General features: G+C 73.1%; 98 protein-coding genes and 6 pseudogenes (1 of these 104 cut by a window edge). 55 read left to right on the top strand and 49 right to left on the bottom strand.

What is annotated here, in order from left to right; genetic code table 11:
* Nucleotides 1-161, bottom strand: the start of a protein-coding gene (locus ACQEUR_RS12650) for a hypothetical protein (protein WP_433029726.1). The gene continues 406 nt to the left of window position 1, outside the view; the window shows 161 of its 567 coding nt (coding positions 1-161); its start codon is at nt 159-161; the stop codon falls past the left edge of the window.
* Between the two features lie 156 nt (nt 162-317).
* On the opposite strand from ACQEUR_RS12650, the gene ACQEUR_RS12645 reads away from it, so the two are divergent.
* Nucleotides 318-719 carry a YbaB/EbfC family nucleoid-associated protein gene (locus tag ACQEUR_RS12645; RefSeq protein WP_433029724.1) on the top strand — a complete coding sequence of 134 codons (402 nt, stop codon included), beginning with the start codon at nt 318-320 and terminating at the stop codon, nt 717-719.
* A 156-nt stretch (nt 720-875) separates the two neighbouring features.
* On the opposite strand, the gene ACQEUR_RS12640 is transcribed toward ACQEUR_RS12645, so the two are convergent.
* From ACQEUR_RS12640 to ACQEUR_RS12630, 3 genes are all read right to left on the bottom strand, one after another.
* Complete coding sequence (locus tag ACQEUR_RS12640; RefSeq protein ID WP_433029722.1) at nt 876-2,150, bottom strand: MFS transporter; 1,275 nt, start codon at nt 2,148-2,150, stop codon at nt 876-878.
* Entirely contained in the window at nt 2,147-3,847 is a 1,701-nt protein-coding gene (locus ACQEUR_RS12635) for an ABC-F family ATP-binding cassette domain-containing protein (protein WP_433029720.1), read from the bottom strand. Before ACQEUR_RS12635 ends, ACQEUR_RS12640 begins: the two co-directional genes overlap by 4 nt.
* 319 nt (nt 3,848-4,166) lie before the next feature.
* The gene (locus ACQEUR_RS12630; protein ID WP_433029718.1) at nt 4,167-5,105 is read right to left on the bottom strand and encodes an aminoglycoside phosphotransferase family protein; all 939 of its coding nucleotides are present in this window, start codon (nt 5,103-5,105) and stop codon (nt 4,167-4,169) included.
* Nucleotides 5,106-5,229: 124 nt separating this feature from the next.
* Between ACQEUR_RS12630 and ACQEUR_RS12625 the strand changes: the two genes are divergently transcribed.
* Both ACQEUR_RS12625 and ACQEUR_RS12620 read left to right on the top strand, forming a co-directional pair.
* Nucleotides 5,230-5,781, top strand: coding sequence for a hypothetical protein (locus ACQEUR_RS12625; protein ID WP_433029715.1), 552 nt, complete (start codon nt 5,230-5,232; stop codon nt 5,779-5,781).
* A 309-nt stretch (nt 5,782-6,090) separates the two neighbouring features.
* A pseudogene (locus ACQEUR_RS12620) lies at nt 6,091-7,062 on the top strand (glycoside hydrolase family 5 protein); the annotation flags it as partial.
* A 188-nt stretch (nt 7,063-7,250) separates the two neighbouring features.
* Here ACQEUR_RS12620 and ACQEUR_RS12615 read toward each other — a convergent pair.
* Nucleotides 7,251-8,264, bottom strand: coding sequence for an NADP-dependent oxidoreductase (locus ACQEUR_RS12615; protein WP_433029713.1), 1,014 nt, complete (start codon nt 8,262-8,264; stop codon nt 7,251-7,253).
* Between the two features lie 38 nt (nt 8,265-8,302).
* Nucleotides 8,303-8,998, bottom strand: a complete 696-nt coding sequence (locus ACQEUR_RS12610; protein ID WP_433029711.1) for a type 1 glutamine amidotransferase domain-containing protein — start codon at nt 8,996-8,998, stop codon at nt 8,303-8,305.
* 229 nt (nt 8,999-9,227) lie between these two features.
* On the opposite strand from ACQEUR_RS12610, the gene ACQEUR_RS12605 reads away from it, so the two are divergent.
* The 3 genes from ACQEUR_RS12605 to ACQEUR_RS12595 are packed head-to-tail and all read left to right on the top strand — an operon-like array spanning nt 9,228 to nt 11,535.
* A complete protein-coding gene (locus tag ACQEUR_RS12605; protein ID WP_433029709.1) occupies nt 9,228-10,157 on the top strand; it encodes a threonine/serine dehydratase in 930 nt (309 codons plus the stop codon).
* Between the two features lie 45 nt (nt 10,158-10,202).
* Nucleotides 10,203-10,691 carry an OsmC family protein gene (locus ACQEUR_RS12600; RefSeq protein WP_433029707.1) on the top strand — a complete coding sequence of 163 codons (489 nt, stop codon included), beginning with the start codon at nt 10,203-10,205 and terminating at the stop codon, nt 10,689-10,691.
* Nucleotides 10,692-10,695: 4 nt separating this feature from the next.
* The gene (locus tag ACQEUR_RS12595) at nt 10,696-11,535 is read left to right on the top strand and encodes a metallophosphoesterase family protein (RefSeq protein WP_433029704.1); all 840 of its coding nucleotides are present in this window, start codon (nt 10,696-10,698) and stop codon (nt 11,533-11,535) included.
* A 5-nt stretch (nt 11,536-11,540) separates the two neighbouring features.
* On the opposite strand, the gene ACQEUR_RS12590 is transcribed toward ACQEUR_RS12595, so the two are convergent.
* A complete protein-coding gene (locus ACQEUR_RS12590; protein ID WP_433029702.1) occupies nt 11,541-12,389 on the bottom strand; it encodes a class I SAM-dependent methyltransferase in 849 nt (282 codons plus the stop codon).
* Nucleotides 12,390-12,537: 148 nt separating this feature from the next.
* Between ACQEUR_RS12590 and ACQEUR_RS12585 the strand changes: the two genes are divergently transcribed.
* Both ACQEUR_RS12585 and ACQEUR_RS12580 read left to right on the top strand, forming a co-directional pair.
* Nucleotides 12,538-13,902: a sensor histidine kinase gene (locus ACQEUR_RS12585; RefSeq protein ID WP_433029700.1), complete on the top strand. Its 1,365-nt coding sequence runs from the start codon at nt 12,538-12,540 to the stop codon at nt 13,900-13,902.
* Entirely contained in the window at nt 13,899-14,558 is a 660-nt protein-coding gene (locus tag ACQEUR_RS12580; protein WP_433029697.1) for a response regulator, read from the top strand. The genes ACQEUR_RS12585 and ACQEUR_RS12580 overlap by 4 nt, the downstream gene beginning before the upstream one ends.
* Before the next feature lie 85 nt (nt 14,559-14,643).
* On the opposite strand, the gene ACQEUR_RS12575 is transcribed toward ACQEUR_RS12580, so the two are convergent.
* From ACQEUR_RS12575 to ACQEUR_RS12545, 7 genes are all read right to left on the bottom strand, one after another.
* Nucleotides 14,644-16,014 (bottom strand): permease prefix domain 1-containing protein, encoded by a 1,371-nt coding sequence (locus tag ACQEUR_RS12575; protein ID WP_433029695.1) that lies wholly within the window; start codon nt 16,012-16,014, stop codon nt 14,644-14,646.
* Nucleotides 16,015-16,025: 11 nt separating this feature from the next.
* Nucleotides 16,026-16,385, bottom strand: a complete 360-nt coding sequence (locus ACQEUR_RS12570; protein ID WP_433029693.1) for a PadR family transcriptional regulator — start codon at nt 16,383-16,385, stop codon at nt 16,026-16,028.
* A 168-nt stretch (nt 16,386-16,553) separates the two neighbouring features.
* Complete coding sequence (locus ACQEUR_RS12565) at nt 16,554-17,570, bottom strand: YncE family protein (RefSeq protein ID WP_433029691.1); 1,017 nt, start codon at nt 17,568-17,570, stop codon at nt 16,554-16,556.
* 69 nt (nt 17,571-17,639) lie between these two features.
* Complete coding sequence (locus ACQEUR_RS12560; RefSeq protein ID WP_433029689.1) at nt 17,640-18,221, bottom strand: hypothetical protein; 582 nt, start codon at nt 18,219-18,221, stop codon at nt 17,640-17,642.
* Nucleotides 18,221-24,286 carry a polymorphic toxin-type HINT domain-containing protein gene (locus ACQEUR_RS12555; protein WP_433029687.1) on the bottom strand — a complete coding sequence of 2,022 codons (6,066 nt, stop codon included), beginning with the start codon at nt 24,284-24,286 and terminating at the stop codon, nt 18,221-18,223. Before ACQEUR_RS12555 ends, ACQEUR_RS12560 begins: the two co-directional genes overlap by 1 nt.
* A gap of 496 nt (nt 24,287-24,782) precedes the next feature.
* Complete coding sequence (locus ACQEUR_RS12550) at nt 24,783-25,610, bottom strand: peptidylprolyl isomerase (RefSeq protein WP_433029685.1); 828 nt, start codon at nt 25,608-25,610, stop codon at nt 24,783-24,785.
* Nucleotides 25,611-25,659: 49 nt separating this feature from the next.
* Complete coding sequence (locus tag ACQEUR_RS12545; RefSeq protein WP_433029683.1) at nt 25,660-26,154, bottom strand: winged helix-turn-helix transcriptional regulator; 495 nt, start codon at nt 26,152-26,154, stop codon at nt 25,660-25,662.
* A 110-nt stretch (nt 26,155-26,264) separates the two neighbouring features.
* Here ACQEUR_RS12545 and ACQEUR_RS12540 point away from each other — a divergent pair, with 110 nt between their 5' ends.
* Nucleotides 26,265-26,864, top strand: coding sequence for a dihydrofolate reductase family protein (locus tag ACQEUR_RS12540; RefSeq protein WP_433029681.1), 600 nt, complete (start codon nt 26,265-26,267; stop codon nt 26,862-26,864).
* Between the two features lie 176 nt (nt 26,865-27,040).
* Here the strand turns inward: ACQEUR_RS12540 and ACQEUR_RS12535 are convergent, their stop codons facing one another.
* Genes ACQEUR_RS12535 through ACQEUR_RS12520 form a run of 4 tightly spaced genes read right to left on the bottom strand, consistent with a single transcriptional unit; the run spans nt 27,041 to nt 28,448 of the window.
* Complete coding sequence (locus ACQEUR_RS12535) at nt 27,041-27,232, bottom strand: DUF397 domain-containing protein (RefSeq protein ID WP_433029679.1); 192 nt, start codon at nt 27,230-27,232, stop codon at nt 27,041-27,043.
* 19 nt (nt 27,233-27,251) lie between these two features.
* Nucleotides 27,252-27,443 (bottom strand): DUF397 domain-containing protein, encoded by a 192-nt coding sequence (locus tag ACQEUR_RS12530; RefSeq protein ID WP_433029677.1) that lies wholly within the window; start codon nt 27,441-27,443, stop codon nt 27,252-27,254.
* Between the two features lie 19 nt (nt 27,444-27,462).
* Nucleotides 27,463-27,654: a DUF397 domain-containing protein gene (locus ACQEUR_RS12525; protein WP_433029675.1), complete on the bottom strand. Its 192-nt coding sequence runs from the start codon at nt 27,652-27,654 to the stop codon at nt 27,463-27,465.
* A complete protein-coding gene (locus ACQEUR_RS12520; protein WP_433029673.1) occupies nt 27,645-28,448 on the bottom strand; it encodes a helix-turn-helix domain-containing protein in 804 nt (267 codons plus the stop codon). The genes ACQEUR_RS12525 and ACQEUR_RS12520 overlap by 10 nt, the downstream gene beginning before the upstream one ends.
* Nucleotides 28,449-28,636: 188 nt before the next feature.
* Here ACQEUR_RS12520 and ACQEUR_RS12515 point away from each other — a divergent pair, with 188 nt between their 5' ends.
* From ACQEUR_RS12515 to ACQEUR_RS12470, 10 genes are all read left to right on the top strand, one after another.
* Entirely contained in the window at nt 28,637-28,858 is a 222-nt protein-coding gene (locus tag ACQEUR_RS12515) for a hypothetical protein (RefSeq protein WP_433029671.1), read from the top strand.
* Nucleotides 28,855-29,187 carry a hypothetical protein gene (locus ACQEUR_RS12510; RefSeq protein WP_433029670.1) on the top strand — a complete coding sequence of 111 codons (333 nt, stop codon included), beginning with the start codon at nt 28,855-28,857 and terminating at the stop codon, nt 29,185-29,187. The genes ACQEUR_RS12515 and ACQEUR_RS12510 overlap by 4 nt, the downstream gene beginning before the upstream one ends.
* A 19-nt stretch (nt 29,188-29,206) precedes the next feature.
* The gene (locus tag ACQEUR_RS12505) at nt 29,207-29,923 is read left to right on the top strand and encodes a class I SAM-dependent methyltransferase (RefSeq protein WP_433029668.1); all 717 of its coding nucleotides are present in this window, start codon (nt 29,207-29,209) and stop codon (nt 29,921-29,923) included.
* Between the two features lie 23 nt (nt 29,924-29,946).
* Nucleotides 29,947-30,834 carry an LLM class flavin-dependent oxidoreductase gene (locus ACQEUR_RS12500; RefSeq protein WP_433029666.1) on the top strand — a complete coding sequence of 296 codons (888 nt, stop codon included), beginning with the start codon at nt 29,947-29,949 and terminating at the stop codon, nt 30,832-30,834.
* 29 nt (nt 30,835-30,863) lie between these two features.
* Nucleotides 30,864-32,285 carry an FAD-dependent oxidoreductase gene (locus ACQEUR_RS12495; RefSeq protein WP_433029664.1) on the top strand — a complete coding sequence of 474 codons (1,422 nt, stop codon included), beginning with the start codon at nt 30,864-30,866 and terminating at the stop codon, nt 32,283-32,285.
* 150 nt (nt 32,286-32,435) lie between these two features.
* Nucleotides 32,436-33,530: a hypothetical protein gene (locus ACQEUR_RS12490; RefSeq protein WP_433029662.1), complete on the top strand. Its 1,095-nt coding sequence runs from the start codon at nt 32,436-32,438 to the stop codon at nt 33,528-33,530.
* Nucleotides 33,531-33,834: 304 nt separating this feature from the next.
* Complete coding sequence (locus ACQEUR_RS12485) at nt 33,835-35,163, top strand: sigma 54-interacting transcriptional regulator (RefSeq protein WP_433029660.1); 1,329 nt, start codon at nt 33,835-33,837, stop codon at nt 35,161-35,163.
* Nucleotides 35,164-35,165: 2 nt separating this feature from the next.
* Nucleotides 35,166-37,124: a vWA domain-containing protein gene (locus ACQEUR_RS12480; RefSeq protein ID WP_433029658.1), complete on the top strand. Its 1,959-nt coding sequence runs from the start codon at nt 35,166-35,168 to the stop codon at nt 37,122-37,124.
* Nucleotides 37,125-37,279: 155 nt separating this feature from the next.
* Nucleotides 37,280-38,857, top strand: a complete 1,578-nt coding sequence (locus ACQEUR_RS12475) for a PQQ-dependent sugar dehydrogenase (RefSeq protein ID WP_433029656.1) — start codon at nt 37,280-37,282, stop codon at nt 38,855-38,857.
* 422 nt (nt 38,858-39,279) lie between these two features.
* Entirely contained in the window at nt 39,280-40,620 is a 1,341-nt protein-coding gene (locus tag ACQEUR_RS12470) for a hypothetical protein (protein WP_433029654.1), read from the top strand.
* A 77-nt stretch (nt 40,621-40,697) separates the two neighbouring features.
* Here the strand turns inward: ACQEUR_RS12470 and ACQEUR_RS12465 are convergent, their stop codons facing one another.
* Nucleotides 40,698-41,726 carry a GlxA family transcriptional regulator gene (locus tag ACQEUR_RS12465; RefSeq protein WP_433029652.1) on the bottom strand — a complete coding sequence of 343 codons (1,029 nt, stop codon included), beginning with the start codon at nt 41,724-41,726 and terminating at the stop codon, nt 40,698-40,700.
* Here ACQEUR_RS12465 and ACQEUR_RS12460 point away from each other — a divergent pair.
* Nucleotides 41,649-42,359: pseudogene (locus ACQEUR_RS12460) on the top strand (MFS transporter); the annotation flags it as partial. The gene ACQEUR_RS12465 and the pseudogene ACQEUR_RS12460 overlap by 78 nt on opposite strands.
* A 14-nt stretch (nt 42,360-42,373) precedes the next feature.
* Complete coding sequence (locus tag ACQEUR_RS12455; protein ID WP_433029650.1) at nt 42,374-43,267, top strand: MFS transporter; 894 nt, start codon at nt 42,374-42,376, stop codon at nt 43,265-43,267.
* Here the strand turns inward: ACQEUR_RS12455 and ACQEUR_RS12450 are convergent.
* Nucleotides 43,218-43,973, bottom strand: coding sequence for an RICIN domain-containing protein (locus ACQEUR_RS12450; RefSeq protein WP_433029648.1), 756 nt, complete (start codon nt 43,971-43,973; stop codon nt 43,218-43,220). The genes ACQEUR_RS12455 and ACQEUR_RS12450 overlap by 50 nt on opposite strands.
* Nucleotides 43,974-44,118: 145 nt before the next feature.
* Here ACQEUR_RS12450 and ACQEUR_RS12445 point away from each other — a divergent pair, with 145 nt between their 5' ends.
* Nucleotides 44,119-44,625: an effector-associated constant component EACC1 gene (locus tag ACQEUR_RS12445; protein ID WP_433029646.1), complete on the top strand. Its 507-nt coding sequence runs from the start codon at nt 44,119-44,121 to the stop codon at nt 44,623-44,625.
* Entirely contained in the window at nt 44,615-46,972 is a 2,358-nt protein-coding gene (gene groEL, locus ACQEUR_RS12440; RefSeq protein ID WP_433029644.1) for a chaperonin GroEL, read from the top strand. The genes ACQEUR_RS12445 and groEL overlap by 11 nt, the downstream gene beginning before the upstream one ends.
* Before the next feature lie 83 nt (nt 46,973-47,055).
* Here the strand turns inward: groEL and ACQEUR_RS12435 are convergent, their stop codons facing one another.
* Nucleotides 47,056-47,595, bottom strand: a complete 540-nt coding sequence (locus ACQEUR_RS12435) for a roadblock/LC7 domain-containing protein (RefSeq protein ID WP_433029642.1) — start codon at nt 47,593-47,595, stop codon at nt 47,056-47,058.
* Between the two features lie 610 nt (nt 47,596-48,205).
* Between ACQEUR_RS12435 and ACQEUR_RS12430 the strand changes: the two genes are divergently transcribed.
* The 5 genes from ACQEUR_RS12430 to ACQEUR_RS12410 all read left to right on the top strand — a co-directional run bounded on the left by ACQEUR_RS12430 (nt 48,206) and on the right by ACQEUR_RS12410 (nt 51,466).
* Complete coding sequence (locus ACQEUR_RS12430) at nt 48,206-48,691, top strand: hypothetical protein (RefSeq protein ID WP_433029640.1); 486 nt, start codon at nt 48,206-48,208, stop codon at nt 48,689-48,691.
* A 58-nt stretch (nt 48,692-48,749) separates the two neighbouring features.
* On the top strand, nt 48,750-49,082 hold the full coding sequence (locus ACQEUR_RS12425; RefSeq protein WP_433029638.1) for a hypothetical protein: 333 nt from the start codon (nt 48,750-48,752) through the stop codon (nt 49,080-49,082).
* 279 nt (nt 49,083-49,361) lie between these two features.
* On the top strand, nt 49,362-49,844 hold the full coding sequence (locus ACQEUR_RS12420) for a hypothetical protein (protein WP_433029636.1): 483 nt from the start codon (nt 49,362-49,364) through the stop codon (nt 49,842-49,844).
* A 5-nt stretch (nt 49,845-49,849) separates the two neighbouring features.
* Nucleotides 49,850-50,068, top strand: a complete 219-nt coding sequence (locus tag ACQEUR_RS12415; protein ID WP_433029634.1) for a hypothetical protein — start codon at nt 49,850-49,852, stop codon at nt 50,066-50,068.
* Nucleotides 50,069-50,284: 216 nt separating this feature from the next.
* Entirely contained in the window at nt 50,285-51,466 is a 1,182-nt protein-coding gene (locus tag ACQEUR_RS12410) for a hypothetical protein (RefSeq protein ID WP_433029632.1), read from the top strand.
* On the opposite strand, the gene ACQEUR_RS12405 is transcribed toward ACQEUR_RS12410, so the two are convergent.
* From ACQEUR_RS12405 to ACQEUR_RS12385, 5 genes are all read right to left on the bottom strand, one after another.
* Nucleotides 51,429-52,061 (bottom strand): hypothetical protein, encoded by a 633-nt coding sequence (locus ACQEUR_RS12405; RefSeq protein WP_433029630.1) that lies wholly within the window; start codon nt 52,059-52,061, stop codon nt 51,429-51,431. The genes ACQEUR_RS12410 and ACQEUR_RS12405 overlap by 38 nt on opposite strands.
* 136 nt (nt 52,062-52,197) lie before the next feature.
* Nucleotides 52,198-53,430 carry a serine hydrolase domain-containing protein gene (locus ACQEUR_RS12400; protein WP_433029628.1) on the bottom strand — a complete coding sequence of 411 codons (1,233 nt, stop codon included), beginning with the start codon at nt 53,428-53,430 and terminating at the stop codon, nt 52,198-52,200.
* A gap of 77 nt (nt 53,431-53,507) precedes the next feature.
* Nucleotides 53,508-54,185 (bottom strand): YqeB family protein, encoded by a 678-nt coding sequence (locus tag ACQEUR_RS12395; protein WP_433029626.1) that lies wholly within the window; start codon nt 54,183-54,185, stop codon nt 53,508-53,510.
* 1 nt (nt 54,186) lies between these two features.
* Entirely contained in the window at nt 54,187-55,029 is an 843-nt protein-coding gene (locus ACQEUR_RS12390) for an ABC transporter permease (RefSeq protein WP_433029624.1), read from the bottom strand.
* On the bottom strand, nt 55,026-55,925 hold the full coding sequence (locus ACQEUR_RS12385) for an ABC transporter ATP-binding protein (RefSeq protein WP_433029622.1): 900 nt from the start codon (nt 55,923-55,925) through the stop codon (nt 55,026-55,028). The genes ACQEUR_RS12390 and ACQEUR_RS12385 overlap by 4 nt, the downstream gene beginning before the upstream one ends.
* A 154-nt stretch (nt 55,926-56,079) precedes the next feature.
* Here ACQEUR_RS12385 and ACQEUR_RS12380 point away from each other — a divergent pair.
* Nucleotides 56,080-56,907, top strand: a pseudogene (locus ACQEUR_RS12380) (sensor histidine kinase); the annotation flags it as partial.
* A 731-nt stretch (nt 56,908-57,638) separates the two neighbouring features.
* Nucleotides 57,639-58,367 carry a response regulator gene (locus tag ACQEUR_RS12375; protein WP_433030025.1) on the top strand — a complete coding sequence of 243 codons (729 nt, stop codon included), beginning with the start codon at nt 57,639-57,641 and terminating at the stop codon, nt 58,365-58,367.
* Between the two features lie 15 nt (nt 58,368-58,382).
* Here the strand turns inward: ACQEUR_RS12375 and ACQEUR_RS12370 are convergent, their stop codons facing one another.
* Nucleotides 58,383-61,274 (bottom strand): tetratricopeptide repeat protein, encoded by a 2,892-nt coding sequence (locus tag ACQEUR_RS12370; protein ID WP_433029620.1) that lies wholly within the window; start codon nt 61,272-61,274, stop codon nt 58,383-58,385.
* Between the two features lie 239 nt (nt 61,275-61,513).
* On the opposite strand from ACQEUR_RS12370, the gene ACQEUR_RS12365 reads away from it, so the two are divergent.
* Complete coding sequence (locus ACQEUR_RS12365; RefSeq protein ID WP_433029618.1) at nt 61,514-61,969, top strand: hypothetical protein; 456 nt, start codon at nt 61,514-61,516, stop codon at nt 61,967-61,969.
* On the opposite strand, the pseudogene ACQEUR_RS12360 reads toward ACQEUR_RS12365, so the two are convergent.
* Together ACQEUR_RS12360 and ACQEUR_RS12355 are read right to left on the bottom strand one after the other, a co-directional pair.
* Nucleotides 61,955-62,068, bottom strand: a pseudogene (locus ACQEUR_RS12360) (IS481 family transposase); the annotation flags it as partial. The gene ACQEUR_RS12365 and the pseudogene ACQEUR_RS12360 overlap by 15 nt on opposite strands.
* Before the next feature lie 39 nt (nt 62,069-62,107).
* Nucleotides 62,108-64,510 (bottom strand): hypothetical protein, encoded by a 2,403-nt coding sequence (locus ACQEUR_RS12355; RefSeq protein ID WP_433029616.1) that lies wholly within the window; start codon nt 64,508-64,510, stop codon nt 62,108-62,110.
* A gap of 270 nt (nt 64,511-64,780) precedes the next feature.
* Here ACQEUR_RS12355 and ACQEUR_RS12350 point away from each other — a divergent pair, with 270 nt between their 5' ends.
* Both ACQEUR_RS12350 and ACQEUR_RS12345 read left to right on the top strand, forming a co-directional pair.
* Nucleotides 64,781-66,289, top strand: coding sequence for an Nramp family divalent metal transporter (locus ACQEUR_RS12350; protein WP_433029614.1), 1,509 nt, complete (start codon nt 64,781-64,783; stop codon nt 66,287-66,289).
* Nucleotides 66,290-66,454: 165 nt separating this feature from the next.
* Nucleotides 66,455-67,085: pseudogene (locus tag ACQEUR_RS12345) on the top strand (pyridoxamine 5'-phosphate oxidase family protein).
* A 110-nt stretch (nt 67,086-67,195) separates the two neighbouring features.
* Here ACQEUR_RS12345 and ACQEUR_RS12340 read toward each other — a convergent pair.
* The 6 genes from ACQEUR_RS12340 to aceB all read right to left on the bottom strand — a co-directional run bounded on the left by ACQEUR_RS12340 (nt 67,196) and on the right by aceB (nt 76,144).
* Nucleotides 67,196-68,452 (bottom strand): multidrug effflux MFS transporter, encoded by a 1,257-nt coding sequence (locus tag ACQEUR_RS12340; RefSeq protein ID WP_433030023.1) that lies wholly within the window; start codon nt 68,450-68,452, stop codon nt 67,196-67,198.
* A 231-nt stretch (nt 68,453-68,683) separates the two neighbouring features.
* Nucleotides 68,684-70,042 carry a serine hydrolase domain-containing protein gene (locus ACQEUR_RS12335; protein WP_433029612.1) on the bottom strand — a complete coding sequence of 453 codons (1,359 nt, stop codon included), beginning with the start codon at nt 70,040-70,042 and terminating at the stop codon, nt 68,684-68,686.
* A gap of 90 nt (nt 70,043-70,132) precedes the next feature.
* Complete coding sequence (locus ACQEUR_RS12330) at nt 70,133-71,650, bottom strand: (Fe-S)-binding protein (protein WP_433029610.1); 1,518 nt, start codon at nt 71,648-71,650, stop codon at nt 70,133-70,135.
* Entirely contained in the window at nt 71,650-73,044 is a 1,395-nt protein-coding gene (locus tag ACQEUR_RS12325; protein ID WP_433029608.1) for an FAD-binding oxidoreductase, read from the bottom strand. The genes ACQEUR_RS12330 and ACQEUR_RS12325 overlap by 1 nt, the downstream gene beginning before the upstream one ends.
* Nucleotides 73,045-73,047: 3 nt before the next feature.
* Entirely contained in the window at nt 73,048-74,514 is a 1,467-nt protein-coding gene (locus ACQEUR_RS12320; protein ID WP_433029606.1) for an FAD-linked oxidase C-terminal domain-containing protein, read from the bottom strand.
* Nucleotides 74,515-74,560: 46 nt separating this feature from the next.
* Nucleotides 74,561-76,144: a malate synthase A gene (gene aceB / locus ACQEUR_RS12315; protein WP_433029604.1), complete on the bottom strand. Its 1,584-nt coding sequence runs from the start codon at nt 76,142-76,144 to the stop codon at nt 74,561-74,563.
* Nucleotides 76,145-76,764: 620 nt separating this feature from the next.
* Here aceB and ACQEUR_RS12310 point away from each other — a divergent pair.
* From ACQEUR_RS12310 to ACQEUR_RS12300, 3 genes are all read left to right on the top strand, one after another.
* Nucleotides 76,765-77,484, top strand: a complete 720-nt coding sequence (locus ACQEUR_RS12310; RefSeq protein ID WP_433029602.1) for an FAD-dependent oxidoreductase — start codon at nt 76,765-76,767, stop codon at nt 77,482-77,484.
* A gap of 293 nt (nt 77,485-77,777) precedes the next feature.
* Entirely contained in the window at nt 77,778-78,068 is a 291-nt protein-coding gene (locus tag ACQEUR_RS12305) for a HesB/IscA family protein (RefSeq protein ID WP_433029600.1), read from the top strand.
* 310 nt (nt 78,069-78,378) lie between these two features.
* Nucleotides 78,379-79,395, top strand: coding sequence for a DMT family transporter (locus ACQEUR_RS12300; protein ID WP_433029598.1), 1,017 nt, complete (start codon nt 78,379-78,381; stop codon nt 79,393-79,395).
* Here ACQEUR_RS12300 and ACQEUR_RS12295 read toward each other — a convergent pair.
* Nucleotides 79,373-80,320, bottom strand: coding sequence for an NAD-dependent protein deacetylase (locus ACQEUR_RS12295; protein WP_433030021.1), 948 nt, complete (start codon nt 80,318-80,320; stop codon nt 79,373-79,375). The genes ACQEUR_RS12300 and ACQEUR_RS12295 overlap by 23 nt on opposite strands.
* A 268-nt stretch (nt 80,321-80,588) precedes the next feature.
* Here ACQEUR_RS12295 and ACQEUR_RS12290 point away from each other — a divergent pair, with 268 nt between their 5' ends.
* On the top strand, nt 80,589-80,999 hold the full coding sequence (locus tag ACQEUR_RS12290; protein WP_433029596.1) for a hypothetical protein: 411 nt from the start codon (nt 80,589-80,591) through the stop codon (nt 80,997-80,999).
* Nucleotides 81,000-81,425: 426 nt separating this feature from the next.
* On the top strand, nt 81,426-81,815 hold the full coding sequence (locus tag ACQEUR_RS12285) for a cupin domain-containing protein (RefSeq protein ID WP_433029594.1): 390 nt from the start codon (nt 81,426-81,428) through the stop codon (nt 81,813-81,815).
* Nucleotides 81,816-81,902: 87 nt separating this feature from the next.
* Here ACQEUR_RS12285 and ACQEUR_RS12280 read toward each other — a convergent pair whose 3' ends face one another.
* The 3 genes and pseudogenes from ACQEUR_RS12280 to ACQEUR_RS12270 form a co-directional block, all read right to left on the bottom strand.
* On the bottom strand, nt 81,903-83,306 hold the full coding sequence (locus tag ACQEUR_RS12280; protein ID WP_433029592.1) for an MGH1-like glycoside hydrolase domain-containing protein: 1,404 nt from the start codon (nt 83,304-83,306) through the stop codon (nt 81,903-81,905).
* Between the two features lie 133 nt (nt 83,307-83,439).
* Nucleotides 83,440-84,645 carry a threonine synthase gene (locus tag ACQEUR_RS12275; RefSeq protein ID WP_433029590.1) on the bottom strand — a complete coding sequence of 402 codons (1,206 nt, stop codon included), beginning with the start codon at nt 84,643-84,645 and terminating at the stop codon, nt 83,440-83,442.
* 136 nt (nt 84,646-84,781) lie between these two features.
* A pseudogene (locus ACQEUR_RS12270) lies at nt 84,782-85,840 on the bottom strand (DNA polymerase ligase N-terminal domain-containing protein); the annotation flags it as partial.
* Nucleotides 85,841-85,916: 76 nt separating this feature from the next.
* Here ACQEUR_RS12270 and ACQEUR_RS12265 point away from each other — a divergent pair.
* Together ACQEUR_RS12265 and ACQEUR_RS12260 are read left to right on the top strand one after the other, a co-directional pair.
* Nucleotides 85,917-86,705, top strand: coding sequence for an aldo/keto reductase (locus ACQEUR_RS12265; protein ID WP_433029588.1), 789 nt, complete (start codon nt 85,917-85,919; stop codon nt 86,703-86,705).
* 119 nt (nt 86,706-86,824) lie between these two features.
* Nucleotides 86,825-87,841 (top strand): hypothetical protein, encoded by a 1,017-nt coding sequence (locus ACQEUR_RS12260; RefSeq protein WP_433029586.1) that lies wholly within the window; start codon nt 86,825-86,827, stop codon nt 87,839-87,841.
* A gap of 54 nt (nt 87,842-87,895) precedes the next feature.
* Here ACQEUR_RS12260 and ACQEUR_RS12255 read toward each other — a convergent pair whose 3' ends face one another.
* Nucleotides 87,896-89,014 (bottom strand): GH12 family glycosyl hydrolase domain-containing protein, encoded by a 1,119-nt coding sequence (locus tag ACQEUR_RS12255; RefSeq protein ID WP_433029584.1) that lies wholly within the window; start codon nt 89,012-89,014, stop codon nt 87,896-87,898.
* A 168-nt stretch (nt 89,015-89,182) separates the two neighbouring features.
* Complete coding sequence (locus ACQEUR_RS12250) at nt 89,183-89,962, bottom strand: IclR family transcriptional regulator (protein ID WP_433029582.1); 780 nt, start codon at nt 89,960-89,962, stop codon at nt 89,183-89,185.
* Nucleotides 89,963-90,016: 54 nt separating this feature from the next.
* On the opposite strand from ACQEUR_RS12250, the gene eda reads away from it, so the two are divergent.
* From eda to ctaD, 4 genes are all read left to right on the top strand, one after another.
* Nucleotides 90,017-90,685 (top strand): bifunctional 4-hydroxy-2-oxoglutarate aldolase/2-dehydro-3-deoxy-phosphogluconate aldolase, encoded by a 669-nt coding sequence (gene eda / locus ACQEUR_RS12245; protein WP_433029580.1) that lies wholly within the window; start codon nt 90,017-90,019, stop codon nt 90,683-90,685.
* A gap of 32 nt (nt 90,686-90,717) precedes the next feature.
* Nucleotides 90,718-91,815, top strand: coding sequence for a sugar kinase (locus ACQEUR_RS12240; RefSeq protein ID WP_433029578.1), 1,098 nt, complete (start codon nt 90,718-90,720; stop codon nt 91,813-91,815).
* Between the two features lie 193 nt (nt 91,816-92,008).
* Nucleotides 92,009-93,157 (top strand): FAD-dependent monooxygenase, encoded by a 1,149-nt coding sequence (locus tag ACQEUR_RS12235; protein WP_433029576.1) that lies wholly within the window; start codon nt 92,009-92,011, stop codon nt 93,155-93,157.
* A 144-nt stretch (nt 93,158-93,301) separates the two neighbouring features.
* On the top strand, nt 93,302-95,059 hold the full coding sequence (ctaD, locus tag ACQEUR_RS12230) for an aa3-type cytochrome oxidase subunit I (protein ID WP_433029574.1): 1,758 nt from the start codon (nt 93,302-93,304) through the stop codon (nt 95,057-95,059).
* Nucleotides 95,060-95,284: 225 nt separating this feature from the next.
* Here ctaD and ACQEUR_RS12225 read toward each other — a convergent pair whose 3' ends face one another.
* The 3 genes from ACQEUR_RS12225 to ACQEUR_RS12215 are packed head-to-tail and all read right to left on the bottom strand — an operon-like array spanning nt 95,285 to nt 99,899.
* The gene (locus tag ACQEUR_RS12225) at nt 95,285-95,866 is read right to left on the bottom strand and encodes an isochorismatase family protein (protein ID WP_433029572.1); all 582 of its coding nucleotides are present in this window, start codon (nt 95,864-95,866) and stop codon (nt 95,285-95,287) included.
* Nucleotides 95,867-95,893: 27 nt separating this feature from the next.
* A complete protein-coding gene (locus ACQEUR_RS12220; RefSeq protein WP_433029570.1) occupies nt 95,894-97,180 on the bottom strand; it encodes a nicotinate phosphoribosyltransferase in 1,287 nt (428 codons plus the stop codon).
* 40 nt (nt 97,181-97,220) lie between these two features.
* Nucleotides 97,221-99,899 (bottom strand): LuxR C-terminal-related transcriptional regulator, encoded by a 2,679-nt coding sequence (locus ACQEUR_RS12215; protein ID WP_433029568.1) that lies wholly within the window; start codon nt 99,897-99,899, stop codon nt 97,221-97,223.
* A gap of 214 nt (nt 99,900-100,113) precedes the next feature.
* On the opposite strand from ACQEUR_RS12215, the gene ACQEUR_RS12210 reads away from it, so the two are divergent.
* The 3 genes from ACQEUR_RS12210 (at nt 100,114) to ACQEUR_RS12200 (ending at nt 102,452) form a co-directional block, all read left to right on the top strand.
* The gene (locus tag ACQEUR_RS12210) at nt 100,114-101,583 is read left to right on the top strand and encodes a hypothetical protein (protein ID WP_433029566.1); all 1,470 of its coding nucleotides are present in this window, start codon (nt 100,114-100,116) and stop codon (nt 101,581-101,583) included.
* Nucleotides 101,584-101,664: 81 nt separating this feature from the next.
* Entirely contained in the window at nt 101,665-101,955 is a 291-nt protein-coding gene (clpS, locus tag ACQEUR_RS12205) for an ATP-dependent Clp protease adapter ClpS (RefSeq protein ID WP_433029564.1), read from the top strand.
* Entirely contained in the window at nt 101,931-102,452 is a 522-nt protein-coding gene (locus tag ACQEUR_RS12200) for a DUF2017 domain-containing protein (protein ID WP_433030019.1), read from the top strand. The genes clpS and ACQEUR_RS12200 overlap by 25 nt, the downstream gene beginning before the upstream one ends.
* A gap of 55 nt (nt 102,453-102,507) precedes the next feature.
* On the opposite strand, the gene ACQEUR_RS12195 is transcribed toward ACQEUR_RS12200, so the two are convergent.
* On the bottom strand, nt 102,508-103,368 hold the full coding sequence (locus ACQEUR_RS12195) for an aldo/keto reductase (protein ID WP_433029562.1): 861 nt from the start codon (nt 103,366-103,368) through the stop codon (nt 102,508-102,510).
* A gap of 178 nt (nt 103,369-103,546) precedes the next feature.
* Here ACQEUR_RS12195 and ACQEUR_RS12190 point away from each other — a divergent pair, with 178 nt between their 5' ends.
* The 6 genes from ACQEUR_RS12190 to rdgB all read left to right on the top strand — a co-directional run bounded on the left by ACQEUR_RS12190 (nt 103,547) and on the right by rdgB (nt 108,081).
* On the top strand, nt 103,547-104,035 hold the full coding sequence (locus tag ACQEUR_RS12190; RefSeq protein ID WP_433029560.1) for a Mov34/MPN/PAD-1 family protein: 489 nt from the start codon (nt 103,547-103,549) through the stop codon (nt 104,033-104,035).
* A gap of 65 nt (nt 104,036-104,100) precedes the next feature.
* Nucleotides 104,101-104,463: a MoaD family protein gene (locus tag ACQEUR_RS12185; protein ID WP_433029558.1), complete on the top strand. Its 363-nt coding sequence runs from the start codon at nt 104,101-104,103 to the stop codon at nt 104,461-104,463.
* Nucleotides 104,464-104,479: 16 nt separating this feature from the next.
* Nucleotides 104,480-105,445: a PLP-dependent cysteine synthase family protein gene (locus ACQEUR_RS12180; RefSeq protein ID WP_433029556.1), complete on the top strand. Its 966-nt coding sequence runs from the start codon at nt 104,480-104,482 to the stop codon at nt 105,443-105,445.
* 312 nt (nt 105,446-105,757) lie between these two features.
* Nucleotides 105,758-106,504 (top strand): MBL fold metallo-hydrolase, encoded by a 747-nt coding sequence (locus ACQEUR_RS12175; protein WP_433029554.1) that lies wholly within the window; start codon nt 105,758-105,760, stop codon nt 106,502-106,504.
* 237 nt (nt 106,505-106,741) lie between these two features.
* The gene (gene rph, locus ACQEUR_RS12170; RefSeq protein WP_433029552.1) at nt 106,742-107,470 is read left to right on the top strand and encodes a ribonuclease PH; all 729 of its coding nucleotides are present in this window, start codon (nt 106,742-106,744) and stop codon (nt 107,468-107,470) included.
* Nucleotides 107,467-108,081, top strand: coding sequence for an RdgB/HAM1 family non-canonical purine NTP pyrophosphatase (gene rdgB, locus ACQEUR_RS12165; protein WP_433029550.1), 615 nt, complete (start codon nt 107,467-107,469; stop codon nt 108,079-108,081). Before rph ends, rdgB begins: the two co-directional genes overlap by 4 nt.
* A 156-nt stretch (nt 108,082-108,237) precedes the next feature.
* On the opposite strand, the gene ACQEUR_RS12160 is transcribed toward rdgB, so the two are convergent.
* On the bottom strand, nt 108,238-108,819 hold the full coding sequence (locus tag ACQEUR_RS12160) for a TIGR03086 family metal-binding protein (protein WP_433029548.1): 582 nt from the start codon (nt 108,817-108,819) through the stop codon (nt 108,238-108,240).
* A 63-nt stretch (nt 108,820-108,882) separates the two neighbouring features.
* On the opposite strand from ACQEUR_RS12160, the gene ACQEUR_RS12155 reads away from it, so the two are divergent.
* The gene (locus tag ACQEUR_RS12155) at nt 108,883-109,362 is read left to right on the top strand and encodes a DUF6597 domain-containing transcriptional factor (protein ID WP_433029546.1); all 480 of its coding nucleotides are present in this window, start codon (nt 108,883-108,885) and stop codon (nt 109,360-109,362) included.
* Entirely contained in the window at nt 109,359-109,625 is a 267-nt protein-coding gene (locus ACQEUR_RS12150) for a helix-turn-helix domain-containing protein (protein ID WP_433029544.1), read from the top strand. The genes ACQEUR_RS12155 and ACQEUR_RS12150 overlap by 4 nt, the downstream gene beginning before the upstream one ends.
* A gap of 59 nt (nt 109,626-109,684) precedes the next feature.
* Here the strand turns inward: ACQEUR_RS12150 and hutH are convergent, their stop codons facing one another.
* Genes hutH through ACQEUR_RS12135 form a run of 3 tightly spaced genes read right to left on the bottom strand, consistent with a single transcriptional unit; the run spans nt 109,685 to nt 113,720 of the window.
* Nucleotides 109,685-111,238 (bottom strand): histidine ammonia-lyase, encoded by a 1,554-nt coding sequence (hutH, locus tag ACQEUR_RS12145; protein ID WP_433029542.1) that lies wholly within the window; start codon nt 111,236-111,238, stop codon nt 109,685-109,687.
* Nucleotides 111,226-112,401: an imidazolonepropionase gene (gene hutI / locus ACQEUR_RS12140; protein ID WP_433029540.1), complete on the bottom strand. Its 1,176-nt coding sequence runs from the start codon at nt 112,399-112,401 to the stop codon at nt 111,226-111,228. Before hutI ends, hutH begins: the two co-directional genes overlap by 13 nt.
* Entirely contained in the window at nt 112,398-113,720 is a 1,323-nt protein-coding gene (locus ACQEUR_RS12135; RefSeq protein ID WP_433030017.1) for a formimidoylglutamate deiminase, read from the bottom strand. Before ACQEUR_RS12135 ends, hutI begins: the two co-directional genes overlap by 4 nt.
* Between the last annotated feature and the right edge of the window lie 5 nt (nt 113,721-113,725).

The following is a 113,725-nucleotide window of genomic DNA, read 5'->3' as shown; positions in this document are numbered from 1 at the left end:
ATCAGCGGCGCGGCGACGCAGAGCCCTCGGCCGGCCCAGAGGAACAGATTGGTGGCGAATCGTGGGCCGTCGCCGGACACCCACCGGATGCCGAGCAGCAGGACGGCGACGATCGCCACCACGGTCAAGACGGCCAGCAGTGCACCGCCCGCGAATTCCATGCCTCGGCCGAGCACTGAGCGGGACGCTCCATCAGCAGGACGAGTTTTGATCGTCGACCGAGCCTCGGGCGAGACATCCATTCACAGCCTCCGATCGAACTCGCATCGACGGTATGGTGAGGTACCGCTGAGTGGTCGAGAGGTGAGCCCATGGTAATGAGCCGCGAGCCTGAGCGGCACCCCGTCGCCGATTCGGTGTTGGCCGCCCTGGATCGGGCCACCGGACATGGGCGGTCGGAGGATGGGCTGGTGCGGGCCGTCATCGACGGTGGCGGCATTCCCAGCGAACTCGCCATCGACGACGACGCGATGCGACAGGCACCTGCGGCACTGAGCGCGTCAATCCTGGAGGCGTTGCGCCACGCGCACGAGGATCTGCGACTTCAGGTGGGACAGGAACTTGCCAGGGCCTCCGACGCCGGCGACCCTGCCGGCACTCCGTTCACTGCGGTCGATGCCACCCGCGTGGCCGACGATCTCGATCGGATGGCCCAGGACATGTCCGGTGAGTTCGAACTGATGCGCCGCCGCCTCTTCGACGCCATCGACGGCAGGTAGGAGTCGAAGTTCGCAGTCATCCGTTTTCCGCACCCCGGGGTTCGCCTGTCACATCGTCCTGCCGTGCCGTCCGAACTGACTCAGGCGATCAGGGTGCCGCCTGGTCCCGTCGCCCGCGGGCGGGGTTGCGGGGCAAGCCCCGCAACCCCGTAGCTCTCAGTTCGCGGGTTGTTGTTCGGGCGTCGACTCGGTGAGCGGATTGGCGATCTCGTCCCGGTACAGTCCGGCGGCGACGATGACGACGACTGCCAGGGCGAGGGGTGCGAGTCCGGCGATGGAGAACAGGACGCCGGCTGACAGGTGTTGGGACAGGACCCCGACCAGGGCGATCGACACGGGCATGAAGGCGATGGAGATGAGGAAGTCCAGGCTCGCGATCCGGCCGAGCATGTCGAGCGGTACGCGTTGCTGGAGCAGCGTGCCCCAGATGACCATGCCGGTGCCGATGAGTGCGCCGTAGACGAACAGGGCCGCACCGATGATCCAGAGCGTGCTCGTGACGGCCAGCAGTACGAGCGGGAGGCAGCCGAGCGCCCAACTGCCGATCATCGCGGTGAGGTAGCGGCGGGGCATGGTGATCGAACCGGCGACGAGTGAGCCGACGAGGCCGCCGACGCCGAGCGCGGCGATGAGGAGTCCGTAGGCCGAGGCGCCGTTGGCATGCTCGTTGCGGATGGTGGCCGGCAGAATCACCTCGACAGGTCCGGCGACGACGAGTCCCATGAGGGCGGCGAAGACGACGCTGGCGAGGATCCACGGGGTGCGGACGGCGTAACGGAATCCGCCCACGAGATCGTGCAGGGGATTCGCGCGTTCCGCCCCGCCGTCGACGGTGTCGGTGGGGAGGGCGAGCGAGCACAGCAGAGCGAGGCCGAACGCGACGGCGATGAGGACGGCGCCGGCGCCCGGAACGACGGCGCCGATGACGGCTCCGGTCGCGGCCGGGGCCAGTGCCTGCTGGATGGTGGGCCGGGTGGCGCCCTCGAGTCCGTTGACGGCCATGAGGTCGTCGGTGGGCACGACGTGCGGCACCAGGGCGGTGTAGGCGGGGAAGTAGAAGGCGCTCGTCGCGCCCATGACGAAGGCGGAGACGCTGAGCTGCCACAGCTGGACGTTCCCGGTGACCGAGAGGATCGCGGTCACGAGGGCGGTGGCCAGGTTGAGGGCCAGCACGCTGACCAGGATCAACTTCTTGGGTACGCGGTCCGCGACGACGCCGCCGACGAGGGACATGGCGAGGAGTCCGATACCGGTCCAGGCGACGACGGAGGACAGCGCCGCCGCGGTGGCGTTGAGGGCCAGCGCCTGGAGGACCAGGTAGATGCTCCATGCCCCGGTGCCGAACAGGTCGAGCACCATGGCCGCGAACAGGAGCTGGTAGTTGCGGTGCCGCAGCGGTGCGAAGACGGCGAACCGAGGGCGCGTGGTCATGACAGGTCCTTGGCGTTGACGGTGAGGGGCAGGGTGGGCCACACCGCGAGGTCGTCGAGCATCTGGCGGTCGTGGGTGGCGACGACGACCGCCGCCGGGGTCTCGAGCAGGGCGGCGGTCAGCTCGTCGACCAGGGGCGCCGACAGGTGGTTGGTGGGTTCGTCGAGGATCAGCAGGTCGGGTCGCTCGGCCAGCCGCAGTGCGAGGTTCAGCCGGCGTTGCTGCCCCTGGGACATCCGCCCGACCGGAGTACGGAGGGCTTCCCGGTCGAGGAGGTTGGTCGCGGTCAGGGGCAGGAGATCGCCGTCGCCGAGGTGTCCCCCCGACCGGAGCTGGCCGACGTGCTGCTCGTACAGCTCGTGGGCGAGCACGCTCGGCGGCCAGTCGGGTACTTCCTGCCCGAGGTACGCCACCCGGGCCCGCGAGAGGTGCCGGACCTCCCCGGTCGACGGTTCGAGGTCTTCCGCCATCACCGCGAGCAGCGTCGACTTGCCCGCCCCGTTGGGACCTGTCACCAGCAGCCGGTCCCCACCGTCGAGGGTGAGCGTGACGGGTTGGTGCAGGCGCCCGGTCACGGTGACGTCGTGGCAGCGCAGGATGGGCAGTCCGGGTCGGGTGCCGACGTCGGGCCAGCGCAGTGGCAGCGGTGGCTCGGGCACGGTGATGCGGTGGGCCTCCAGCGCTTCCTGCCGGCGCCGGAGCGCCTGGACGAGACCGGGGGCGCGGGACTGGCGCTGGTGTTTGCCATGTCCCTTCTCCGGCCGCCAACCGGTGCTGAGCCGGCCCTGTGCCTCGTTCACCGCCTCGGCCAGCCGCTGGTGTTCGGCCTGTTGTGCCTCGTAGTCCCGCTCCCAGTGCTCGCGCTCACGCCGGCGTCCGTCCTGCCAGCCGGCGTAGCCCCCGGCGAACAGGCGTGGCCGTCCGTCCTCGCTGGGATCGAGGTCCAGGAACTCCACGGCCACGTCCCTGAGCAGGGCCCGGTCGTGGGTGACCACCACCACCCCGCCCCGATGCCGGCGAAGCCGCGCGGTGAGAAACGCCAGGCTGTCGGCGTCGAGGTGATTGGTCGGCTCGTCCAGCATCAACAGGTCGTAGTGCGCACCCAGCAGACACGCCAGGCGGACCCGGTAACGCTGACCGACCGACAACGTCGACAGCGGACGCCCCCGGTCGGTGCAGGCGTCGAGTCCTGCCAACGCCACGTCGACGCGGCGCTCCGCGTCCCAGGCGTCCAGCCGGGTCGCCGCATCGAGCGCGGCAGCGTAAGCCGCGTCCGCGCCGTGCCTGCCCTCGGCCAGCGCGGTCGCGGCGTCGTCGAGTGCCAGCAGCGCCCGTCGGGACTCCCGCATCGCGCCCGTGACGAGGGTGCCCACCGTCTCGCCGCGCCGCGCTTCCAGTGCCTGCCGGGCGACGCCGATCGTGCCGATCCGGTCCACCGTGCCCTGGTCAGGCGCGATCACGCCGGCCAGCACGTGCAGCAGCGTCGTCTTACCGCGGCCGTTCTCGCCGACGATGGCCAGACGTGAACCAGCGGAGACGGTCACGCTGACATCGGACAGAATCACCCGCCCACCCAGCACGACCCGAACGCCGTCAGCTCGGACATGCGCTCGGTCCCCAGCCGGCAGCCGGCCGCCCCAGGCAAGGTCAGGCCCCGCCGTCGGATCCTGTGATGAGGTCCGTTCAAGATTTTTCACTGTGTGCTCTTCAGCTCGTCATGGAGCCGGGCAGCACAAAGACACCGCCCGGCGGGAACGCCAGGACGGCGGAGCAGAGCTGGATCAGAGGAAGTCGGTCAACCCTGCCGCCGTCAGCGGAGGGACCACGGCTTCATCATCGAGGCGGTGCCTGAATACATGCGCCGACGATACCCGACCGACCGGGGGCATCCCAGCCACCTCCTCTGGCGCGCAGGCGGGGCACCACACGCTCCTCCCACCGGGCCGCCGGACCCGACTCGACGACGTCCGCGGCCCGCCGGAGAAGCGGGGACCAGCCGACGTTGCCCCATTGCGATCATGGCTTGGGCCTGATGGCGGCGCCGGCGGTGTATTCCGAGAAGATCTCGTCCAGGATGCGCAGTTCGTCGGCGGCCGACCCGTTCGCGTCGCCCACGGTGTAGGAGCAGGTGACGAGCGTCTTCCAGAGGGCCCAGCCGCGCCCGCGCGCCCAGGTCGCCTCATCGACGGACAGCCGCTCCCGGAACGCCTGCCGGCCGTCGGCGGTCAGTAACGTCCACGCGATCGCCAGGTCGCAGGCCGGATCGCCCACGCCGCAGGTCCCGAAGTCGATGACGGCTGCCAACTTCCCGTCGAGGAGCAGCAGGTTTCCCTGGGCGACGTCACCGTGGAACCAGGTCTTCGTACCGTCCCAGCGTGCGTCCAGTGCGCTCTGCCAGATCTCCCGGGCCAGGTCGATGTCGACGTGGCCGTCGAGTGCCGTGAGCGCGCGCTGGGCCAGCCCGTCGTAGGTGCGCAGCGTGCCGCCCCGGAACCAGTTGTGTTTCGCGGGGAGGGGACCGTCGGTGGTGTCGACGGTCCGCAGGGCCGCCAGGAATCCGGCCAGGTCAAGCGCGAACCGGACGGGGTCGGCGATACGGTCCGCGCTCGCCGGCTCGCCGTCGAGCCATTGGTGGACCGACCACGGGTAGGGATAGCCCGCGCCGGGTTCGCCTCTCCCCAGTGGGGTGGGGATGGGCAGCGGGAGTTGGGGGGCGAGGGCCGGAAGCCACCGGTGTTCCTTGTCGACCGCCAAGGCGTACTCGGATGCGCTGGGCAGCCGCACCGACATCCGGGAGCCGAGGTGGAAGGTGCAGTTGTCCCAGCCGCCGTTGGCCACGGGCCGGACCGGGAGGCCGGCCCACTGCGGGAACTGGTCGGCGACAAGCCGCCGCACCTGATCCGCGTCGACGGCAATGCGCTGCGGCGCGGGACCGAGATGCGGTGTGTTGCTCACGTGACATCCTCGTCTCGTCCGGCCGGGGAACGGAAGTGTTGAACTGCGGGTTGAGGTGGTGCGGAAACGAAGGCGGCCACCGTCAATCATGGACCTTTCCGGCTGGAGTACTAGGCTTGCCCGCATGTCCCGCCCGATGCCCGACCCGCGCTCGTCCGGCAAGCTGGTATGGGCCTCCGACGAGGTGATCGCCCGCATCGGAGAACAGGTTCAGCCGCAGGTCAGTCTGCCGAGAAGGGTTGCGCTGGCGGCGACAACCGCCTTTGTCTTCACCTGGCTGCCGGCCTTCGTCGTGTTAGCGGCCGCCACCATCGCCGTGCCCTCGGCGACCAACGGGGCCAGCGTCGGGAGGGCCGCCTTCTGGGCGTTGCAGTTCGCGATCCTGATCGCGATCGCGGCGATGGTCACGACAGTGGGGCGGCGCGCCACCAGGCCCGACGCGGCTGGTGCGGACACGCCGACTCGAGGGACTCCGCTGCGCCTCGTGATCCACGCGCTGCTCACCGGCGCGTTCGCGTCGTTGGTGCTGGCGCCGCAGGGGCTTTCGGTCAGCCAGATCGCCTCGCTGGTGGTCGCGCTCATCGTCGTGCTGCACCTGCTGCCCGTGATCGTGGCCAGGCTGCTGCAACGACTCCGTCGGCGCCGTCAGGCCGGCTCGCCCGACCCGGCGCCGTGACTACTCTCGGCTGCTGATCCTGTCCGGCTTCCAGGGGTGATCGGGCTGCGGACGGCGCGAATCTGCCCGCGGGGCGCTGGATCTTCTCCGTGGAGCGGCACGCGGCACCGCTCGTGTTGCGGGAATATTTAGCCTTCTTTATAGTTCGACGACAGTTGATGGCTTGCCGGCCGGGGTGCCGGGCTGGCCGCTGGCGTCGATCTTCAGGAGGAACCCGTGGGCCGTATCCGCAAGACCTTCCTGCTGGCCGGGCTCGCCGCGCTGGTCGCGGTGGCGCCCGCGACGGTGGCCGCCCAGGCGGCACCGCTTCCGACCACCGCCGATCCCGGTTCGACCGTGGCGCCGGCCCCCACGCCGGTCGAGGCCAACGGCCAGCTCCGGGTCTGCGGTCGCCAGCTCTGCAACGCCGAGGGCAAGGCGATCCAGCTCCGGGGCATGAGCACGCACGGCATCCAGTGGTACGCCAACTGCGCGACCCCCGCCTCGCTCGACGTACTCGCCGGGGAATGGCAGGCCGACGTGCTGCGGATCTCGATGTACGTCCAGGAGGGCGGCTACGAGACCGATCCGCGCCGCTTCACCGACCTCGTGCACAACTACATCGAGCTGGCCACCGCCCGGGGGATGTACGCCATCGTGGACTGGCACATGCTCAGCCCGGGCGACCCGAACTACAACCTGGACCGGGCGCGTACCTTCTTCGCCGAGATCGCCGACCGGCACCGGGCCAAGAACAACGTCATCTACGAGATCGCGAACGAGCCCAGCGAGGTGGCGTGGAGCGCCATCAGGAGCTACGCGGACCAGATCATCCCGGTGATCCGTACCCGGGACGCGGACGCGGTGGTGCTGGTCGGCACGCCCGACTGGTCCTCGCTCGGCGCCTCCGGCAGTGGCGGCGGACCGGAGACGATCGCCGCCAACCCGGTGGGCGCCGGCAACGTGATGTACGTCTTCCACTTCTACGCCGCCTCGCACGACGAGTACTACTACGACACCCTCGCCCGGGCGGCCGACCTGCTGCCGCTGTTCGTCACCGAGTTCGGCACCCAGGAGTACACCGGGGACGGCCCGAACGACTTCGCGATGGCGCAGCGGTACCTCGACCTGCTGGCGAGCCGGAAGATCAGCTGGGTGAACTGGAACTTCTCCGACGACTTCCGCTCCGGGGCCGTCTTCACCACCGGCACCTGCGACGCCGGCGAGTTCGCCGGCACCGCCCGCCTCAAGCCGGCCGGTGCCTGGATCCGCGACCGGATCCGGACCCCCGACGACTTCTGAGGACGGCACGAGATCGGGCGCCCCAGGCGACCGGGGACCGTGACGGCCGGTAGCTGCCGGGGTCGGCGCGGTCACCGGCACCCGGGTCGAGGCGCCGTGGGCGGCGCCTCGACCCGGTACACCCGTCGGACCTGCGGCCGGGCGGTCCCGGCCGGTGCGCTGGTCACCTGTCGCAGTGGCTCAGGTGCTCAGGCGTGGACCAGCCGGACGAGCATCTTGCCGGTGTTGGCGCCCCGCATCATCGCCAGGAACGCCTCGACACTGTTCTCGACGCCGTCCACCACGGTCTCGTCGGCCCGCAGCGAGCCGTCCCGGAGCCAGGTGGCGGCCCGGTGGACGTACTCCGGTATGAGGTCCGTGTGGTCGGTGGTGATCATGCCGCGCAGGGTGAGCCGCCGGCCGATGGCGAGCCGTAGGTTGCTCGGGCCCGGCGGGGCCTCGGCGTCGTTGTAGCTGGAGATCGCGCCGCAGAGCGCGACCCGGCCGTAGCGGTTCATCGCCCCGAGGGCCGCCTGGAGGTGGTCGCCGCCGACGTTGTCGAAGTAGACGTCCACCCCCTGGGGTGCGGCCCTGGCCAGCTGTCCCGCGAGGTCGCCCTCCCGGTAGTCGATGCCGACGTCGAAGCCGAAGTGCTCGACCAGCCGGCGGCTCTTCTCCGGGCCGCCGGCCGAGCCGATCACCCGGGAGGCGCCGAGCTTGCGGGCCAGCTGCCCGGCGACCGATCCCACCGCTCCGGCGGCACCGGAGACGAAGACGACGTCCCCGGGCCGGACCGGGGCGATCTCGGTCAGCCCGGCGTACGCGGTGAGCCCGGTGGCACCGAGCACCCCGAGGTACGCCTGGGCCGGGGCGAGTTCCGTGTCGACCACCCGGACGGCGCCGGCGGCCAGGACGGCGTACTCGCGCCAGCCGTGGAAGTGCACGACGGTGGCGCCCACCCGGACGCCGTCCGCCCCGGAGGCGACGACCGTGCCGACGGCGGCGCCGTCCATCACCCGATGTAGCTCGAATGCCGGAATGTACGATTCGCCCTCGTCCATCCGGTTGCGCATGTACGGGTCGACGGAGAGCCAGTCGTTGCGGACGAGGACCTGCCCCGGCCCCGGATCCGCGACGGTGCTGGTGACGAGCGCGAAGTCCGAGGGCTTCGGCTCGCCGGTGGGGCGGGCGGTGAGATGCCATTCACGACTGGAAACAGGCATCGGAAACTCCTCCAGGTGCGGTGCGGTGCGGTGCGTGGTCAGCCGAGCGCCTTGAGCAGCTCCGCCGCGGCCGCGGCGGAGGAGGCGGGGTTCTGGCCGGTGACCAGGTTGCGGTCGATGACCACGTGCGAGGCCCACGGCTCGCCCGCGCGGAAGTCGACGCCCAGCTCGACGAGCCGGTCCTGGAGCAGCCAGGGCGCCTTCTCGGCGAGCCCGGCCTGGGCCTCCTCGGCGTTGGTGAAGCCGGTCAGCCGGTAGCCCGCGAACGGGGACGTCCCGTCGGAGCGCTTCGCGGCGAGCAGCGCGGCCGGGGCATGGCAGACGACACCGAGCGGCCGGCCCGAGTCCAGGGCCGAGGTGAGCAGCCGGCCGGAGTCCTCGTCGACCGCCAGGTCCTCCATCGGCCCGTGCCCGCCCGGGTAGTAGACGGCGGCGTAGTCGGCCACCTCGACCTCCGACAGCTTCAGCGGGCGGCGCAGCGCCTCGAACGAGTCCACCGCCGCCGCCATCCGCTCGGCGCCCTCCGGGCCGCCGTTCTGCTCCGGGCCAAGGCTGCCGGCGTCCACCGGCGGCACCACACCGCCGGGGGTGGCCACGACGACCTCGTGTCCCGCGGCGGTGAACGCCTGGAACGGGACGACGGCCTCCTCGGCCCAGAAACCGGTCGGGTGCGGCGTGCCGTCGGCCAGCGTCCAGTGGTCGGCGCCGGTCATCACGAACAGGATCTTTGCCATGTCACGCTCTCCTGGGATGGGGACAGGTCGGACGTCCCCAACCTAGGTCGGTGAGCGGCGGGCATGCCAACGGACTCCGGTGGGGGTCGTCACGGCGCGCCGTGACGACCCCCACCCTCGACAGCCGGGGGTACGAGTTGATGATGCGGACGCAGTAGCGACGGCAGGGGAGAGCGGAGATCACCGGCCAGGCGGCGGGTAGCGTACGGGCGGTGAACGGAGGCCGCCAGTGATCACCCGTACCGATGTCGAAGCCGCCGCCGCGCGGATCGCCGGACACGTCCGGCGGACCCCGGTGGTGCGGGTCGAGCCGGGGCCCTACGGGTCGGCCGGCGCGGTCTGGTTGAAGCTGGAGTACCTCCAGCACTCGGGGTCGTTCAAGGCGCGCGGCGCGTTCAACCGGATCCTCGGCGCGGCCGAGGCCGGTGAACTGCCGCCCGAGGGCGTGATCGTGGCGTCCGGGGGTAACGCCGGAGCCGCCGTCGCGTACGCGGCGCGCACGCTCGGGGTGCCCGCCGAGGTGTACGTCCCGGCCACCGCCCCGGCGGTCAAGCTGGCGAAGCTGCGCAGGCTCGGCGCCACCGTGGTCCCGCACGGCAGCGAGTACGCCGAGGCGTACGAGGCGGCCACCAAACGCGCCGCCGACAGCGGGGCGCTGTTCTGCCACGCGTACGACGAGCACGCGATCTGTGCCGGCCAGGGCACCCTCGGTCTGGAGCTGTTGGACCAGGTCGGCGAGGTGGACACGGTGCTGGTCGCGGTCGGCGGCGGCGGGCTGCTGGCCGGGGTGGCCGCCGCCCTGGAGGGGGTCGCCGTGGAGCCGGAGACCGCGCCGGCGCTGCACGCCGCGCTGGCCGCCGGCGGCCCGGTCGACGTCGAGGTCTCCGGGGTGGCCGCCGACTCGCTCGGTGCCCGGCGGGCCGGGACGATCGGCTACGACGTCGCGGTCCGCACCGGGGTGCAGAGCCTGCTGGTCACCGACGAGCAGATCGTCGAGGCCCGGCGCCTGGTCTGGGACCGCTACCGGATCGTGGTGGAGCACGGCACCGCCGCCGCCGTGGCGGCGCTGCACTCCGGGCGCTACCGGCCGGAGCCCGGGGAACGGATCGCGGTGCTGCTCTGTGGCGCCAACACCGATCCGTCCGACCTGGTGACCTGAGCCACCCTCCGTGGTCGCGGCGGGGCGATGCGGCACAATCCGATGATGTCCAGGACGCACCACTACCCGCTCACCGTCACCTGGACCGGCGCCGGCGAGGCCGGGACGGTCAACTACCGGGTGTACGGCCGCGACCACGAGATCACCGCCGACGGCCCGCCGCCGCTGCTCGGCTCCGCCGATCCGACGTTCCGGGGCGAGCCGGAGCGCTGGAACCCGGAGCAGTTGCTCGTCGCCGCGCTGGCCCAGTGCCACATGCTGTCCTACCTCAGCCTCTGCGCCCGCAAGCGGGTGGTGGTGACCGGATATCTGGACGAGGCGGTCGGCACGATGGCGGAGACCGGCGACGGCGGCGGGCGGTTCACCGAGGTGCTGTTGCGCCCCCGGGTGACCGTGGCGGCGCCGGAGATGGTGGAGCGGGCCACGGAGCTGCACGAGGAGGCGCACCGGATCTGCTTCGTCGCCAACTCGGTCAACTTCCCGGTACGCCACGAGCCGGTCATCTCCGTCGCCGCCGCCGGGCAGGGCGCGTAATCCGATGGGCGAGCTGCTGGCCGTCAGTGACCTGCACGTGGCGTACGCCGAGAACCGGAAGCTGGTCGAGGGCTTCGTGCCCGGCTCCGACGAGGACTGGCTGCTGCTCGCCGGTGACGTCGGCGAGCTGGTCGAGGACATCGACTGGGCACTGCGGCTGCTCAAGGAGCGCTTCCGGACCGTGGTGTGGGTGCCGGGCAACCACGAGCTCTGGACGCCGGGCCGGGATCCGGTGCAGGCCCGGGGGGTGCGGCGCTACGAGCTGCTGGTCGAGCTCTGCCGGGAGATCGGGGTGCTCACCCCGGAGGATCCCTATCCGGTCTGGCGCGGGGCGGGCGGCCCGGTGACGGTGGTGCCGCTCTTCCTGCTCTACGACTACACGTTCTGGCCGCCGGGGATCTCCAGCAAGGAGGAGGCGCTGGCCCGGGCGTACGAGGCGCACGTGGTCTGCACCGACGAGTACCTGCTGCACCCGGACCCGTACCCGAGTCGGGAGGCCTGGTGCGCGGACCGGCTGGCGCTCACCGAGCGGCGCCTCGCCGAGCGCGATCCGGCGCTGCCGACGGTGCTGGTCAACCATTTCCCGCTGGTGCAGGAGGTCACCCGGATCCTGCGGTACCCGGAGTTCGCGCAGTGGTGCGGCACGGTGCGGACCGCCGACTGGCACACCCGGTACAACGCCGCCGCCGTGGTCTACGGGCACCTGCACATCCCGCGGGTGAACTGGTTCGACGGCGTGCGCTTCGCGGAGGTGTCCCTCGGCTACCCGCGCGAGTGGCGGCGCCGCGACGTACCGCCGGGACGGCCGCGTCCCGTCCTGCCGTCCCGCGCCGACCGGCGCTGACCGGCTCAGCGGGCGCGGCGCATCCAGAACGCCCCGGTCGGCAGCCCGCGCAGTTCGGCCGGTACCGCCTCCGGCCGCCGGGTCCAGAGCCATGAGGTGAAGAGCAGCACCTGCCAGGCGGCGTTGTCGGTGAGGAACGCCCGGAGCAGGTAGACCTCGGTCCAGTCCCGCCCCTCGCGCAGCCACTTCTCCGGATATTCGAACGGCCAGTGGATGTCGTGCACGTGCACGATCACCCCGGGGTTCAGCGTGGGGAGCACGTGCAGCAGCAGCCACACCACGTCGGAGCCGGCCTTGACCACGTGGGTCGAGTCGACGAAGAGGATGTCGCCGGACCGGAGGGCGGCGAAGGTGGACTGGTCGACCTCCTGCACCCGCCGCTCGATCAGCTCGACCCGGTCGCCGGGGCGCAGCCGGGTGCGGAGCCGTGCCGGGTACGGCTCGACGCAGGTGATCCGCAGCTCGGGCAGGTACCGCTCGGCCACGTCGAGGGCGACCGCGGTGGAGTAGCCGGAGCCGACCTCGATCATCCGGGCCGGCCGGTGGTGCCGGAGCATCGCGTGCAGTACGGCGGCGTCGGTGCGGCCGTACATGCCGTTGTGGTCGTGCCACCGGTCGGTGGGCAGCTCCCGCAGCAGCGGTGCCAGCTCACCCGCCAGCCGGAGCTGCTCCGCCTCCCGCAGGTCCACCCCCACCGGCGGCCGGTCGCGCCAGCCCACCGCCGTCGCCCGGTCGGCCGGAGCGGTGGCCGGTGAGTAGAAGTGGCCCGGCTTCACGTACGGCGGCACGCTGAGCGCGGCGCTGATCGCCCGTGCCCGTCGGATCACCCGGGTCTGGAAGCTGCCTGCCGTCATGCCGGGAATTGTGCCTTTTAACGGGATAGATCGCTACTGTCCGCACCCGACATGCCGGGAGGAGCCTGCCGGGTGCACCGGTTCGGCGGCGTGCTCGACGCCGCGCGGGGCTGACGGCGGACGGCCGCGGCGGGGCAGAATGGGCGGCGTGCCGATCCGCGCCGCGCTGGCGCCGCTGACCAGTGGCTCCACCTACCGCCGGGGCACCTTCCTGCTGCTGGGCGGGGTGCTCCTGCTGCCGTACGTGCTGCTCACGGTGGCCTTCACCCAGATGCTCGCCGACGGCGCCGTACCCCGGGCGGCGACCATGGTGGTGCTGGCCGTCGCTGCCGTGATCGCCGCCGTACCGCTGTTCCTGCGCGGGACGCGCGCCCTGGAGATCGCGGCGGTCCGGGCGCTGCTCGACGTCGACCTGCCCGACCCGGCGCCCGGCGCCGGAATCGACCGGGAGACCCGGCTGCGCTCGGCGCTCTGGATCGGCACCCACCTGCTGGTCGGTGGGCTGGTCGGGCTCGGCCTGGTCGCGGCCCTGCCGATGGCTCTGCTCTTCATCGCCCAGCGCTTCGGGGTCAGCACCGGCGCGATCACCGGGCTGCGGATCGGTCCCCTGGACGAGGGCGACAGCGGCTGGCTCACCCTGACCGGCGTGCTGCTGCTGGTCCTGATCGGGTACGCCGTCGCCGGGCTGGGCGCGCTGGCGACCGTGATGGCGCCGGTGCTGCTCGGCCCCTCGCAGACCGAACGGATCGCCGCGCTGGAGCACCGGGCCGGCCGGCTCGCCGAGCGCAACCGGCTGGCCCGCGAGCTGCACGACTCGGTCGGGCACGCGCTCACCGTCGCCACCCTGCAGGCCGCCGCCGCCGGTGAACTGCTCGACCGTGACCCGGAGTTCGCCCGCCGGGCGCTGCGGGCGATCGAGGAGACCGGCCGCGCCGCGATGGCGGACCTGGATCACGTGCTCGGGCTGCTCCGCCAGCGGGACGGCGACGACCAGCGGTACGGCGACGACCAGCGGGACGACTCCGCGGGGGCCGGTGCGGCCGGCGGAGCGGCGGGGGTCGGCGATGACGGGCTCGCGCCGCAGCGGACTCTCGCCGAGTTGGACCGGCTCGTCGCCGACACCCGGGCCACCGGACTCCCGGTGACCGTCGAGCGGGACGGTGCGCTGGAGGCGCTGCCGGCGGTGGTCTCCCGGGAGGGCTACCGGATCGTCCAGGAGGGACTGACCAACGCGGCCCGGCACGCGGGCGGTCGGGCGGTGACGCTGCGGATCGCCGTACCGGCGGGAAGCCTGGAGATCGACCTGGTCAACGCGCTGGACGGGCCGCCGGGGCGACCTGCCGGGGCGGGGTCCGACCGCGCGGCCGGCCGGCGCCGGCGCGGTCGGGGCCTGGCCGGCATGCGGGAGCGGGTGCTGCTGCTGGGCGGGCGGATGACCGCCGGCCCGGCGGACGGCGCCTGGCGGGTCGCGGTCCGGTTGCCGACCGGGACAGCGGGGGAGCGGGAAACGTGAGGATCTCAGTCCTGCTCGTCGACGACGACGAGCTGATCCGGATCGGGCTGCGCGCCATCATCGACGCCCAACCCGACCTGGCCGTGGTCGGCGAGGCGGTGGACGGTGCGGAGGTGCCGCCGCTGGTGGCCAGGCTGCGCCCGGACGTGGTGCTGATGGACGTACGGATGCCGGCGATCGACGGGATCCAGGCCACCCGCCACCTGCTGGCCACCTCGGCCGACCCGCCCCGGATCCTGGTGGTCACCACGTTCGAGAACGACGAGTACGTCTACGAGGCGCTGCGCGCCGGAGCGCACGGCTTCCTGCTCAAGCGGGCCCGCCCGGCCGAGGTGGTGGACGCGATCCGGGTGGTGGCCCGGGGCGAGTCGCTGCTCTTCCCGGCGGCGGTACGGCGGCTGGTCGCGGCGTACGGGCGCGGGTCGGCCGGGGACCGGCTGCGCCGCGCCCGGCTGACCGAGCGGGAGGGCGAGGTACTGCGCCTGATGGCCACCGGGCTGTCCAACCAGGAGATCGCGGCCGAGCTGGTGCTCGGGGTGGAGACGGTCAAGACGCACGTCGGGAACCTGCTCGGCAAGCTCGGCGCCCGGGACCGTACCCAGGCGGTCATCGCCGCGTACGAGGCCGGCTTCGTGGTCCCGTCGACGGACGGTTGAGCCGGTCCCGCCGCAGGACACGCATCGGGTGGCACCCGGCCCGCGTCGGCGGGTGCCACCCGATGGTCACGGACTCCGACCGGGCTCAGGCGAAGTCGAAGACGAACGGGAAGACGAGGACCACCGTCCAGGCCCAGGCGGCGTAGACGATGACGTAACGGGTCTGCCACTGCTCCAGGCGGGCGAAGGGTGTGCGGCCACGTACGAAGCCGAGGAACAGCCATGCCGACCACGCCAGGTTGGTGAGGAGGATGAGGTTCTCGCCCAGTGCCGCCGTCTTGTTGGGGCTGAAACCCCACTCGGTGATCCGGCCGGTGATCGCCGCCAGCACGATGGCGTCGATGATCAGGGCGGTGACGACGAGCGCGAGCTGCACGTGGTCGAAGAGACCGGACCGGGCGGCGAGGTCACGGGCCGAGATGGCGTACAGCAGCAGGCCCAGCACGACGACGAGCAGCAGGTCGAAGAGGATGAGCACGTCGCGCTCGACGTCGATGCCGTTGGTGGTCCAGATGATGGCGACCAGGAAGGCCAGCAGGGTGGCCGCGAAGAGCGGTGTGAAGACGCGGGTCAGCACCGGCGCCATGTTCTCGATGACGCTCTGCTTCGCCTCGACCAGCCAGGCCGACACGATGATCGCGGCCATGGCGCCGCACGGCAGCAGCCACGATTCGACGAATCCCTCGGCGTCGAGGCCGATGGCGTTGAAGGTGCCCACCGTGAAGGCCGTGAGGACGCCGCCACCCAGCCCGATGAGGGCGAGGTAGATCAGCCACTCCCCGGTGAACCGGATGAAGTCCATCCGCCGCCGGTCGGAACGCCAGTCACCGCCCACGTAGGCGACGCCGACGACCAGCCACAGTGCGAGCGGCAGGTGGATCGCGGTGAGCGCGATGGTCTGCGAGTCACCGGCCAGCGGATACGCGTTCGCGGCGACCGCGCCGAGGACGAACAGTGCCGCGAGCACCCCGATGACCCGCGGTCCGACCCGCCGTTGCCAGGCGAAGTACGCGGCCAGCGCCGGCAGCGCGAAGAGGCTGATGTTTCGCGCCCAGAAGTCGCCATCGTCTCCTGAGATGTCAAGCCCGAACCAGGCCGGCACCTTGATCGCGAGCGCCGCGACGGCCGCGCAGAGCACCATGACCGGCAACTCGCGCCGGGTACGGGCGGCGGTGCGCGCGTCCGGCTCTCCGGGTAGCACGAGCTGTTTCCACAGCCGCTCGGAATGTTCGCGGGCGAATTCCCGGGACAGCTCGTCGAGGCTGCCCATGCGTTTGACCGCGATCAGGAACGCCTCGTCGGCCCGCAGGCCGGCCTCGCTCAGCTCGGTGATCCGGCTGCGGAGATGGTCTTCCAGCTCCTCGGTGTCGGTGTGGTGCAGCTCGCGGCGGCGATGGGTGTAGGCCCGCCACTGCGCGATCTGGCCCTCCAGGTCGTTGTCGCTGTCGCCGGTCATCGTCCCGCCCCTCACGCCGGTGCCGTGATCGGCCTGATGGTCTGCGCCGAGCTCCAGACGCCGCGCAGGGCGTCGACGACCGTGGCCCACTGGCGGCGCTGCTCGGCGAGCTCGGCCCGGCCCTGATCGGTGATGCGGTAGTACTTGCGGCGGCGTCCCCCGGGCGGGGTCTGCCAGGCCGACTCGACGTGCCCGTGCCGCTCCAACCGGTGCAGCAGCGGGTAGAGCAGCCCGTCGGTCCACTCCAACTGCCCACCCGACAGGTCGTTGACCTGCTTGAGGATCGCGTAACCGTAGCTCTCGCCCTCGGCGAGGATGCCCAGCACGAGTGGCGTCGCGGAGGCCGCGACGAGATCTTTGGTGATGTGCATCGGACCACCTAACCCTAGAACCTCAATGCATAATAGTTCTAGGTATTGCGGCACCGCAATCCCGGTCGTCACCACCGCCCGGCAGGGAGACCCTCCGCGTCCGGTCGGTGCGTCCGCGCGCAGCGGCCCCGCCGGCACCGGTGCCGGCGGGGCCGCTGCGGAACCCGTTCAGTCCGTCGGCCGGGAGACCACCTCCAGCGCCGGAACGCTGCTGGTCGCCCGCTGGGTCACCACGAAGAGGTACTTCAGGTCGCCGGACCAGGCCAGGCCGCGGGTGGCCGCCACCTCGCCGCTGTCCAGGTCGATCTTCTTTTCCGGCAGGATGCCGCCCACCTCGTAGATCAGCACGTCCTCCCGGCCGCTGGTGTTGCGGCCGATGGCGAGGTAGCGGCTGTCCGGCGACGGGGTCACCGAGTTCGGCCGGAACCCGGTGGCGTACGCCCCGCGCCGGGCCAGGTCGGCCGGGGCGAACGCCTCGGCGTGGTCCCGCGACCCGGAGGCGGTGAACAGGGTCGCCCCGTCCGGGCTCAGCGCCAGGTCGGCCAGGCTGCTGCCGACCACGTCACCCGTCGCGCCCTCGGTCAGCTCGACACCGGCCGCCGAGAAGACCCGCACCGTCGACAGGCTCAGCGAGAGCTGCCCGGCGACCAGCGGCCCGGCGTCGGCGCTCACCGCGCCGAGCAACGGGGCCCGCTGGAAGATCGCCTCGCCCTGCCGGTCGAGCGTGATCGCCGGCGGGGTGGCCGCGGTGTCCAGCGCGCCGATCTTCCCGGCCCACTCGCTCTCGCAGCCGTACCCGAACCAGACCGTGCTGCCGGTCCGGGCCAGGTGGGTCGGGCAGGTCTGCGAGCCGACCGGGTAGCGGGCCGTCTCGGCGTAGGTCGTGGTGTCGATCGCCGAGATGGCGTCGCCGCTGGCCAGCGCGGCGTAGAGCGTGGTGCTGTCGGCGCTCAGCGCCAGGCCGGTCGCCCCGGGCTGGCCGGTGATGGTCTTCTTCACCCGGCCGGAGAAGTCGGTCACCACGATGCCGTTGGTGGTCGGGCCGCCGCTGACGAACACCCGGTCGTGGACGTCGTCGACCACGATGTCCCCGTAGTTCGGCAGCGGCAGCCGGTCGTCGTCCGCCTGGGCCGGCCCGCCTGCGGCGGCCAGGAGCAGCGCCGCCAGCGCCGATCCGGTTGCCATTCGGAGGGTGAACCTGCGCATTTTTTCCACTCCTCTTTCGTCGGTCGCCTCTAGAAATCCGGATTTCTGTCAGGTAGGGGCCAGGCGTTCATAGACCTCCAGCCACCGATCGATCCGCGCGGTCAGGCCGGGATCTGTCACGTGGCCGCGCACCCGGTCGAGTGACGAAACCACCCGCTCCAGATCCTGGAGCGCCCGGGTTTCCTCGTCGGCTGGGCCGTCGATGCCCTCCCGAAATTCCCGACTGCGCCTTTCCGCGGCTTTGAGGGCCTCTTCCTCGGTCAGTGGAATCGCGGCTATCGCGGCCCGGGCCGAGCCGTCCGGGGTTACCTCGTCGGGGAGCCCGGGGGGCGGGGTGTCGAACCGCAGTGCCATTGCCGCGAACCTGACCAGCCAGTACGCGGCGTGCGGCGGGTCGACCTCCCCCATCGTCGTGCCCAGCTCGACGATGGACACGGCGAACGCGAATGGGTCGGCGTCTGCCGGCTCGCCCCGTACCAGCCTCGCCGAAACCTCCGTCTCCGCCGATCCGAGAACGGAAAACCACCACTGGATTCCGGTGCCCGCCGGATAGGTGCTGCGGATCCACCCTGCCCGCTCATCGGGGGGGAGGTTGCGCAGCCGGTCGTATTGCTCTCGGTGGGTGGTCATTATTGAGCGCGGCCTCCGTAATCCCTCCATGCCCTGAGCGGTATCCTAACGCCGGCCGACAAGAATGCGTCGGAACCGCGTTGGAGGAACGTCTGGGAGCATGCCGAGCAGGGAGTGTAATGTCCGGTCCAATTGTCGAACGAGGTTACCCGTCCACCTCGGACCGTCATCTGGCCCGCCCCGAGTACCGCACTTCCGCCGGTGATCACCGTGTGCTTGATTCCTTCCAGGGCAGGCGCTATTCCCAATCGGCCCGCATCGTCGAGCGCCCAGATGAAATCGCCGTCCTTGCCCAGTGCGGCGGCAAAGTCGTCCGATCCCGCATACGTCGGGCTGACCCCCCGGAGGTCGGCCTCCATCAGTTCGATCGGAAGCTCGTCGGGCCTGCTGTTCGGCACCGGATCGCAGTTGTGCACGAGCACCGGCTCGGTGCCCACCGCGACGTAGTACGTGTGCAGCCCGTCGACGGTCAGGTTGTGCACCCGCTGCTGCTGGCTCCAGGCCCGTACGGAGAGGACCCGGACGAGTTCCCGATCGTCCGTACGGAGCCAGTCACCGGCCGCCAGATCCTCGGCATCCGCCCAGCGCCCCTCGGCGTCCAGCCAGAACGGGTGCCCGGCGGTGGCGATGACCGTGCCGGTGGCGTCGCCCCGCGCCCCGTCGGTGTCGACGGTGACCTCGACCAGGTCCTTCGTACCCTCGCCGACGATCAGCGCGACCACCGGCCGGGACTCGGTCAGCCCGGTGACCGGGTCGGTCGCCAGCACCTGGTCACCGACCTGAACATCCTCGATCGGCCTGGTGGTGCCGTCGGCCAGCACCACGCCGGTGCCCGGTGCGAAGCTGTTGCGGCAGCCCGCCGGCTTCGGCGCGGCCGGCGGTGCCTGGGGTGGCGGCGGGGGTTTGGCCGGGCCGGCCGGGGCGTTCCCGCCGGCCGGGGCGTTGCCGCCGGACGGTGTGTCGCCGCCGCCCCTGGCCGGGGGAGCGGGCGGAGCGTCCCCGCCGGTCCTCGGGGTGGGCGCACCCCTGGCACCGGCCGCCACGTCGTCGGCGCCCTTCGCGGTGCCCTGGGCCGCATCGAGACCGGCCTTGCCGTACTTGCCGGCCTTGACCGCGGTGGCGCCGTACCCGGCGAGCGGGATCGCCGAGGTGAACGAAAGCGCGGCGTCGACCTCGTTGCCCTCGGCGAGGTACCAGACGCCGTTGGCGACGTCCGCGACCTCGCCGACCACCGGGATCAAACCGGCGACGTCGAGCGCGGCGTGGCCGATGTCGCTCAACGACGGCCAGTGCCCGGTCAGGTCGACCATGCTGATCGGGTTGCCGCCGCCGAAGGAGTACCGGTTCATCGTGAACGGGTTCACCGAGAGCGACAGGTCCGACAGGGCGCCGTTGTAGAGGTCGAGCGAGAGGAACCGGTTCTCCCCGGGGCTGTAGTCGCGCAGCCCCATGTCGTAGTTGCCGGAGGCGGAGTCCCAGCGGGCGGTGTTGAACCGGTAGACGCCCTCCGGTTCGGCGTCCGGGTTGCCGGCGTCGGGCTTGTCGGCGCCGGTGAAGGAGGCGGTGTCGTCGCCGCCGTACGCGGTGTAGCCGTAGGTGGAGCGGTTGTTGCCCTCCTCGTCGGTCAGGCTCTCCACGTCGGCGTGCGCGTTGTAGCTGTGGTAGGACTGCTCCCGCTCGCCGTCCTCCGGGTCGCTGAGCTGCCCGAGCAGTTCTCCGAAGGGCGAGTACTGATAGGACTTGCGCAGCTCGCCGTCGACCCGCTCGGTGAGCACCTGCTCGGTCAGCCCCAGGTAGTCCAGGGTGGTGGTCTTGGCGTCGTCGCCGCCCGCCTTCGCGGTCCGGCTCACCGTCCGGTCCAGCGGGTCGTACGCGTACCGGGTGGTGTTGGTGGCGGCCCCGGTGCCCTGCCGGTATTCGGCGGTGCGGTCGAAGCCGTCGTAGATGTAGCGCTCGGTCTGCTCGCCGCCGGTGCTGATCCGGCTGAGCCGGCCGAACGGGTCGTAGCCGTAGACGAAGGTGGTGCCGTCGACGGTGGACGAGGCCAGCCGGTTGCGGTCGTACCGGAAGGTGGTGGTGTCGTCCTTGACCTTCTGCTCGATGATGTTGTTGTTCGCGTCGTGCCGGTACGTCTCGGTGGACTTCTCGTCCCCGTCGGTGCCGGACTTCGTCACCGTGCGGACCCGGTCGCGCGGGTCGTAGTCGTAGGTGACGACGTTGTCGAGGTAGTCGTCGTGGTCGTCGGCGTTCTGGAGCCGGGCGGTGTCCTTGGTCTTGTGCGAGTTGGCGTTGTATTCCAGCGTGTGCTCGTTGACCACCGTGCCGCCGGACTTCTTCTCCACCTGGTGCCGTAGCAGCCCGTCGCGGTAGTACTCGAAGTCGACGGTGTTGCCGTTCGGCTTGACCTGCTGCCGCACGTGCGACCGGGCGGTGTAGCTGAACGTGCTGACCCGGTCCTCGGCGTCCGCCCCGGTGGCCCGGTTGGTGACCCGCTCCAGCAGGTCGCGGGCGTCGTATCCGAAGGTCGCGGTCTGGTCGTCGTGCCGCCAGGCCGAGATGTTGCCGTTCGGGTCGTACTCGTAGCCGGTGGTGTTGCGCAGCGCGCCGTCCTTGCGCTCCTCGATCGAGGTCGCCCGGTCCAGCGCGTCGTACCCGATGGTGTACTCGTCGGTCCGGGCCCCGGAGCTGGCGCCGGTGGTCTCGGTGTGGTTGGCGTCGGAGTTGTCCACCAGCACCACGTGCTGGCCGACCGGTATGCCGTCGTCCGAGCGGGACTTGAGCTTGCCGTTGAGGAAGTATTCCCAGCTCATGGTGCGGCTGGATCCGCCGCCCGCGCTGACGAAGGTACGGGAGGTCTGCGCGCCGACGGCGTTGTAGTCGTAGTTGGTCCGGATGCCGAACGGGTCGACCGAGCCGCGCAGCCAGCCGTTGTCGTAGTAGGTCTGCCGGGTGACGTTGCGGACGCTCTGCCCCTCCGAGGGCGGTGCGCTGACCTCGGTGAGCTGCCCGACCTGGTCGTACCTGTAGAAGATCTTGTCCGGGGCGTTGACCGTCCCGTCGTCCGGGTCGAACGGCAGGTGCTTTTCCTTGATCCGGTTCAGCTCGTCGTAGACGACGGTCTGCACGAAGTCGTTCGCTTCGTCGGCGGTCTCCGCCCCGCGCGGCAGGGTGGTCCGGGTCGGGTTGCCGACCTGGTCGTACTCGTAGCGGCTGGTGAAGTAGCGGAGGTCGTCGCCGTCGCCGGAGTGCGGCGTCCGGGCCTCGACCACCATGCCCCGCTCGTCCAGGCGGGTCAGGCTGGTGTTGCCCTCCTGGTCGGTGGTCTCGACGACGTTGCCGTCCCGGTCGTAGCGGACGCTGGCCCGGTGCCCGGCCGCGTCGACCACGGCAGTGACCCGGTGGTTGAGGTCGTACTCGTACTTGGTGGTGTAGTCGTTCGGGTCGGCGGTCTGGTTCTTCTTCGGGTCGACCTCGGTGACCAGGTTGCCGACCGCGTCGTACGCCGCCGTGCTGCGGTGGCCGAGCGGGTCGGTGATGGTCAGCCGCCGGTTCAGCTCGTCGTAGCTGTAGCGGGTGACGAAGTCGTCCGGGTCGTCCCGGGTCAGCGTGCCCCGGGGCCGGGTCTCCGTGAGCAGGTTGCCGACCGGGTCGTAGCGCAGGGTGCTGGTCTTCGCCGGCTCGCCGGCCGACTCACGGGGCGCGGTGAGCGCGACGAGCTGGTCGTTCTCGTCGTACTCGGACCGGGTGACCGCGCCGTTCGCCGCGGTCAACGTGATCATGTTGTCGTTCGGGTCGTACTTCGGGCCCGGCGTGACGATGTACTCACCCGCCGCCGCGTCCTTGGGGATCTTCGTGCTCAGCGGGCGGTTGAGGATGTCGTACGTGAAGGTGCGGGTCTTCTGCCGGGCGTCTACGGAGGACAACACGTTGCCGGTCGCGTCGTAGCTGAAGAAGCTGGAACAGCCGAGCGCGTCGGTGATCCGGCGCGGATAGCCGTTCGCGTCGTAGTCGGCGTAGGTGGTCGGGTTGCCGTTGGCGTCGGTGGTGCTGGTGAGGTGCCCGAACTCGTCGTAGACGTACCGGCTGGTGTAGTCACCGTCGGCTTCGGTGGCCGCGCCCTTCGGGTCGGTGACCGCGACCAGGTTGCCCTTGTCGTCGTAGACGAACTGCCAGCGCCGCCCCTCCGGAGAGGTCTTCTCGGTGAGGTCGGCGACGTGCCCGTCCAGCGCGAACCGGTAGCCGAGCCGGGTCGGCGGGTGGTCGTGCGCGTTCGCCTCGGCGTCCCGGATCTCCAGCGGGTAGCCGGTCTTCTCGTCGTACGTCCAGGTGCTCAGCGCGCCGTTGTGCTCGCGCAGCCGGACCACGTTGTTGTCCGCGTCCCAGACCAGCTTGGTGACCTCGCCCCTGGCGTTGGTCAGCTCCTCGACCCGGCCGTACCCGTCGAGCAGGAACTGTGTCGGGTTGCCGTTGGCGTCGGTCACCGTCGAGGTCAGCTTCGAGCCGTCACCGCCGTCCGCGTCGGCGTACCCGAAGTCGGTGCCGTGCCCCCGGCGGTCGGTGAGTTCGGCGACCCGGCCGCGCAGCAGCGACCCGGCGCCGCTGTCGTGGTACGCGATGTCGGTGTGGTGGCCGTTCGGGTCGACGGCCCGGACCAGCCGGCCGTCGTCGTAGTGGAAGCCGAAGGCCCGCGCCTGCGGGGTGCCGGCGCCGTCGACGATCTCCTGGAGTTCCCCGTCCTCGTTGTAGGTGAAGGTCAGCGTGCGGCCGGAGACGTCGGTGATCGAGCGGAGCTGGTGCGCGATGCTGGCGTTGGTCAGGTTCTGCGCCAGCCGCTTGACCAGCCCGTCGAAGTACGCGTAGTCGTCGCCGGGCTGGTAGTAGTCGAGGGTGAGGGTGCGCCGCCCGGTGGCGTCGACCAGCCCGGTGAGTACGCCGGTGTGCCGGTTGCCGATGCTGGCCTGCGCGTACTCGAAGGTCAGCTCGTTGCCGTTGCGGTCGACCGTCGCGGTCTGGTAGCCGCGCTCGTCGAAGTACATCCGGGTCCGGTCGGGGCCGGTCATCGACCAGCGGCGGGCGTCGTCGTCCTCCGCGGTCCGCTGCAACAGCAGGTTCACCCCGGCCGGGCTGTCGTAGGTCCACTTCGACCGGTCGAGACTGTCGTGGCGGTTCAGCTTGAAGTGGTGTCCGGTGCCGTCCCCGTCGACCAGCGTCACCCGCTCCGGGTCGCCCAGCAGGCCGCCCTGGAACTCCAGCGGCGAGCCGAGCCGGGTCAGCGTGGAGGTGGCCAGTGACCAGCCGGGACCGAGCGCGGAGGTCGAGCCGTCCTGGCTGTTGTAGGCGAGCCGGACGAAGGTGACCGGCCCCCGGCTGGGGTTGGCGATCGGGCTGTAGTCGAGGACGGCGTTGCCGGAGAAGGCGTTCACCGAGATGCCGGAGCCGGCCCCGGTCGCGGTGCCGGCGTACTGGTAGAAGCTCTCCAGGCCGAGCTGGTCGGAGGTGAGGTGCTCGACGGTGACGTCCTGGCGCAGCGGCGGCACGTCGGCGGTCTCGGAGAGCCAGGTGCGGCGGTCGGTGTCCCGCAGGTCCCAGGCGAGGACGTAGCGCTCGCGGTCCTGGCCGAGCAGGCTCTCGCCCGGTGCCTTGACCTTCGCCTCCACCAGCACCGACGCCCCGGGCGCCAGGTCCGTCGGCAGGGCGGTCTCCAGCCGGTTGGTCCCGGTGCGGTCCCGCCCGTCGGGGCTGAACCAGCGGTACGACAGCACGTAACTGCTCTTCGGCAGGATCGCGTCGGTGGTGTTCCGGACGGTGACCTGGATCGGGTACTCGTCGCCGGGAATTATCCGGCGAGGCGCGTCCGGCGCGGAGTAGGCGGCGTCGACCTGGAGCGCGGCCGTCGAGCGGAGCGCCCGGGGGGCCGGCGCCTGCCGGGCGGAGGTGGTCGCGGGCGAGCGGGTCGGCGCCGGGCAGGTGGCCACCGCCGGGCGGGGTCCGTCCGAGCGGGGCGTCGTCTCCGGCCGGGCTTTCGCGGCGGCGGGCGCTGCCGTGGCGGCCGGCGTCGGTGCCACAGCCGCCAGGCTGAGCACCAAGGTCGGTAACAATCCGAAGCTGATGAACCGTCTGTAGCGTTCCACGCCACCCGTACCCTTCGTCGGAATGTCCTGGCCGTAGTGATCGGCCACATCGGTCGCCAGGAACCGATCAGGGCATGACGATGTCAGCGCAGAAACAACTCGGTGCGCTATGAGTTCAGGGCATGCCAGGTCGGCGCATGGCGAAGAATGCGCAGGTGAATAGCAGGAATTGCGGCTGGGTGCTGCTGCCGCGAGAGAAAGATGATCGTGCTATCGGGGCTGAACTGCCCGAATCGACAGTGGTCGGATCAGAGATCGCGACCATCGGCCGTCAGGTCGGCCGGCTCCCCCGTGTGCCCCCTTCCATCGCTATCCCCGATAGCTGAGTGAAAGGATATCGATGGAAGGCAACACTTCTCGACCCCGTTTACTGTCGGGTATTCACATCTTCTGATGCGGCCCGGGAAGGGTGGGGTCCGAGAAGGGTGGGTCAGTCGACGGTGAGCGTCTGGATGGTGATGGCGACCTTCGGCACCCCGCCGCCGGCCGCTCCGAAGGAGTCGTCGTGGCCGCCGGCCGCGACCCGCTCCACGATGTCGAGCCCGCTCGTCACGGTGCCGAACGGGGTGTAGTTCGGCGGCAGGTCACTGTCCCGGTAGATGATGAAGAACTGGCTGCCGTTCGTGCCGGCACCGGCGTTCGCCATCGCCACCACGCCCCGGGTGTACCGCGCACCGTCCAGGTTCTCGTCGGCGAACTGGTAGTCCGGCCCGCCCTGCCCGGTGCCGGTCGGGTCGCCGCACTGGAGGACGAAGATTCCCTCGGTGACCAGCCGGTGGCAGCGGCTCTGGTCGAAGAACTTCCGGTTGGCGAGGTGCTGGAAGCTGGCCGCCGTGCACGGCGTGCGGGCCCGGTCGATGGTGATGACGATCGGCCCGAGGTTGGTCCCGATCCGCATCGTGGCGGTGCCGCTGGTGGGTGCCGCGGCGAAGTCCGGCGTCCCGACCACACTGGTCTCGGGCTGCGTCGGTCGGGTGCCGGCGCCGCACGAGGTGGGGTTGCGTGGCGACGATCCGGCCGACGACGGGGCCGGGGGCCGGCCGGCCGGGCCCGACGCGTCGTCGCTCTCGCCGCTGCGCAGGTAGTAGGTGACCAGACCCGCGCAGCCGAGGCCCAGGCAGAGCACCACCGCGACGGCCGCGCTGACCAGCCCGATCACCAGCGGGCGCCGGCTCTTCGCCGGAGGCGGCGGGGCCTGCTGGTACGGGGGAGCGGGCTGACCGGGTCCGACGGGCGGTTCGGGCGGGGGCTGGTTCACCCGGGCAGCCTACCGAGAAGGTCGATGAAGGTGCGGCCCGGTCCGAGCGTCAGCCCCGGGCGAGTTCCGCCTCGTACGCCTCGGTCAACCGGGTGAAGACGGACTCGCGACCGGCCGGCCGGGGGATGCCGAGATGCTGCTCGCGGAGTTCGTCCATGAACTCGTCCCACAGCTCGGGGCCGCCCCGCTCCAGCAGTTCGGCACGGATCGCCAGCTCGCGGGTGACCGGCAGGTGGCGCCGTCCCCAGGCGCCGAGGTGGGCCAGCACCGGGACGAGCTGGATGGCGGGTTCGGCGAGGCTGTAGATCACCTTTTGTTTGTGGCTCGGGTCCGGGGCTCGGGAGACGAGGCCGCGCTCGGTGAGCCGGTGGAGGCGGTCGGCGAGGATGTTCGAGGCGATCCCCTCCTCGGAGCCGTGCAGCAGCTCGCGGAAGTGCCGGCGGTTGCCGAACATCATGTCGCGGATGATCACCAGTGACCACCTGTCGCCGAGGACCTCCACCGAGAGGTTGATCGGACAGCCCGACCGTTGCTGCTCCACCACGATGCTCCGCCTTCCCTCCAGATACTGATTGCAGTCTACAACCGGATGGACTACTGTCGCACCTGTACCGATTGCTAGATGCAATCAGTAGCGATGGGACGGAGAGTTTCATGAGCCAGCGGGTGGTCTGCGACATCTCGATCTCTGCCGACGGCTTCGTCGCCGGTTCCGGCCAGACGGCGGAAAAGCCGTTCGGCGACGGCCCGACCGACCGGCTGCACGCCTGGATGTTCGAGACTCCGGACGAGAACAGGGCGGAGGTGGACCGGATCGTCGCGGCCGGCGCGTTCGTGATGGGCCGCAACATGTTCGGACCCGTGCGGGGCGAGTGGGACCTCGGCTGGACGGGCTGGTGGGGCGAGGATCCGCCCTACCACGCCCCGGTGTTCGTGCTGACGCACCACCCGCGCGAACCCCTGACAATGCAAGGCGGCACGACGTTCACGTTCGTGACCGACGGCATCGAGTCGGCCCTCGACCAGGCGCGCACGGCGGCCGGTGATCGGGACGTGGCCATCGCCGGCGGGGCGGCCACCGTCAACCAGTACCTCGCCGCCGGCCTGATCGACGAGCTGCGCACCCACGTCGCCCCGGTCACCCTCGGCGCCGGCGAACGCCTCTTCGACGGCGTGCCGCCGCAACAGCTCGAACTCGTCACCGCCCGGGCGGCGTCGCTGGTCACGCACATCAGCTACCGGCCGCTCCGCTGACCGACGCCACGGCCCCGACGCCACGGCCCCGACGCCACGGCCCCGACGCCACGGCCCCGGCGGCTCGGCCCCGGGGCTCGGCCGGCGGCTACATGCCGGTTGAACGTGATGCCTCTGAGGCATATCTATGCCTGACAGGCATCGCGCTCATTCGGCAACTGACTTCCGGCGGGGAGTCAGGGCCGGCGGGTGACGCCGGAGACGAAGCCGCGCCCGGCGGTGGGGCCGAAGGTGAGGGTGGGGCCGGTCGGGTCCTTGCTGTCGCGGACCGCGACCAGGCCGGGCAGGTTGTCCGCGACCTCCACGCAGGCACCGCCGCTGCTGTTGCTGCGGCTGCTCTTGCGCCACGCGGCGCCGGTCAGCTTCATCTCGCTGACACCTCCGAAGTCAGTGCTGGCGGGCGAGTCCGCTGAGGAAGCCGCGCCAGGCGGTGGGGCCGAAGGTGAGGGTGGGGCCGGTCGGGTCCTTGCTGTCGCGGACCGCGACCAGGCCGGGCAGGTTGTCCGCGACCTCCACGCAGGCACCGCCGCTGCTGTTGCTGCGGCTGCTCTTGCGCCACGCGGCGCCGGTCAGCTTCATCTCGCTGACACCTCCGAAGTCAGTGCTGGCGGGCGAGTCCGCTGAGGAAGCCGCGCCAGGCGGTGGGGCCGAAGGTGAGGGTGGGGCCGGTCGGGTCCTTGCTGTCGCGGACCGCGACCAGGCCGGGCAGGTTGTCCGCGACCTCCACGCAGGCACCGCCGCTGCTGTTGCTGCGGCTGCTCTTGCGCCACTGAGCGCCGGTCAACTCCACGTCTCCGCCACCTCCGCGATCAGGTCGAGCGACTGCTGGTGGGGCAGTGCCACGCTCCGGACGGTCTCCCAGATGTCGATCATATGGCCCACGAAGTCCGGTCGGTCGTCCATCTGGCCGGTCCAGTGTCCCTCGAAGTAGGCGACCGGCTCGCCCGTTAGCGGGGTGGCAAGGATGAACGGGCCGTCCAACCCGGCGTAGGCGCCGACCGAGGCCGGCACCACGTGGATCTTCACCTGGGGCACACCGCTGCCGACCTTCACCAGATGCAACAGTTGATCGCGCATCACCGCCGGCCCACCGATGCGGCGGCGCAGCACGTATTCATCGAGCACGAAGGTGAGTAGCGGCGGCTTGTCCCGGGTCAGGATCTCCTGCCGGTCCAGCCGCGCGATCACCTGCTCCTCGACCTCATCGCTAGAGAGCAACCCCGGCCCGGACAGAACCGCTCGGGCATACGCCTCGGTCTGCAACAGCCCCGGCACGTATGACGGCTCGAACCAGCGCAGCGCCTTGGCTTCCGCCTCGATGCCGGCCCACTCGCGGAAGTAGCGCACCACGATCTCGCGGGTGATCTTCTTCTGGATCCGTTCGAAGCGGCCGTCGGTCTCGAAGAACCGGTCGCAGCGGCGGGCGAAGTCCAGGCTCGGCCGGCGCTCGCAGGTCTCCACCTTCGCCACCAGCGTCGGCGAATAGCTGATCGCCTCGGCCAGCGCCGCCTGGGACACCCCGGCGGTGGCCCGGGCGAGGCGCAACTCCTCGGCGAAGTGTTCGAGCATCGGCGAGTGCTCCACTGACGTCCTCCTGACAGGGCGCGGACCGGCGGGATTTGCGCGAATACGGCTTGCTTCGTCCGACACAGAACGGGCTCAGGGTAGTGCCGTCTACAGCAGAGTGTCACTACCGGGGACCGTCGCGGAAACTTCCCCTCCTCCCCATCCGCGGCGGTCCCCGCTCCGAACTCCGAGAAGGAGGCGCGAGTGTGAGCTGGCTACGACGTACCCCGGAACGACACGGCCCGGACTGGCGACGGCTCTGGCGCTACTGCCGCTGCGGCGAGCCGTGGGGTTGCCGCGACCAGCGGCGGCCCGCCACGCCGGCACTGCCGCCGGTGGCGACGGTCCGGGGGCGGGCCCGGCCGGTCAACCACGGCCACTTCCGGGCCTGGAACGCGCCGACGGCCATCTCCGACGGTGCCCGATGACCACCGCCGACCGCGACGGGCAACCGGCGCAACCGGTGCACACGCCCCGGCGCCCGATCTGGCTCTGCCGGATCTGCGCCGTCGACTGGCCCTGCCTGACCGCGCGCAGCCTGCTCACCATCGAATACGTCAACGACCCGATCGCGCTGCACGTCTACCTCGCCAGCATGCTGCAGGACGCGATGGACGACCTCCACCTGCTCAACCCCAACCCCGGTCCCGACCCCGCCCGGATGTACGCCCGATTCCTCGGCTGGCCGAAACCCCGGCTGGAGATCGCCCGCGCCCGCCTACGGGATCGACAACCGCCACCGGCGTCGGGGGGCTGACAGAAGCCGACGAGCCGACGTGACACCATCCGCCGGGGAGGTGGTGCGGATGGCGCGCGACGAGGTCATCGCCGGGCAGGCCGTCTACAACCGGACGGTGCTGGCGGGCTACGACCTGTACGTCCTCGGATTCTCCTGCCGGCTGATCTGGCGGTGCCCGAAGCGGCTCATGCTCGCCAACTACGACCGCAACGTCGGCGAACGCCACCTCGAACTCGGCGCCGGCACCGCCTACTTCCCGGACCGGTGCCGCTTCCCCGGCCCCGCGCCGACGCTGACCCTGGCCGACATGAACCCGACCGTGCTGCGGGTGAGCGCGGCGCGGATCGCCCGCTACCGGCCGACGACGATCCGGGCCGACGTACTCCAGCCGCTGCCCTTCGACGACGACCGGCTCCGGGCCGGCGGCTACGACTCGGTCGGGGCGAACTTCCTGCTGCACTGCCTGCCGGGCACCTGGGCGGAGAAGGGTGCCGTCCTCGACAACGCCAAGACCGCGCTGCGCCCCGGTGGGCGGTTCTTCGGCAGCACCATCCTCTCCTCCGGGGTACCGACCACGGCACCGGCCCGCCGGCTGATGCGGATCTACAACGCCCGGGGCATCTTCCACAACCACGGCGACGACCTGGCCGGGCTCCGTGCCCAGCTCGACGCCCGGTTCCAGGACGTCCGGGTCACCGTGCGAGGCTGCGTGGCCCTGTTCGAGGCGGCGGCACCGGACGACCCCGCCCGGTAGCGGCGTACCGCCATCATGGGCCGATGAGGACACCACGGAACCGACAGATCGGCGTGCTGTACGACCGGGACCGGCCGCCGGAGCACCTCGCCGACTTCGCCCGCGCGGTCGAGGCGCTGGGCGTGGACGACCTGTGGGTCGTGGAGGACCTCGGCTGGACCGGCTCGATGGCCTCGGCGGCCGTCGCGCTCGCCGCCACCGGCCGGATCCGGGTCGGCATCAGCATCGCCCCGGCGCCACTGCGCAACCCGGCCCTGCTGGCCATGGAACTGGCGGCGCTGGCCCGGATGTTCCCCGAACGCCTCGCCGCCGGGATCGGGCACGGGGTCACCGGCTGGATGCGGCAGGTCGGCGCGGCCACCCCGCACCCGCTCGCGCTGCTGGAGGAGACCATCACGGCGGTACGGGCGCTGCTGCGCGGCGAGACCGTCACCCTGCACGGCAGCACCGTGCACCTCGACGCCGTACGGCTGGTGCACCCGCCGGCCGTAGCACCGCCGGTCGTCGCCGGAGTCGTACGGCCGCGCTCGCTGCGGCTCTCCGGCCGGGTGGCCGACGGCACCGTCATCGCCGAGGGCCACGGCCCCGCCGCGCTCACCCGGGCGCTCGCGCAGATCGCCGAGCAGCGGCCCTCGGACGAGCCGCCCCACGAGCTGATCGTGCTCGCGTTCCTGGGCGCCGACCCCCGCTCCGACGCCGCCACCGCGGCGCTGCGATCGCTGGTGGCCGGGCAGGCCGGCTGGCTCGGCACCACCCCGGACGAGGTGTTCGTGGCCGGCGGCACCGCCGGGACCGCCGCCGACGCGGTCCGCTCCCTGTGGGACGCCGGCGCGCACACCGTGGTGCTGCGCCCGGTCGGTGACGACCCGGTCGGCCAGCTACGTCCGGTCCTCGCCGCGCTCGACCGCTGACATCCCCGCGTACCCCAAGGAGCTGGCCAGTGTCCCCCTCACCGTCACGGGTCTTCGCCGCGATAGCGACCGCGAAGCCGCCGACCGAGACCTCGGTGGTGCTGCGCCGGGCGGTCGTGCTCGGCGGCAGCATCGCCGGGCTGATGGCGGCCCGGGTGCTCAGCGACCACGCCGAGGAGGTCCTGATCATCGAGCGGGACCCCTCCGAGGTCGACCGGGGGCCCCGACCGGGCGTACCGCAGGGCAGTCAGGTGCACGCCCTGCTCCCCTCCGGCCAGATGCAGTTGGAACGCTGGTTCCCCGGCTTCGCCGAGCAGGCGTTCGCCCTCGGCGCCCCGCTGCCGCCGTCGGACGCCGCCACCGCGAAGATCTTCGTCAACGGGGAGCTGGGGCTGCCGCCCCGCCCCGCACCCACCGGCCCGATGCTGATCACCACGAGGCCGTTCCTCGAAACGCTGGTCCGGCGGCGCACCCTCGCCGTCGACAACATCCGGATGGTGTACGGCCGGGCGGACGGCCTGGTCTTCGCCGGCCCGCGCGTGACCGGGGCCCGGTACGTGCCCGAGGGCGGCACCGAACCGGTCGTGTGCGACGCCGACCTGGTGGTCGACGCGATGGGCCGGTCCAGCCGGCTCAGCGACTGGCTCGAAGCCGACGGGTGGCCCCGCCCGCCGATGCGCCGGATGCCGATCAAGCTCAACTACGCGACCGCGCTCTACAAACGCGACGAGCAGGTCAGCGACACCTGGGTGGTGGTCTCCCAGACCACCCCGGCCAGAGACCGGACCGCCCGGATCGGCGGGATCAACTCGGTCGAGGGGGACCGCTGGATCATGCTGGTCTCCGGGTACGACCAGGACCGGCCGACCCGCGACGTCACCGACTTCGTGGCCCGCTGCCGGAACCACTTCCCGCCGATGTTCGGCCAGATCGCCGAGCGCGGCCAGCTGATCGGCGACGTGGTCACCTACCACCAGGCGGACAGCCGGCGCCGGGACTTCGACGAGCTGGACCGGCTCCCCGCCGGACTGGTCGCCACCGGGGACGCGGTCGCCTCCTTCAACCCCGTCTACGGGCAGGGCATGAGCTCCGCGACGCTGCACGCCTCCTGCCTCTCCGCGTACCTGCGCTCGGGGCCACGGCCGCACGAAGAGCCGGCGTGGGCGTACTTCCGGCAGGTCCGGGTCGTGGTCGACGCCGCCTGGCAGATCTCCACCGCCGCCGACATCGAGTTGCCGCACGTCAACGGCCCCTACCCGCGCGGCTACCGGATCACCAGGTGGGTCGGGGACCTGGTCTTCCGGGTGTCCAGATTCGACCCCGTGATCAGCTCCCGGTTCAACCGGGTCACCACAATGCTCGACCACCCGAGTGTGTTGAGCCACCCCGGCACCCTGCTCCGCGCACTCCGGCTGGGACTCCTCACCCGTCGCCGCCCCCCGACGACCTGACGGCGCTACCTCGACCTGACGGCGCTCCCTCGGGTGGGGGAGGCGGTTACCCCCGGCACGGGAGGTTTCCGGCGCCCGTCCTCGCGATGGTGACAGCACGGCCCCGCGTGGGCCGCCCGGCCGCAGCCGGGTCACCCCGAGGAGGCACGCATGTCCACAGTCACCCCGTCGCCCCAGGCGACGGCTCCACCCGTACCGCCGCCTCCGTGGTCGGCGTGGGTCGGCCACCTCGCGGCCGGATCGGCGGCGCTCGCCGGGCTCGTCGCCCTGCTCTGGACGGTCACCGGCCGGGGCTACCCGTTCGGCGTCGCCGACCCGGACGGCTCCGCCAGCCTGCTCTGGCGGGTGCCGGCGGAGGTCGCCGCCCCGGCCTTCGCCGTGCTGCTGCTCGGCGCGGCCGTCACCGCCCTGGCCATGGCCGGCCCGCACGCGGTACGGCTGCGCGGCGTACCCCGTTCCGCCCTGCTCGGCCACCTGTGGCTGGTCGCCGCCGTCCTGCTGCTGGTGGTGCCGGACGTGCAGGTGCTGATGTACGCCGGGTACGCGCCGATGCTCATCCTCGGCGCGCCGTTCGGCTGGCCGCCGGTGGACTACTCCGAACTCCTCACCGTGGCGCTGGGCGCCAAGGTGCTCGCCGCAACGATCGGGGTGCTGCTGGCCCGGACCGCGCTGACCTGGCAGCGCCGTACCGCCGGCTCCTGCCCGGCCTGCGGACGGGGTGAGCGCGGCACGGCCTGGACCTCGGCGGCGTCGGCCGCTCGCTGGGGCCGGTGGGCGGCCTGGACCGCGGCGGTGATCCCGGTGCTCTACGCGGTCACCCGGCTGGCCTGGGCGGCCGGCGTCCCGCTGGGGATCACCGAGGAGTTCCTCCGGCAGATGCAGGACAGCGGGATCGTCTGGGCCGGTGCCGGGCTCGGCGGCTTCGCCCTGATCGGCGCGGTCCTGACCCTGGGCCTGGTGCAGCGCTGGGGGGAGCGCTTCCCCCGCTGGATGGTCGGGCTGGCCGGCCGCCGGGTGCCGATCACGCTCGCGGTCGTACCGGCCAGCGGGGTCGCGGTCGCGGTGACCGCCGCCGGCCTGGGCCTCTACGGGCAGCCGGAACTCTGGGCCGAGTTGGGCGGCGGCACCCTGATGATGATCCCGATGGCGCTCTGGCCGGTCTGGGGGGTTGCCCTCGGCGCCGCCACCCTCGGCTACCACCTGCGCCGCCGGGGCGGCTGCGCCGACTGCGGCCGGGACGCCTGATCGGCGCGCCCGGGCGGCCCGGCCGACCGACGGGGGCGGCCGGGCCGCCCGGTCGGGCCGGGGGCGGGGGCGCCGGCGGACCGGCGTCGTCCGCGTTTGCCGGGAACCAGAGCTAGCGTAGGTGGGTGACTGAGCCTCCCAGGTCCCACCCACCCCACCCGCCGACCTGCCCGGCACGCTCGGTGAGCTGCGTGCCACCGGAGCGCGCTACCGCACCGTCAAGCAGGAACTGCGGGACAACCTCCTCGCCCGGCTGCGCTCCGGCGAGCCCCGTTTCCCGGGCATCGTCGGCTACGACGACACCGTGCTCCCCGAGGTGGAGCGCGCGCTGCTGGCCGGGCACGACATGGTGCTGCTCGGCGAGCGCGGCCAGGGCAAGACCCGGCTGATCCGGTCACTGGGGCAGTTGCTGGACGAGTGGACCCCGGTGATCCGCGGCTCCGAGCTGAACGAGCACCCCATGCACCCGCTGACCCCGGCCGCCCGCCGCGCGGTCGCCGAAGCCGGTGACGAGCTGCCGGTCGGCTGGCTGCACCGCTCGATGCGGTACGGCGAGAAGCTGGCCACCCCGGACACCAGCGTCGGTGACCTGATCGGCGACGTGGACCCGATCCGGGTCGCCCAGGGCCGTACCCTCGGCGATCCGGAGACGATCCACTTCGGGCTGGTACCCCGGACCAACCGGGGCATCTTCGCGGTCAACGAGCTGCCCGACCTGGCCGAACGGATCCAGGTGGCCCTGCTCAACGTGCTGGAGGAACGCGACATCCAGGTACGCGGCTACCAGCTCCGGCTGCCGCTGGACCTGCTCCTGGTGGCCAGCGCCAACCCGGAGGACTACACCAACCGGGGCCGGATCATCACCCCGCTCAAGGACCGGTTCGGCGCCGAGATCCGTACCCACTACCCGGTCGACCTGGAGCTGGAGCTGGCGCTGATCCGGCAGGAGGCGGCGCTGGTCGCGGCCGTCCCGGAACACGTGCTGGAGGTGCTGGCCCGGTTCGCCCGCGCGGTGCGCGAGTCGCCGTCGGTCGATCCCCGCTCCGGGGTCTCGGCCCGGTTCGCCATCGCCGCCGCCGAGACCGTCTCCGCCGCCGCGTTGCGCCGGGCCGGTCTGCTGAACGACGCCCCGGACCGCGAGGCGGTCGCCCGGGTCGGTGACGCGGTGTCGGTGACCAGCACCCTGCGCGGCAAGGTCGAGTTCGAGAGCGGCGAGGAGGGGCGGGAGATCGAGATCCTCGGCCACCTGCTGCGGACCGCCACCGCCGAGACGTTCCGGGCCCGGCTGGCCGGGCTGGACCTCTCCGGGTTCACCGCGCTGGTCGGCGAGGGGGCGGTGATCGAGACCGGTGAGCTGGTCGGCGCGACGGAGCTGCTGCGCCAGGTCGGCACCGTACCGGGGCTGGCCAAGGCGCTGGACCGGCTCGGCCTCGGCGACGCGCCCACCCCGGGGGAGGCCGCCGCCGGCATCGAGTTCGTGCTGGAGGGGCTGCACCTGACCCGCCGGCTGGCCAAGGACGTGACCGACGAGGGCCGTACCCGCTACGGCGGGCGCAGCCCGGACGCCGGCCGTCGGCCGGGCGGCGGCCGGGACCTCGGCGGGCGCCCGGACCGCGACGACGACCGGGCCTGACCGTGGCCGGCGGAAACCGCTTCCGGTACGGCTCCTGGCGCGGCGGGCCGGACCCGCTCGCGCCGCCCTACGACGTCCGGGCCGCGGTCGACTCGGTCGGCGCCGAGGTGCTGGACGGCGGCAGCCTGCGCGACGCGCTGCGCAACCTGCTGCGGCGCGGCCTCCAGGGGCGGGGCGGGCTGGACGACGTGCTCGCCCGGGCCCGCCGGTTGCGGCGGGAGGCGATGCGCCGGGGTGACCTGGACGGTGCCGTCACCCGGTCGCAGGCCCTGCTCGACCAGGCGCTCGCCGCCGAACGCGACGAACTGCGCGGCCGGGACGACGACGCGGCGCGGTTCGCCGAGGCGGTGCTGGACAACCTGCCCTCCTCGACCGCGCGGGCGGTGGAGGAGCTCTCCGGCTACGAGTGGGCCAGCGACGAGGCCCGGGCCAGTTACCAACGGATCCTCGACGGTCTGCGCCGGGACGTGCTGGAGCAGCGGTTCAGCGGCCTGCGGGACGCGATGCGCGGCGCCGCCGCCGACCCCGCCGCGCAGCGACAGCTGGCACAGATGCTGGGCGACCTCAACGACCTGCTGGCCCGGCACGACCGGGGCGAGGACACCACCGACGCGTTCGCCGAGTTCATGCGGCGGCACGGCGGGTTCTTCCCGGAGCGGCCGGAGACGGTGGACGAGCTGGTCGACGCGCTGGCCCGGCGGGCGGCGGCCGGGGAGCGGCTGATGCGGTCGCTGTCGCCGAGCCAGCGCGAGGAGCTGTCCGCTCTGATGGAGTCCGCACTCGGCCCGGAGCTGGCCGGCCAGCTCTCCGCGCTCGACGCCAACCTGCGCGCGCTGCGGCCGGACCTGGCCTGGGACCGCCGGGAGCGGGTCCGGGGCGACCAGCCGCTGGGCTACGGCGAGGCGGCCGGGGCGCTGGGCGAGATCGCCGACCTGGACGACCTGCTGGACCAGCTCGGGCAGGAGCATCCGGGGGCGACCCTGGACGACGTCGACGTGGAGGCGGTACGGCGCACCCTCGGCCGGGACGCCGCCGACGACGTACGCCGGCTGCGGGAGTTGGAACGTGAGCTGCGCCGGCAGGGCTGGGTGAGCCGGGGCGCGGACGGGCTGACGCTGAGCCCGAAGGCGCTGCGCCGGCTGGGCGGCACCGCGCTGCGGCGGATCTTCGCCGACCTGTCGACCGGGCGCCGGGGCCAGCACGAGCTGCGTTCGGCCGGCGCCGCCGGTGAGGTCACCGGGGCGTCCCGCCCCTGGGAGTACGGCGACGAGCAGCCGCTCGACGTGGTCCGTACGGTGGCCCGGGCGGTCGCGCGGTCCGGCGCCGGGGTGCCGGTGACGCTGGCGGTCGAGGACTTCGAGGTGGTGGAGACGGAACGGCGCGCCTCGGCGGCGGTGGCGCTCTGCGTCGACCTCTCCTTCTCGATGATCTCGGAGGGGCGCTGGGGGCCGATGAAGCAGACCGCGCTGGCGCTGTCGCATCTGGTCGCCACCCGGTTCCCGCAGGACTCGTTGCAGATCATCGGCTTCGGCCGGGAGGCGATGCCGCTGACCCAGCAGGAGCTGGCCGGGGTGGAGCCGGACATGGTGCAGGGGACCAACCTCCAGCACGCGCTGCGGCTGGCCGGCCGGCACCTGCGCCGGCACGCCGGTGCCGAGCCGGTGGTGCTGGTGGTCACCGACGGCGAGCCGACCGCGCACCTCGATCCCGACGACGGGGAGGCGGTCTTCAACTGGCCGCCGCTGCGGGAGACCATCGAGGCGACCGTGGTCGAGGTGGACAACCTGACCCGGTACGGCGCCACGATGAACCTCTTCATGCTCGGCGAGGATCCGGGGCTGCGCCGGTTCGTCGACGCGGTGGCCCGGCGCTCCGGCGGACGCGTCTTCACCCCGGAACTGGCCGACCTGGGCCAGTACGTCGTCTCGGACTACCTCCGGGCCCGCCGGGGCCGCCGCTGACCCGCCGGGATGCTGGTGTTCCGGGGTCGTCGGGGCGTCGCCGGAACACCAGGATCCACGGTGGAGTGATGCGTGGGAGCGTTCCCACGTTCTGGGACGGGCGGATCTAGGGGTGCACTGCGGCATTACGTTCCTGTTAACCGATGGGAGTCGATATGCTGCGACGTCAATCTCTGGGGCGGCTCTGCCTGGCGGGCGCGGTCGCCCTGCTCGGGCCGCTCGTCGCCCTCGGAGCGCCGTCTGCGGCGGCCCGGCCCGCGGCCGACGCCCCCGACCGGGTCGAGGCGGCCGCGGTCCCGCCGCTCGACCAGCTCACCGTCACCGGCACCCAGGTCGCCTTCGGACTGCAACGCCCGACCGCGATCACCGCACCCGACGACGGCAGCGGCCGGCTGCTGATCGCCGAGAAGCAGGGCACGATCCGGGTGTACCACCCGACGACCGGGCTCGCCGCCGCCCCGCTGCTGGACATCACCGACCGGGTCGACACCTCCGGCAACGAGCGCGGCCTGCTCGGCCTCGTCACCACCCCGGACTTCGCCCGGACCCACACCCTGTACGTCGCGTACACGGCGCTGCCGGACGGCGAGGTGACGCTGTCCCGGTTCGTCCTGGACACCGCCGGCCAGACGCCGGTGCCGCCCGACGCCGAGCAGGTGGTGCTGACCCAGCCGCACGCCCAGTACTCCAACCACAACGGCGGGCACGTCACGTTCGGCCCGGACGGCTACCTCTACTGGAGCATCGGCGACGGCGGCGGCTCCGACGACATACTCAACTCCGGGCAGAACCTCTCCACCCTGCTCGGTAAGATCCTCCGGCTGGACGTCTCCGGCCCGTGTGCCGGCCGCACCTACTGCGTGCCCGAGGACAACCCGTTCGTCGACACCCCGGGCGCCCGCCCGGAGATCTGGACGTACGGGCTGCGAAACCCGTGGAAGTTCTCGCACGACCCGGCGGACGGCTCCCTCTGGATCGCCGACGTCGGGCAGGGCACCTACGAGGAGATCGACCACCTCGCGGCCGACCAGGGCGGGGCCAACCTCGGCTGGTCCTGCCGGGAGGGTCCGGAGGTGTTCAACCCGCAGCGGTGCCAGACCGGCGCCGCGTACGTCGACCCGATCTACTCGTACCGGACCTCGACCGACGGTTGCGCCGTGATCGGCGGGTACGTCTACCGGGGGCGGGAGTTCGCCGACATCGCCACCGGCACCTACCTGGCCACCGACTACTGCTCCGGCAGCGCCTTCCTGGTCCGCCCGCCGGCCACCCCCGGCGGCGCCTACCAGACCCGGGCGCTCGGCGAGCTGACGATCCAGCCGACCAGCCTCGGCGAGGACGCCAACGGCGAGCTGTACCTGGTCAACGACCTGCCGGGCCAACTGCACCGGATCTCGTTCGGGGTCGCGGCCCCGCCGGTCGCCTGCCAGGTCAGCTACCGGGTCGACGAGCAGTGGGGTACCGGCTTCAACGCCACGGTGAGCCTCAGCAACACCGGCACCCGCCCGGTCGACGGGTGGACGGTCGGCTGGACCTTCCCCGCCGCGCAGCGGGCCGGCAGCTTCTACAACGCCGTCGGCAGCCAGCAGGGCACGGTGGTGACCGCCCGCAACGCGAGCTGGAACGGGGGCATCGCGCCGGGCGGCACGGTCTCGTTCAGCTTCCTCGCCTCGAACACCGGCCCCAATCCGGCGCCGACGGCCTTCACCATGAACGGCACCGCCTGCGGCTGAGCGTCGGGAGGCTCCCTCTGCCCGGGGGAGCCTCCCGCGCGTCCGTCCCTGTCTCCGCGGCAGACGCCGGCCTCGAAGGTGCCTCCGCGTCGCCGCCTGCGATCGCGGCCGTGCTGCGGACCGTTCTGGCCGGCCGGCGACGTTCCGTGACGCTCTCCGTCATCCGCCGACCGCTTCCTGATGCCGTGCGGTGCCGCCGTGGCGTGGCCGGCGCCCGGCAGGTGCTGCCAGGGCGGACGGTGTTGGCGGCCGGCTCACATTGACACCCTTAGCACGGTGAGTAACATAGATGAAAGTCAATCGATCGCGTGGCTCCCACCCTTCCGGACGGTGCACTCGCTCCGCACCGTCCGGCACGGTCGCCCGCCCCGAGGGGAGCACGTTCCAGTCGATCCGCCCCCACCACACCTGGAGGATCAACAATGCGCTTCCATCGCTATCGGTCGCGGCTGGGATCAGTCGCGGCCGTGGTCGCCCTGGTCGCCGCGAGCGGAGCGGCCATCACCGTCGCCGCGCCCGCCGCCGCCGACAACCCGAACTGGGGCACCACCCTGCCGCCGGCGGACGCACCCACCAGCCGGGCGTACGACCTGATCGCCACCGCCAACGAGAAGGGCTACCTGCCGCGCTCCGGCGAGTGCTCGGTGCAGGTCCACGCGCGGTACTGGACGTACGGGCCGGACGGCAAGGTCTACCCGACCTGGCACCCGAGCCGGGACCCGAGCGGCTGCAACTTCGGGCACGAACACGGTGACGACCCCCGGCCGTCGGACCTGTTCAGCACGGTCAACTGGCCGGCCTTCGGCTTCACCAGCGAGGTGATGCTGGACAACATGGCCGAGCACAGCCACCGGCACGAGGACCACGTCGGGCACAAGGTCCTCACGGTCAACAACGTCAACGTGATCCAGGGCGACAACGGCACCAGCTTCTTCCCGCCCCAGGGCACCACGATCGCCGTCTGCGACGTGCTGCTCAAGTTCCACCAGGGCACCCACTCGCCGGACGCATTCACCAACAACGTCCACGAGCTGCTCTTCAACCAGCGCTGCACCGCGAGCAACGGCGGCCAGGTCACCGAGGCCCGGTACAACGCGATGATCCCGCTCGGGCGGGCCGGGGGATTCAGCCCCAGCGAATGCCCGGGCTTCGGCGGCCAGTTCATCACCGTCGCGCCCCCGGTGCCGGCGGACTCGCCCTCGGACACCCGGTCGCTGGGCCGGCTGATCACCGAGCCGGGCTGCATCCAGGCGATCCGGGAAGGCCGCACCCACTACGACCCGCTCTACCCCAACCCGGTGCCGTTCACCGTGTCCGACATGGACGACTTCTGGTTCTCCGACGTCCAGGTGACGGGCGCCGGGCTCAACTTCCGCATCGCGCCGCTGTTCTACGTGGTCAACCCGTCGCGCTACTACGACCCGTCCAAGCCCAACAACCTGGGCCGGATCGTGGACCTGTGCTACACGGACCTCGCGGGTGGCGACTACTGCAACCAGGCCCGCCAGGCCGGGCAGAACCTCGCCTGGGACGACCCGCGTTCGCCGTTCAAGGGCACCCTGCGGGAATTCCGGCCGGGCACCTTCCAGGTGCAGAACAGCGGCGCCACCACGGTCTACACCGACGTGTACGGCCGCAACGCCTCGACCACGCGGTTCGCCGGCTCCATCCAGCAGTACTTCTCCGGCAACCAGAGCGCCCAGATGTACGTCCGTGGCGCCACCCGGGACTACGCCGCGAACGGCGTACACGCCCCGAACTGACTGAGTAAGGAAGGGCCCCTTCCTATCGTTTTTTGTATAGGAAGGGGCCCTTCCTAACACCTCATCCGGCCGGCAGCTCAGCCACGGAAGGTGCGGCGGTAGGTGCTCGGTGCCACCCCGATGTGCCGGTGCAGCTGCTGGCGCAGCGCGGCAGCGGTACCGAAGCCGGCGCGGCGGGCCACCTGGTCCACCCCGAGGTCGGTGCTCTCCAGCAGCAGCCGGGCGTGCTCGGTGCGCTGCTGGAGCAGCCAGCGGGCCGGACTGAGCCCGGTCTCGGCCCGGAACCGCCGGGTGAAGGTCCGTACGCTCATGCTGGCGTGCGCGGCCATCGCCGGCAGGGTCAGCGGCTCGTGCAGCCGGTGGGAGATCCAGTCCCGGGTCCGGGCGGTGCCGGCGTCGCCGTTCTCCGGCAGCGGGCGCTGGATGTACTGCGCCTGGCCCCCCTCGCGCCACGGCGGCACCACGCAGCGCCGGGCCGCCCGGTTGGCCACCCCGCTGCCGTGGTCGGTCCGGATCACGTGCAGGCAGAGGTCGATCCCGGCGGCCACCCCGGCCGAGGTCAGCACCGCGCCGTCGTCGACGAAGAGCACGTCGGGGTCCAGGCGTACCCGGGGGTGCAGCGCGCGGAACCGACCCGCGTACGCCCAGTGCGTGGTGGCCGGCCTCCCGTCGAGCAGGCCGGTGGCGGCCAGCACGAACGAGCCGGTGCAGATGGACATGATCCGGGCGCCCCGGTGGTGGGCCCGGCGGAGCGCGCGGGCTACCGCCGGGTCGACGGTGCCCTCGTGCAGCGCCGGGCCGTCGTGGACGCCCGGCACGATCACGGTGTCCGCCTCGTCCAGCACCGACAGGCCGTGGTCGGGGAGCACCTGGAAGCCGGCGGTGCTGCGCACCGGCCGCCGGCCGGCGGTGGCGGTGGTGACGGCGTAGAGCGGGGTGCCGCCGGAGTCCCGGGCGGTGCCGAAGACCTGCGCCGGAACGCCCAGGTCGAGCCCGACCACCGAGTCGAGGGCCAGCACCACGATCCGATGCGGTCCGGGCCGATCCACGGCGGGCGACGCGGCGTCCGTACTGGTCGAGTCGGGTGTCCCGGTCGCGGTACCCATGATCGGACTCCTTCCGGTAGGTGGCCCGATTCTTGCGCATCATGGCTGTCCGGCCACTCGTCGACATTCGATGGTAAGGCCCAGACTGGCCCGGTGACCCGTACCCGCCGTCTGCATCCCGCCTGGCTGGTCGCCGCCGTCGCCTTCGTCGCGCTGGTCGGTGCCGCCGGGTTCCGCGCCACCCCGTCCGTCCTGCTGCACCCGCTGCACGCCGAGTTCGGCTGGCCGCTGGCCACCATCTCCGCCGCGGTCTCGGTCAACCTGCTGCTGTTCGGCCTCACCGCGCCGTTCGCCGCCGCCCTGATGGACCGGTTCGGCATCCGCCGGGTGGTGGCGGTCGCGCTGACCCTGGTGGCCGCCGGCAGCGGGCTCACCGTCTTCATGCGGACCAGCGCGGAGCTGATCCTCTGCTGGGGGGTGCTGGTCGGGCTCGGCACCGGTTCGATGGCGCTGGCCTTCGTGGCGACCGTCACCGGACGCTGGTTCGTGCACCGGCGGGGGCTGGTCACGGGCATCCTCACCGCCGGCGGGGCGGCCGGGCAGCTCGTCTTCCTGCCGCTGCTGGCCCGGCTCGTCGAGGCGTACGGCTGGCGGAGCGCGTCGCTCGTGGTGGCCGGGGCCGCGCTGGCGGTCGTACCCCTGGTGGGGTGGCTGCTCCGCGACCACCCGGCGGATCTGGGCCTGCCGCCCTACGGCGGCAGCGAGGTCGTGCCGCGCCCGGCCCCGGCCGGCGGGGCGGGGGCGCGGGCGCTCCGCTCGCTCGGCCAGGCCGCCCGGACCCGGCCGGCGGGGCGGGGGCGCGGGCGCTCCGCTCGCTCGGCCAGGCCGCCCGGACCCGGCCGTTCTGGCTGCTCGCCGGCGGCTTCGCGATCTGCGGCGCCACCACCAACGGCCTGGTCGGCACCCACTTCATCCCGGCGGCGCACGACCACGGGATGGCCCAGACCACCGCCGCCGGGCTGCTCGCCCTGGTCGGGCTCTTCGACATCGTCGGTACGGTCGCCTCGGGCTGGCTGACCGACCGGGTGGACAGCCGGCTCCTGCTCGGCGGCTACTACGCGCTGCGTGGCGCGTCGCTGCTGGTGCTGCCGAGCCTGTTCGCCGACTCCGCGCGGCCGAGCATGCTGGTCTTCATCGTCTTCTACGGGCTGGACTGGGTGGCGACGGTGCCGCCGACGGTGGCGCTCTGCCGGGAGTACTTCGGGGCGGACGGTGCGGTGGTCTTCGGCTGGGTCTTCGCCTCCCACCAGCTCGGCGCGGCGGTCGCGGCCACCGGCGCGGGACTGGTCCGGGACCGGCTCGGCGACTACGCCCTCGCCTGGTACGCCGCCGGGGCGCTCGCGATCGGCGCCGCGCTGCTCTCGGTGCTGCTGCGCCGCCCGGTGGCCGCGCCCCCTGCCGTCGCCGCCCCCGCCGTCGGGCCGGCTGCGACCGCCGGGGCGGGCCCGGCCGGTGGCGGTGCGAGCCCGGTCGGTGGCGGTGCGGGCCCGGTCAGTTCGGCTGCTGCGTCCACTGTTGGTTCGGCGTCCCCAGGCAGCTGAGTTGCCGCAGCGGCACCCCGGGGCCCGGGTTGGCGTCCGGCAGGTCGAGGCACTTGCCGCTGTTGACACTGACCAGCGCGACCGGACCGGTGCCGGCGGCCGGGCCGGTGCCGGCGGGGACCAGCCGCCACTGCTGGTTGGCCCCGCCGTTGCAGGACCACTGCTGCACCGCCGCGCCGTCGTCCCGGCTCACCCCGTACACGTCGAGGCACTTTCCGCTCGCCGTGTTGACCAGGGTGACGACGTCCGGGCCGACCGGGGTCGGCTGCCAGCGCTGGCTCGGGGCGCCGGTGCAGGCCGCCTGCCGCGCGGCGGCCCCCTCGGGGTTCCCGGTACCGAGGACGTCCAGGCAGAGGCCGGAGACCGCCGAGCGCAGCACCCGTACGTCGGTGGGGCCGAGGGTCGGCGCGGTGCTCGGGGTGGGCGTCGGACCCGGCGTGGTGCCGGGGGTGCTGCTGCCGGCCGCCGCCCCACCCGAGGCCGAGGGCGAGCGGTCGGTACCGGGCGTCGGCAGCCCGGCGACCGAGGGTGTCCCGTCCCCGCCGGTCAGCAGGCCGGTGGCGAAGAGGACGCCGAGCAGCACGCCGGTGGCACCGACGGCCAGGGCCGCCAGCAGCAGAGGATCCGGGCGCCGGCGGCGGCCGTACACCGTGCCGCCGGGGGAGCGGGTCGGCTCCCGGTGGCCGGGAATGTCGTACTCGGGCATAGGGGCATGGTCGCCCAGGGGTGGCGGCCCTGGCCAGTCGGCCCCCGGCGTGGCGCGGATGTCGTACGGGGCGCTGTCGGGAGGCTGACAGTCGAGTGACGGATACGCGACAGGTGATTACTCAAAGTCACGACACGATTACTCCATGACTGGTGGTGTGCTCAGCCTGGCGGTTTCCGGGCCGGTACCCGGAAGTGTGCGCGACGACGCCGAGGCGGCCACCGCGCTGCTCAGGGAGCTGCACGCCCGAACGATCCTCCAGGTCGCCCGGCCCGGCGACGAGGGTACGGGACCCGGCCGGGCACCGGCCCGCGCCGCCCCGCTCGACCGCTTCGACCTCGGTCCCAGCCAGCGGCCGGGTCCCGGCGGCGGGCCCAAGGGCGGCGGCTCGGCCGGGGCGTTCGCCGAACTGGTGGTCACCGGTCTCTTCTCGGCCTCCACCGTGGCCGCGCTGGCCCAGGTGGTGGTCGCCTTCGTCCAGCGCGGCTCCGCCCGGCGGATCACCCTGCGCGACGGCCAACGGACGCTGACCATCAGCGACCCCTCAGAGGAGAGCGAACGGACGATCGCGGAGTGGCTGGGGGTCGCGCCGACGGCGGGACCACCAGCGTCGGGCCCGACGCAGAGCGGCGCCGGGTCCGGTGCCGACTAGCCCGCGGGTCGGCCGGTACGCGCTGCTCGTCGCCGTCGGGGAGTACGACGATCCGTCCCTGGACCAGCTCCGGGCCCCGGAACAGGACGTGGAGCGGCTGGCGGCGGTGCTGGAGGACCCGGCCGTGGGCAACTTCACCGTCCGCACCCTCCAGGACGCGGCGGACAACGAGGTACGGCGGGAGATCGAGGACCTGCTCACCGATCGGGCCAATGACGACCTGGTGCTGGTCTACTTCTCCTGCCACGGCATCGTCGACCCGTTCCACCGGCTCTACTTCGCCGCCACCAACACCGTACGGACCCGGCCGGCGAGCACCGCCATCTCGCGGTCGTTCGTCAACGAGCAACTGGAGGCGTGCCGGGCCGCCGCGAAGGTGCTCGTCCTGGACTGCTGCTTCGCCGGGGCGTTCGCCGAGGGCTTCAAGGCCGCCCCGCAGGGCGCACTGGAGGGACAGGTCGGGCGCGGGTACGTGGTGCTCAGCGCCTGTGACAGCTACGAGTACGCCTTCGAGTCCGACGGCCTGGTGGAGTCGGCGCCGCGCGGTTCGATCTTCACCGACGTCCTGCTGGAGGGGCTGGCGACCGGCGGGGCGGACCTCGACGGCGACGGCCGGATCGGGGTGGACGAGCTGTTCCGGTACGTGCACGACGGGGTGGTCCGGCGCCGACCGGACCAGAAGCCGAAGTGGAGCGCGTACAACGCCGAGCCGCACATCTACCTGGCGAACGCGATGGCGGCCTCGCGCGACGGTGCCGGCGGCCGGACCGGTGGCCGGGGCGAGGTGGCCAAGTCGTCCGCCCCGCCCCGGCCGACCAACTACAACCGGCACCAGGCCATCGTCGCGCGCGGCTTCCGGGCCGGCGCCGACCTGGTCCGCCGGACCTACGGCCCGCTCGGCCGGCGGGTGCTGGTCGAGGACGAGACCGGCGCGTACCACGAGCTGGGCGACGCGACCAGCGTGGTCCGGATCTTCACCGCGCACGACACCCGGGACGCGATCGGCACCAGCTACGTGCGGGAGCTGGTGGAGGGGGTACGGCACCGGGTCGGCGCCGGCGCCACCACCACCGTCGTGCTGGCCCAGGCCATGATGGACGCCGCCTCGGCGGCACTGCGGGCCGGCGCCAACCCGGTGGCCCTGCGCCGGGGGATCGAGTCGGCCACCCTGGACGTGCTCACCGAGCTGGCCGCCATCGCGGTGCCGGTGGAGACGAAGGAGCACCTGCGGGCGGTCTCCACGATCGCCTCCGGGGACGAGGTGATCGGCGACCTGCTCGCGGCGGCGATGGAGAAGGTCGGCAAGGACGGCGTGATCACGGTCGAGGAGAGCAACCTGTTCGGCCTCGAACTCGAACTCACCGAGGGGATGCGGGTGCCGGCCGGGCACGTCTCGCCGTACTTCGTGACCGATCCGGAGGAGGCCGAGGCGGTGCTCGACGAACCGGCCATCCTCATCGTCGACCAGCGCCTGGGCACCGTACGGGCGCTGGAAGCGTTCCTGGAGGCGGCCGGCCGGCAGGGGCGCCCGCTGGCGGTCTTCGCGCACGACATCCGGGACGCCGCGCTGACCGCCCTGATCGTCGGCAAGGTGCGGCAGCGGCTGAACTCGGTCGCGGTACGGCTGTACTGGCCGGACGAGGAGCGCCGGACGCTGATGGAGGACCTGGCCGTGCTCACCCGGGCCACCGTGGTCGGCGACACCCCGCAGGGCTCGGCCGAGGACGTCGCCGGGCTGCTCGGCACGGCCCGCCGGGTCATCACGACGCGCCGGCACACCACGCTGGTGGACGGGGCGGGCGACCGGGAGGCGATCCGGCGGCGGATCGGGCAGATCCGGGCCGACCTGGACCGGCACGACCCGGGCGCGGACCGCCAGCTGCTGCGGGACCGGCTGGCCCGGCTCAGTGGCGGGGTGGCGGTGATCCGGGTCGGCGAGTCGACCGAGGGACAGTTGAAGAAGCGCAAGCGGCAGATCGACGACGCGGTCCGTACCGCGCGGGCCGCCGTCGAGTGGGGACTGGTTCCGGGGGGCGGGGCCGCCCTGCTCACCGTCGCCGGCCGGATCGGCGACCGGCGCTCGCGCGGCGGCGACGAGGCGGCCGGGTACGCGGTGGTGGTCGGCGCGCTGGAGGCGCCGTACCAGGAGCTGATGCGCAACGCCGGGCGCAATCCCGTCGCCGGCCCGGCCGACCTGCGCCGACGCGGTCCGGGGATCACCTTCGACATGGTCTCCGGGACCTACGTGACCGCGTTGGACGCGGGGATCATCGACGCCGCCGCGACCCTGCGGGAGGCGGTCACCGCCGCCGCCGGGGTGGTCACCCGGTACCTGATGATCGCCTGAGAGGCGCCGGGCCGTGCCGGGGCCGGGCGGTGGGCGGGTGGCCGGCGCCGGGGAGAACCCGGCACCGGCCCCAGCCCATGCTGCTACGTGGTGCCGCCAACGTGCAGCAGGTCAGCGAGGCGCTCGGCGACCGGTTGCGCCTCCAGGTGCAGCCAGGAGACGTTCAGTTGGTCGTCTCCGAGCACGGCGAGCAGCACCTCGTCGCTCACCTCGTACACGGTGAAGTAGCCCTGGTGGCTGTGCACCGTGAGTTCGCGCAGGGGGCCCTGCCGGAGGGTCAGGCCGCACTGGCGGCCGACCCCGAAGGTGGTCGCGGCGAGGGCGGCGAGATCCAGCGGTTCGGGGCCGACGGCGAGGTCGTGGCCGATCAGGCGTCCGTCGACCCCCGCGAGGACGCAGCCGCGTACGCCCGGAACGCGGTCCCGGAGCGTGCCCAGCTCGGAGTGGACGGCCCGCCGGCCCGGTTGCCCGGTCCCGGTGGCGCCGGCGACCGGCGGCAACGCGGCACCGGCGGCGGTCTCGGGGATCATCTCGGCGCCACCGCTGTCGAGCCGGGCGCCCGGGGCACGGCGGGGCAGCGGGTCGACGCCGACACCGGGTGGGGCCGGCAGAAACTGGGTCACGGCTGCCTCACTCCTCGGCGCCCGGGTGCGGGCGGGCGGCGCACGGGCGGACGGCGGCCGGGACGGTACGGCGGGAGGGCGGGTCGCCCGCGCGGAAACTGAGCGGCCGGTTCTGGTGGTTCGCCACCGACAGTGCCTCCATTCTTCGTTGAACGTCACTGCCCTCGATGCCGTACTGACTGGACGGTCGGCATCGGTGGGCGGCGGCCGGTCTGACGCGCGCGTGCCACTCTGGAGCGAGGGTTGCACGCCGGCGTGCGCGTTTCATCTCTCACGACGGTTATTTGTCTGTGCAGCTAACTTACTGTTGACCCGTCCGCGAGGGAACAGGGCGATCCGTCCGATCTTGCCTGGCCTGGGCAGTCGCCCCTCATTCAGCGCCACTGCGCACAGTGACCAGAACGCAGAGTAGTCGCCGGCCGGTCGGGTGGCCCCGAGGAGTGGACGGAGCCGGAGCAGATGTGCCAGAGTGCCGGGTGAGCGACATTTACGGACGTGACTATTTAGTGTGCTGAAGCGGAGAGAGCGCTGTGTTGTCCACCGATGCCCCGACCGGGACGGGTGAGCGGCCTTGATGCCGGTCGGGGCGGGATCCCTGTTGGAGTACCGGGTGACGGAGGCGGTGGTCGCCTGCGTCGGGCTGGTCCGGGTGGAGGAGTCCTGCTTCTGCCTCACCGACCCCGACCCGCCGCCGCGCTGGCACTGGCAGGCCAACGCCCGGGACAACGGACTGGTCGGCGCGACCGAGGGGGCGGCGCTGGTGCGTACCGGCTGCGGTGCCGGATGGGTCAACCTCGCCGTCGAACTCTACGCCCGGCGCCCCGTGCCGCAGACCGCCGGCTGGGACGACGCGGTCGAGATCTCCTACCGTACGGCGGTCGGCGAGTCCTACCTCGGATCGCGCCGGGGCGCCGGCACGGACTATCCCCGGATCAGCTTCCAGGGCCCGGGCAGCTACCGGATCCGGGTGCACGCCCGGGGGCGGGACCTGCCGCCGGACGGGCCGGGCGCGGGCCGGGTGGAGGAGGAGTACCTGCTCCAGGTCTGGCGGGCGCCGGCCGGACGCACCGAGATCCTGCGCGCGCCGGCCGGCTGAGCCCCGTCGACCCGCGCGCCGCCGGCCGGACCCCGGCGGGCGGCCGTACGGTGGGCCGGTGAGCGAGGCGATCTGGGCGGCGGTCCGCGACCTGCGCGCCTGGTTGGACCGGGCCAACGGCGCGGACCGCCCCGAGTTGACCTGCCGCGTCCTGAAGGTGGCCGAGGAGGCGGGCGAGGCGGCCGGGGCGTGGATCGGCATGATCGGCCAGAACCCGCGCAAGGGCGTCAGCCACGACCGGGACGACGTAGCCGCCGAACTGGCCGACGTGGCGCTCGCCGCGCTGGTGGCGATCGAGAGCCTCGACCTCGACGCCCGGCGGGTGCTCGCCGCCCGCGCCGACCGGGTCCGGCGCCGCGCCGGGGAGCCGGGGTCCGCCGCCGACGGCTGAGCCGTCCGGCCGCGACCGGTGTGCCACGTTCCGGCGTACCCGGACGGGTTGTCCGGCACGGGTCGCCGCGCGCGCGGCACGCTCGGCTGGTCGGTCCGCCGCCGCGTACCCGACCGCCGGTGGGACCGTCCCGACCGGTGCGGCGGCGGTGCGCCGACGGCCGGCGCGCCCACGACCGTGGTGCACCGGCGCGCCGGTGTCCGATCGGCGCCACCGGTCCAGCGTCGTGCCGGTGGCGCCCCGGGGCGGCCGGCGCGCAGACCTGGAGTGGAGGACGAATTGTCACCGTCCGATGTGGATGCCCTGGCCGAGCCGGTCGGTGTGGACCGGCCGGCGGAGCCGGCCGGGTTGGTCGAGGTGCCGGCCGGTTTGGTCGAGGTGCCGGCCGGTTTGGTCGAGGTGCCGGCCGGTTTGGTCGAGGTGCCGGCCGGTTTGGTCGAGGTGCCGCAGCCGCCCTACGTGACCGTGGAGGACGTCCGGTTCGCGGTGCGGGCGGTGGTGACCCACGCGCCCGCCGGGGCGATCTGCCGGCACGACCGACGCGTACACCCGTGTCGGCTGCACCGCTGGGGGCGCCGGGTCCTCGACCGGTACGGCGTGCCGGCGCCACGGATCGACGAGTTGATCGCCAGCGGCGACCCCGAGGCGGGGCCGGCGCCCACAGGGGCCGGCGCCACTGTCACAACGGGTCATTGGCCAATCACCCCAGCGTCAGCTGCCGTTTTCGGCGGTGGTGGCCGCGTGTCCGGTGCTATAGCGTGATGGACGTGAGAGTGGAACGGCACTGGTGGAACGGTGATCGGGGCGTGCGCGCCCGGCGCGATGTCTACATCCGCACGGATGGGCATCGGTGGGAGGTCGAAGCCCTCATGGGCGGCATCGGTGGTCGGTCGAAGGTGCAGCAGTGCCCCGGTGAGTCGTCCGCGCGGATCCTCGCCGACGCCTGGCTCGGTGGCCGGCCGGAGTGGCGGGAGATGGCGACCTGACGGTCGCCGGGCCTGACCGGGCCGGTCTCGGGCGGCACTCGGACCTCTCCGCACTGGCACGGCAAGTCTCTCACCGCGTGTCGGCGGCTCTTCTCGTCATCTGCCAAAGGAGCGGCTGAGCCGTTCCATTGCGGTTGCTCGACGTTACGATTCACACACTCAACGTGATCTATTCGACCTGACCAGTGGTCTGGTTGTGATCGGCGGGTGGGGTCAGTGACGCGGGAACCGGACGAACGAGCCACGGGCAGCGGATCGAGCGGCGACCATCAGGACCGGAGACTGCTCCTGCAGTGCCGGACCAGTCAGGTCACCCGCGCCGCCGAGGTCGCCGACCGGCCCGGCAGCGGACTGGTCGTCACCGCCGAACGCGACAACCTGCGCGGCTGCCTCGGCCGGGTCCGGCACCTGCTGGAAGTCGACCACTACCGCCGTCCGGTGCTGCTCGACGCGGCCCGGTACGCCGGTGCGGGTCGGCTCCCCGCCTCCGCCGGCTTCGACCGGCGGTGGATCGAGTGCCAGCGGGACCTCGGGCTGCCCGTGCTCACCGACTCCGGCTACCTCGCCCCGGACGACATGACCGGGCTGGTGGGGATCCTCGAAGGCGCCGCCCGACTCGGCGACGCCACCGCCGTGCTGCCCGTGCACCCCGGCTGGCTCGCCGACCGGTACGCCCGGAACGCCCTGCTCCGGTACGTCAACGCGGTCGGCGTACCGGTCGCGGTGATCGTGGAACGCCCACCCGACCCCGTCGACGGCACGGCGGCGCTGGTCGGCCTGCTCCACCTGCTCCGCTGCGACGTACCGGTGCTGCTGCTCCGGGCCGGCCTCTCGGCGCTCGGCGCGCTCTGCTCCGGCGCCGCCGCTGCGGCAATCGGCACGGACTCCGCCCTGCGCCAGCTCGACCTGCCCGCCGGGCCGCCCGGCCACCACCCGCCGACACACGGCCACGGACCGTCGGCCCTGGTCCGGCAGTGCCTCTCCCACCAGCCGCTGACCGAGATCGAGGCGACCCGGCGCCGGCACCCCGACAACGGCATGTGGCAGTGCCGCTGCGCCACCTGCGACGGCCGGGACCTGGGCTGGCTCGCCCGGCTGCCCGAGGAGCAGCGCGCCCCGCTGGCGGCCCGGCACTCCGTGGACGTCCTGCTCGACCTGCGGGCCGAACTGACCGGCCCCTCCGTACAGCTCAACCAGTGGAGCTGGCAGGCGCGGTGCGCCGCCGCCGCGTCCCGCCGCCGCGAGGTGGGCTGGGACCGGCTGCCGACCCTCGACTACTGGCAGCGGGCGATCCCCGCGCCCACCTCGGCGTCGTCGGCCGTCCCGGCACCCCGGCGGCGGCGGCCGGAGCGCACCGGATTCAGGCGAGTGCCATCCGGGCCCATCGGCTCGGACTGAGGGTGAGCACCCGGAACGGACAGTTCCGGTCGGTCAGCAGGGTGTACGCCTCGATCGCCCGCTCGGCCGCGTCCTGGGCCTGCTCCGCCGGGCTCATCCCGCGCCCCCGGTTGCGGAACAGGGCGCCGTAGAAGGCCGAGCAGAAGACGCCGCTCTCGTGCCAGCCGATCTGGGCGGAGGTGCCGATGTAGGTCACCTCGTCCTGGAGGCAGTCCCGGACCGCCTTCTGCCAGGCACCGGTCCCGGTCTTGCAGCCGTCGGCGAGGATCGCGTGCGCCGAGATGCCCCGGCCCCGGCTGGCCGCCTCCTCGCCCAGCGCCTCCAACGAGATCTTGGTCCGTCCGTCGCTGCTGGCGAAGGTCGGGGTGCTGCTGTGGTCGCCGTGCGCCATCACGTGCAGCACGTCGCAGGAGGCGGTGAAGGCGGTCAGCACCGTGTCCGGGTCGCGGGACCGGACGAAGTCGATGTCGACCACCGGATGCGGGTGCTCGGCGTTGATGTTCTGCAACGTCGACTGCACGAACGTCATCGCGGCGTCGAACGACGAGTCGAGCCCGATGTCCAGCAGGCTCACCCGCTTCGGTCTCATCGGCATCCTGACCTCCCCCGGAAGCGATCACGGTGCACGCTACCCCCGACCGGCCGGTCCCGCCGGGGGCGGAACGTCCACCCGGGCGACCGCCCGGAGCCGCCGCCGGAGGCCGGTCCCGGCCGGGGCGAACCGGCCCGGGTCAGTCGACCAGCGCCGAGTAGACGAGTTGGCGCAGCTCAGCACGGAGCGGATAGGTGCTGGAGGGGACCAGCTGGGTGAAGAGGAGCGCGGTGATCTCCTCCACCGGGTCGACCCAGAACGCCGTGCTCGCCGCACCGCCCCAGTAGAACTCGCCGACGCTGCTCGGCACCCGACTGGGCACCGGGTCCTGGACGACCGCGAAGCCGAGCCCGAAACCGATCCCCTCCAGCGTCGTCTCGGCGAACCCGCCGGTGGAGAGCGCAGCCAGGTCCCGCTCGCCCGGCAGGTGGTTGCGGGCCATGAACCGCACCGTGCGCGGCCCGAGCAGGCGTACCCCGTCCAACTCGCCGCCGCGCAGCAGGAACTGGGTGAACCGGTGGTAGTCGGCGGCCGTGCTGAGCAGACCGCCGCCGCCGGAGAAGAGGTCCGGCTTGACCAGCGCGCGGTCCCCGACGGCGTCGACGCGCACCGCCCGACCGGTCCCCGGCATCGGGGTGTAGCAGGCGGCCAGCCGCTGCGCGTCGGCGCCCTCCGCCCACCACCGGGTGTCGGTCATCCCGAGCGGACCGAGCACCCGCTCGGCGAGGAAGGCGTCCAGCGACTGCCCGGAGACGACCTCGACCAGCCGGCCGAGCACGTCGGTCGCGACCGAGTAGCCCCAGGCGGTGCCGGGCTCGAAGAGCAGCGGCAGCCGGGCCCAGGTCGCGCAGGCGCCTGCCAGGTCACAGCCCTCCGGCCAGAACAGGTCGTGGCCGGCGGCCCGGTAGAGGCCGTCGACCACCGACGTCTGCAGGAAGCCGTACGTCAGCCCGGCGGTGTGCGAGAGCAGATGCCACACCCGGATCGGCTCCACCGCCGGCACCGTGTACGGCTGCTGAGCGGACCCCCGCTGGTAGACCCGCACGTCGGCGAACTCGGGCAGCCACCGGCTGATCTCGTCGGTGAGCTGGAACCGGCCCTCCTCCCAGAGCATCATCGCGGCGACCGAGGTGATCGGCTTGGTCATCGAGAAGATCCGCCAGAGCGTGTCCGGGTCGACCGGAGCACCGGCCTCCCGGTCCCGCACCCCGTACGTCGAGGCGTACGGGATCTCGCCGCGCCGGGTCACCACGATCTGCCAGCCGGCGAGCAGCCCGGCGTCCACGTACCGGCCGAAGTGGCCGTCGATGCGGGCCAGCCTCGCCGGGTCGAAACCCACCTGATCCGGGTCCACACTGCGCTGAAGGCTCACCCGCGGAACCCTACTGCCGGGTCGGAAACGGCGGCAACGACCCGGAAGTGTCGCGGTCGGCACACCCGTTCCGGGGTTTATCCCGGCGGTCCGCCCGGACGCCAGTACTGCCGCTTCCGCTCGTCCCGCACCACCACGCCGAGCCGGGCCAGCTCGGCGCGCAGCTCCGCGACGTCCGCCTTCTGGTCCTTCTCCAGGGCGCGCTGCCGGGCCCGCAGCGGCTCCGCGCCCGGCGGCAGGCCGTGGGCGCCCTCCACCCAGCGCCGGAACTCGTCCCGGTGCGGGTCACCCCCGGCCAGGCAGGGGTAGCCGTGCGTCAGGAAGGCCTCCCGAAGCCGCTGCGCGGGCAGGTCCGAGGACTCCCGGGCCAGTTCCGCGGTGCCGGCGCCGAGCAGCACGAGCTGCCTGCCGTCCACGAACACCGCCTCGATCCGGCGCCGCTCCACGTACCGCCCGGTGCCGGAGCGGGCCAGCCGTACCCCGTCGTCGCCGATCGTGACGGTCAGCCGCTCCACGGCCGCGATGACGGCGACGGCCAGGCCGGCCAGCGCGCCGAGGAGCAGCGCGCCGGCCGTGGCCCACGGCTCGTCGAAGGATTCCACCAGCCGGACCACTCCGCGCACCGGCTTCCAGCGCACCCAGTCCAGCCACTCCACCGACCAGCGCAGCAGCCCACCGGCGGCGGCGCCGATCAGCGGAAAGAGCAGCCAGACCCCGGCCACCACGAGTCGCCGCTCGGCCACCACGGTCGGCATCTCAGGACACCTCCCGCCGCAGCGTCCGGACCGCGCCGGCGACGAGGGGTACCAGCACCCAGGCCGCGACCGAGACGCCGAGCCGGGCCCACTGACCGGCACCGAGCTCGCCGGCCGTCGGCGGTTCGATCAGCGGCGCCGTGGTGAGACCGGTGTCGAGCCACCGGGCGGCCTCGCGCAGCCCGCTGATCATCTCGCCGAGCATCGACCAGGCGATCGGCAGCACCAGGGAGAGCACGATGGCCAGCGGGGTGTTCTGGAACAGCAGCCCGAACGCGATGCCCATCAGCACGTTGACCATCTGGAACACCGCCGCGCCCCCGACCGCGGTCAGGCTCGTCGACCAGGCGTCGTCCGCCCCGGTGAGCGTGGCGACCAGGGTCCCGGTGGCGGCGGTCGCCAGGCTCACCAGGACCGAGAGCAGGGCCGCGACCAGCCCGGCGGCCACCTTGGCCGCGATCACCCGCTGCCGCCGGGGTACCAGCGCGAACGTGGTGAGCGCGGTGCGCTGGGAGAACTCGCTGGTGACCAGCAGGATGCCGAGGATCGGCAGCAGGATGCCGACCGGGAACTGGGACAGGGCGAAGAAGTTCCCGAACCGCTGCTCGGCGGTCGGAGCGAAGACCAGCAGCACAGCCACGATGCCGGCCGAGACCAGGGCGACGGTGATCAGCAGCCAGTAGCCGGCCCGGGTGTCGGCGAGCTTGCGCAGCTCCACACCGGTCAGCCGGAGCAGCGACGGCGGCTCCGACGACGGATCCGGCCCCGCCGGACGCCCCGTCGAGATCGGTGCGGTCGGGTTGGCGGAGGCGGACGAGGTGGTCGAGGTGCTGCGGTCGCTCATTTCACGGCCTCCCGGACAGAATCACCAGCGGTCAGGGTGAGGAAGATCTGTTCCAGCCCGGCGCTCTCGGCGGGGCGGAGTTCCCGCAGCGCCACGCCGGCGTCGGCAGCGGCCTGGCCGACGGCGCCGGCCTCGGCGCGTACCAGCAGGCCACCGTCGCTCGCGCCGGTGACCGGCAGGCCGGCCCGGTCGAGCGCGGCGCGCAGGGCCGCCGGGTCGCCGGCCCGGACCAGCGTTCCGGCGGCGGCCAGCAGCTCGTCCTTGCTGCCCTGCGCGACGGCCCGGCCGGCGCCGATCACCACCAGCCGGTCGGCCACCGCCTCCACCTCGCGGAGCAGGTGCGAGGAGAGCAGCACCGTGCCGCCCCGGTCGGCGAACTCGCGGAGCAGGCCGCGCATCCAGTAGATGCCCTCCGGATCGAGCCCGTTCGCCGGCTCGTCCAGGATGAGCACCCGCGGGTCGCCGAGGAGCGCCTGGGCCAGGCCGAGCCGCTGTCGCATCCCCAACGAGTACGCCCGGACCCGCCGCCGGGCGGCGACCGCGTTCAGCCCGACCTGGTCGAGGCGGCGCGCGACCTCGGGTCGGGGCACCCCCATGGTGAGCGCGGAGAGCAGCAGCGTCTCCCGGCCGGTGCGCCCGGGATGCTGCGCCGCGGCGTCCAGCAGCAGCCCGACCCGGCGACCCGGATTCGGCAACCGCCGGTAGTCCGTCCCCTCGATGGTGGCGGTGCCGGCGGACGGTGGGGTTAAGCCGCAGATCATCCGCATGGTGGTGGACTTGCCGGCTCCGTTCGGGCCGAGGAAGCCGGTCACGGTGCCCGGTTCACAGCTGAAGGAGAGGTCGTCGACGACGGTGTGCCGGCCGTACCGTTTGGTCAGGCCTTCGACTCGGATCATGCGCTCAGCCTGGCGGTGGCGGCCGGGCCGGCGCTGCGGCCGGCGGTCGAGCCCGGGTGACCTTTCGGCGATTTCCGGCGTCGACCTTCGGCCGGTGGCCGGCGTCGACTTTGGTAGGTGTCCGGGGGTCGGGACGGGTTTCTAGCATGGGTTGATGACCGCTCTGCCGGCGCTGCCCGACCATCCCTGGCTGCTGCCCGGCACGCTCACGGCGGATCCGGCCACCACCGGCCGCCGGCCCCGGCGCTCGACCCGGGACTGGATCGTCGACACGCTCTGCTTCCTGATCGCCACCGGCTACGCGGTGATCGCCTTCTGGGACGTGCTGCGCCCCCAGCCGGTGCTGGTGGCGGACCGGGCCGACTCGACGCTGGCGGTGGTGATCGACGCGGTGCTGACCGGCACGCTCTGCCTGGCGCTGTGGGTACGCCGCCGCTGGCCGGTGGCGCTCTCCGTCGCCGCGCTGCCGGTGGCGCTCTTCTCCACCCCGTCGGGGATCGCCACGTTGGTCATCGTGCTCACCGCGGTGGTGCACCGCCGCCTGGCGGTGGCCGGGCCGCTGGTCGCGGCGCACTTCGCGGTGGCGGTGCTCTACGAGTTCCGCAATCCCAACCCGGTCGACGGGCCATGGGTGGGAATGGCGCTCAGCGGGGTGCTGACCGGCTCGACGCTGGCCTGGGGGATGTTCATCCGGGCCCGCCGGCAGCTCGTGCTCTCCTGGCAGGACCGGGCGTACCGGGCGGAGGCCGAGCAGCGGTTGCGGGTGGACCGGGCCCGGCGGATGGAGCGGACCCGGATCGCCCGGGAGATGCACGACGTGCTGGCGCACCGGATCTCGCTGCTGAGCCTGCACGCCGGGGCGCTGGAGTTCCGGCCGGACGCGCCGCCGGAGGAGATCGCCCGGGCCGCCGGGGTGATCCGGACCAGCGCCCACCAGGCGCTGGAGGACCTGCGGGAGGTGATCGGGGTGCTCCGGGAGGAACCGCCGGAGCCCGATCCGGACCTCGGCCAGCCCGCCGGGTCGCCGCTGGGGCCCGGGACCAGCGCCGGGCTGCGGGAGAAGTACGGGCCGGATCCGCCCTATCCGCCGCTGGCGTCCGCGTCCGTGGCCGCCCCGCCCGGCGCGGGACCGTCGGCCGGGTCCGGCCCCGCTGCGGAACCGTCCGGCGGGGCGGCGGCGGGCGGCCTGTCGCTCTCCGGCCCGGTGCCGTCCCGTGCGACGCATTCCGCTGCGGTGGTGACCGGCGCGGCGGCGACGGGTGTGGCGGCGACCGGTGCGGTGGCGGGTGCCGGGTCCGCACCGGGGCGCCGGGCGGCGGCGGTACCGGAGCGTCCCCAGCCGACCCTGGACGACCTGCCGGCGCTGGTCGGCGAGTCCGGCGACGCCGGCATGCGGGTGGAACTGCGCACCGACCTTGCCGGGGGGCAGGCGCCGCCGGCCGGGATCGGACGGGCGGCGTACCGGATCGTGCAGGAGGGGCTGACCAACGCCCGCAAGCACGCGCCGGCCGCCGTGGTGACGGTGCGGGTCTCCGGGCGGCCCGGACTGGGGCTCAGGGTCGAGGTCCGCAACCCGTGGCCGGTCGGCCAGCCCGCCGCGCCGCCGATCCCGGGGACCGGCACCGGGCTGGTCGGGCTCGCCGAGCGGGCCTCGCTGCTCGGTGGCTGGTTGGAGCACGGGCGTACGGACTGCGGGGACTTCCGGCTCGGGGCCTGGCTACCGTGGGCGGCATGACCGGGGAGGCGGAGGCGGACGGTGCCACGCCGCCACAACCGGTACGGGTGCTGATCGTGGACGACGACGCCCTGGTCCGGGCCGGCCTGTCGATGATCTTCGGCGGCGTACCGGACCTGCGGGTGGTGGCCGAGGTGTCGGACGGCACGGAGGTGCTCGCCGCGGTCGCCGCGCACCGCCCCGACGTGGTGCTGATGGACATCCGGATGCCCCGGATGGACGGGCTGGCCGCCACCGAGGCGCTGCGCCGTACGCCGCAGCCGCCCGAGGTGCTGGTGCTGACCACGTTCGACGCCGACGAGTACGTACTGCGGGCGCTGCGCGCCGGGGCCGGAGGCTTCCTGCTCAAGGACACCCCACCGGCCGAGATCGTCCAGGCGGTCCGCCGGGTGGCGGCCGGGGAGGCGACCCTCTCTCCGACCGTGACCCGGCGGCTCATCGCGCACGTCACCGGACCGGGCACTCCCGGGCGTCGGGACGCCGACCAGCGACGGGACCGGGCGACCCGGCTGCTCGCCGGGCTCAGCGCCCGGGAACGCGAGGTGGCGGTCGCGATCGGCCAGGGCTGGTCCAACGCGGAGATCTCCGCCGCGCTCTTCATGAGCGTGGCCACCGTCAAGGCGTACGTCTCGCGGTTGCTGACCAAGCTGGAGCTGAGCAACCGGGTGCAGGTGGCCCTGCTGGTGCACGACGCCGAGCTGGTCTAGCGGGCGACCGGCGCGTCAGTCCCGGGGATGTGCGGCGTCCAGGCCGCTGGTGTCCACCATCGGCCCGGTCTCCCGCATCCGTTCGGCGACCTGGTGCCACCGGCCGGCCTGCCGGGTGCAGATGGCCTGCGCCTCGTCGCCGCGCAGCGGCTCGCCACGGAAGTCCATTCCGGCCAGCCGGCGCCGGGCCCGCAGGCTGCCGTCCCCGGCCTGCTCGGCGACCGCCTGGTGGATCGCGTTCAGCCGGCGGTCCACCAGCGCGATGTTGAGCCGGGCGAGCCGTTCCACGTTCTCCTCGGGGCGGGTGCCGTCCCCGACCAGCCGGTCGGCCCCGGAGAGCATCAGGTCGTCGAAGCGCGGGATGTTCGGCGGGAAGTGGTTCTCGGCGATCCGGATCGGGTCGACCGCCTCGCGTACCAGGCGGATGAAGTCGGCCCGGTCCCGCCAGTACCGGGCGTGGTCGAGGGCGATCCGGCAGAGCACGTCCCAGGTCTCCGCGTCCCGGTCCAGCCAGCGGATGAGCTGGTGCGGGTCGGCGGTCTGCGGCGGCAGGGCCCGGTCGTGCCAGGTCTGTTCGAGCAGCACCGCGCCCTGGCAGACGAGCTGCTTCGCGTACGCCGACATCCGCGAGTTGATCACCTTGTCGGGGCGGGGGAAGACGAGTCTCAGGCTCGGGTACACCTCCTCCTCGAAGTACCCGAAGTCCTGCAACCGCCGCAGCGGGGCCAGGTCCGGCTCGCTGCTGAGGATCCACCGGCGCAACCGGTCCGCCGCGACCCCGCTCTCGGTGCAGGCCAGCGCGGCGCGCAGCTGCTCGACCGCCTTCTCCACCAGGGGCGCGACCGGCGGCGGCAACGGGTGCGGGTCTCCGCCCGGCTCGTCCGCCCGGTACGCCCCGCCGCCGGGCGCGGCGCCCGGCCGGCGGTGCCGGCGGGGCGGGTGGGCCAGCGGCAGCGCGTCGGAGATCAGCCGGCGGCCCAGCCAGAGCGCCCGGCCGGCGGCGGAGATGTGCGCCGGGGGAGCCACGTCCTGGTCGGGAAAGTAGCCCTTGAGCGCGAAGCCGTAGGTGCAGGCCGCGTTGTAGAAGTCGAAGGAGCGCAGCGGCTGCCCCGGCCACCGCCGGCGCTGCGCCCGGCGGATCGCCCGGTCCAGCAGTACGCCGCCACACGGCCACTCCCGCATCAGGGTCCTGGCCCGCCGCCGTGGCCCGCGCCGCCACCAGCCGGCCAGGCACCCACCGTCCTCCAGGGGCCCCGTCGGCCCGGTGACGCCCCGGGCCGGCCGGGCGTCGGCGCTCCCCGGCCCGGCCCGCCGCACCGGGGCCCAGCCGAGCACCGCCCAGTCGTGCCACGCCTTCGCCAGCCGCAGTGGTGCCCAGACGTCCCGCAGCAGCAGCAACGCGGAGTGCGTCACCTCCGAGCGGGTGGCCCGGACGAACCACCCGAGTACGGCGTCCTCCCGCAGCCGGTACAGCTCCTGCGCGGCGGCGATCTGGAACACCACCGTGGTCGCCTCCGGGAACCCCCGCAGCACCCGGCGCAGCCACTCCTTCGCGGCCGGCTCACCGGGCGCGTCGGCGAAGCTCGCCGCCACCGGCCAGTACCGGTCCACGAACGCCTTCTCCAGGCGTTGGCGCATCTGGCGGCGTACCTTCTCCCGGGCGCCGACCCCGTCCTGCTTGAACCACTGGTGCACGGTCCGCTCGGTGTAGGCGAGCGTGCAGGCGTACTGGTAGCGGAGTTTGATCGAGTCGGGTCGGCGGCGCAGGTAGCGGAGCGTGCCGAACACGTGCCGGGGCAGGTCGCGGAGCCGGTCGCCGCGGGTGGTCCAGATGTGGGCGTCGTACCAGCCGCCCGGCTCGCGCAGCACCAGCGCGGACTGGTAGGTGTCCAGCGCGTCGAGGAAGAGTCCCATCTCCTCCTGGACGCTCGCCACCATCATCCGCAGGTCGGCGTTGAACGGGTCCAGCTTGAGCGCCTCGGCGTAGTACCAGAGCGCCTCGTCGAACTGCCGCCGGTCCTGCAACTCCTTGCCCTTGTTGTAGGCGGCGAAGAGGTCCGCCGGCAGCTCCCGGCCACACCAGTTCCGCCACGGCGCCGCGCGGCCCAGCCGGGTCACCGGCAGGATCGTGGCGAGCACCCAGTACGCGGTGCGCCGGGTCGCCTCCTCCCAGGTGCTGCCCCACTGTGTGGTCATCGTGCTCCGGCCGCCGCCGAGGAAGGAGGTGACGGTGGCGGAGACGCCGTAGCAGGGCTCCTGGGTCCGCTTCTGCAGCACCCCGGTGACCCGGTAGCCGATCTTCGGCCAGAGCCGGGGGAGCATCTGCAGGAGCATGGCCAGCGGGTTCGTGGTCTTCGGGTCGACCCCGCTGGCCACGTCGAGGAAGCTCTCCGGCGGCGGGTCGGCCGGCCCGGCGTACGGGGGGTAGATGTGGGTCTCGGAGAGCCGCTGGCAGAACTGGCTCTTCAGGTCGTCGACCGGGCCGGTGTGGTCCGGGGTGGCGTCGGTGAACTCGTGCACGTCCACCGGGCCCGGCTGGTACGCGAGCCGGACCCGACGGTGGTGCCGCCAGGCGGCGAAGCAGGCGACGGCGAGGATGACGATGCCGAGGCGCAGCCGGGTCGGATGCGGTGCGGTGCCGCCGAAGACCACGGTCAGCCCGTCCAGCGGGGTGAGCAGCCAGGAGCCGGGGCGGCTCGGGTGCAGGTGTTCGCGCCCGGCCCAGACGAGCACGCCGAGCAGGGCGACCGTGCTGAGGGTCTTCAGCAGCAGGGAACGGCCGATCCGGGGCACCGGTAGCGCGGCCGGGGCGGCGCGGGACTCGATGCCGATCCGCCGGGGTGCGGGTTGCTCCCACTGCTCGGACCGCTGGATGCCGTGGGACGGTCTTCTGGCTCGATGAGGCATCTCGACCACCGATGGGTCAGCGCTCGGTCCCTCCGTACGGATACCGGGTATCCCCTCAGGGTAGAGATCCAGTTACTCTCTGTGGTCAGAATCGTCGAGCCCATTCGTCCCGATGGGCCCGTTCTGTCTCCTCCGCCACGGCGGCCCCTCCCGGCGGTCGGTTGGTAGCTTCGAAGGGAACGTCGATGTCTCCGCCGCGCGCCCACGGGCCTGGCGGAGGTTTGCGGGGAGGAGGACCGGTGGGTGTCGGTCTGGGTCGCGCCGCCGCCCGACTCGGCGTCGCCGCCACCGTCGGCGCGCTGCTGGCGCCGTGGGCGCACTACGGCCAGTACGAGATCGCCCTGCATCGACTCCCTGGCTGGAGTTGGTACCTGGGCGTGGCGGCGCTGATGCACGGGCACGCCGGCTGGACGGTGTTCCGGGCGGCCACCCGGGGGCGTGCCGCCGGTCCCGGCCGCCGGACCCTGCTGGTCACCGGGCTGGTGCTCTGTGCCGCCACCCTGCTCTGTGCGGTCGCGCTGCTGCGCCGGTACGACGACGCCGGCACGTTCTTCGGACCGATCGTGCCGCTGGTGCGGCCCGTACCGGGGCTCGGCGGACCGCTCGCCCTGCTCGGGGCGCTGGCCAGCGTCGTCGCGATCCGGGCGGCCACCCGGCCGGACGGTGTGGCAGGCCGGTCGGTCCGGTCCCGTTGACCAGCGGCGTTGCTGGCTGTCGCGGCCGTGAACACGCCAACCGCCGCCGTCGCGGAGCCGGCCGAGTTTCTTGACGTCGACGTGGATGAGTTCGGGTGGGGCGGTCGCGTTCGTAACGGCGGATGAACGGGACGGGCCCTACCGGGCCGGGCGCACCGCCGCTTCCCCCTGGCGCGGGATACGGCCGGCGGCGGCGACCGCCTCGGCGTACTCGTCGACGGCGCGCCACACCGCCGGGTCGACCCAGTAGCCGGAGTGCCGGGTCGCGGCCGGGGCCGACTGGCCGTGCACGTACCAGCTCGTGCCCGGGTCCGGCAGCTCCTCGTCCACACCGGACGGTTCCGCCGCGCCGAAGACCGCACCGCCGATGTAGTCGGTCCGGTAGTGGAAGTTGCGCCAGGCGTGGACGGCGGTGGCCGGGTTCTCGCCGGTCGGGGCGAGCCGCCGCAGCACCGGCGCCCCGAAGTAGGCCGGAAACGCCCAGCCGTACAGGGTGGTCAGCGGCGAACCGAAGGTGACCAGGGCGACCACGTCGTCGCCCGGCCGGTGTTCCGGCTGGAGCAGCGCGGCGGCGGCCAGCACCGTGCCCTGACTGTGCGCGGCGAGCACCACCCGGCCGCCGCTGTCGTGGATGCGCCACAGCCGCTGCTGCAACTCCGGCACCGCCCGCTCCGGGTACGAGGGCGGGGCCAACGGGTGGTACGCGCGCGGCCAGAAGGTGAGGATGTCCCAGAGCACGCCGATCCGCCGCCGGCTGTGCAGGTCCCGCCAACCCCGGCGGAGCACCAGGATGAGCAGGAACGGGATGCCGGACGCCAGGTAGCTGCCGAGGTGCGGGCACCGCTCGGGTGCCCCAGGTGCGGCTAGAGCGCACGGCGTAGCGCACCTGGATTCGCCGACCAGCAGTACCATCCCGGTCACCGCCATCGCGGTGAGCAGCTTGTCGACGTCGCGGGGCATCCGGGCGAACCGGCGGGCGCGGGCGATCCGGGCCTCCCAACCCGCGCCGAGCATGGTCCGCCACATCCGGAGCAACCACTGCCGCTCCACCCGCTCCTCCGCCACCGTGCTCTGCCACCAGGCGTCCTCGTCGGCGGGGCGCGGCACGTGCTCCCGGTACCACCGCCGGATCCGCTCCCGCTCGGCCCGGTCCGCCCCGGCCCGCCAGTAGCTGACCAGCTCGTAGGCGGTGAAGAGCAGGACCAGCGCCAACGGCACCACCGTCAGGTAGTGCACGAGTTTTCCGATGATCGGGTAGACGTACAGCTCGACCCGGTCGGGCGGCCCGGCGGGCAGGTGCACCCGGGTCGACACCTCGGCGGTCAGCGCCGCGACCCGGCTCATCACGCTGACCAGCACGACGTTGAGCGCGAGGACGCTGAGCGTGAGCGTGACGAACGGGCCGAAGACCTGGAACGTCCCCCGGCGCCAGCCGCCGGGGAGGGTGGCCACCAGCACCAGCAGCAGGGCGCCGAAGACGGCGCCGAGGGTCAGGTTGGCGACCGGGCGCATCCCGGGCAGGTAGCCGAACGGCTGTACGTAGCCGGGCTGCGCGACGGCGAACCAGCCGGCCAGACAGACCGCGCCGCCAGCGAGACCGAGCAGCAGCCCCGGCACCGCCGCCGGGCAACGCTCCAGGGCGACGAAGACCACGGCGCCGAGCAGGACCAGCCCGCCGAGAACCAGCACCGCCGGCCAGAGCAGCGGAACGGCGACCGGTGCGCCGGCCAGCCGGGCGCTCTCGCGTACGGTGTGCGCGATCGCCAGGGCGACGAAGCCGCAACCGGCGGCGATGTGCAGGTAGCCCAGGTCGAGCGCGGCGCGCTGGCCGTCCCAGAACGTCGGGTCGGCCAGGCCGACCCGGGCCCGGGCCGCGCCGGCCGACGGCTGTGCCGGCCGTGCCGCCGGCGGGTGCGGACTCGTCGCCTCGTACCGGATGATCGTGCGCAGTGCCAGGACCGCCAGCAGGAGCACCAGGGCGAGCGGCACCACGGCGCCGGCCAGGATCCGCCGGGCCGGATGGCCGGCGACCAGCGGCCCGTGCAGCAGCCGCAGCGGCCAGGTGTCGTCCGCGCACGCCGGCTGTCCGCCGCACTGGTAGCCGAGCAGTTCCATGCCGGTCATCGCGGCGATCAGCAGCAGGTTGAGGGTGAGACCGAGCGCGGCCCAGCGCACCGCCGCCCGGTGCAGCCGGAACCGGGCCGGGCTGTCGTGGGTACGCGCGCTGCACATCCAACCCGCCACGTTGGCCAGGGCGAACGGAAAGAGCAGCAGCCAGAGCACCCGGACGCCGCTGCGCGAGGTCAACCCACCCCAGGAGTACGCCTCGACGTGCCGGCCGGGTAGGTCGGCGGTGCGGTAGAAGCCGGCGATCCGGTCGCCGGAGACAAGCTGCGGTGCGACGTCCCCGAGCAGGTTCTCCGGGGTGGTGCCGCCGACACCGTGCAGCCGGAGTTCGGTCACCCCGGTCAGGTCGGCGACCGGCGGCACGAGCCCGGACGGGCGTGGCACGGCGGCGGTGTCGTAGCGCTGCAACGGCATGGCGGGACCACCTGGCTGTGACGTCCCCGCCGGCAGGCGGTACCGGTCGCCGCCGCCTGGGCTGCGGTGGCGCCGGACACCACGGAACGCGATCGGATGCTGCGGTCCCTACGTTGCTCCTGGTCAGAGCCGTGCGCAGTCAGATCTAGGACACCTGCGCCGGGCCGTACGGGTGCCGATCCGAGCCGTTCTGATGAACATCGATTATTGCCTGGTGATTGACCATGCATGACGATTGATGTCCGGGGGGATCTTCCAAGGAGGCATCTCATGGCGGAGGCAACTGAGGTCCCGGATGTCCACTCCTATCCACTTGGCACCAGTCGACCCGCGCTCGCCGTCGCGGACCTGCCCGACCCGGAGGAGGTGTTCAAGGTACGCCGGATCGGGCCGCGGGAGCTGTTCAAGTACGCCCTCGGCCCGAGCCTGATCGCGCTCGGCATCTCCATCGGCAGCGGCGAGTGGCTGCTCGGCCCGCAGGCGGTGGGGCAGTTCGGTTTCGTCGGCGTCGGCTGGGTCATCCTGGTCTCGGCGATCCTGCAGACCTTCTACAACGTCGAATGCTCCCGCTACGTGCTGGCCACCGGCGAGGCACCGGTCGTCGGCTGGGGACGGGTGCCGCCCGGCCGCCTGCTCTGGGTACCGCTCTCGGTGTTCCTGGTCATCTTCGCGTTCATCGCCGGGGGATGGGCCGCCTCGGCGGGCCAGGGCGTGTACGCGCTGATCCACGGCGAGGTCGCGCCCGCCGGGGCGGAGGAACCCCGGCTCTGGGCCATCGCCCTGCTGGTGCTGGTCTTCGCCATCACCGCCGGGGCGAAGCGGATCAGCCGGGCCCTCGAACTGGCCAACTGGGTGATGGTCGGCACCGTCCTGGTGGTGCTGCTGGCCGTCGCGCTGCTGGTGGTCCCCTTCGACCTGTGGTGGGAGGGGATCCGGGGCTTCTTCACCCCGGCCGCACCGCCCGAGGGGATCACCGCGACCCAGCTCGGCGGGCTGGCCGGCTTCACCGCGCTGGCCTCCGGCCTCAACTGGTACGTGATGGGCCACTACCGGGACAAGGGCTACGGCATGGGTCACCGCACCGGGTACCTCTCCGGCCTGCGCGGCGAGCGGCGGGAGGTGCTCGCCACCGGGGTCACCTTCCCGGACGACCCGGCGAACGCGGCCCGCTGGCGGCGCTGGTACCGGCTGCTCCTCACCGACATGTGGGGGATCTTCTTCGTCGGGGCCATGCTGGGGATGCTGCTGCCCACCCTCCTGATGGCGCACGCGGTGCGGGTCTCCGGCACGGTGCCGAGCGCGGCCGACGTACCGACCTTCGTGGCCACCGCCCTCGAACCGGACTACGGCCCGCTGATGTTCTACGGCATGCTGCTGGTCGGCGTGCTGGTGCTGTTCAGCACCCAGCTCGGCATCTTCGAGGGGATGGTGCGGGTCAGCACCGACGCGGCGCACGGGACCAGTCCCCGGCTGCGCCGGCTGCTGGAGGGCGACCCGCGCCGCTTCTACTACCCGTTCATGCTCCTGCTGCTGGTGATCATCGCGGTGGTGCTGCACCTCGCGCTGCCGGTCAACCTGGTGCAGTGGTCGGCGAACATGTCCAACCTGGGCGCCCTGATCTACCCCTTCATGCTGATGTACCTGAACAGCCGGCTGCCCCGGCCGGCGCGGCCCCGCCCGTGGCACTACGTGTTGCTCGTCGCGAACGTGCTCTTCTTCGGCTTCTTCTTCGTCAACTTCGTCGCCGACCTCGTCGGTGATCCGCTGATCACCTTCTAGGTGTAAGGAAGGGCCCCTTCTTATCGCTTTTTGTATAGGAAGGGGCCCTTCCTAACACCTCGGCCGCGGGGCGGGACACCGGACAGGAGCGCGGTCACAAACCCCGTGACGGCGGTGCGGGCCAGGCGTAGGTTGCCGGTACGGGCCGACGACGGGGAGGGCAGTATGACGACGACCGGGCTGGTGGAGGTCACGTCCGGGAACGAGCTGCGGGAGCTGCTCGGCGAGGTGATGCCGCGGGCGGTGACCAAGGAGCGGGTACGGCTGCACGAGATGGACCGGGAGTGGCTGGCCGCCTCGCCGTTCTGCCTCGTCGCGACGGCCGGCGCGGACGGTAGCTGTGACGTGTCGCCCAAGGGCGACCCGCCCGGCTTCACCCTCGTCCTCGACGACACCACCATCGCGATTCCGGAACGCCCCGGCAACCGCCGCGCCGACGGCTTCCACAACCTGCTGGCCAACCCGCACGTCGGCCTGCTCTACCTGATCCCCGGCCGGGGCGAGACGCTGCGGATCAACGGGCGGGCCCGGCTGGTCCGACGCCCCGTTCTTCGACCGGATGGTGGTCAAGGGACACCGGCCGGTGCTGGCCATCGTGGTCGAGATCGAGCAGATCTTCTTCCACTGTGCCAAGGCGTTCCTCCGCTCGCAGCTGTGGCAGCCGGAGAGCTGGCATCCGGAGGTGCTGCCGCCACATCCGCGGATCGTCAAGGCCGTGCAGCGGATCGAGGAGAGCCTGGAGGAGTTGGAGCGCTACTACGGCCCCGACTACGCCAAGGGTCTCTACCGGGGCTGAGCGGCGGGCGGCCCCGGTCACCCGGGCCGGGCCCGACACGTTCGCGGGGGACCGACCGGCACCGGTCGGTCCCCCGCGAACGTGTTGTCGGTCGGTGTCGTCGGCGAGGATCAGTGCGCGGCGACCGGCACCAGGTCCGGCTCCAGCTCGCCGAGCCGCCCGGGCCGCACGACGGTGAGGAGCACGATCGTCGCGGTGATCATCCCGCCGGCCACCACCACGGCCATCGCCAGACTTCCGGTACCGAGCACGCCCACCAGCGGTGCGGCGAGCGCGCCCACCCCGAACTGCACGGCGCCCAGCAGCGCGGAGGCCGTGCCGGCGGCCTCGCCGTGCCGGGAGAGCGCCAGGGCCGGCGCGTTCGGCAGGGCCAGGCCCGCCGAGGCGAGCACCACCCAGAGCGACGCCAGCACGGCCGGGAAGCCGCCGAAACCGGTGGCCGCGAAGGTCACCAGCGCGAGCCCGGCCACCGTCCCGACGCCCAGCGCGGTGAGCAGGATCCGCTGCGGGGAGGCGCGACGCAGCAGCCGGGGGTTGAGCTGGGTGGCACCGATCAGCCCGACCGCACCGGCCCCGAAGGCGAACCCGAACTCCTGCTCGTCCAGGCCGTACTGACCCTGGAAAACGAAGGAGGAGCCGGCCACGTACGCGAAGAGGGCACCCATCGCGAGCCCGGCGACCAGGACCAACCCGACGAAGGTACGGTCCCGCAGCAGCGACCGGTAGACCCGTGCGGTGTCGACCACGCCGCCACGACGGCGCCGCTCGACCGGCAGGGTCTCCCGCAGGCCGAAGATGGCGACGGCGATCAGCAGGACACCGAAGACGGCGAGCACCACGAAGACACCGCGCCAGTCCGTCCAGCGCAGCACCCCGCTGCCCAGGGTGGGTGCGAGCACCGGGGCGGCGCCCATCACCAGCATCAGCCGGGAGAGCAGGGTGGCGAAGGCGGCGCCGCTGAACAGGTCCCGTACCACGGCCATGGCGACCACCGTGGCCGCCGCCACGCCCAGCCCCTGCAGCACCCGCAGCGCGCCGAGTACGCCGATGTGCGGTGCGACGACGCAGAGCAGCGATGCCACCACGTGCAGGGCGATGCCGGCGATCAGGGGCCGGCGCCGCCCGAGGCTGTCGGAGAGCGGCCCGATCACGAGCTGGCCGAGGGCGAGGCCGGCCAGCGTGCCGGTGAGGGTCATCTGCACCGCCGCCGACGTGGTTTCCAGGTCGGCCACGATGGTCGGCAGGGCGGGCAGGTACATGTCGATGGTCAGCGGGCCGACGGCGATCAGCGAGCCGAGCACGAGGACGAGCCGGACCCGCTGGGCCGGCGTCATCAGCTCGCCGGGTGTGGCCACGTCACCGCTCATCGGGGCCTCCCCGCGGTCGAGCGGAGGGTCGTCCATGGTCACGGTCATCGGGCCACCGTCCGGCGGCGGGTGGGAACACGGGCAGGGCTGTGCACAACGATCACACCTGCCAGCAAATCGCTGGGGGCCGTCGGAATTCCCGATCCGCCCGTAGGTAACTCAGCTCACACGGTCCCCGCCGGCCGGGTGCGGTCGACCGGCGGGCGGTCTCGGGGGCCCGGCCGGGCCGGTTCAGAGGGCGTCGGCGAGGGCGTTGGCGACGGCGACCCGGGCGGGATCCGGGTCCGCCCAGCTCCAGTTCGGGTGGGCGCGGTTGGTGAGCAGCGCCAGGACCAGCCGGCGTTCGGGGTCGACGAGGAGTGACGGCCCGGCGAAGCCGGTGTGGCCGAAGGTACCCGGACCGGAGAGCCGGCCCATGAACCAGGGCTGGTCGAGCACCACCCCGAGGCCGTGCGCCGAGGTCCGGTTGGGGCGCTCCGGGTCGACGGCCGGCTTGCCGGTGTTGGCGTTGGTCACCATCAGCCGGGCGGTGTCGGTGGCGAGGAGGCGCCGGCGCCGGTGGACCCCGCCGTCGAGCAGGAACTGCCCGAGCGTGGCGACATCCGCCGCGCTGGCGAAGATGCCCGCGTGGCCGGCGATCCCGCCGAGGTGGTTGGCCACGTCGTCGTGGACCACGCCCCGGAGCAGTCCCCGGGAGGATCGCGCGTCGGTCGCGGCCAGCCGACTCGCCCGGGCGGCGGCGCTGAGCCAGGTGGTGGGCCGGAAACCGGTGTCGGTCAGCCCGAGCGGGCCGGTCAGGTACGTCCGCAGGGCCTGGTCGAGCGGTTGCCCGGCGACCTTCTCGACGATCTTGCCCGCCACCATCAGCCCGACGCTGGAATAGCGGAACGTGCTGCCCGGGGTGGCGCCGGAGACCAGCGGGGTGGCGAGCACGGCGTTCCACCGGGCGGTGTTGTCGGGCAGGCCGGTGACCGTGGCGCCGACGGGCAGGCCGCTGGTGTGGGAGAGCAGCATGGCCACGGTGACGCCGCTCTTGCCCGCTCCGGTGAACCCGGGAAGGTAGCTCGCCACCGGCGCGTCCAGCGCCACCCGGCCCCGGTCGACCTGCTGGAGCAGCAGGATCGACGTGTAGACCTTGGTGATCGAGGCGAGGTCGAAGATCGAGTCGGGGCGCGTGGCGACCCGCTGACCGGCCGGCAGCAGCGTCGGGCCGGCGCCGTAGCGCAGGGCCTCGCCGACGGCGGTGTGCACCGTCGTCCTGCCGTCGACGCGGACCAGGGCGACCGCGCCGGGAAAGCCGCTGTGCCGGAGGGTCTGCGCGGTGGCCGGCAGGTAGCGCCGGAGGATCGCGGTGACCTGCCCGGCGTACGGGGCGGGGCTGACGGTGCCCGGGGCGGGGGGCGGCGTGGCCGGGGGTACCGGCCCACCGGCGGGCCCGGTGACCGCGGCCGCCCGGGCGGGCTCGGCGCCGGCGGTCGGGTCGACCCGGACGGAACCGCCCGGGGTGCTCGCGGGCCTGGCGCAGCCGGTGGCCGTGGCGGCGACGGCGGCGAGTCCGGCTCCGAGCAGGGCGCGACGGGCGACGGGCATGCCGACCATCGTGCCACCGTCGGGGCGCCGGGCCATCGGACGGACAGGCGGATTCCGCCCGGGGGGCGCCCGGCCCGCGACGGTCGGGGGTCACCTCAACAGGTGGTCGACCGGCAGCCTGCGGATCGAGGCGTCGAGGACCTGCGCGGTGTGCGCCAGCGCCATCCCGCCGGCACCGTTCGCGCCGCCGTACCGTCCCGCGTCGCCGGCCGCACTGCGCACCCGGGCGCCGCCGGGTGTGCGTTCGAGCCGGGTGATCGCGGCGGCGACCTGCATCAGGCAGCCGGGGTTGGCGGTGACCAGCAGCCGGGCGCCGGTGGCGAGGACGTCCCGGGCCTTGCGCTCGCCGAGCCGGGCGGCCGGCTCCGGATTCAGTACGTTCCACACCCCGGCCGAGCCGCAGCAGATCTCCGGATCGGCGATCTCGTGCAGTTCGAGTTCCGGTATCGCGCGGAGCAGGTCGCGGGGCTGGCGCCGTACGCCCTGGGCGTGCCCGAGGTGGCAGGCGTCGTGGTAGGCCGCGCTGACCGGCAGCGGGTGGCGGCGGGCGACCGGTCCGAGTTCGACCAGCAGTTCCGAGAGGTCCCGCACCCGGGACGCGAACGCCGCGGCCGGTCCGGCGTACCGGGGATCGTCGGCGAGCAGGTCCGCGTAGTCCTTGAGCGAGGAGCCGCACCCGGCGGCGTTGACCACGAAATAGTCGATGCCGGTGCCGGCGAACGCGTCGACCATCCGGCGGGCGAACCCGCGGGCCTCCTCCTCGCGTCCATTGTGCACACTCAGTGCCCCGCAGCAGCCCTGCCGCCCCGGGTTGATCACCACCTCGCAGCCCTCCGCCGCCAGCACCCGGGCGGTCGCCGCGTTCACCCCCGGAAAGAAGGCCTGCTGCACGCAGCCGGTGAGCATGCCGACCACCGCCCGGCGCCGCCCGTACGCGGGGACCCGGTCGGGCGGTCGCGAGGCGCGGGTGAGCCGGGGCGCCAACGACTCCAGCGTGGCCAGCGTCGGGGCGAGCCGGGGGAGCAGCCCGGTGCGGCCCACCAGCCGGCGCAGACCGCTCGCCTGGTACGCCCACAGCGGCCCGCGCAGCAGCCGCAGCCGCTCCGGGTACGGGAAGAGGGCGAAGATCGCCGCGCGGAGCGCCCGCTCCCGTACCGAGCGGGTGTGCCGGCGCTCGACCTGTTGCCGGGTGCGCTCGATCAGCGTGTCGTAGCGCACCCCGGACGGGCAGGCGCTGACGCACGCCATGCAGCCGAGGCAGGCGTCGAAGTGCCCGACCATGGTGGCGGAGAGCGGCTCGCCCTCCAGGCCCTGCCGCATCAGGTGGATCCGGCCGCGCGGCGAGTCCATCTCCTCGCCCCAGAGCAGGTAGGTGGGGCAGGTCGGCAGGCAGAAGCCGCAGTGCACGCAGTCGGCGACCAGCTCGGCCGGCGGCGGCCGGTGCTCGTCGAAGGCCGGCCCGGCGCGGGACGCCACCGGGCCGGGCGGGCCCGCGGGCGCGACCGGGCCGAGCACGTCGCGGGGGGCGCTCGCCGGCCGGGTGCCGCCGGGCGACGTCCACCCCGGGGGCCCGGCATCCGGCGGGACCGGTCCTGCTGTGGCGGTCATCAGATCCCTCCCACGAAACGTCCGGGCGCCAGCCGCGCGTCGGGATCGAACTGGTCCTTGACCCGGCGCATCAGCGCCAGTCCCTCGACCGGCCCCCAGAGGTCGAGCCGGTCGCGCACCGGGGCGGGCGCGGTCAGCACCACGGCGTGCCCGCCCGCCTCCCGGGCGGCCCCGCGCAGCTCCTCCACCACCCGGTGCACCCGCTCCGGTGCGGTCGCCGCCGGCACCCCGGCGTAGAGGACGCCGGTGCCGGCCGAGCCGCGTACCCCGATCGGCACGCCGTGCCGGTCGCCCACCGCGCGGGCGGCGGCCACCAGATCCGGTACGCCGGAGAGCACCCCGGTCAGCTTCAATCCGACGTCGCCGGTGCGCCAGGGGTAGCGGCCCCAGCCGGCGGGCGCCCCGGCGGCGATGGTGGCGTCGGCGCCGAACAGCCGACGGGCGGCCTCAGCCCGGCCGGCCACCCCGGCGGGCGTCCCCGCCAGCAGCACCACGACGTCGATCCCGCCGCCGGGCGGTGCGTCCAGCTCCAGCGCGCTCGGTGCGAGCTGTGCCCGCAGCACCGCGGCGACCAGGCGCTCGGCCGCCGGCACCCCGTCCGCCCGGCACCGGACGTACGCGGTGGCGGCCGGCACCGGGTGCAGCCGGAACACGCACTCGGTGATCAGCCCCAGCGTGCCGTACGCCCCGGTCAGCAGCTTGCCCAGGTCGTAGCCGGCGACGTTCTTCACCACCTTGCCCCCGGCGTGCGCGACGACCCCGTCGGCGCGGACCATGGTGACCCCGATCAGCAGGTCCCGGGCGGTGCCGTAGAGCATCCGGCGCGGCCCGCTGGTGTTGACCGAGACGGTGCCGCCGACCGTGGCGCCCGGCAGCGGGTCGTCCAGCCCGAGCTGCTGCCCGGCCGGGGCGAGCGCCGCGCGCAGGTCCCCGAGGCGGGTACCGGCCCGGACCACCACGATGAGGTCCCCGGCGGCGTGTTCGACCACCCCGGTGAGCCGCCGGGTGTCCAGGAGCAGGTCCAGCGCCCGGGGCGGCGCGCCCCAGTCCTGTTTGGTGCCGGCGCCCCGGACGACCACGGCGAGTCGCTGTGCCGCCGCGGCCCGCAGCAGCGCCGCCGCCTGCCCGGTCGAGCCGGGGACGGCGACGAACCGGGCCGGCACGCCGGCTACGGCGTCCCGTTCGCCGGCCGGCCGCACGATCTCCCCGCCGTCTTGGCCACCGCCGTCGGCACGGCCGCCGCTGCCGCCGGGCCGATCGCCGCCGGGCGCACCGGCACCGGCACCGCCGTCGGTCCCGGCACCGCCAACCGCACCCGCACCGGCACCGTCGGCGCCGGCCACGGCGGCGCGCAGCGCGGCGAGCTGCGGGTCGAGCTGAGCCGATCCGGGCATGGGTCAGAACACCTCCGCGAGACCGGCCTCCTGGAGCGGATGGGCACCCCGGTGCCGGCCGGGCACCTCGCCGCAGAGCCGGGGCGTCGGGAAGATCTTGCCGGGGTTCGCCAGCCCCCTCGGGTCGAAGGCGCAGCGGACGAGCTGCATGGTGTCCAGGTCGTCGTCGGTGTACATCCGGGGCAGGTACTTCGCCTTGTCCATGCCCACGCCGTGCTCGCCGGTGATCGAGCCGCCGTGCTGGACACAGAGGTCGAGGATGGCGCCGGAGAGTTCCTCGGCCCGTTCCGTCTGCCCCTTGACGGTCTCGTCGAAGAGGACCAGCGGGTGCAGGTTGCCGTCCCCGGCGTGGAAGACGTTCGCCACCCGGATGCCACGCTCGGCGGCCAGCTCGGCGATCCGGCGCAGCACCTCCGGCAGCGCGGTACGCGGGATCACGCCGTCCTGCACAATGTAGTCCGGGCTGATCCGGCCCACCGCGGCGAACGCCGACTTGCGGCCCTTCCAGAACAGCGCCCGCTCCGCGTCGTCGGCGGCGATCCGGATCTCGAACGCGTCGTTGTCCCGGCAGAGCCGCTCGACCTGGCCGAACTGCGCCTCCACCTCGGCGGCCGGCCCGTCCAGCTCGACGATCAGCACCGCGCCCGCACCCGGCGGATATCCACAGTGCACCGCCGCCTCGGCCGCCTCGATGGCGAGCGCGTCCATCATCTCCACCGCCGCCGGGACCACCCCGGCGGCGATGATCGCCGAGGTCGCCGCACCGGCCGCGTCCGTCGTGGCGAAGGCGGCGAGCAGCGTACGCACCGACTCCGGCAGCCGGACCAGCCGTACGGTGACCTCGGTGGCGATCCCGAGGGTGCCCTCCGAGCCGACGAAGGCGCCCAGCAGGTCGTACCCGGGACTGTCCGGTGCCGGCCCGCCGAGCCGGACCAGGTCGCCGTCCGGGGTCACCACCTCCAGGCCGAGCACGTGGTTGGTGGTGAAGCCGTACTTGAGGCAGTGTGCCCCGCCGGAGTTCTCCGCCACGTTGCCGCCGATGGAGCAGATCTGCTGGCTGGACGGGTCCGGCGCGTAGTAGTAGCCGTGCGGGGCGGCGGCCCGGCTGACCGCGAGGTTGATCACCCCCGGCTCGACCACCGCCCGCTCGTCGGCCGGCGCGACGTCGAGGATCGCGCGCAGCTGGGAGGTGACCACGAGCACCCCGTCGGCGTGCGGCAGGGCGCCGCCGGAGAGGCCGGTGCCGGAGCCCCGGGCCACGAACGGCACCCCGGCGGCGACGCACGCGCGGACCACGAGGGCGCACTCCTGCGCGGTGCGCGGCAGTGCGACCAGGGCCGGAACGACCCGGTACTGGGCCAGCCCGTCGCACTCGTACGTGCGCAGCTGGGCGTGGTCGTCGATCACCTGCCCGGCGCCGAGTACCGCGCGCAGCTCGCCGGCGAGTCTCCCGATGTCCGCTCTGGTCATCGCCGACCTCCCGGCTGGCCGCGCCCGGTTCCGGGCATCCGTTCGTTCAGGGCATCCGTTCGTACGCCGGCAGGGTGAGGAAGTCGACGAAGTCGTCCGCGACCGCGACCTCCATGAACAGGGCCCGCGCCTCGGCGTACCGGCCGGGGTCGTCGCCGAGCCGGCCGATCTCCTCGTCGGCGATCCGCTCGACCAGCTCCCGGGTGACCCGCTCGCCGGTGTCGAGGGTGACGTCGTTGTGCAGCCACTGCCACACCTGCGAGCGGGAGATCTCGGCGGTGGCCGCGTCCTCCATCAGGTTGAAGATGGCGACCGCGCCGGAGCCGCGCAGCCAGCTCGCCAGGTACTGCACGCCGACGCTGACGTCGTTGCGCAGTCCCGCCTCGGTGGGTCGCCCCGGGGTGGCGGCGACGTCGAGCAGCTGGGCGGCGGTGACCCGTACCTCGTCCCGGGTCCGGTCGAGCTGGTGCGGCCGGTCGCCGAGCACGCCGTCGAAGACCTCGCGGCAGATCGGCACCAGGTCCGGGTGGGCCACCCAGGAGCCGTCGAAGCCGTCGTCGGCCTCCCGGGTCTTGTCCTCGCGGACCTTGGCCAGCGCGGTCTCGTTGACCTGCGGGTCACGCCGACTGGGGATGAACGCCGCCATCCCGCCGATCGCGTGCGCGCCGCGCCGGTGGCAGGTCCGGACCAGCAGTTCGGTGTACGCGCGCATGAACGGTGCGGTCATGGTCACCGCGTTGCGGTCGGGCAGCAGGAAGTCCGCTCCCCGGGTGCGGAACTTCTTGATCACGCTGAACATGTAGTCCCAGCGGCCGGCGTTCAGCCCCGCCGAGTGCTCGCGCAGCTCGTAGAGGATCTCCTCCATCTCGAAGGCGGCCGGGAAGGTCTCGATCAGGACGGTGGCCCGGATCGTGCCCTGCGGGATGCCCAGCCGTTCCTGGGCGTACCGGAACACGTCGTTCCAGAGCCGCGCCTCCAGGTGGCTCTCCAGCTTCGGCAGGTAGAAGTAGGGCCCGGCGCCGGCGGCGAGCTGGGCGCGGGCGCAGTGGAAGAGGTAGAGCCCGAAGTCGACCAGGCTGCCGGAGGTGCGCTCGCCGTCGACCAGGATGTGTTTCTCCGACAGGTGCCAGCCGCGCGGGCGCACCACGATGGTCGCCAGCTCCCCGTCGTGCAGCCGGTAGTGCCGGCCGTCGGGGGAGGTGAACTCCAGCTTGCGGGCGATCGCGTCCCGGAGGTTGAGCTGCCCGGTGACGACGTTGGGCCACAGTGGGGTGTTGGCGTCCTCGTGGTCGGCGAGCCAGACCCGGGCACCCGAGTTGAGCGCGTTGATGGTCATCTTCGCGTCGGTCGGGCCGGTGATCTCGACCCGGCGGTCCACCAGGCCGGGTGCCGGCGCCGCGACCCGCCAGGTCGGGTCGTCGCGGATCGCGGCCGTCTCGGCGAGGAAGTCGAGGCGTCCGCCGGCCGCGAGCGCCGCCTCGCGCTCGTCCCGCCGGGCCAGCAGTTCCCGGCGGCGGACGTCGAAGCGGCGGTGCAGCGCGGCCAGGAAGTCGAGCGCCTCGGGGGTGAGGATCTCCTGGTAGCGGTCGCCCAGCTCACCGGTGACCTGGATGCCCTGCGCCAGACTCATCGCCGACTCCTCACCGTGGTTCTCTCCGACACTAGTGGCCCGACGACCCCACCGCGAGAGCCCACTTGATCGCGGTGATCAGGGAGCTGTTCGCGCGTGTCGTCGGCGCGCCGCGTACCGGGCTCCTTGATCACGGCGATCTTGCGGTCGGCGGAGCACGCCGCCGGTGGCCCGGCAGGTGTCCCGGGCTGTGACCGAGCAGACGCGGTCGGGCGGTACGGACCGGGCGGCCACCGAGGTTGTGACCGACGTGAGCGGACGGAACGGTGACGCGCGGGACGTCGACGTGCTGGTGATCGGCGCCGGTCAGGCGGGGCTGTCCGCCGGCTACTTCCTGCGCCGGGCCGGGTTCCCGCCCGGGACCGGGTACGTGCTGCTGGACGGCGGCGGCGGGCCGGGCGGCGCCTGGCGGGAGCGCTGGCCGACGCTGCGGATGGACGCCGTGCACCGGATTCACGACCTGCCCGGGATGCCGCTCGGCGAGCCCGACCCGGAGCGCCCGGCCGCCGAGGTGGTATCGGCGTACTTCGCCGGGTACGAGCGGGAGTTCGCGCTGCCGGTGCACCGGCCGGTCACCGTGACGGCGGGCGGTACACGACCGGGCCGACGGGCGTCTCGACGTGCTCAGCGACGCGGGCGGGTGGACGACCCGGGCGCTGGTCAACGCGACCGGAACCTGGCGGCGACCGTTCTGGCCGCACTACCCGGGGCAGGCGTCGTTCCGGGGCCGGCAGGTGCACACCGCCGACTACCGGGGCCCGGCGGAGTTCGCCGGCCGGCGGGTGGTCGTCGTCGGCGGCGGGACGTCCGCCGTACAACTGCTGGCCGAGATCTCCGAGGTGGCCGCGGCCACCCGCTGGGTCACCCGGCGACCGCCGGTGTTCCACCAGGACTTCAGCCGGGAGGAGGGCCGGGCCGCGGTGGCCCGGGTCGACGCGCGGGTACGGGCGGGGCAGCCGCCGGGCAGCGTGGTCGGCGCCACCGGCCTGGGGCTGACGCCGACGCTGCGACGGCTGCGTGCCGAGGGGGTCCTGCACCGGCTGCCGATGTTCGACCGGATCACCCCGCAGGGCGTGGTCTGGGCCGACGGGACCGGGTTCGCCGCCGACGTGATCCTCTGGTGCACCGGGTTCCGGCCCGTACTGGAGCACCTGGCTCCGCTGCGGCTGCGTGGGCCCGGTGGCGGCATCGTGATGGACGGGACCCGGGTGGTCGCCGACCCGCGGATCCACCTGGTCGGCTACGGGCCGTCGGCGAGCACGGTCGGCGCGAACCGGGCCGGGCGCAGCGCCGTACACGAGATCCGACGCCTGCTCGACGCGGTCCCGGCCGCCGTCTGAGCGGCCCCCGGGCGACCTGCGGTGGCGGTTCCATAGCACGGTGGCGCGGGCGGCTCACCGCATTTGACGAATCGGGTTGGAAGCGGCAACGTAGGGCAAGTACGGCTAGTTGCACCGACCCAATTCGAGAAAGACGACACCCGCCGTACCCCGGGTGTCGGTCCGGCCCGCCACCGGCGGACGACCGTGGACCGATGCCGTGTCCGTTGGCCTCCGTGGCCTCTCGCGTGTGCCGTTGCGCGCCACGAAGCGTGCCGGCCGATCGCACAGAAGAAATCCACGAGGAGATTTCCATGCTCACCATGACCGACAACGCCGTGCTCGTGATCCGTGACCTGACCACCCAGCAGGAGGTGCCGCCCGGAGCCGGGCTGCGCATCGCCAGCGACCTGACCGCCGGTTCGCTGACCCTGGCCCTGGCGGAGAGCCCGGCCCAGGGTGACCAGGTGGTGGACAGCGACGGTGCCCGGGTCTTCCTGGATCCGCAGGCCGCCCAGATCCTCGACGACAAGGCGCTGGACGCCGCCATCGACGCGCAGGGGGCGGTGCAGTTCGGGTTCACCGAGGGGCCGTCCGAGAGCTGACCGCGACGACGCCGGCCACCCGCCGCGCACCCGTCGACCCGGCCGATCCACCGGCGCCGGGCCGGCCCGCACCGTCCTGTCCGGATGGTACGGGCCGGTCCGCCGTGCGCCGCTCGTCTAGAGTTTCCGACGTGCACCGCCGCTTCCCGATCACCCCGCCACCCCGCTCCTGAGCGGGGCGGACCGCCAGCGCGCCGAGCCGAAACCGGCCGGTGCGCCGCTTCGCCGTGGGTGATCCGGGCACGCCCCGCTTCCGCGACCGACCTCGACTGTTGTCGTTTCCTCTCTCGTCGCAGGAGCGCGAACCCTCATGCACACCTCTCGACTCTCGCCGGCCGCCGCGCGCCGCCGGCCAACCGCCGGCCTGTGCTACCTGACCGTCGCCGGCATTCTCTGGGGCACCGGTGGGCTGACCGGAAGCCTGTTGTACCGCACCGTCGATCTCGCCCCGATGGCGGTGGCGACCTACCGGCTCGGCATCGGCGGTGCGGTGATCCTGGCCTTCCTCGCCGTCGTCGGGCGGCGGTGGCCCCGGCACCGGGCCGCCTGGACCAGGATCGTCGTGGTCGGCCTGTTGAGCGCCCTCTACCAGGCCAGCTACTTCGGCGCCGTCGCGCTGACCTCGGTCAGCCTGGCCACGCTGATCACCATCGGCACCGCTCCGGTGCTCGTACTCGCCGTGCAGGCGGTGACCGGCCGGAGCCGGCTCGACCGCCGGGCCGTCACCGCGAGCTGCCTGGCGCTGGCCGGCCTCGGGCTGCTGGTCGGGCTTCCCGCCGATGGCTTCGCCCCGGTGGCGGTGCTCTCCAGCGCGGGTCTCGCGCTGGCCTCCGCCGCCGGCTTCGCCACGCTCACCCTGGTCGGTGTGCGGCCGGTGGCGGGCCTGGACGAGCTGGCCACCACCGGGCTCGGCTTCACCGTCGGCGGCCTGCTGCTGGCCCCGTTCGCCGCCGCCGGAGCGGGACTCGGGTTCACGCCGGGACTTCCCGCTCTCGCGCTGCTGGTCGCCCTCGGCACCGGGCCGACCGCGCTGGCGTACCTGCTCTACTTCCGGGGCCTGCGCACGGTCGAGGCGGGTACGGCGGCGCTGATGGCCCTGTTGGAGCCCCTGGTCGGCGCCCTGCTCGCCGCGCTGCTCCTCGGCGACCGGCTCGGCCCGGTCGGCCTCGCCGGAGCCGCGTTGCTCGGGGCGGCGGTGGTGCTCGCCGCCAGGGTGCCGGCGGCTGCGGGGGTGCCGGCGGCCGTGGGAGTGCCGGCGGAGCCCGCCGGCAACCCCGCGGTGGTGCCCGCCGGACCGGGTGACGCTAGCCGGCGGCGACCGGGGTGACGCCGGTGCCGGCGGTGCGGGTGTCCGGGCCGGCCGGTACGGCGGTCCGGGTGGCACCCTCGTCGACCAGCCGTCGGAGGGGCCGGTCGAGGAGCCGGACCAGCTCGGGCAGGACCACCCCGAGCGGGGCGTCGACGGTCAGCGACGCGTAGTCGTCGCCCCGGGTCGGGCCCTGATTGACGATCACCACGGGGATGTCGTGCTTCGCGGCGCGGACCACGAACCGGCGGCCCGACATCACCGTCAGGGAGGAGCCCAGCACCAGGAGCAGCCGGGCCTGTTCGACGAGGTCGAAACAGGCCCGGACCCGCTCCGGGGGCACGGACTCACCGAAGAAGACGACATCCGGCTTCAGGACGCCGCCCGGACACGACGCGCAGTCCACGATCCGGAAGTCGTCGACCACGGCGTCGGGCAGCTCGACATCGCCGTCCGGGTTGAGCGTGTCGTACCGGGCGGTGAACCGGGGGTTGACGGCCCGCAGCCGCCGGTCGAGCTCCTCCCGGGGGGTGGAGTCGCCACAGCCCAGACAGCTGACCCGGGCCAGGTTGCCGTGCAGCTCGACAACCGACCTGGCGCCGGCGGCCTGGTGCAGCCCGTCCACGTTCTGGGTCACCACGCCGGTCAGCAGCCCGCGCCGTTGCAGCTCGGCGACCGCCCGGTGGCCGGCGTTCGGGGCCGCCCGGGCGATGGTCCGCCAGCCGAGGTGGCTGCGGGCCCAGTAGCGGCGGCGGGCGACGGGGTCACCGACGAAGGTCTGGTACGTCATCGGCGTGTGTCGCCGGGCTACTCCGCTGGGTCCCCGGTAGTCGGGGATCCCGGACTCGGTCGACAGCCCGGCGCCGCTGAGCACGACGACCCCGCCGCCGGCCAGCAGCTCCGCCAGGGGGCCGTACCCGCCGTGTCCGCCGTGTCCGCCGGACATCAGTGTCTCCACCCGTCCATGCTGCCTCGCCGGCACGGCGGCGGCGAACCGTGGGTGACCGGTGTCGCCGGCCATGTCGGTCGCCACCTGCGGAGATAACTGTCCGTGATCGGACATGCGTGCTAAGTGTGATTGGACGCTAACTCAACGTAACGTCGATGACAGGCAGGTACGCGGGCGTGGCCCGATGCCATCCCACCGGGCGTACCGCCGGATCAATCCCTCGTCACTGGGCCGCAGACCGGCCCGACCAGCAAGGAGCACCACCATGTCCGAAGCCAGTGAGGCCAAGTACGCCGCAACCGAACAACCGCCCGCCACCGGCACCGAGGCCGAGGGGGTCGGCATCCTGGCCGTACCGGCCACCGCGGCCGGCATGCCGCCCACCGCCCAGGGCCTCTTCGCCGTGGTCAATTCCAACGGGGCGCTCGCCCGGGGATTCGGCGCGGTCTCCTCCACCCGGTTGGCCGTGGGGCAGTACCAGGTGGTGTTCATCCAGAACATCACCAGGTCGGCCTTTACCGCCACCCTCGGCCTGACCGGCAGCGTCGGCGCGTCCCCGCCCGGGGAGATCGCCGTCGTCGGCCGGGCCGGCGTACCGAACGGCGTCTTCGTGCAGACCTGGAACAGCGCCGGCACGCCCGCCGACCGCGCCTTCCACCTGCACGTCTCGTCCTGATCCCCGCCGATACCCCGATGGCGGGCCGGCACCGGTAGCTCCTCCATGCCGGTGACGTCCCCATCGGAGCCCGGTCCCCGTGGTCGACCCGGACCGCGGGGACCGGTGCCGTCCGCGCCGGTTTCCGGCGGCGCCCGGAGACCTCCACACATGAGCGCGCGGCGCCGCCCGAGGATCCGGGCGTCGCCGCGCTCTGGCCGTCTCCCGCCCGCGCAGCCCATCGGCGGTACGCCCGGCGGGGACTCGGCTCGACCGGTCCGGTGGCTGCCGTTCCGGTCAGGTGTGGGGTTTCCCACCGTCGGCGTAACCAAACCTGGGGCCGGGCCGGACCTGGTAGGGAGCCTCCCGCCCTCCCCAGCCGTACCGCGGGCAACTGTCACCCCACTGGGCCGCTTTATCCACCCCCGGGAGGGGTAAGAGGCGGACATGGAGCACTACACGATCGCTACCGTCGCAGAGCAGAACCCGGACTTCCGGCGGGTCCTCTGGACCGGCAAGCACACGCAGTTGGTCGTCATGACGATCCCGCCGGGCGGCGAGATCGGTGAGGAGGTCCACGAGGTGGACCAGATCCTCACCTTCGTCAGCGGCACCGGCGAGGCCCGGGTCTCCGGCCAGACCCGGCAGGTGGCCCAGGGCGACCTGGTCGTCGTACCGGCCGGGCGGAAGCACAACTTTGTCAACAGCGGGCCGAACCCGCTCATCCTCTACACCGTCTACGGGCCGCCGGAGCACGCCGACCAGGCGGTGCACCGGACGAAGGAGGAGGCGGACCGTCTGGAGGAGGCGGGCAAGGACGAGCCACCCTCGCAGTGACCGACGGGTGATCGGGCACCCGGACCGGGTGCCCGAAGCCCTCCTGCGCCCGGCGACCGTTCCGACGGCCCCGAGGACTCGGCGCACCTACCGGGACGACCGCGCCGGCTGTTCCGGCAGCTCCGGCGCGACCCCGCGGACGCCGCCGTCGGCCCGCAGGTCCAGGGCGAGCGCGGCGGTCCAGCCGAAGGCGGGCGAGCCGATGCCCTCCCCGGTGTCCGGGTGGAAGTACTCGTAGTAGCCGGACCGGCGGGCGAGGCCGAGCAGCGCGGTGCGCAGCGTCGCCGCCAGCGCGTCCCGGCCGTGCCCCCGCAGCCCCCGGAAGAGCAGCCAGTTGATATTGAACCAGACCGGTCCGCGCCAGTACCGGTACGGGTCGAAGTCGGCGGCGGAGCGGTCGTAGCTGGGCACCGGCATCCGCTCGTCGACCCCGAACCTGGCCGAGACGATCTCGGCCACCAGGTCCGACACCCGCGCCGCCGGCAGGTCGGGCAGGACCAGCGGCAGCAGCCCGTTGACGCAGCGGGCCGGGCTGCGCCGGCCGGTGCGGACGTCCAACGAGTGGAACATCCCGGTACCCGGATCGAAGAGCCGGTCGACCAGCAGCCGGGTGATCGCCGCCGCCCGGGCCCGGTGCGGCGCGGGATCGGCCCCGACCACCCCGGCGATCCGGGCCAGCGCCAGCTCCGCCGCCCCGCGCAGCGTGTTGAAACCGGGGCACTCGACCAGGAACGAATGCCGGGTCCGCAGGTCCGCGTCCCGGTAACCCCCGTCCCGGTACGACAGCGCAATGCTCAGGTAGCGGCTGTAGTCCTCGTCGGTGGGGCGATGGTTGGAGGCGACCACCCGGTTGTCCCGCCGGGCGTACCGGCGCAGCAGGTCCGCGACGACCGGCACGGCGCCCAGCGCCTCGTCCCAGGACGGGCTGTTGTCCAGCCCCGACTCCCACGGATGCACGATGCTGCTCAGTCCCGCCCCGCCCACGTCCCGCGCGGTGCCGAGATACTCCTGCTGGGCCACCAGCCGGGGGTAGAGCCAGCGCAACTGCTCAGCCGCGGCCGTACCGGGTGCGCGCCGGTAGACCGCCCAGGCGCCGAGGGCGTGCACGGGCGGCTGCACGATCCCGCTGCCCGGGACGGCGGGGACGCCGTTCGGGACCGGCCGGTCGCCGCCGGTCCAGAGGCTCGGACCGGGAAAGTAGTCGCGTTCGGTCACACCCGGGTCGAAGACGATGTGCGGCACCCGCCCGTCCGGCCACTGCGCCGCGAAGAGGCTGCGCAGGTCCAACCAGGCGCGGTCCGGGGCGGCGTGCGCCAACCCGATCGCGATGAACCCGGCGTCCCAGCTCCACTGGTGCGGATAGAGCGTCCGGGACGGCACGGTGTGCCGACCGGTCCAGTTGGCGTCGAGGATCGCGGCCGCGTCCGGCCACGGCGGAGCGCCGGCCGCACCGGGCTCGTCCAACCCGGCGGGCGCCCCGACGGGGGGCACCGACGGCTCTGTTCCGGCGGACCTCGCGACCTGATCCATAACCTCCTAACGGGCGGCCCGGGCGGCGCGTCATTGTCACATTCCGGTCGGCTGCCCGGCCGGGGGACGGCACGGACCGGAGGTGCCGATCCTTCTAGGCGGCGACCACCGGCAGGTCGTCCACGTCCACGGTCTCCGGGTACTTCAGCCCCGCCCCGGTGTTGAGCACCACGACCCGCTCGTCCGCCCGGATCCAGCCGCCGGCCCGCAGCCGCCGGGCCGCGGTCAGGCAGGCCGCCCCCTCCGGGCAGAGCAGCAGGCCCTCCAGCGCGCCGAACTCCCGCAGGTCCGCGAGGATCGCCTCGTCGTCGACGGCGACGGCCGTACCGGAGGTGTCGCGCAGCGCGTCGAGGATCAGCTCGTCGCCCAGCGGCGCGGGGACGTTGATGCCGAAGGCCACCGTCCAGGCGTCGGCCCACGGCTCGGCCCGGGTCGCGCCGCCGCCGAAGGCCCGGACGATCGGCGCGCAGCCGGTCGACTGTACGGCCACCAGCCGGGGGAAGGTGGCGCCGATCCAGCCCAGCTCGCGCATCTCGTGCAGCGCCTTGTGGATGCCGATCAGCCCCACGCCGCCGCCGGTGGGGTAGAGGATCACGTCCGGCACCTGCCAGCCGAGCTGTTCGACGATCTCGTACCCCATGGTCTTCTTGCCCTCCAGCCGGTACGGCTCCCTGAGGGTGCCGACGTCGAAGATCCCCTCGCCCGGCGAGCCGGCCGACTCGGCGATCAGCCTCGCGACGTACCGGCCGGCGTCGCTGATCAGGCCGTCGATCAGGTGCAGGTCGGCCCCGGCGGCGACACACTCCCGGCGGGTGATGGTGGGCGCGCCCAGCGGCATGGCGACGGTGGCCCGCAGCCCGGCCCGGGCCGCGTACGTGGCCCAGGCCGCGCCCGCGTTGCCGTTGGTCGGCATGCCGACCCGTCGGATGCCCAGCTCACGCGCCCGGGACACCCCGACCGCGGCGCCGCGGGCCTTGAACGAGCCGGTCGGCACCAGGCCCTCGTCCTTGACCAGCAGACCGGGTACGCCGATCCGCTCGCCGTAGCGCGGCGCCGGCAACATCGGCGTCCATCCCTCGCCGAAGGTGGTGACGTTGGCGTCGTCGGCGACCGGCAGCAGCTCCCGGTAGCGCCACAGGTCGGCCGGCCGGCCCGCCAGGTCGTCCGGCCGGACCGCCCGCCGGACCGCGTCCAGGTCGTAGCGGGCCAGCAGCGGTGACCCGCAGGAGCAGAGGTTCTGCGGCCGGTGGGCGTCGTGGCGGGCGCCGCAGCGCGGGCATGCGAGGTGCGTCAGGTACACCGTCTGGCCTCCAGTGCTCGGATCACCCCCATGATCCCTAACCTCGGGGCCGGTCCGGGCCGGCAGGGGTGCGCGCCGGGTCACTTTCTTCCCCGCGACCTCCACCCCGCGACGACGCGGCGCCCCGACCGCCGGCGTCCACGGTGAGCCAGTGCCGGGACCGCCGGCCGGGGAGATAGGGGCTGTCCAGCCGTTTGGCCACGACCCCGGGCAGGCCCTGCTCGCGACTCGCGTCGAGCGCGTACCGGCCGCCGGCCGGAAAGTACGGCGGGGTCTGCCAGTGCGGGCCGGTGAGCGCCAGCCCGTCGAGCAGCTCCCGGCGCTGGGCGTACGGCAGGTCGAGGCTGGGCGCGCCCTCCAACCAGAGCAGGTCGAAGATCAGGTACTGGGTGGTGGTGGATCCGGTGCCGCGCCGCCCGCCCGTCCGGGGCGCCGCTGGGCGCACCCGACCGGCGGGGTCGAAGGTGACCAGCTCACCGTCGAGTACCGCCTCGGTCGGCGCCAGCTCCTCGGCCAGCTCCCGCAACCCCGGGTACGCCGACGTGATCTCCTCGTCCGCCTCGGACATCAGCCGCAGCCGGCCCCCGGCGACGTACCCGATCGCCCGGGTGCCGCCCCAGCGCATCTCGTAGCCCCACGCCGCGTCGTCGCCCGGCAGCCGCGCGGCGTGCGCCGGGCGCATCGGGTGCAGCCGTTCGGGCATCGAGGTCCAGCCCGGCGGTGCCGGATCCAGCCGCCGGACCATCCAGTCCCGGCCGGTGCCGGCGTCCCGCGTCGTGCGGAACAGCACGTAGCGGCCGGAGACCCGCTCGCCGTCCAGCACGATCAACACCTCGTCGTCCCGCCACTTCTCGCAGGCGTACCGGCCCCGGTCGAAGATCGTCATCCGGCCACCGCCGTACTCGCCGGCCGGAATCTCGCCGTGGAATTCGAGGTACTCCATCGGGTGGTCCTCGGTGTGCACCGCGAGGTGGCTGCGCCCCGGCTCGCGCGGCAGCCCGCGCGGCACCGCCCAGGAGGCGAGTACCCCGTCGCGCTCCAGCCGCAGGTCCCAGTGCAGCGACCGGGCGTGGTGCTGCTGGACGACGAACCGGTCGCCGTGCCCCGGCCGGGATCGCGGGTCGCCCTCCGGCACCGGTTCCGGGGTACGGGCCGGGTCGCGCCTGCGCCGGTATTCGTCCAGCGGATCCCCCATGGCGGTATTGTCCGCCCACCCGGGCCGCTCCGGGGTGGCGTGCATGCCGGCGGGCAGCCCGGGTAGGAACGGAACCATGAGCCCACCCAGCGACCAGCCAACCGTCCAGCTGCCCAGCGAGGTCCGGATGCCGATCCTCGGCTTCGGCACCTGGCAGATCACCGGCCGCCGGGCGTACGAGGCCGTCCGGGAAGCGCTCGACGTCGGTTACCGGCACATCGACACCGCCACCATGTACGGCAACGAGGACGAGGTCGGCCGGGCGGTGCGGGACAGCGGGGTGCCCCGGGAGGACATCTTCATCACCACCAAGCTGCCGCCGGAGCGGGCCGGCCGGGAACGCGAGACGATCCAGGCGAGCCTGGCCGCCCTCGACACCGGGTACGTCGACCTGTGGCTGATCCACTGGCCGCCCTCCGCCGATCCGGCCAGCATCGCCACCTGGCGGGAGCTGCTCGCCGTCCGCGACGAGGGCCTGGCCCGTACGGTCGGGGTGAGCAACTACGACACCATCCAGCTCGACGCGCTGATCGAGGCGACCGAGGAGGCGCCCGCGGTCAACCAGGTGCGCTGGGGCCCGGCCCTGCACGACCCGCAGCAGTTGGCCGAGAACCGCGACCGGGGGGTGGTGCTGGAGGGCTACAGCCCGTTGAAGACCACCGACCTGCGCGACCCGGTGCTGGTCGGGATCGCGAAGGCGCACGGGGTCACCCCGGGTCAGGTGGTGCTGCGCTGGCACGTCGACCACGGCATCGTGGTCATCCCCAAGTCGGCCACCCCGGCCCGGATCAGGGAGAACTTCGACATCTTCGGCTTCTCGCTGAGCGAGAGCGAACGCCGCCAGCTCGACGCGATGGGCCGGTGACCAACCCTCGCCGCGCAGTGCCCTCTGGCCGCCGACCCCACGCCGGGAGCCGGTGAGCAGGGCGGAGGGCTACCCTGTCGGCTCAGACGCCGGGGGAGCGGTGTGGCGAGGGGGGAACGGTGTACGACCAGCTATTCGACGGGGTGGGCGGCCAGCCGGAATCCGGGCGGGGGCCGGAGCCGGACTTCGTCACCTGGCTGCTCTATCTGGACTGCGGTGACGACCGGGCGCGGTTCGGCCCGCTGGCCCGCTGGTGGTACGAGGAGGCGTGCCGGCTGCTGGTCCCGTTCGTGCATCCGGCCGGGGCCACCGAACCCGCGGTCTCGCTGACCGCCTTCGAGCAGGACGCCACCGGGCGGGGCCGGCGACGCCGCCCGGGCCGGTGGGCGGAGGGACTCACGCCGGACTGCCGCCAGCTCTCGGCGCGCTGGTTCGAGCCCGCGCCGAACTCCGTCGCCTCGGAGCTGGACGTCTTCCTCGACCGGTTCGCCGGACCGGAGCAGGTCAGGTTGCAGATCTCGATCGGGTTCGAGGACCGGCCCGGCCGCCTGTCACTGGTGCTGCCGGCCCTGCTGGAGCTGGCGCGGCTGGTCGGCGACGCCACCGACCCGGCGTACGGCGAGATCGTGGTCAACGCGACCAGCCTGGCCCCGGCCACCATCCTCGACGCGGCACTGGGGCGTTCCGCGGCCGTCTCGGCCCGGGAGAGCCGTGGCCACCTGCGCGGCTACGAGTGGGTGACGGTCTGCCCGAAGGAGTTGGCGGCCCGGCTCGGCGGCCCGGACCGGCTGCGCGCCTCGGGCGCCTTCGCCGAGGTGCTGCCGCTGCGGCACGGCGGGCTGGTGCTGCGCGCGACCGACCACCCGGCCGGGTACGGCGCGGACCGGGTCCGGTCGGCGTTCCGGGCGCTGGCGCCGGTCCTGCCGCCGGGGCGGCCCGGTCTGCCGCCGACGGTCCCGCCGCAGGGGGCACAGGGCCGGGCGATGCTGTCGGCGGTGCCGGGCGTGCTCGCCGGTGACCCGGGTGGGCCCGACCTGAGCCGGATCGTCTTCGCCGACCCCGCCGACGCCGGTTCGTGGTTGGAGGTCGGCCCGGGGGACGCGCCCCGGACCCCGACCGGACCGTCGCTGGGCTGAGGCCCGCGGCCGGCCCGCTCCTGAAAGAGCGGGCCGACCGGGTGCCGGTGGTGGCTACGCCCGGGTGCAGGCGGAACCGTTGAGGCTGAACGAGGTCGGCGACGAGTAGGTGCCGCTCAGCGACCCCTGGTAGCCGAAGGACGCCGTGCCGCCGGCCGGGATGGCCGTGTTCTGGCCGGTGCCACGGGCGGTGACGGCCGATCCGCTCTGGGTCACGGTGGCGTTCCAGGAACTGGTGACCTGCTGTCCGGACGGCAGGTTGTAGGTCAGCGTCCAGCCGTTGACCGGGCTGGAGCCGGTGTTGGTGACGGTGACCGAGGCGGTGAAGCCGTTGTTCCACGAGTTCGCCGTGTACCCGACCCGGCAGGCGGCGGTGCCCGGCGGCGGGTTGCTCGGCTGACCCGGGTTGCCGCCCCCGTTGACCGAGGCGGAGAACGAGTTGACGCCGAGGCCGGTGCCGCCCTGCCACGGCTCGAAGCCGGCCTGGATGCTGGTCAGGTACCAGGAGTTGGTGATCGCGCCCCGGTCGCGGACGTCGTTGATGAAGTCCAGCACGCTGAAGCTCCAGCTCGCGATCGCCGACGGGGCCACGTACGAGACGACGTTGTTGCCGCCGTTGTTGCCCTGCCAGACCTCCCAGGTCCGCCCGCCGACCGTGGCGGTGCCGACCGGTGAGCCGATCGGCTGGATTGGGCCCTGCCGGTTGAACCAGATCATGATCTCCATCTGGTTCACGCCGGTCCGCTTGGGCGTCGGGTCCAGCCAGATGTCGTACGAGGCGTTGTAGGTGGCGCCGCTGACGTAGTTGTAGCTGATGCTGCTGCTCGCGCTGCTGATCTGGCTCACCTGGATCGGCAGGTTGGTGCCGGGGGAGCAGTTGTTGTAGTGGCAGCCGAGGAAGACCGACGGGTAGGAGACCGGTGCGCCGTTGGTCGGCGAGGAGCCCTGCTGCTGGGTGATCGAGAAGCCGTTGTCGGTGACGTTGATGCACTGCTGCGCGGTGGTGCCCCAGCGGTTGTTCTGGACCACGTACCTGCCCTGGATGGTGGTGCTGCCGTACTGCTCGCAGATCTGCACGTCGGCCTGGGCGGGGCCGGCGGCGGTGAGGACGGCGAGCGAACCGGCGACGAGCAGGGTGGCGGCTGCCGCGAGGATCGGGACGGGGCGTCTCATGATGCTCCTTGGCTGGTGGGTGTCCGTGGAGGTGGTGCGTGCCGCGAGGTGCCGGGCGTGCGGCGCGACCGCCTGGGGAGCGCTCCCATGGCAATCAGAGACACATTTACATGCTTGAAATCGGAAAGCAACCGCAGGGGCCCGGAAGGCCGTCCGGACCGGCCGGGGTCAGGCGCCGGCGAGCAGGGTACGGGCGGCCCGTACCTGGCCGACGGAGGCGCGCAGCGCCGCCACGATCCGCTCCTCGCTCTGCCCCGCGAGTCGGGCGGCCGGTACGGAGAGGCTGATCGCGTCGACCGCCGGCGACTGCAACGGCACCGCCATGGCGAAACAGACGATGCCCTCGGTGTTCTCCTCGTGGTCCACCGCGTAGCCCCGGGCCCGGATCGCGGCCAGCTCGGCGTGCAGCCCGGCCGGCTCGGTGATGGTGTGCCGGGTCAGCGTGGTCAGCGGCCAGGTCAGCAGCCGGTCGACCGCCTCGTCGGGGCGCTCGGCGAGCAGCACCTTGCCCAGTGCGGTGGCGTGCGCGGGCAGGTGCCGGCCGATCGCGCTGTAGAGCCGCAGCGGATGCACCGACTCCCGCTTGGCGAGGTAGACCACGTGCGGCCCGTCCAGGCGGCCGAGGTGCACCGTCTCGCCGAACTCGGTGGCCAGGTCGTCGAGGACCCCGCCGAGCAGTCCGGTGGCGTCGTCCGCCTCCAGGTAGGCCGCGCCGACCTGGAGGGCGCGGACGCCGAGACCGAAGCGGGTGCCGGTGAGGTCCGCCTCGACCCAGCCGCGCTGGATCATCGTGCGCAGGATGCCGTGCAGGCTGCTCTTCGGAATGCCGAGGGTGCGGGCCAGCTCGCCCAGGGAGCGGCGCTGTGGCGACCCGGACAGCGCCTCCAGCACGTCGAGCGTCCGGCCGGCGCTCTTCACCGGCTGGAACGGCTCGCCGATGCTCGTCATGGCGGTCACTCTAGTCGGCTTGACAGCACCCGGGACCACAGTAGGGTCACGTACGTGACCAATGTTCAGCATGATGAACAGCTTTCCGACGTTCCGGGGACCATCGCCGCCACCCGGATCCTCCCCGTCGTGGTGCTGGAGGACGCCGCCTCGGCCGCGCCGCTGGCCGCCGCGCTGACCGCGGGCGGGCTGCGCGCGATCGAGGTGACCTTCCGGACCGCGGCCGCCGCCGACGCCATCCGGGTGATGGCGCAGCGCCCGGACCTGCTGGTCGGGGCGGGCACCGTACTGACCCCGGCCCAGGTCGACCAGGCCGTCGAGGCGGGGGCCCGGTTCGTGGTCAGCCCCGGCTTCTCTCCGGCCGTGGTCCGGCACTGCCAGGAGGTGGGCCTGCCGGTCTTCCCCGGCGCCGCCACCGCCACCGAGATCCAGATGGCGCTCGACGCCGGCCTGGAGACGGTGAAGTTCTTCCCCGCCGAGCAGCTCGGCGGCGTGGCCATGATCAAGGCGCTGGCCGCACCCTTCCGGTCGGTCCGGTTCATCCCCACCGGCGGGGTCAACACCGGCAACCTCGCCGACTACCTGGCCCAGCCCGCCGTGCTCGCGGTCGGCGGCACCTGGATGGTCGCGCCCGCCCTGCTCGCCGCCGGCAGGTGGGACGAGGTCACCCGGCTGACCGCCGCCGCCGTCGAGGCCAGCCAGACCGCCACCCGTTCCGCCTGAGCTTCCGCCCCGTCCCCCGGAGAGGCACGCCCATGCTGACCATCCGTCCCGCCGAGGACTGCCGCTACGACCTGGTCTCGCTGGGCGAGATCATGCTCCGCCTCGATCCCGGCGAGGGCCGGGTGCGCACGACCCGCAGCTTCCGGGCCTGGGAGGGCGGCGGCGAATACAACGTCGCCCGGGGGCTGCGCCGCTGCTTCGGGCTGCGCACCGCCGTGGTCACCGCGTTCGCGGACAACGAGGTCGGCCGGCTGCTGGAGGACCTGATCCTGACCGGCGGCGTGGACACCTCGCTGGTCAAGTGGCTGCCGTACGACGGGATCGGCCGCAGCGTCCGCAACGGGCTCAACTTCACCGAGCGGGGCTTCGGGGTACGCGGCGCCGTCGGCACCTCCGACCGTGGGCACACCGCGGCCAGCCAGCTCCGTCCGGAGGACGTGGACTGGGACCACCTCTTCGGCACCCTGGGCGTGCGCTGGCTGCACACCGGGGGCATCTACGCGGCGCTCTCCGAGGTCACCCCGGACACCATCGAGGCGGCGATGTCCGCCGCGCGCCGGCACGGCACGATCATCTCGTACGACCTGAACTACCGGCCCAGCCTCTGGAAGGCGGTCGGTGGGCAGGCCCGGGCCCAGGAGGTCAACCGGCGGCTGGCCCGGTACGTGGACGTGATGATCGGCAACGAGGAGGACTTCACCGCCTCGCTCGGCTTCGCCGTGCCCGACACCGACGAGTCGCTGGCGGAGCTGGAGGTGGCGAACTTCCAGCGCATGATCGAGGCGGTCACCAAGGAGTACGACAACTTCCAGGTGGTGGCGACGACGCTACGCACCGTACGCAGCGCGACCGTCAACGACTGGGGCGCGGTCGCCTGGTCCGCCGCCAGCGGCTTCGTCGAGGCGACCCACCGCGCCAACCTGGAGATTCTCGACCGGGTCGGCGGCGGCGACAGTTTCGCCTCCGGGCTGATCTACCGGCTGCTCGCCGGCGGTGACCTGGCCAGCGCGGTCGAGTACGGCGCCGCGCACGGGGCACTGGCCATGACCACCCCGGGCGACACCTCGATGGCGAGCCTCAAGGAGGTCGAGGCGCTGGTGCGCGGGGCCGGCGCCCGGGTGCAGCGCTAGTCGTACCCCCGGCACGCCGAGCCGTTCGGCGGTGGCCCGCCGCCGTCCGGGAGGTGGGTTTCGCCGGCCACCCGGGTGATCACTCGGACCGGCGGTGAGCTGGGCGCATCCGATCGGATCTACCGCACAACTGGTAGCGCGGAGTAATGTTCTGCGTTCAACGCGTGCCGATCCCCTCCGGAGGCGTCACCAGATGGCCGGATCCACCCTGCGCATTCTCGTCGTCGGCGCGGGCATCGCCGGTCTGGCGGCCGCCCGCGCCCTGCGGCTCGCGGGATACCGGCCCGAGATCACCGAGCGCCAGCCGGCGCCGCGCGGTGCCGGCCTGCCGGGCAGCCGGCCCACGCGGCCTGTCGCGTTCCCGCAGACCGGTCTCTACCTGCCCGGCAACGCCGCCCGCGCGCTGCGGGAACTCGGCCTGGACGGTCCGGTACGTCCGCTGGGCCAGGTGATCCGGCGGCAGCGTTTCCTGGACGCGCAGGGACACGAGCTGTGTGAGGTGGACCTCACGAAACTCTGGGCGGACGTCGGCGAGTGCCGCGCACTGCCCACCGCCGACCTGCACCGGGTGCTGCTCACCGGCGCCGGCGGCGAGGTGCGGTACGGCACCGAGGTACGCGCGCTGGAGCTGACGGTCGACGCGGTCACGGTCACCTTCGCCGACGGCCGGCGGGCCGAGTACGACCTGGTGGTCGGCGCCGACGGCCGGCGGTCGGCGGTCCGCGCGCTGGCCGCGCTCGGCGGTCCGGCCCGCCCGGCCGGTCAGGTCGTCTACCGCAGCGTCGTCACCGGCGGCCCGCCGATCGAGGACTGGACCGGGCTGCTCGGCCAGCGGGCCGGATTCGTCGTCATGCCGATGGGCGCCGGCCGGCTGTACTGCTACGCGGACGAGGCCGGCAGCGTGCCGCCGGCGGACCCGCTGGCCCGGCTCCGGGAACTCTTCGGCGACTACGGCGGCCCGGTGCCGGCCATCCTGGACGGGGTGGAGCAGGTGCGGGTGGCGGTCACCGACGAGGTGCAGCTCGGACGCTGGTCCCGGGGCCGGGTGGTGCTGATCGGCGACGCGGCCCACGCCACGGCGCCGACGCTGTCCCAGGGCGCGGCGATGGCCCTGGAGGACGCCCTCGTACTGTCCCGGGCGCTCTCCGGGGCGGTCAACGTGCCCGAGGCGCTGGCCGCGTACGAGAGCCGCCGTCGGCCCCGGGTCACCTGGGTGGTGGACCGCACCCGGGACCGGGACCGCACCCGGGACGTCCCGCCCGCGCTGCGCGACCCTTTGCTGCGCGGACGCGGCGGCCGGATATTCCAGGAGCACTACCGGCTCCTCGTCGACCCGGCGTGACGACCGGGCCCGGACCGCGCCGTGGCGCCGGCGGTCGACCCGGGTGACGGACCCGCCGCTGGCGGGGACTATCCTCGCCTGCGAGATACGGCTCGCAGATCACCGCGCGTGCCGAGTGGGACTAACGACAACCGGAGGCCACTCGTGACCACCGTCGCACCCAAGCCGATCGTGACCCGGCCGTGGCCGGTACACCAGCCGGTCAAGGGCTCGGCACTCACGCGGCTGCTGCGTACGACGGATGCGAAGCAGATCGGGATCATGTACATGGTCACCGCCTTCGCGTTCTTCATGATCGGTGGCCTGATGGCGCTGCTGATGCGCGCCGAGCTGGCCCGGCCGGGACTGCAGTTCCTCTCGCCGGAGCAGTACAACCAGCTCTTCACCATGCACGGCACCATCATGCTGCTGTTCTTCGCGACGCCGATCGTCTTCGCGTTCGCCAACTTCGTGGTGCCGATCCAGATCGGCGCGCCGGACGTGTCGTTCCCCCGGCTGAACAGCTTCGCCTACTGGCTCTACCTGTTCGGTGGGACGCTGGCGCTGGGCGGCTTCCTCACCCCGGGCGGCGCGGCCGACTTCGGCTGGTTCGCGTACACGCCGCTGAGCAACGTCGAGCACTCGCCCGGCGTCGGCGCGAACATGTGGATCGTGGGTCTGGCCATCTCCGGTCTGGGCACCATCCTCGGTGGGGTCAACATGATCACCACGATCCTCACCCTCCGGGCGCCCGGCATGACGATGTTCCGGATGCCGATCTTCACCTGGAACATCCTGGTCACCAGCCTCCTGGTGATCATGGTCTTCCCGCTGCTGGCCGCGGCGCTCTTCGCGCTGGCGGCGGACCGGATCCTCGGCGCGCACGTCTTCGACGCCGAGACCGGCGGCCCGATGCTCTGGCAGCACCTGTTCTGGTTCTTCGGTCACCCCGAGGTCTACATCGTCGCGCTGCCGTTCTTCGGCATCATCAGCGAGATCATCCCGGTCTTCTCCCGGAAGCCGATCTTCGGTTACAAGGGCCTGGTCGGCGCCACCATCGCCATCGCGGCGCTCTCGATGAGCGTCTGGGCACACCACATGTTCTCCACCGGCCAGGTGCTGCTGCCGTTCTTCTCGTTCCTGAGCTTCCTGATCGCCGTCCCGACCGGCATGAAGTTCTTCAACTGGATCGGCACGATGTGGCGGGGCCAGATCAGCTTCGAGACCCCGATGCTCTGGTCGGTCGGCTTCCTGGTCACCTTCCTCTTCGGCGGCCTCACCGGTGTGCTGCTGGCCAGCCCGCCGGTCGACTTCCACGTCTCCGACTCGTACTTCGTGGTGGCCCACTTCCACTACGTGCTCTTCGGCACCATCGTCTTCGCGGTCTTCGGCGGCATCTACTTCTGGTTCCCGAAGATGTTCGGCCGGATGCTCGACGAGCGGCTGGGCAAGGTGCACTTCTGGTTGACCTTCATCGGCTTCCACACCACGTTCCTGGTGCAGCACTGGCTCGGCAACGAGGGCTTCCCCCGGCGGTACGCCGACTACATGCCCACCGACGGTTTCACCACGCTGAACATGATCTCCACGATCGGTTCGTTCATCACCGGCATCTCGACCCTGCCGTTCCTCTACAACATCTGGAAGTCCTACAAGGCCGGGCCGGTGGTGGAGGTCGACGACCCGTGGGGTCACGGCAACTCGCTGGAGTGGGCGACCAGCTCACCGCCGCCGTTGCGCAACTTCGACCGCATGCCGCGGATCCGCTCCGAGCGGCCGGCGTTCGACCACAAGTACCCGGAGCTGGCCGCCGGCCAGTCGCTGGCGGGCCCGCCCGAGGGTGGCGCCAAGCCGCTGACCAGCGAGTCCGACGACGGCGCCAGCTACACCGAGGACACCTCCAGCAACCTCGACCGGCGCTAGCCGCCTCGACGCCGGCCGCGGCCGGCACCCGGGACATCCCGGGTGCCGGCCGCGTTCCGTTGGCACGTGGTCCAGGCCGTGATCCGAGCCCGCCCGTCGGGTTGGTCCCTTCGGCCCCTCGGCCTCCGGGGGACAAGACCGGAACGAGCGTGATGCCTCCGAGGCATATCTATGCCTGGGAGGCATCACGCCGAGCGGAGATGTCACTTCCCGGCGGCAGGCGCGCTAGGGCGTACCGAGCAGGGGTGTCCCGTGCAGGGTGACGCCCTCCTGGCGCAGCGAGGTCAGGGCCTTCGCGGTGGTCGTGGCGTTGACCCCGGCGGTCAGGTCGAGCAGCACGCTGGTGGCGAAGCCCTCCCGCGCCGCGTCCAGCGCGGTGGCGCGGACGCAGTGGTCGGTGGCGATGCCGACCAGTTCGACCGTCTCCACGGAGTGCCGGCGCAGCCAGTCGGCCAGCCTCTCGCCGCCCTCGGCGAGACCCTCGAAGCCGGAGTAGGCGCCGGCCCACTCGCCCTTGTGGAACACCGCCTCGACCCGGTCGACGGCCAGCTCCGGGTGGAACTGTGCCCCGTCGGTGCCGACGACGCAGTGCCGGGGCCAGGAGTCGACGAAGTCGGGTTGGTCGGCGAAGTGGGCGCCGGGGTCGACGTGGTGGTCCTTGGTCGCCACCACGTGGTCCCAGCGCTCCGGCGACTCGGCCAGCAGCCGGGAGATCCCGGCGGCGACGGCGGCGCCTCCGGCGACGGCGAGTGACCCGCCCTCGCAGAAGTCGTTCTGTACGTCCACGATGATCAGTGCCCGGCTCATCTACGCGCCTTTCTCACCTGTCTGCGGTTAGGAGGCGGGGACCATGGTGACCGGCAGGGTCGGGTCGCCCGCGGAGAGCTTGAGCCCCTCCCAGGGGATGGAGATCAGACACTGCCGCAGGTGCGCGCGCGACTCCGCGAGCGTGGGCAGTTCCACCGGCTCGCCACCGGAGACGTACGCCCGCTGCAGTGGCCGGTCGTTCGGTTGCGGCTGCGGTACGCCCTGCGAGACGACGACCTCCTCGGTGGCCGTACCGCTGGGCTTGTGCCGGCGGACCGCGACCTTGCGCCCGCCCACCGTCGCCTTGTGTTCGGAGCGCTTGACCACCGACCGCCCCTCCACCTCGACGAGCTTGTAGACCAGGCCGGCCGTGGGCGCGCCGGAGCCGGTGACCACCGCGGTGCCGGCGCCGTACATGTCGACCGGCTCGGCGGCGAGCGCGGCGATGGCGTACTCGTCGAGGTCACCGGAAACGATGATCTTGGTTTCGGTCGCACCCAGCGAGTCGAGCAGCTCCCGCGAGTGCTGGGCGAGCACCGAGAGGTCGCCGGAGTCGATCCGGACCGCCCGCAGCTCGGGTCCGGCGACCGCGATCGCGTTCCGGATGCCCTGCGCGATGTCGTACGTGTCGACCAGCAGCGTCGTGTGGTTGCCCAGCGCGGCGACCTGGGAGGCGAACGCCGCCGATTCGTCGTCGTGCAGCAGGGTGAACGCGTGCGCGGCCGTGCCGGCCGTCGGTATCCCGTAGCGGCGACCCGCGGCCAGGTTGGAGGTGAAGCCGAAGCCGGCCAGGTACGCGGCCCGGGCTGCGGCGACCGCCCCCTCCTCGTGGGCCCGCCGGGAGCCCATCTCGATCAGCGTACGGCCGCGCGCGGCGGTCACCATCCGGGCCGCGGCCGCCGCGATCGCCGAGTCGTGGTTGAGTACGGAGAGGGTCAACGTCTCCAGCAGCACGCACTCGGCGAAGGTGCCGGAGACGGTCAGGATCGGCGAGCCGGGGAAGTAGAGCTCCCCCTCGGGGTAACCGTCGATGTCCCCGCTGAAGCGGTAGTTCGTCAACCAGTCCGCGGTGGGCCCGTCGACCACGCCGGTGTCCCGGAGGAAGCCCACCTCCGCGGAGTCGAAGCGGAACTCCCGCAGCAGGTCGACCAGCCGGGCGGTGCCGGCCACCACGCCGTACCGCCGCCCGGGGGGCAGCCGCCGGGTGAAGACCTCGAACACGCAGCGTCGGTCGGCGGTGCCGTCCCGCAGGGCGGCGCTCACCATGGTCAGCTCGTAGTGATCGGTCAGCAGCGCGGGGCGGAGGTTATGCACACTGCCAGCCTAAGCGTGTTGCGATCATCTCCGGCGCCGGTCAACCGTCAGCGTCGAGTTCCCCGTCGGGCATGGCCCGCAACGCCGGCCACAGCTCGCCGCGGCCCGCCACGCCGAGCTTGTTGTAGACCCGTTGCAGGTGGTTCTCCACGGTACGGGTGCTGATGTAGAGCTGCTCGGCGATGTTGCGGCTGGCCAGTCCCCGGGCGGCCAGCCGGGCGATCTGCCGCTCCCGGTCGGTCAGCGCGGGCTGCCGCACCGACAGCGCGGGCGTCCGGAGCACGTCGCAGCGGCGCAACAGGCCGGCCAGCCGCAGGTTGGCCTCGTGCGCGCGGGCCGAGCGGGCCGCCCGGAGCCGGGTCACCGCCCGGCTGGTCGCCTCGGCGGCGAAGACGTTCAGTTCGAGTTCGGTGAAGCCGTCCGCCACGGCGAGCAACTCCTCGCCGGAGTGCCGGTACTCGGCCCGCGCGTGCCGGGCCAGCAGCGACGGCAGGGGCCCGTCCACCGCCTCGCTCAGCTCGGTGAGCCGTTGCGCGACGCTCTGCCTCCGGCCGGTGACGGTCGGCTCGCCGATCTCGACCTCCGCCCGGCCGAGCCGGACCAGGTCGTGCAGGGCCAGCACCTCGTGGCCGGCGAAGCCGTCCTGTTGCAGCCGGGTGACGAGTCCGCGGAGCCGGGCGACCGCACCGGCATGGTCGCCGGTGGTGGCCAGCACGGTGGCCCGGGCCTGCTCGAGCCAGGGGTAGAGGATCGCCATCCCGGAGGTGTGCGAGCGGTCCGATTCGGCCATCGCCTCGACGGCGGAGTCCACGTCGCCGCGCATCGCCGCCGCCTGCGCGCGCTCCGCGTGGGCCAGGCCGGCGAAGACCTGGCTGGTGGCGAGCACGGCGCAGGCACCGAGGCTGGTCCGCAGCGCCTCGCCGGTCTGGCCGCGCAGCCGGGCCGCCTGGGCCCGCAGGATGGAGAGGTAGCCGGAGCCGAGCCGGAAGTCGCCCGCGTCGGCCAGGTCGGCGAACTCGGCGGCCACGATCGCGTCGATCCCGGCCAGGTCCCCGGCGAGCGCGAGCCGGGTGCCCCGGGCCAGCTCCAGGGCGAGCTGGAGGTACGGCATGTCGGCGCGCCACTGCGCGGCCCCGGCCGCCACCCCGTCCACGGCCCGGCCGCTGAGCACCAGCTCGCCCCGGGCGGCCTGCAGGTGCGCGATGGTGCACCGGGCGAGCCCCCGGGCGGCGACGGTCGCGGCGGGGCGGTCCAGCACCGATCGGCTCAGCCGCAGCGCCTCGGCGCACTCCAGCCGGTGCAGCCGCATGATCCCCTCGAAGGCGAGCACCCGGGCCCGGTCGGCCGGATCGGTCAGCCGCCGGGCGTCGGCGGCGATCTCGGCCACCGTCGACTCCCGGTTGAGCCCCCAGTAGGAGACCATGCCGCGTACGGTGAGCCACCGCGCGCGCCGTTCGTCGGAGGTGATCTGGTCGGCCACCGAGTCCAGCACCGTGATCGCCTCCGCGGCCCGGTCGCCGAAGAGCAGGATGGTGGCGAGCAGCTCGGCGGCCAGGTAGCCGCCGCCGGTGGAGAGGGCGGCCCGGGCCAGCCGGGCGGCCAGCGGCACGTCGAACTGGCTGAATGCCTGGCCGGCGGCCTTGAGCAGCAACTCCGGGTCCTGCGCGGTACCCGAGTCGAGCCGCCACACCGCGACCCGCAGCAGGTCGTCGCGACGCCGGGTGCCGGCCTCCTCGACCAGCTCGGCGAGCCGGGCGTTCAACCGGCGGGCCCGGGTGACCGGGCAGCGCCGCCGGACGACCTCGCCGTAGAGCGGGTGCCCGAGCCGTACGTTGGCGCGGCGGTCGTGGGTGACCACCCGGATCAGCCCCCGCTCCTCGGCCAGCTCCACATCGGAGTTGTCGGTGGCCCGGCTGAGCAGGGTCAGCCCGATCGGCTCGCCCATCGCCACCAGCTCGACCACCGCCCGGACACCCTGTTCCAGCTGCCCGATCCGGGCGTCGATCAGGTCGTCCAGGCTGGGCGCGAGGTGCAGGCGGCCGGTCCACCGCCAGACCCCGTACGTCCGGGCCAGTTCGTCACTGGCGTGTGCCGCGATGACCAGCTCGCGCAGCAGCAGCGCGTTGCCGGCCGAGAGCCGGTAGAGCCGTTCGGCGGACGGCGCGTCGACCGGGCCCTCCAGCATCGCGGTGAGCAGGTCCGCGCTCTCCGTGGAGTTCATCGGGGTGAGTTCGGCGTGGTCGACCAGGTCGTCCGTCCAGAGCGCGCGGATCGGCAGCGGCACCGGCTCGCCGCTGCGCAGCGTGCCCAGCACGGTGGCGCCGTCGGAGCGGGCGATCAGGTAGACCAGGGCGGCCGAGGAGGAGTCGAGCAGGTGGGCGTCGTCGATGCCGATCACGATCTGCCGGCCGGCGGCCTGCTGGTGCAGCGCGTCGACGGCCCAGTGCATGATCCCGGCCGGGGAGAGTCCGGCCGGTTGGTCAGCCGGCAGCACCTGGGCCAGCCCGCCGAACGGGATGCCGGCGGTGGCGATGTTGGCCGAGGCGGACCAGACCGCGCAGGTCTCGGCGGGCAGGGCGTCGAGGCCCTGCCGGAGCAGGCGGCTCTTGCCGACCCCGGCCGTGCCGCTGAAGATCAGACCCCGGCCGCCGGGACTGGTGGCGGCGGTGAGCAGACGGTGGAGTTCATCCGCTCGGCCAACGAACCTCCACCGATCCATCGGGGCAGCATATAGACCGATCGCCATCCGCGTGCACCTTGTGACAGAGTGAAGTTGAGTAGCGCACTGACTACCCATAAGTACCATGAGTTCTCGTAGCGTACATACATCGACACGCAGCGTTTCGATCCGGGCGGGGTCCGATGGTCCGCCGGGGCCGACGGCGATCCGGGGTGGCGATGACGACGTGGGATTCGATGACGTGAGGTCCGAGATGGCGTACCGCCCCCTCCCCGCCGGCGGTTCCGTCGGGCCGCCGGTGGCGACCGCCCGGCGGGCCACCCGGCTCATGGTCCCGCCCGAGCTGGCGCTGATCGAGTCCGCGGCCGAGGAACCGCTCGCGGTCGTCGTCGTCGGACCGTCCGACCACGACCGTCGCGCCCTGCTCGCCGGACTGCTCCACGGCGCCCCGCCGTTGCGGGTCCCCCGGGGCAGCTTCCTGCTGCTGCACTACGCCCAGAGCGTCACCGGCGCCGCGTACGTGCCCGGGCTGCGGTCGGCCCGGCCCTACCGGTCCGACCCCGTCGGCGCCGGCCCGGCCCTGGCCCGGCCGCCGCGCCGGGTCGAGCTGACCGTGCCCGACCCGCTGCTACGGCACTTCTCCCTCGTCGACGCCCCGGAGACCGGCACGCTGGGCCCGGCCGGCGGGCGGGTGGTACGGGACGCGGTACGCCGGGGCGGCGCGCTGCTCTTCGTGATCCCGGCCGACCGGCCGTTCCTCGCCGCCGAACTGGAACTGCTCGCCGAGATCGCCGGCGAGGTGGCCGTCTTCTTCGCCCTCACCCCCGGTGCCGACGGCGGCTGGTCCCCGGGCGGCGTCGAGACACACTCCGCCGCCCTCACCGCCGCGGTGCCGGGGCTCGCCGGCGTGCCGTGGTTCGCCCTGGACCCGGCCGCCGCCGACACCGCCTACCTGCGGCGCGCACTGGTCGACTGGGCCAGCGCCGAGGGGCTGCGCCGGGCCAGTGACAACTCGCCGGTCGTACCGGGCGCGACCCGTACCGTCCGGGTCGCCGTCGGGGCCGGCGCGTCCGGCTGGGCGGCCCGGCTGGACCACCAGGTGCGCGGCTGCGCCCAGCGGCTCCGCCAGCACATCGCGCTGGAGGTGGCCAACATCCACCTGCGCTGCGTACAGGAGATTGTCTTCGCCGGCGGCTGCCCCGGCCTGCCGGCGGCGCTGGACCGGGAGGTCGAGGCGCTCTCCCTGGACGTGGTCGCCGAGTGCGACGCCGGGGTCGACCGGATCCTCGGCGACGCCCTCGCCGTGGTCTTCGGCGAGCGGCCCGACGAGGGCGTACGGCGGCGGGCCGCCGCCGCGGTGGGCTGGGGGCTCGCGGAGAACCGGGCCGAGCGGGATCTCGACCGGGTGCTGTTGGTCACCGCCGCCGGCGGGGTGGAACCGGTGCACGGCTTCGGCGCGGTGGGCATGCTCGCGGCCTACCCGGGCGGCGGCGCCGCGGCGATCCTGCCGCCGATCGGGGTCGGCCTCGCCGGCGGCTGCTACCAGTACTGGCGCAATCCCGCGCACGCCGACGTCGCCCAGGCCCGCTCCTGGCTGCAACGGGTCCTGCGCGAGGTGGAGTTGGAGCTGTCCCGGGAGGTGACCCGGCGGTTCGCGGCGTTCCGGTCCTCGTTGACCGGGGTGCTGACGGAGGCGGTCCGGCACGGCAGCCTGCCCGCCTGAACCCGCCCCGGCGTCGCCTTCCCGGCGCGCGGCGGTGCTCCGGTTCATCGGTTCCGCCGCGACGGTGGCACGATGGGGGACATGGCGGCTCCACAGGTTGCACCGGTCGAAGCGCCGGACACCGAAGAGGTGCCGGGCACCGACCGGGGATGGGTGACGATCGTCTGGGACGACCCGGTCAACCTGATGACGTACGTGACCTGGGTGTTCCAGAAACTCTTCGGCTACAGCCGCGAGAAGGCCGAGGAACTGATGCTCGACGTGCACAACAAGGGCCGGGCCGTGGTCTCCAGCGGGGCGCGGGAGCGGATGGAGCACGACGCCTCCCAACTGCACGCGTACGGGCTCTGGGCGACGGTGGACCGGGCGTGAGCATGTTCCGCCGGCAGGGTGAGTACTGCGTGGCCACGTTCGCCCCGGACGAGGTACGGGTGCTGCGCAAGGTCGCCTCCGAGGTGGTGGGCCTGCTCACCGACGGCTTCGACCACACCGATCCGGTGGTCGCCCGGCTCTTCCCCGACACCTACCCGGAGAGCCCCGGTGACTCGGCCGAGTTGCGCCGCTACACCGAGGGCGACCTCAAGACCGGCAAGGTCGACCAGGCGGGTGCGGTCCTCGCGATGCTGCCCCCGGCCACCGGCGGCCAGGTACGCCTCGACGGCGAGGCGGCCGAGGCGTGGCTGCGGGCGATCAACGACGCCCGGCTGGCGATGGGCGTACGGCTGGAGATCTCCGCGGAGACCGACCTCGGTGACGAGCTCGACGACGCGGTACTGCACGACCCGACCTCGTCCCGGGTCTTCCAGCTCTCCGTCTACGCCTACCTCGGCTATCTGCAGGAGTCCCTGCTCGGCGCCCTGCTCGACTGAAAGGAAGGGCCCCTTCTTATCGCTTTTTGCATAGGAAGGGGCCCTTCCTAACCCCTCAGGCGCGGTCGAGGGCGGCCAGTTCCCCCTCGTCCAGGGTGAGGTCGACGGCGGCCGCCGAGTCCCGGATCGTCTCCGGCCGGCTCGACCCCGGGATCGGGATCACCAGCGGGGACCTCGCCAACAGCCAGGCCAGGCAGACCTGCTGCGGGCTGACGCCCCGGGCCGCGGCGACCTCCGCGAACGGGGCGAACCGGCTGCCCAGCTCGCCGGCCTGGGCGATGCCGCCCAGCGGGGACCAGGGCAGGAAGGTCAGCCCCAGCTCGACGGAGAGCGCCAGCTCCGGCTCGGAGGAGCGGAACGCGGGGGAGTACTGGTTCTGCACCGAGACCAGCCGGTCACCGAGGATCTCCCGGGCCTGCCGGATCTGCTCCGGGGTGGCGTTGGAGATGCCCGCCATCCGGACCTTGCCGGCGTCGACAAGGTCCCGGACCGCGCCGATCGACTCGGCGTACGGGACGCTGGGGTCGGGCCGGTGGTGCTGGTAGAGGCCGATCGCCTCCACCCCGAGCCGCTTCAGCGAGGCTTCGCAGGCGGCCCGGAGGTATGCCGGGGAGCTGTCGACCGTCCAGCTGCCGTCCCCGGGGCGCAGGTGCCCGCCCTTGGTGGCGACCAGTACGCCGGAGGTGTCCCCGCCGTAGCTGGCCAACGCCCGGGCGATCAGCGACTCGTTGTGGCCCACCTCGTCGGCATGCAGGTGGTAGGCGTCGGCGGTGTCGATCAGGGTGATCCCGGCGTCGAGGGCGGCGTGGATCGTCCGGACCGAGCGTTCCTCGTCCGGTCGTCCCTCGATCGACATCGGCATCCCGCCGAGGCCGATCGCGCTCACCTCGGTGTCGCCGATGTGGCGTTGCTTCATCGGGTGGTCCTCCTTCGCTCAGGGTCCCTATCGTGGACCAACCGGGTGTCCTCAGGGCCAGGTTTCCGTTCCGACCCGCGGTTAAGCCCCCTGGCGGCGCCGACCGGGTGAGGTCGGCCACTCCTCCCGCCTCCCGCCGGCCACGCGCGAGCGGCGGGACAGGCGGTAGTCTGGGTTCGTGCTGAGCATCGACCGGTCGATCGTCGACGCCATCGTCGCGCACGCCCGCCGGGACCACCCGGACGAGGCCTGCGGCGTGGTGGCCGGTCCGGCCGGCAGTGACACGCCGACGCGGCACATCCCGATGGTGAACGCGGCCCGTTCCATGACGTTCTACGAGTTCGACTCGATGGAGCAGTTGCGGGTGTGGCGGGAGATGGACGACCGGGACGAGGAGCCCGTCGTGATCTACCACTCGCACACCGCGACCGAGGCCTACCCGTCCCGCACCGACGTCTCCTTCGCCGGCGAGCCGGGCGCGCACTATGTGCTCGTCTCGACGCGCGAGCCGGACGGCGAGGAGATCCGCTCGTTCCGGATCGTGGACGGGGTGGTGACCGAGGAACCGCTCCGGGTCGTCGACGCCACGGTGGATCCCAACGCCGTCCAGTCCTACATGTTCGGGCAGAGCCCGGCGACGGTCGACTACGAGTGTTCCGGCCGCTGACCGCGTACCGCTCAGCAGCCGTAGTCCGTAGTCCTTCCCCCCGTACCGTCACGAGGAGCACAGTCATGGCCATCGAGGTTCGCATCCCCACCATCCTGCGCAGTTACACCGGCGGCGCGAAGGTCGTCGAGGGTGCCGGCGACTCCCTGAACGACCTCCTGTCCGACCTGGACGCCAGGTACTCCGGCCTGCGTGGCCGGTTGATCACCGACCAGGGCGCCCTGCACCGGTTCGTCAACGTCTACGTCAACGACGAGGACGTACGCTTCCTCGGCTCGCTCGACGCGAAGCTCAGCGACGGTGACACCGTCACCATCCTGCCGGCCGTGGCCGGCGGTGCGTTCGGCTTCGCGGCCGCCGCCGCGATGATCGGGCACAGCGCGGCGGTCGCCGCGGCCACCGGGCGCAGCGCCGCCATCACGCGCTGATCCGGGGGAGGCGGTCATGGCACGGTACGAGAGCCTGCTCGACGCATGCGGGGGTACTCCGCTCGTCGGGCTGCCCCGCCTGTCGCCGACGGTGCCCGACGGGGCGCCGCCGGTGCGGCTCTGGGCCAAGCTGGAGGACCGCAACCCCACCGGCAGCATCAAGGACCGCCCGGCCATGTTCATGGTCCGCGAGGCCGAACGGGCCGGGCGGCTCCGCCCCGGTGACACGATCCTGGAGCCGACGAGCGGCAACACCGGGATCTCCCTGGCGATGGTGGCGAAGCTGCGCGGCTACCGCCTGGTCTGTGTGATGCCGGAGAACGTCTCCGCCGAGCGGGTGCAACTGCTCCGGATGTACGGTGCCGAGATCATCTTCTCGCCCGCGGCCGGCGGCTCCAACCAGGCGGTGGCGACCGCCAAGCAGATCGCCGCCGAGCATCCCGACTGGGTGATGCTCTACCAGTACGGCAACCCGGGCAACGCGCTGGCGCACTACGAGACGACCGGTCCCGAGCTGCTGCACGACCTGCCCACCATCACCCACTTCGTGGCCGGGCTGGGCACCACCGGCACCCTGATGGGGACGGGCCGCTACCTGCGGGAGAAGGTCGACCAGATCGAGATCATCGCCGCCGAGCCCCGGTACGGCGAGCTGGTCTACGGGCTGCGCAACATCGACGAGGGCTACGTCCCGGAGCTGTACGACGCCAACGTGCTGACCCGGCGCTTCTCGGTCGGCACCCGGGACGCGGTGCTCCGTACCCGGCAGCTGGTCGAGGTGGAGGGGATCTTCGCCGGCTTCTCCACCGGGGCGATCCTGCACGCGGCCCTGGCCGTGGCGCACGAGGCGGTCCGCGCCGAGCGCCGGGCGGATGTCGCCTTCGTGGTCGCCGACGGTGGCTGGAAGTACCTCTCCACCGGCGCCTACGGTGGGACCCTCGCCGACGCCGAGGAGGCGCTGGACGGCCAGCTCTGGGCGTGACGGCGGATGGCGTTCCTCCGCTGACCTGTCCGGCCGGCGGGCGGGGCGGACCACCGTTATCCGACAAACTATCGAAGGTGACGAAACTATAGAAGGTGACGGAACGTAGCGGTAGGCGTCGAATACGGCCTCTGACGCGTACCGACCCGGTCGCCCGAACTGGCTGTCACGTTGGCGACAACTATCCCGAGATCTTTCTTGCGGCCAGGTGTCCCGGCGTAGGCTGCGCACCGTGACAGACCTTCCGGCTTTGATCATTTACGCATTGGTCGGCGAGCTGTCCGTGACGATCAGTGACTGCGGGACGACCGGATGCGACTGACCATCCTCGGCTGCGCCGGAAGTTTTCCGGGCCCCGAGTCGGCTTGTTCCGCGTACCTGGTCGAAGCCGACGGGTTCCGGCTGCTGCTCGACTTCGGCTCCGGGTCGCTCTCCGCCCTGCAGCGCTACGCCGGGCTGAAGGCCGTGGACGCGATCCTGCTGACACACCTGCACGGCGACCACATCCTCGACGCGGTGACCTACATCGTGGTGCGCCGGTACGCCCCGGACGGGCCCTACCCGCCGCTGCCGGTCTACGCCCCCAGCGGTGCCCCGGATCGGCTGGCCAACGCCTACAGCCAGGACGCGGGCGGGATCGAGGACGTCTACACCTTCTACGGCCTCCAGCCGGGCACCTTCCCGATCGGCCCGTTCTCGGTGACCGTCGACCGGGTCAACCACCCGGTGGAGACCTACGGCGTACGGCTGGAGCACGGCGGCCGGACCCTCTGCTACTCGTCCGACACCGCGCCCTGCGAGTCGCTGCTGCGGCTGGCGCACGGCGTCGACGCGTTCCTCTGTGAGGCGAGTTATCTCGACGGCGTCGACAACCCGCCGGATCTGCACCTGACCGGCCGGGAGGCGGGCGAGATCGCGACCAAGGCGGAGGTCGGCAAGCTGTTGCTGACCCACCTGGTCGCCGCCTGGGGCAGTGAGGCGGTCACCCACGAGGCGGCGGTCTCGGCCTTCGCCGGCCCGGTCGAGGTCGTCCGGCCGGGTGCGCGCTACGAGATCTGAGCCGCCCCGCCCGCCCCCCACGGTCGGCGGGAGCCACCTACGATTCGCCCGGTGAGTCAGCCCTTCCCCGGACCGCCCCATCCCCCGCCGCCCGGATCCGGCCCGTACCCGCCGGCCGCCCCCTATCCGCCGGCCCGACCGGGCCGGTACGGGCAACCGGTCCCGGCGGCGCCGGCACCGGCGGGCGACAGCGGTACCCCGCAGCACGGCGGATCGGCCAGCGCATAGGCTGCGGGGATGGCACGACCTGACGGGCGGCGACCCGACCAACTCCGACCGGTGACCCTGACCCGGCGGTGGAGCATCCACCCGGAGGGTTCCGTCCTCGTGGAGTTCGGCGACACCCGGGTGCTCTGCACCGCCAGCGTCACCGAAGGGGTGCCGCGCTGGCGCAAGGGCTCCGGCCTCGGCTGGGTCACCGCGGAATACTCGATGCTGCCCCGGTCGACCACCACCCGATCCGACCGGGAGAGCGTCCGGGGCAAGGTCGGCGGGCGTACCCACGAGATCTCCCGGCTGGTCGGGCGGAGCCTGCGGGCCTGCATCGACCTCAAGGCGCTGGGGGAGAACTCGATCGTGCTCGACTGTGACGTACTCCAGGCCGACGGCGGCACCCGCACCGCCGCGATCACCGGGGCGTACGTGGCGCTGCACGACGCGGTGGACTGGCTGGCCGAGCGGAAGGCGCTCGCCGGCAAGCCGGCGAAGGTGATGGACCGGTCGGTGGCCGCGGTGAGCGTCGGCATCATTTCCGGTGAACCCCGGCTCGACCTCAACTACCTGGAGGATGTGGCCGCCGAGGTGGACATGAACGTGGTCTGCACCGGCACCGGCGACTTCGTCGAGGTGCAGGGTACGGGGGAGGCCGGCGTCTTCGCCCGCGACCAGCTCGACGCACTGCTCGACCTCGGGGTGGCCGGCTGCGCCGAACTGGTCGAGGCCCAGCGGAAGGCGTTGGCCGGATGACCCGGGTACTGCTCGCGACGCGCAACACGAAGAAGCTGGTCGAGCTGCAGCGCATCCTCGACGCCGCGCTCGGTTCGGCACGGATCCAGCTGATCGGGCTGGCCGACGTGCCGCAGTACCAGGAGGTCCCGGAGACCGGGCTGACCTTCGGGGAGAATGCGCTGCTCAAGGCGCGTGAGGGCGTCAAGTGGACCAACCTGCCGACGATCGCCGACGACTCCGGGCTGGCCGTGGACGCGCTGGGCGGCATGCCCGGGGTGTTCAGCGCCCGGTGGGCGGGGCGGCACGGTGACGACCGGGCCAACCTGGAGCTGGTGCTGGCGCAGGTCGCGGACGTGCCCGACGAGCACCGGGGCGCCGCCTTCGTCTGCGCGGCGGCGCTGGTGCTGCCCGGGGGCAAGGAGCATCTGGTCGACGGCCGGCAGACCGGGCGGCTGCTGCGCGCCCCGCGCGGGGACGGCGGCTTCGGCTACGACCCGATCTTTCTCGGCGACAAGCAGGACCGGACCAACGCGGAACTGTCGCCGGAGGAGAAGGACGCGGTCAGCCACCGGGGCAAGGCGTTACGCGCGCTGGCCAAGGTGATGGCGAAGGTGCTGCCCCAGGCCTGACCGCCGGGTTGCGGGCCGGGGCCCCGGTGCCGCACCGGTGATCGGCTGCCGCTGTCGCCGCCGCCCGTGGCCAGGGTGATGGCGAGGGGTCCGGCCCGCCGACGTCACGTGCCGCTGCGGACGGACGGTGGCACGGCCCCCGTGGTGCTCCCGGCGCTACGGGGTCCAGCGGGGGTCGCGGCCGGTGAGCCCGAGCAGCCGGTCAAACTCCGGCGAGTACGCCGGCACCGGGACCTCGGGCCCGTAGACGCCCATCGCGCGGCCCTGCTCGGCGGTCTTCGCTACCTCACCGTACGCGTACCCGACCACGCGTCCGTCCCAGTCCGGGTGCTGGCCGGTCGCCTGGGCCAGGTCCCAGCCGTGCACCATGAACTCTCCCACCACCATCCCGCCGACCAGCCCGGCCGGCAGCTCGGTCGGGCCGCCCATGTGCGTCGCGCCCTGCCAGGCGGCGGGCTCGCTCCAAGCCGCGACCACCCGCTCGACCTGCGCCTCCACAGCCGCCGCCCAGTTTCCGCCGGTCAGGTCCAGTTCGGATTCGGCCCCGGCCGGCGGCGGCACGAGCTCCTTGCGGCCGGCGCCCTCCAGTGACGGCCCCCAGAACAGCAGGTGATTGAGCAACCGGCGCACGTCGTACTCGGCGCATGGGGTGCGGGCAGCGAGCTGGTCGGGCTTGATGTTGCGGACGGTATCGATCAGGGGCGTGGCGGCCAGGGCCACCATCTGCGCGTCGGACATGACGTAGAGGAAAGCACCCCGGCACCGGCGCCGTCTTGAACGTTCGCGACATAGCCTGTCGGCATGGCCCGGGACGTCCGCGAACTCGCCGGCGCGTGGAGGACGTTCCAGCGCCACGCCTTTCCGGGCCCGTCACCCGATCTGGCGCCGTACGTCGAGCGCTACTGGGTGGTCCGCTGGAACTACCGGGAGCCGTACCGGCAACTGATCGTCCCGTATCCGAACGTGCACCTGACGTTCCGGGAGGGTGCCGCGACGGTCAACGGCGTGCACAGCGGGCACCGCGTGAAGGTGCTGACCGGCGACGGCCGCGTCTTCGGGGTCGCGTTCCGGCCCGGGTGCTTCCGGCCCTTCCTGCGGGCGCCGGTTTCGGCGATCACCGACCGGTCGATCGACGCCACGGAGGTGTTCCCGGGCGACCTGCCCGCCGTGGCCGAGGTGGCGTCGGTCGAGGATTTCTGCGGGCCCGGCTGCCGGAGCCCGACCCGCGGGCCGAGGAGGCCGCCGGAATCGTCGCGCGGATCGCCGCCGACCCGGGAGTGAGCCGGGTCGACGTCCTGGCGGGGGAACTCGGCACCACGGTCCGTGGACTCCAGCGGCTGTTCGCCGAGTACGTCGGCATCGGCCCGAAGTGGGTGATCCGCCGCTACCGGCTGCACGAGGTGACCGAGCGGCTGGCCCGGGGCGCAGCGATCGACTGGGCCGAACTCGCGGCGGAACTCGGCTACGCCGACCAGCCACATCTCGTCCGGGACTTCACGAAGATGTTCGGCGAGCCCCCGCCCCGGTACGCCGCCCGCTACTGACCGCCGGGTTGTCCCGGAACACCGGAGATGCCCGCCTCGGCCGGTCTGGTAACCGTCCGTCAACCGAGCGGACCGACCTCGGCCTCGATCGCGGTGCGCAGTCCCGGGCCGGCGACCACCGCCCGGGCCGCCTCCAGCACCGGGGCGAGGAAGATGTCCGGACCGGGTGCGCCGGCGAACGGCCGGACCGCCGCCACCGCCGCCCGACCGGCCGGGGACGGGGCGAGCGGAGCCCGCAACTGCAGTCCCCGTACGCCGGCCAGCAGCTCCACCGCGAGCAGGCTGGTCAGGTTGTCCAGCACCGTACGGAGCTTGCGGGTGGCCGCCCAGCCCATCGAGACGTGGTCCTCCTGCATGCCGCTGGTCGGCAGCGAGTCCACCGAGGCGGGGGCGGCCAACCGGCGGTTCTCCGCGACGATCCCGGCGGCGGTGTACTGGGCGATCATCAACCCGGAGTTGACCCCGGCGTCGGGGGAGAGGAACGCCGGAAGCTCCCGGGACCGCGTCACGTCGAGCAGCCGGTCCACCCGGCGCTCGGCGATCGCCCCGACCTCGGCGGCGGCGATGGCCAGGAAGTCGGCGGCGAAGCCGAGCGGGGCGCCGTGGAAGTTGCCGGTCGACTCGACCCGGCCGTCGGGCAGCACCACCGGGTTGTCCACCACCGAGCGCAGCTCCCGGGCCGCCACCTGGTCGACGAAGTCCAGGGTGTCCCGGGCCGCTCCGGCCACCTGCGGCGCGCACCGCATCGAGTACGCGTCCTGCACGGCGTGCGCCAGGTCGTCCCGGTGCGAGTCCATGATGGCCGAATTCTGGAGCAGCCGGTGGATGTTGGCCGCCGACACCGCCTGCCCGGGATGCGGGCGGATCGCGTGCAGCTCCGGCAGGAACGGGCGCTCCGAACCGAGCATCGCCTCGATCGCCAGCGCGGCCGTCACGTCCGCCATGCTGAACAGGTGCGCGGCGTCGGCGATCGCCAGCAGCAGCATCCCGAGCATCCCGTCGGTGCCGTTGACCAGCGCGAGCCCCTCCTTGGCGGCGAGCGTGACCGGCCGCAGCCCGGCCGCCCGCAGCGCCTGCGCCGCGTCCCGGCGGCTGCCGTCCGGACCGAGCACCCACCCCTCGCCGAGCAGCACCAGGGCGCAGTGCGCCAGCGGGGCCAGGTCGCCGGAGGCGCCGAGCGAACCGTGCTCGGGCACCCACGGCGTGACGTCGGCGTTGAGCAGGTCGGCCAGGGCCTGGGCGAGCTGCGGGCGTACCCCGGAATGGCCGAGCGCGAGCGAGCGGATCCGCAGCAGCATCATCGCCCGGACCACCTCGCGGGGCATCGGGGCGCCGATCCCGGCCGCGTGCGAGCGGATCAGCGCGTGCTGGAGTTCGGCGCGGCGCTCCGGGGCGACGAACGTGTTCGCCAGCGCTCCGAAGCCGGTCGAGACGCCGTAGACCGGGCGGCCGGTCTGCTCGATCCGGTCCACGATGGCCCGGCTCGCCGCCATGGCCTCCACGGTGGACGGGTCGAGGACGACGGTGGCGGTGCCACGGGCCACCGCGCGCACGTCGGCGGGGGTGACGCCGGTGGGCTGGACGGTGACGACGGGACGGGTCACGGTTGACATTGCGGCACTCCGTTGTGCAGGACCTGGCTGATCAGTGGCACCCCTGGCCGGTAGGCCAGGTGCAGGTGGGACGGCGCGTCGAGGATGCTCAGGTCCGCCGGTACGCCGGGGCGGAGCACGCCGGCCCGCTCGTGGCGCAGCGCCCGCGCACCGCCCGCGGTGGCCGCCCAGACCGCCTCCGCCGGGGTCATCCCCAGCTCCCGGACCGCGAGCGCGATGCAGAAGGGCATCGAGGAGGTGTACGACGAACCGGGGTTGCAGTCGGTGGCCAGCGCCACGGTCACCCCCGCGTCGAGCAGCCGCCGCGCGTCCGGGTACGGCGACCGGGTGGAGAACTCGGCACCGGGCAGCAGCGTCGCCACCGTCTCCGACCCGGCCAGCGCCTCGACGTCGGCGTCGGAAAGATGCGTGCAGTGGTCCGCGCTGGCGGCGCCCAACTCCACCGCGAGCCGCACCCCGGGGCCGGGGCCGAGCTGGTTGGCGTGCACCCGTACGCCCAGTCCGGCGGCCTGCCCGACGGTGAGGATCGCCCGGGCGTGATCGGCGTCGAAGGCGCCCCGCTCGCAGAAGACGTCGATCCACTTCGCGTACGGCAGCGCGGCGCGCAGCATCGGCCCGCACAGCAGCCCGACGTAGTCGTCCGGCCGGTCGGCGTACTCGGGCGGCACCACGTGCGCGCCGAGGAACGTCGTCTCGGTGGTGAACTCGGCCGCGATCCGCAACGAGCGGGCCTCGTCGGCGACGGTGAGCCCGTACCCGCTCTTGATCTCGATCGTGGTGGTGCCCTGCCGCAGCGCCTCCGCGCGCAGTCGCCCGACGGTGCCGCGCAGCCGCTCGTCGTCGGCGGCCCGGGTGGCGGCGACCGTGGTCCGGATGCCGCCGCCGGTGTAGGGCTGGCCGGCCATCCGGGCGGCGAACTCGGCAGCCCGGTCCCCGGCGAAGACCAGGTGTGCGTGGCTGTCCACGAAGCCGGGCAGCACCGCCCGGCCGCCGGCGTCGATCCGCCGGTCGGCGGCCGGGGCGTACCGGGCCGGGCCGATCCAGACGACCTCGCCCTCCTCGATCAGCAGCGCGGCCTTGCGCCGGATGCCGAGCGGGCCGCCCTCGCCGGCACCGTCCACGTTGGTGACCAGCTCGCCGATGTTGTCGACCAGGAGGTTCACGCCGTCACCGCCCGGATCGCCGCGGTCAGCTCGGCCGGTACGTCGAGGGTGGCGTGCCGGCCCTCCCGGACCACCTGCCGGCCGTCGACCAGCACGTCGGTGACGTCGGCGGCGGTGGCCGCGAAGAGGAGACCGGCCGGCGGCACGCCGGCGGTACGGGCGCTGTGCAGGCCGACGGTGACCAGGTCGGCCCGGCGGCCGGGGGCGAGCCGCCCGGCGTCCGGCCAGCCCAGCGCGGCGTGCCCGGCGGCGGTCGCCGCGTGCAGCAGCTCCACCGGGGTGAAGTGGCCCCGGGCCCGGGTCCGGAGCCGCTCGTCCAGCTCCACCGCCCGGGCCTCCTCGAACAGGTCGACCACCGCGTGGCTGTCGGTACCGAGGCTGAGCGGGCTTCCCCCGTCGGCGAGTTCCCGGGCGGGTCCGATCCCGTCGGCCAGGTCCCGTTCGGTGGTCGGGCAGAGGCAGACGCCGGTGCCGCTGCCGCCGAGCAGCAGCCGGTCGGCGTCGACCAGGTGGGTGGCGTGCACCGCCGTCGTGCGCGGGCCGAGCACGCCCGCGTCGGCGAGCAGCGCGGTCGGGGTCCGCCCGTGGTACGCCCGGCAGGCGTCGTTCTCCGCCGGCTGCTCCGACAGGTGCAGGTGCAGCGGGGCGTCCCGTTCGGCGGCCCAGCCCGCCACCGTGCCGAGCTGGTCGGCCGGGACCGCCCGGACCGAGTGGATCGCGGCACCGACCCGGGTGTGGTCGCCGGCCGGGGTGAAGGCGGCGGCCCGGTCGGCCCAACCGGCGGCGTCGCCGTCGCCGAAGCGCCGCTGCGGATCGGCCAGCGGAGCACCATCCACACTGGACGTCAGGTAGCAGGTGTCCAGCAGGGTCAGGCGGATCCCGGCCTGCGCGGCGGCCTCGACCAGCGCCGCGCCCATCGCGTTCGGCTCGGCGTACGGGGTGCCGTCCGGGGCGTGGTGCAGGTAGTGGAACTCGCCCACGCAGCTGATCCCGGCCAGCGCCATCTCGGCGTACACGGCCCGGGCCAGCGCCAGGTAGCCGTCCGGGTCCAGCCGGCCGGCGACGGCGTACATCCGGTCCCGCCAGCTCCAGAAGTCACCGCGCCCACCCTGGGTACGCCCGCGCAGCGCCCGGTGGAAGGCGTGCGAGTGGGCGTTGGCCAGGCCCGGCAGGGTCAACCCGGGCAGCCGCCGCGCGTCCGGCGGAGCGGCCGTACCGGCGGTGACCGAGGTGAACCGCCCGTCGGCCAGCTCGATCAGCACGTCGGCCGCCGGCTCGGTCCGGTCGGGCAGCCAGGCGTACTCGGCGTGGTAGCGCACGGCCA

The organism is Plantactinospora sp. CA-290183, assembly GCF_050936375.1.
GTDB lineage: Bacteria > Actinomycetota > Actinomycetes > Mycobacteriales > Micromonosporaceae > Plantactinospora.
This window is presented reverse-complemented; position numbering and strand designations above follow the sequence as displayed.

Excerpts from the sequence above, each read along its gene's own strand:
- ACQEUR_RS12590 (WP_433029702.1), bottom strand. The coding sequence starts at position 12,389 with ATGACGGCAGGCAGCTTCCAGACCCGGGTGATCCGACGGGCACGGGCG.
- clpS (WP_433029564.1), top strand. The coding sequence starts at position 101,665 with ATGGCGGCTCCACAGGTTGCACCGGTCGAAGCGCCGGACACCGAAGAG.
- ACQEUR_RS12155 (WP_433029546.1), top strand. The coding sequence starts at position 108,883 with ATGGCCCGGGACGTCCGCGAACTCGCCGGCGCGTGGAGGACGTTCCAG.
- ACQEUR_RS12405 (WP_433029630.1), bottom strand. The coding sequence starts at position 52,061 with ATGCCGATGAGACCGAAGCGGGTGAGCCTGCTGGACATCGGGCTCGAC.
- ACQEUR_RS12600 (WP_433029707.1), top strand. The coding sequence starts at position 10,203 with ATGTCCAGGACGCACCACTACCCGCTCACCGTCACCTGGACCGGCGCC.
- ACQEUR_RS12335 (WP_433029612.1), bottom strand. The coding sequence starts at position 70,042 with ATGCCCGTCGCCCGTCGCGCCCTGCTCGGAGCCGGACTCGCCGCCGTC.
- ACQEUR_RS12175 (WP_433029554.1), top strand. The coding sequence starts at position 105,758 with ATGCGACTGACCATCCTCGGCTGCGCCGGAAGTTTTCCGGGCCCCGAG.
- ACQEUR_RS12300 (WP_433029598.1), top strand. The coding sequence starts at position 78,379 with ATGCACACCTCTCGACTCTCGCCGGCCGCCGCGCGCCGCCGGCCAACC.
- ACQEUR_RS12185 (WP_433029558.1), top strand. The coding sequence starts at position 104,101 with ATGGCCATCGAGGTTCGCATCCCCACCATCCTGCGCAGTTACACCGGC.
- ACQEUR_RS12295 (WP_433030021.1), bottom strand. The coding sequence starts at position 80,320 with ATGTCCGGCGGACACGGCGGACACGGCGGGTACGGCCCCCTGGCGGAG.
- ACQEUR_RS12355 (WP_433029616.1), bottom strand. The coding sequence starts at position 64,510 with ATGCCGTTGCAGCGCTACGACACCGCCGCCGTGCCACGCCCGTCCGGG.
- ACQEUR_RS12510 (WP_433029670.1), top strand. The coding sequence starts at position 28,855 with ATGACCACCGCCGACCGCGACGGGCAACCGGCGCAACCGGTGCACACG.
- ACQEUR_RS12250 (WP_433029582.1), bottom strand. The coding sequence starts at position 89,962 with ATGACGAGCATCGGCGAGCCGTTCCAGCCGGTGAAGAGCGCCGGCCGG.
- ACQEUR_RS12445 (WP_433029646.1), top strand. The coding sequence starts at position 44,119 with ATGACTGGTGGTGTGCTCAGCCTGGCGGTTTCCGGGCCGGTACCCGGA.
- ACQEUR_RS12225 (WP_433029572.1), bottom strand. The coding sequence starts at position 95,866 with ATGAGCCGGGCACTGATCATCGTGGACGTACAGAACGACTTCTGCGAG.
- aceB (WP_433029604.1), bottom strand. The coding sequence starts at position 76,144 with ATGAGTCTGGCGCAGGGCATCCAGGTCACCGGTGAGCTGGGCGACCGC.
- ACQEUR_RS12180 (WP_433029556.1), top strand. The coding sequence starts at position 104,480 with ATGGCACGGTACGAGAGCCTGCTCGACGCATGCGGGGGTACTCCGCTC.
- ACQEUR_RS12615 (WP_433029713.1), bottom strand. The coding sequence starts at position 8,264 with ATGCCTGTTTCCAGTCGTGAATGGCATCTCACCGCCCGCCCCACCGGC.
- ACQEUR_RS12195 (WP_433029562.1), bottom strand. The coding sequence starts at position 103,368 with ATGAAGCAACGCCACATCGGCGACACCGAGGTGAGCGCGATCGGCCTC.
- ACQEUR_RS12395 (WP_433029626.1), bottom strand. The coding sequence starts at position 54,185 with ATGCCGACCGTGGTGGCCGAGCGGCGACTCGTGGTGGCCGGGGTCTGG.
- ACQEUR_RS12625 (WP_433029715.1), top strand. The coding sequence starts at position 5,230 with ATGTCCCGCCCGATGCCCGACCCGCGCTCGTCCGGCAAGCTGGTATGG.
- ACQEUR_RS12475 (WP_433029656.1), top strand. The coding sequence starts at position 37,280 with ATGCTGCGACGTCAATCTCTGGGGCGGCTCTGCCTGGCGGGCGCGGTC.
- ACQEUR_RS12350 (WP_433029614.1), top strand. The coding sequence starts at position 64,781 with ATGGCGGAGGCAACTGAGGTCCCGGATGTCCACTCCTATCCACTTGGC.
- ACQEUR_RS12490 (WP_433029662.1), top strand. The coding sequence starts at position 32,436 with ATGTCCACAGTCACCCCGTCGCCCCAGGCGACGGCTCCACCCGTACCG.
- ACQEUR_RS12320 (WP_433029606.1), bottom strand. The coding sequence starts at position 74,514 with ATGACCAGAGCGGACATCGGGAGACTCGCCGGCGAGCTGCGCGCGGTA.
- ACQEUR_RS12330 (WP_433029610.1), bottom strand. The coding sequence starts at position 71,650 with ATGACCGCCACAGCAGGACCGGTCCCGCCGGATGCCGGGCCCCCGGGG.
- ACQEUR_RS12540 (WP_433029681.1), top strand. The coding sequence starts at position 26,265 with ATGAGCCAGCGGGTGGTCTGCGACATCTCGATCTCTGCCGACGGCTTC.
- ACQEUR_RS12215 (WP_433029568.1), bottom strand. The coding sequence starts at position 99,899 with ATGGATCGGTGGAGGTTCGTTGGCCGAGCGGATGAACTCCACCGTCTG.
- ACQEUR_RS12595 (WP_433029704.1), top strand. The coding sequence starts at position 10,696 with ATGGGCGAGCTGCTGGCCGTCAGTGACCTGCACGTGGCGTACGCCGAG.
- ACQEUR_RS12385 (WP_433029622.1), bottom strand. The coding sequence starts at position 55,925 with ATGATCCGAGTCGAAGGCCTGACCAAACGGTACGGCCGGCACACCGTC.
- ACQEUR_RS12535 (WP_433029679.1), bottom strand. The coding sequence starts at position 27,232 with ATGAAGCTGACCGGCGCCGCGTGGCGCAAGAGCAGCCGCAGCAACAGC.
- ACQEUR_RS12305 (WP_433029600.1), top strand. The coding sequence starts at position 77,778 with ATGCTCACCATGACCGACAACGCCGTGCTCGTGATCCGTGACCTGACC.
- ACQEUR_RS12470 (WP_433029654.1), top strand. The coding sequence starts at position 39,280 with ATGCGCTTCCATCGCTATCGGTCGCGGCTGGGATCAGTCGCGGCCGTG.
- rdgB (WP_433029550.1), top strand. The coding sequence starts at position 107,467 with ATGACCCGGGTACTGCTCGCGACGCGCAACACGAAGAAGCTGGTCGAG.
- ACQEUR_RS12255 (WP_433029584.1), bottom strand. The coding sequence starts at position 89,014 with ATGAGACGCCCCGTCCCGATCCTCGCGGCAGCCGCCACCCTGCTCGTC.
- ACQEUR_RS12575 (WP_433029695.1), bottom strand. The coding sequence starts at position 16,014 with ATGACCGGCGACAGCGACAACGACCTGGAGGGCCAGATCGCGCAGTGG.
- ACQEUR_RS12390 (WP_433029624.1), bottom strand. The coding sequence starts at position 55,029 with ATGAGCGACCGCAGCACCTCGACCACCTCGTCCGCCTCCGCCAACCCG.
- rph (WP_433029552.1), top strand. The coding sequence starts at position 106,742 with ATGGCACGACCTGACGGGCGGCGACCCGACCAACTCCGACCGGTGACC.
- hutH (WP_433029542.1), bottom strand. The coding sequence starts at position 111,238 with ATGTCAACCGTGACCCGTCCCGTCGTCACCGTCCAGCCCACCGGCGTC.
- ACQEUR_RS12340 (WP_433030023.1), bottom strand. The coding sequence starts at position 68,452 with ATGAGCGGTGACGTGGCCACACCCGGCGAGCTGATGACGCCGGCCCAG.
- ACQEUR_RS12530 (WP_433029677.1), bottom strand. The coding sequence starts at position 27,443 with ATGAAGCTGACCGGCGCCGCGTGGCGCAAGAGCAGCCGCAGCAACAGC.
- ACQEUR_RS12565 (WP_433029691.1), bottom strand. The coding sequence starts at position 17,570 with ATGGCAACCGGATCGGCGCTGGCGGCGCTGCTCCTGGCCGCCGCAGGC.
- ACQEUR_RS12560 (WP_433029689.1), bottom strand. The coding sequence starts at position 18,221 with ATGACCACCCACCGAGAGCAATACGACCGGCTGCGCAACCTCCCCCCC.
- ACQEUR_RS12210 (WP_433029566.1), top strand. The coding sequence starts at position 100,114 with ATGGCGTACCGCCCCCTCCCCGCCGGCGGTTCCGTCGGGCCGCCGGTG.
- ACQEUR_RS12465 (WP_433029652.1), bottom strand. The coding sequence starts at position 41,726 with ATGGGTACCGCGACCGGGACACCCGACTCGACCAGTACGGACGCCGCG.
- ACQEUR_RS12370 (WP_433029620.1), bottom strand. The coding sequence starts at position 61,274 with ATGCCTCATCGAGCCAGAAGACCGTCCCACGGCATCCAGCGGTCCGAG.
- ACQEUR_RS12290 (WP_433029596.1), top strand. The coding sequence starts at position 80,589 with ATGTCCGAAGCCAGTGAGGCCAAGTACGCCGCAACCGAACAACCGCCC.
- ACQEUR_RS12265 (WP_433029588.1), top strand. The coding sequence starts at position 85,917 with ATGAGCCCACCCAGCGACCAGCCAACCGTCCAGCTGCCCAGCGAGGTC.
- ACQEUR_RS12570 (WP_433029693.1), bottom strand. The coding sequence starts at position 16,385 with ATGCACATCACCAAAGATCTCGTCGCGGCCTCCGCGACGCCACTCGTG.
- ACQEUR_RS12640 (WP_433029722.1), bottom strand. The coding sequence starts at position 2,150 with ATGACCACGCGCCCTCGGTTCGCCGTCTTCGCACCGCTGCGGCACCGC.
- ACQEUR_RS12450 (WP_433029648.1), bottom strand. The coding sequence starts at position 43,973 with ATGCCCGAGTACGACATTCCCGGCCACCGGGAGCCGACCCGCTCCCCC.
- ACQEUR_RS12285 (WP_433029594.1), top strand. The coding sequence starts at position 81,426 with ATGGAGCACTACACGATCGCTACCGTCGCAGAGCAGAACCCGGACTTC.
- ACQEUR_RS12240 (WP_433029578.1), top strand. The coding sequence starts at position 90,718 with ATGCTGACCATCCGTCCCGCCGAGGACTGCCGCTACGACCTGGTCTCG.
- ACQEUR_RS12235 (WP_433029576.1), top strand. The coding sequence starts at position 92,009 with ATGGCCGGATCCACCCTGCGCATTCTCGTCGTCGGCGCGGGCATCGCC.
- ACQEUR_RS12610 (WP_433029711.1), bottom strand. The coding sequence starts at position 8,998 with ATGGCAAAGATCCTGTTCGTGATGACCGGCGCCGACCACTGGACGCTG.
- ACQEUR_RS12500 (WP_433029666.1), top strand. The coding sequence starts at position 29,947 with ATGAGGACACCACGGAACCGACAGATCGGCGTGCTGTACGACCGGGAC.
- ACQEUR_RS12645 (WP_433029724.1), top strand. The coding sequence starts at position 318 with ATGAGCCGCGAGCCTGAGCGGCACCCCGTCGCCGATTCGGTGTTGGCC.
- ACQEUR_RS12325 (WP_433029608.1), bottom strand. The coding sequence starts at position 73,044 with ATGCCCGGATCGGCTCAGCTCGACCCGCAGCTCGCCGCGCTGCGCGCC.
- ACQEUR_RS12160 (WP_433029548.1), bottom strand. The coding sequence starts at position 108,819 with ATGTCCGACGCGCAGATGGTGGCCCTGGCCGCCACGCCCCTGATCGAT.